Origin of the sequence: Flavihumibacter sp. UBA7668 (assembly GCF_002483205.1) — a bacterium.
Taxonomy (GTDB): Bacteria; Bacteroidota; Bacteroidia; order Chitinophagales; family Chitinophagaceae; genus Flavihumibacter.
Genome location: NZ_DLHM01000005.1, coordinates 864818 through 980160 on the forward strand (window position 1 = coordinate 864818; position 115343 = coordinate 980160).

General features: G+C 42.6%; 101 protein-coding genes, 1 tRNA gene and 1 riboswitch (2 of these 103 running past the window's edge). Of the genes, 76 read left to right on the top strand and 26 right to left on the bottom strand.

All coding sequences use genetic code 11. The features are described 5' to 3' along the window. From B2746_RS15780 to B2746_RS15820, 9 genes are all read right to left on the bottom strand, one after another. On the bottom strand, positions 1-2131 hold the 5' portion of the coding sequence (locus B2746_RS15780) for a SusC/RagA family TonB-linked outer membrane protein (protein WP_290795830.1). The gene continues 1349 nt to the left of window position 1, outside the view; 2131 of the gene's 3480 nt are visible here — the first part of the coding sequence; its start codon is at positions 2129-2131; its stop codon lies off the left edge, out of view. 149 nt (positions 2132-2280) lie between these two features. Further along, positions 2281-3300, bottom strand: a complete 1020-nt coding sequence (locus tag B2746_RS15785; RefSeq protein WP_290795831.1) for a FecR family protein — start codon at positions 3298-3300, stop codon at positions 2281-2283. Between the two features lie 61 nt (positions 3301-3361). Next, a complete protein-coding gene (locus B2746_RS15790) occupies positions 3362-3940 on the bottom strand; it encodes a sigma-70 family RNA polymerase sigma factor (protein WP_290795833.1) in 579 nt (192 codons plus the stop codon). A gap of 140 nt (positions 3941-4080) precedes the next feature. Further along, positions 4081-4845 carry a hypothetical protein gene (locus B2746_RS15795; RefSeq protein WP_290795835.1) on the bottom strand — a complete coding sequence of 255 codons (765 nt, stop codon included), beginning with the start codon at positions 4843-4845 and terminating at the stop codon, positions 4081-4083. Positions 4846-4905: 60 nt separating this feature from the next. Continuing rightward, on the bottom strand, positions 4906-5310 hold the full coding sequence (locus tag B2746_RS15800; protein WP_290795837.1) for a DUF5675 family protein: 405 nt from the start codon (positions 5308-5310) through the stop codon (positions 4906-4908). 4 nt (positions 5311-5314) lie between these two features. Beyond that, on the bottom strand, positions 5315-5542 hold the full coding sequence (locus B2746_RS15805) for a hypothetical protein (protein WP_290795839.1): 228 nt from the start codon (positions 5540-5542) through the stop codon (positions 5315-5317). Positions 5543-5599: 57 nt separating this feature from the next. Beyond that, positions 5600-6049, bottom strand: a complete 450-nt coding sequence (locus tag B2746_RS15810; protein ID WP_290795842.1) for a hypothetical protein — start codon at positions 6047-6049, stop codon at positions 5600-5602. A 141-nt stretch (positions 6050-6190) separates the two neighbouring features. Further along, positions 6191-6505: a LytR/AlgR family response regulator transcription factor gene (locus B2746_RS15815; protein ID WP_290795844.1), complete on the bottom strand. Its 315-nt coding sequence runs from the start codon at positions 6503-6505 to the stop codon at positions 6191-6193. A gap of 218 nt (positions 6506-6723) precedes the next feature. Further along, positions 6724-7296 (bottom strand): hypothetical protein, encoded by a 573-nt coding sequence (locus tag B2746_RS15820; RefSeq protein WP_290795845.1) that lies wholly within the window; start codon positions 7294-7296, stop codon positions 6724-6726. 365 nt (positions 7297-7661) lie between these two features. On the opposite strand from B2746_RS15820, the gene B2746_RS15825 reads away from it, so the two are divergent. From B2746_RS15825 to B2746_RS15865, 9 genes are all read left to right on the top strand, one after another. After that, entirely contained in the window at positions 7662-9902 is a 2241-nt protein-coding gene (locus B2746_RS15825; RefSeq protein WP_290795847.1) for a ComEC/Rec2 family competence protein, read from the top strand. Further along, positions 9890-10246, top strand: a complete 357-nt coding sequence (locus tag B2746_RS15830) for a hypothetical protein (protein WP_290795849.1) — start codon at positions 9890-9892, stop codon at positions 10244-10246. Before B2746_RS15825 ends, B2746_RS15830 begins: the two co-directional genes overlap by 13 nt. 42 nt (positions 10247-10288) lie before the next feature. Next, the gene (locus tag B2746_RS15835; protein ID WP_290795851.1) at positions 10289-10621 is read left to right on the top strand and encodes a hypothetical protein; all 333 of its coding nucleotides are present in this window, start codon (positions 10289-10291) and stop codon (positions 10619-10621) included. A 524-nt stretch (positions 10622-11145) separates the two neighbouring features. Continuing rightward, positions 11146-11490: a hypothetical protein gene (locus tag B2746_RS15840; protein WP_290795854.1), complete on the top strand. Its 345-nt coding sequence runs from the start codon at positions 11146-11148 to the stop codon at positions 11488-11490. Positions 11491-11492: 2 nt separating this feature from the next. Beyond that, a complete protein-coding gene (locus tag B2746_RS15845; protein WP_290795856.1) occupies positions 11493-11675 on the top strand; it encodes a hypothetical protein in 183 nt (60 codons plus the stop codon). 136 nt (positions 11676-11811) lie between these two features. After that, positions 11812-14127 carry a TonB-dependent receptor gene (locus B2746_RS15850; protein WP_290795858.1) on the top strand — a complete coding sequence of 772 codons (2316 nt, stop codon included), beginning with the start codon at positions 11812-11814 and terminating at the stop codon, positions 14125-14127. Positions 14128-14180: 53 nt separating this feature from the next. Continuing rightward, the gene (locus B2746_RS15855; protein WP_290795860.1) at positions 14181-14966 is read left to right on the top strand and encodes a DUF4249 domain-containing protein; all 786 of its coding nucleotides are present in this window, start codon (positions 14181-14183) and stop codon (positions 14964-14966) included. A 40-nt stretch (positions 14967-15006) separates the two neighbouring features. Beyond that, complete coding sequence (locus tag B2746_RS15860) at positions 15007-15594, top strand: hypothetical protein (protein ID WP_290795862.1); 588 nt, start codon at positions 15007-15009, stop codon at positions 15592-15594. A gap of 100 nt (positions 15595-15694) precedes the next feature. Then, entirely contained in the window at positions 15695-16249 is a 555-nt protein-coding gene (locus tag B2746_RS15865; RefSeq protein WP_290795864.1) for a DinB family protein, read from the top strand. Here B2746_RS15865 and B2746_RS15870 read toward each other — a convergent pair. Continuing rightward, complete coding sequence (locus tag B2746_RS15870) at positions 16215-17594, bottom strand: Fic family protein (protein ID WP_290795867.1); 1380 nt, start codon at positions 17592-17594, stop codon at positions 16215-16217. The genes B2746_RS15865 and B2746_RS15870 overlap by 35 nt on opposite strands. A gap of 178 nt (positions 17595-17772) precedes the next feature. Between B2746_RS15870 and B2746_RS15875 the strand changes: the two genes are divergently transcribed. From B2746_RS15875 to B2746_RS15895, 5 genes are all read left to right on the top strand, one after another. Beyond that, positions 17773-18249, top strand: a complete 477-nt coding sequence (locus B2746_RS15875; RefSeq protein WP_290795869.1) for an RNA polymerase sigma factor — start codon at positions 17773-17775, stop codon at positions 18247-18249. Next, a complete protein-coding gene (locus tag B2746_RS15880; protein ID WP_290795871.1) occupies positions 18246-18791 on the top strand; it encodes a hypothetical protein in 546 nt (181 codons plus the stop codon). The genes B2746_RS15875 and B2746_RS15880 overlap by 4 nt, the downstream gene beginning before the upstream one ends. A 72-nt stretch (positions 18792-18863) precedes the next feature. Next, the gene (locus B2746_RS15885; RefSeq protein ID WP_290795873.1) at positions 18864-19076 is read left to right on the top strand and encodes a helix-turn-helix domain-containing protein; all 213 of its coding nucleotides are present in this window, start codon (positions 18864-18866) and stop codon (positions 19074-19076) included. Between the two features lie 4 nt (positions 19077-19080). Beyond that, positions 19081-19407, top strand: coding sequence for a HipA N-terminal domain-containing protein (locus tag B2746_RS15890; protein ID WP_290795875.1), 327 nt, complete (start codon positions 19081-19083; stop codon positions 19405-19407). Between the two features lie 2 nt (positions 19408-19409). Then, positions 19410-20411, top strand: a complete 1002-nt coding sequence (locus tag B2746_RS15895) for a type II toxin-antitoxin system HipA family toxin (RefSeq protein ID WP_290795876.1) — start codon at positions 19410-19412, stop codon at positions 20409-20411. Positions 20412-20462: 51 nt separating this feature from the next. Here B2746_RS15895 and B2746_RS15900 read toward each other — a convergent pair whose 3' ends face one another. Both B2746_RS15900 and B2746_RS15905 read right to left on the bottom strand, forming a co-directional pair. Continuing rightward, entirely contained in the window at positions 20463-22040 is a 1578-nt protein-coding gene (locus B2746_RS15900) for a hypothetical protein (protein WP_290795877.1), read from the bottom strand. Positions 22041-22083: 43 nt separating this feature from the next. Next, positions 22084-23304 carry a hypothetical protein gene (locus B2746_RS15905; RefSeq protein ID WP_290795878.1) on the bottom strand — a complete coding sequence of 407 codons (1221 nt, stop codon included), beginning with the start codon at positions 23302-23304 and terminating at the stop codon, positions 22084-22086. Between the two features lie 148 nt (positions 23305-23452). Between B2746_RS15905 and B2746_RS15910 the strand changes: the two genes are divergently transcribed. The 6 genes from B2746_RS15910 to B2746_RS15935 all read left to right on the top strand — a co-directional run bounded on the left by B2746_RS15910 (position 23453) and on the right by B2746_RS15935 (position 28481). Beyond that, positions 23453-25486, top strand: a complete 2034-nt coding sequence (locus tag B2746_RS15910; protein WP_290795881.1) for a sensor histidine kinase — start codon at positions 23453-23455, stop codon at positions 25484-25486. 11 nt (positions 25487-25497) lie between these two features. Further along, the gene (locus B2746_RS15915; protein ID WP_290795883.1) at positions 25498-26133 is read left to right on the top strand and encodes a response regulator; all 636 of its coding nucleotides are present in this window, start codon (positions 25498-25500) and stop codon (positions 26131-26133) included. Between the two features lie 15 nt (positions 26134-26148). Continuing rightward, positions 26149-27342 carry a threonine aldolase family protein gene (locus B2746_RS15920; protein ID WP_290795885.1) on the top strand — a complete coding sequence of 398 codons (1194 nt, stop codon included), beginning with the start codon at positions 26149-26151 and terminating at the stop codon, positions 27340-27342. Positions 27343-27420: 78 nt separating this feature from the next. After that, entirely contained in the window at positions 27421-27951 is a 531-nt protein-coding gene (locus B2746_RS15925; RefSeq protein WP_290795887.1) for a hypothetical protein, read from the top strand. Next, complete coding sequence (locus B2746_RS15930) at positions 27944-28279, top strand: four-helix bundle copper-binding protein (RefSeq protein ID WP_290795889.1); 336 nt, start codon at positions 27944-27946, stop codon at positions 28277-28279. Before B2746_RS15925 ends, B2746_RS15930 begins: the two co-directional genes overlap by 8 nt. A 10-nt stretch (positions 28280-28289) precedes the next feature. Then, positions 28290-28481, top strand: a complete 192-nt coding sequence (locus B2746_RS15935; protein WP_290795891.1) for a hypothetical protein — start codon at positions 28290-28292, stop codon at positions 28479-28481. Here B2746_RS15935 and B2746_RS15940 read toward each other — a convergent pair. Continuing rightward, positions 28450-29577, bottom strand: coding sequence for an SGNH/GDSL hydrolase family protein (locus B2746_RS15940; RefSeq protein ID WP_290795894.1), 1128 nt, complete (start codon positions 29575-29577; stop codon positions 28450-28452). The two genes, B2746_RS15935 and B2746_RS15940, sit on opposite strands and share 32 nt — an antisense overlap. A gap of 107 nt (positions 29578-29684) precedes the next feature. On the opposite strand from B2746_RS15940, the gene B2746_RS15945 reads away from it, so the two are divergent. From B2746_RS15945 to B2746_RS15970, 6 genes are all read left to right on the top strand, one after another. Continuing rightward, entirely contained in the window at positions 29685-33086 is a 3402-nt protein-coding gene (locus B2746_RS15945; RefSeq protein WP_290795896.1) for a HEAT repeat domain-containing protein, read from the top strand. An 8-nt stretch (positions 33087-33094) separates the two neighbouring features. Beyond that, positions 33095-33673, top strand: coding sequence for a helix-turn-helix domain-containing protein (locus B2746_RS15950; RefSeq protein WP_290795898.1), 579 nt, complete (start codon positions 33095-33097; stop codon positions 33671-33673). 111 nt (positions 33674-33784) lie between these two features. Next, complete coding sequence (gene phnA / locus B2746_RS15955; protein ID WP_290795900.1) at positions 33785-35023, top strand: phosphonoacetate hydrolase; 1239 nt, start codon at positions 33785-33787, stop codon at positions 35021-35023. A 9-nt stretch (positions 35024-35032) separates the two neighbouring features. Then, positions 35033-36469, top strand: coding sequence for a phosphonoacetaldehyde dehydrogenase (phnY, locus tag B2746_RS15960; RefSeq protein WP_290795902.1), 1437 nt, complete (start codon positions 35033-35035; stop codon positions 36467-36469). A 9-nt stretch (positions 36470-36478) separates the two neighbouring features. Beyond that, positions 36479-37786, top strand: coding sequence for a DUF5690 family protein (locus B2746_RS15965; protein ID WP_290795904.1), 1308 nt, complete (start codon positions 36479-36481; stop codon positions 37784-37786). A gap of 11 nt (positions 37787-37797) precedes the next feature. Further along, positions 37798-38904, top strand: coding sequence for a 2-aminoethylphosphonate--pyruvate transaminase (locus tag B2746_RS15970; RefSeq protein WP_290795906.1), 1107 nt, complete (start codon positions 37798-37800; stop codon positions 38902-38904). A gap of 64 nt (positions 38905-38968) precedes the next feature. On the opposite strand, the gene B2746_RS15975 is transcribed toward B2746_RS15970, so the two are convergent. Then, positions 38969-39796, bottom strand: a complete 828-nt coding sequence (locus B2746_RS15975) for a hypothetical protein (RefSeq protein ID WP_290795908.1) — start codon at positions 39794-39796, stop codon at positions 38969-38971. 121 nt (positions 39797-39917) lie between these two features. Between B2746_RS15975 and B2746_RS15980 the strand changes: the two genes are divergently transcribed. Next, positions 39918-41324, top strand: a complete 1407-nt coding sequence (locus B2746_RS15980; RefSeq protein ID WP_290795911.1) for a glycoside hydrolase family 32 protein — start codon at positions 39918-39920, stop codon at positions 41322-41324. A gap of 64 nt (positions 41325-41388) precedes the next feature. Here B2746_RS15980 and B2746_RS15985 read toward each other — a convergent pair whose 3' ends face one another. Next, positions 41389-42930 (bottom strand): SulP family inorganic anion transporter, encoded by a 1542-nt coding sequence (locus B2746_RS15985; protein WP_290795913.1) that lies wholly within the window; start codon positions 42928-42930, stop codon positions 41389-41391. Between the two features lie 274 nt (positions 42931-43204). Between B2746_RS15985 and B2746_RS15990 the strand changes: the two genes are divergently transcribed. From B2746_RS15990 to B2746_RS16075, 18 genes are all read left to right on the top strand, one after another. Continuing rightward, the gene (locus B2746_RS15990; RefSeq protein ID WP_290795915.1) at positions 43205-44941 is read left to right on the top strand and encodes a c-type cytochrome; all 1737 of its coding nucleotides are present in this window, start codon (positions 43205-43207) and stop codon (positions 44939-44941) included. 17 nt (positions 44942-44958) lie between these two features. Further along, complete coding sequence (locus B2746_RS15995) at positions 44959-45501, top strand: RNA polymerase sigma factor (RefSeq protein ID WP_290795917.1); 543 nt, start codon at positions 44959-44961, stop codon at positions 45499-45501. After that, positions 45501-46244, top strand: a complete 744-nt coding sequence (locus B2746_RS16000) for a DUF4974 domain-containing protein (protein WP_290795919.1) — start codon at positions 45501-45503, stop codon at positions 46242-46244. The genes B2746_RS15995 and B2746_RS16000 overlap by 1 nt, the downstream gene beginning before the upstream one ends. 22 nt (positions 46245-46266) lie before the next feature. Continuing rightward, positions 46267-47472, top strand: coding sequence for a selenocysteine synthase (locus B2746_RS16005; RefSeq protein ID WP_290795921.1), 1206 nt, complete (start codon positions 46267-46269; stop codon positions 47470-47472). Further along, on the top strand, positions 47469-48722 hold the full coding sequence (locus B2746_RS16010) for an amidohydrolase/deacetylase family metallohydrolase (RefSeq protein WP_290795923.1): 1254 nt from the start codon (positions 47469-47471) through the stop codon (positions 48720-48722). Before B2746_RS16005 ends, B2746_RS16010 begins: the two co-directional genes overlap by 4 nt. Positions 48723-48728: 6 nt before the next feature. Continuing rightward, positions 48729-49538 (top strand): carbohydrate-binding family 9-like protein, encoded by an 810-nt coding sequence (locus tag B2746_RS16015; protein ID WP_290795925.1) that lies wholly within the window; start codon positions 48729-48731, stop codon positions 49536-49538. Positions 49539-49584: 46 nt separating this feature from the next. After that, positions 49585-50505 carry an SMP-30/gluconolactonase/LRE family protein gene (locus tag B2746_RS16020; RefSeq protein WP_290795927.1) on the top strand — a complete coding sequence of 307 codons (921 nt, stop codon included), beginning with the start codon at positions 49585-49587 and terminating at the stop codon, positions 50503-50505. An 11-nt stretch (positions 50506-50516) separates the two neighbouring features. After that, positions 50517-50978 carry a RidA family protein gene (locus B2746_RS16025; RefSeq protein WP_290795929.1) on the top strand — a complete coding sequence of 154 codons (462 nt, stop codon included), beginning with the start codon at positions 50517-50519 and terminating at the stop codon, positions 50976-50978. Positions 50979-50996: 18 nt separating this feature from the next. Then, complete coding sequence (locus B2746_RS16030; protein ID WP_290795931.1) at positions 50997-52208, top strand: aminotransferase class V-fold PLP-dependent enzyme; 1212 nt, start codon at positions 50997-50999, stop codon at positions 52206-52208. Beyond that, positions 52205-53479: an amidohydrolase/deacetylase family metallohydrolase gene (locus B2746_RS16035; RefSeq protein ID WP_290795933.1), complete on the top strand. Its 1275-nt coding sequence runs from the start codon at positions 52205-52207 to the stop codon at positions 53477-53479. Before B2746_RS16030 ends, B2746_RS16035 begins: the two co-directional genes overlap by 4 nt. A gap of 10 nt (positions 53480-53489) precedes the next feature. Further along, entirely contained in the window at positions 53490-54425 is a 936-nt protein-coding gene (locus B2746_RS16040) for an RraA family protein (RefSeq protein WP_290795935.1), read from the top strand. Positions 54426-54457: 32 nt separating this feature from the next. Continuing rightward, positions 54458-55591, top strand: coding sequence for a bile acid:sodium symporter family protein (locus B2746_RS16045; RefSeq protein WP_290795937.1), 1134 nt, complete (start codon positions 54458-54460; stop codon positions 55589-55591). Positions 55592-55596: 5 nt separating this feature from the next. Beyond that, positions 55597-56022: a nuclear transport factor 2 family protein gene (locus B2746_RS16050; RefSeq protein WP_290795940.1), complete on the top strand. Its 426-nt coding sequence runs from the start codon at positions 55597-55599 to the stop codon at positions 56020-56022. Between the two features lie 35 nt (positions 56023-56057). Then, positions 56058-57251: a nucleoside permease gene (locus tag B2746_RS16055; protein ID WP_290795942.1), complete on the top strand. Its 1194-nt coding sequence runs from the start codon at positions 56058-56060 to the stop codon at positions 57249-57251. Positions 57252-57286: 35 nt separating this feature from the next. Further along, complete coding sequence (locus tag B2746_RS16060) at positions 57287-58414, top strand: PQQ-dependent sugar dehydrogenase (protein ID WP_290795944.1); 1128 nt, start codon at positions 57287-57289, stop codon at positions 58412-58414. Between the two features lie 113 nt (positions 58415-58527). Continuing rightward, a tRNA-Pro gene (locus B2746_RS16065) sits at positions 58528-58601 on the top strand. 1347 nt (positions 58602-59948) lie between these two features. After that, complete coding sequence (locus tag B2746_RS16070) at positions 59949-62309, top strand: ABC transporter permease (RefSeq protein ID WP_290795946.1); 2361 nt, start codon at positions 59949-59951, stop codon at positions 62307-62309. 24 nt (positions 62310-62333) lie between these two features. Beyond that, positions 62334-63374: a DUF4097 family beta strand repeat-containing protein gene (locus tag B2746_RS16075; RefSeq protein ID WP_290795948.1), complete on the top strand. Its 1041-nt coding sequence runs from the start codon at positions 62334-62336 to the stop codon at positions 63372-63374. On the opposite strand, the gene B2746_RS16080 is transcribed toward B2746_RS16075, so the two are convergent. Both B2746_RS16080 and B2746_RS16085 read right to left on the bottom strand, forming a co-directional pair. Further along, complete coding sequence (locus B2746_RS16080; RefSeq protein ID WP_290795950.1) at positions 63375-63833, bottom strand: nucleotidyltransferase; 459 nt, start codon at positions 63831-63833, stop codon at positions 63375-63377. It lies immediately after the preceding gene. Beyond that, positions 63830-64252 (bottom strand): hypothetical protein, encoded by a 423-nt coding sequence (locus B2746_RS16085; RefSeq protein WP_290795952.1) that lies wholly within the window; start codon positions 64250-64252, stop codon positions 63830-63832. Before B2746_RS16085 ends, B2746_RS16080 begins: the two co-directional genes overlap by 4 nt. A 71-nt stretch (positions 64253-64323) precedes the next feature. Next, positions 64324-64416, top strand: a riboswitch (TPP riboswitch). Positions 64417-64438: 22 nt separating this feature from the next. On the opposite strand from B2746_RS16085, the gene thiM reads away from it, so the two are divergent. The 12 genes from thiM (at position 64439) to B2746_RS16145 (ending at position 81725) form a co-directional block, all read left to right on the top strand. Continuing rightward, on the top strand, positions 64439-65236 hold the full coding sequence (gene thiM, locus B2746_RS16090; protein ID WP_290795954.1) for a hydroxyethylthiazole kinase: 798 nt from the start codon (positions 64439-64441) through the stop codon (positions 65234-65236). After that, positions 65233-65871 carry a thiamine phosphate synthase gene (thiE, locus tag B2746_RS16095; RefSeq protein ID WP_290795957.1) on the top strand — a complete coding sequence of 213 codons (639 nt, stop codon included), beginning with the start codon at positions 65233-65235 and terminating at the stop codon, positions 65869-65871. The genes thiM and thiE overlap by 4 nt, the downstream gene beginning before the upstream one ends. Continuing rightward, entirely contained in the window at positions 65868-66701 is an 834-nt protein-coding gene (thiD, locus tag B2746_RS16100) for a bifunctional hydroxymethylpyrimidine kinase/phosphomethylpyrimidine kinase (RefSeq protein WP_290795959.1), read from the top strand. Before thiE ends, thiD begins: the two co-directional genes overlap by 4 nt. After that, positions 66688-67338, top strand: coding sequence for a thiaminase II (gene tenA / locus B2746_RS16105; RefSeq protein ID WP_290795961.1), 651 nt, complete (start codon positions 66688-66690; stop codon positions 67336-67338). The genes thiD and tenA overlap by 14 nt, the downstream gene beginning before the upstream one ends. A gap of 35 nt (positions 67339-67373) precedes the next feature. Then, positions 67374-67925, top strand: a complete 552-nt coding sequence (locus B2746_RS16110; protein WP_290795963.1) for an RNA polymerase sigma-70 factor — start codon at positions 67374-67376, stop codon at positions 67923-67925. 83 nt (positions 67926-68008) lie between these two features. Further along, the gene (locus B2746_RS16115) at positions 68009-69079 is read left to right on the top strand and encodes a FecR family protein (protein WP_290795965.1); all 1071 of its coding nucleotides are present in this window, start codon (positions 68009-68011) and stop codon (positions 69077-69079) included. Between the two features lie 140 nt (positions 69080-69219). Next, positions 69220-72627, top strand: a complete 3408-nt coding sequence (locus B2746_RS16120) for a SusC/RagA family TonB-linked outer membrane protein (RefSeq protein ID WP_290795967.1) — start codon at positions 69220-69222, stop codon at positions 72625-72627. 17 nt (positions 72628-72644) lie between these two features. After that, complete coding sequence (locus tag B2746_RS16125; protein ID WP_290795969.1) at positions 72645-74210, top strand: SusD/RagB family nutrient-binding outer membrane lipoprotein; 1566 nt, start codon at positions 72645-72647, stop codon at positions 74208-74210. A gap of 20 nt (positions 74211-74230) precedes the next feature. Then, on the top strand, positions 74231-76513 hold the full coding sequence (locus B2746_RS16130) for a family 20 glycosylhydrolase (RefSeq protein WP_290795972.1): 2283 nt from the start codon (positions 74231-74233) through the stop codon (positions 76511-76513). After that, a complete protein-coding gene (locus B2746_RS16135; protein WP_290795974.1) occupies positions 76513-79815 on the top strand; it encodes a VCBS repeat-containing protein in 3303 nt (1100 codons plus the stop codon). The genes B2746_RS16130 and B2746_RS16135 overlap by 1 nt, the downstream gene beginning before the upstream one ends. Positions 79816-79922: 107 nt before the next feature. Next, positions 79923-80771: an SDR family NAD(P)-dependent oxidoreductase gene (locus B2746_RS16140; RefSeq protein WP_290795976.1), complete on the top strand. Its 849-nt coding sequence runs from the start codon at positions 79923-79925 to the stop codon at positions 80769-80771. A 33-nt stretch (positions 80772-80804) separates the two neighbouring features. Then, positions 80805-81725 carry a helix-turn-helix domain-containing protein gene (locus tag B2746_RS16145; protein ID WP_290795978.1) on the top strand — a complete coding sequence of 307 codons (921 nt, stop codon included), beginning with the start codon at positions 80805-80807 and terminating at the stop codon, positions 81723-81725. On the opposite strand, the gene B2746_RS16150 is transcribed toward B2746_RS16145, so the two are convergent. Next, positions 81722-82144 (bottom strand): DoxX family protein, encoded by a 423-nt coding sequence (locus B2746_RS16150; protein WP_290795980.1) that lies wholly within the window; start codon positions 82142-82144, stop codon positions 81722-81724. The two genes, B2746_RS16145 and B2746_RS16150, sit on opposite strands and share 4 nt — an antisense overlap. A 146-nt stretch (positions 82145-82290) precedes the next feature. Between B2746_RS16150 and B2746_RS16155 the strand changes: the two genes are divergently transcribed. Genes B2746_RS16155 through B2746_RS16185 form a run of 7 tightly spaced genes read left to right on the top strand, consistent with a single transcriptional unit; the run spans position 82291 to position 92022 of the window. Then, the gene (locus B2746_RS16155) at positions 82291-83643 is read left to right on the top strand and encodes a Gfo/Idh/MocA family protein (protein WP_290795982.1); all 1353 of its coding nucleotides are present in this window, start codon (positions 82291-82293) and stop codon (positions 83641-83643) included. A gap of 9 nt (positions 83644-83652) precedes the next feature. Continuing rightward, positions 83653-86286, top strand: coding sequence for a glucose/galactose MFS transporter (gluP, locus tag B2746_RS16160; RefSeq protein WP_290795984.1), 2634 nt, complete (start codon positions 83653-83655; stop codon positions 86284-86286). A 5-nt stretch (positions 86287-86291) separates the two neighbouring features. After that, positions 86292-87461: an N-acetylglucosamine-6-phosphate deacetylase gene (gene nagA / locus B2746_RS16165; RefSeq protein WP_290795985.1), complete on the top strand. Its 1170-nt coding sequence runs from the start codon at positions 86292-86294 to the stop codon at positions 87459-87461. A 5-nt stretch (positions 87462-87466) separates the two neighbouring features. After that, positions 87467-88207 carry a glucosamine-6-phosphate deaminase gene (locus tag B2746_RS16170; protein ID WP_290795986.1) on the top strand — a complete coding sequence of 247 codons (741 nt, stop codon included), beginning with the start codon at positions 87467-87469 and terminating at the stop codon, positions 88205-88207. Between the two features lie 8 nt (positions 88208-88215). Continuing rightward, positions 88216-89277: a substrate-binding domain-containing protein gene (locus B2746_RS16175; RefSeq protein WP_290795988.1), complete on the top strand. Its 1062-nt coding sequence runs from the start codon at positions 88216-88218 to the stop codon at positions 89275-89277. Between the two features lie 12 nt (positions 89278-89289). Next, a complete protein-coding gene (locus B2746_RS16180; protein WP_290795990.1) occupies positions 89290-91014 on the top strand; it encodes an FAD-dependent oxidoreductase in 1725 nt (574 codons plus the stop codon). Between the two features lie 9 nt (positions 91015-91023). Further along, entirely contained in the window at positions 91024-92022 is a 999-nt protein-coding gene (locus B2746_RS16185; RefSeq protein WP_290795992.1) for a Gfo/Idh/MocA family protein, read from the top strand. An 8-nt stretch (positions 92023-92030) separates the two neighbouring features. Here the strand turns inward: B2746_RS16185 and B2746_RS16190 are convergent, their stop codons facing one another. The 5 genes from B2746_RS16190 to B2746_RS16210 all read right to left on the bottom strand — a co-directional run bounded on the left by B2746_RS16190 (position 92031) and on the right by B2746_RS16210 (position 95876). Continuing rightward, positions 92031-92534 (bottom strand): hypothetical protein, encoded by a 504-nt coding sequence (locus B2746_RS16190; RefSeq protein ID WP_290795994.1) that lies wholly within the window; start codon positions 92532-92534, stop codon positions 92031-92033. After that, complete coding sequence (locus tag B2746_RS16195; protein ID WP_290795996.1) at positions 92531-93121, bottom strand: class I SAM-dependent methyltransferase; 591 nt, start codon at positions 93119-93121, stop codon at positions 92531-92533. Before B2746_RS16195 ends, B2746_RS16190 begins: the two co-directional genes overlap by 4 nt. Before the next feature lie 76 nt (positions 93122-93197). After that, on the bottom strand, positions 93198-94940 hold the full coding sequence (locus B2746_RS16200; protein WP_290795998.1) for a metallophosphoesterase family protein: 1743 nt from the start codon (positions 94938-94940) through the stop codon (positions 93198-93200). 72 nt (positions 94941-95012) lie between these two features. Continuing rightward, positions 95013-95642: an enolase C-terminal domain-like protein gene (locus B2746_RS16205; RefSeq protein WP_290796000.1), complete on the bottom strand. Its 630-nt coding sequence runs from the start codon at positions 95640-95642 to the stop codon at positions 95013-95015. A gap of 6 nt (positions 95643-95648) precedes the next feature. Beyond that, the gene (locus B2746_RS16210) at positions 95649-95876 is read right to left on the bottom strand and encodes a hypothetical protein (RefSeq protein WP_290796001.1); all 228 of its coding nucleotides are present in this window, start codon (positions 95874-95876) and stop codon (positions 95649-95651) included. Between the two features lie 129 nt (positions 95877-96005). On the opposite strand from B2746_RS16210, the gene B2746_RS16215 reads away from it, so the two are divergent. The 3 genes from B2746_RS16215 to B2746_RS16225 all read left to right on the top strand — a co-directional run bounded on the left by B2746_RS16215 (position 96006) and on the right by B2746_RS16225 (position 97484). Then, the gene (locus B2746_RS16215) at positions 96006-96245 is read left to right on the top strand and encodes a hypothetical protein (RefSeq protein WP_290796003.1); all 240 of its coding nucleotides are present in this window, start codon (positions 96006-96008) and stop codon (positions 96243-96245) included. 123 nt (positions 96246-96368) lie between these two features. Beyond that, the gene (locus B2746_RS16220; protein WP_290796006.1) at positions 96369-96827 is read left to right on the top strand and encodes a helix-turn-helix domain-containing protein; all 459 of its coding nucleotides are present in this window, start codon (positions 96369-96371) and stop codon (positions 96825-96827) included. Between the two features lie 69 nt (positions 96828-96896). Then, a complete protein-coding gene (locus B2746_RS16225; protein ID WP_290796008.1) occupies positions 96897-97484 on the top strand; it encodes an NAD(P)H-dependent oxidoreductase in 588 nt (195 codons plus the stop codon). On the opposite strand, the gene B2746_RS16230 is transcribed toward B2746_RS16225, so the two are convergent. Together B2746_RS16230 and B2746_RS16235 are read right to left on the bottom strand one after the other, a co-directional pair. Continuing rightward, the gene (locus tag B2746_RS16230) at positions 97468-98175 is read right to left on the bottom strand and encodes a response regulator transcription factor (protein WP_290796010.1); all 708 of its coding nucleotides are present in this window, start codon (positions 98173-98175) and stop codon (positions 97468-97470) included. The two genes, B2746_RS16225 and B2746_RS16230, sit on opposite strands and share 17 nt — an antisense overlap. Positions 98176-98185: 10 nt before the next feature. Next, positions 98186-99589, bottom strand: coding sequence for a sensor histidine kinase (locus B2746_RS16235; RefSeq protein ID WP_290796012.1), 1404 nt, complete (start codon positions 99587-99589; stop codon positions 98186-98188). A gap of 208 nt (positions 99590-99797) precedes the next feature. Here B2746_RS16235 and B2746_RS16240 point away from each other — a divergent pair, with 208 nt between their 5' ends. From B2746_RS16240 to B2746_RS16280, 9 genes are all read left to right on the top strand, one after another. After that, positions 99798-102842 (top strand): SusC/RagA family TonB-linked outer membrane protein, encoded by a 3045-nt coding sequence (locus B2746_RS16240; RefSeq protein WP_290796014.1) that lies wholly within the window; start codon positions 99798-99800, stop codon positions 102840-102842. A gap of 12 nt (positions 102843-102854) precedes the next feature. Further along, positions 102855-104486: a RagB/SusD family nutrient uptake outer membrane protein gene (locus B2746_RS16245; protein ID WP_290796016.1), complete on the top strand. Its 1632-nt coding sequence runs from the start codon at positions 102855-102857 to the stop codon at positions 104484-104486. Positions 104487-104557: 71 nt separating this feature from the next. Next, on the top strand, positions 104558-106846 hold the full coding sequence (locus tag B2746_RS16250; protein WP_290796018.1) for a GH92 family glycosyl hydrolase: 2289 nt from the start codon (positions 104558-104560) through the stop codon (positions 106844-106846). 18 nt (positions 106847-106864) lie between these two features. Further along, positions 106865-109855 (top strand): GH92 family glycosyl hydrolase, encoded by a 2991-nt coding sequence (locus B2746_RS16255; RefSeq protein WP_290796020.1) that lies wholly within the window; start codon positions 106865-106867, stop codon positions 109853-109855. A 171-nt stretch (positions 109856-110026) separates the two neighbouring features. Further along, the gene (locus B2746_RS16260) at positions 110027-110299 is read left to right on the top strand and encodes a type II toxin-antitoxin system HicA family toxin (RefSeq protein WP_290796022.1); all 273 of its coding nucleotides are present in this window, start codon (positions 110027-110029) and stop codon (positions 110297-110299) included. After that, positions 110283-110654, top strand: a complete 372-nt coding sequence (locus B2746_RS16265; protein WP_290796024.1) for a type II toxin-antitoxin system HicB family antitoxin — start codon at positions 110283-110285, stop codon at positions 110652-110654. Before B2746_RS16260 ends, B2746_RS16265 begins: the two co-directional genes overlap by 17 nt. Before the next feature lie 95 nt (positions 110655-110749). Next, positions 110750-111790 carry a sensor histidine kinase gene (locus B2746_RS16270; protein WP_290796026.1) on the top strand — a complete coding sequence of 347 codons (1041 nt, stop codon included), beginning with the start codon at positions 110750-110752 and terminating at the stop codon, positions 111788-111790. After that, positions 111787-112515, top strand: a complete 729-nt coding sequence (locus tag B2746_RS16275) for a LytR/AlgR family response regulator transcription factor (RefSeq protein WP_290796028.1) — start codon at positions 111787-111789, stop codon at positions 112513-112515. Before B2746_RS16270 ends, B2746_RS16275 begins: the two co-directional genes overlap by 4 nt. A gap of 94 nt (positions 112516-112609) precedes the next feature. Beyond that, positions 112610-115183, top strand: a complete 2574-nt coding sequence (locus B2746_RS16280; protein WP_290796031.1) for an outer membrane beta-barrel protein — start codon at positions 112610-112612, stop codon at positions 115181-115183. Here B2746_RS16280 and B2746_RS16285 read toward each other — a convergent pair whose 3' ends face one another. Further along, positions 115184-115343, bottom strand: the 3' portion of a protein-coding gene (locus B2746_RS16285; RefSeq protein ID WP_290796033.1) for an efflux transporter outer membrane subunit. The gene runs 1277 nt beyond the window's last position; 160 of the gene's 1437 nt are visible here — the last part of the coding sequence; its start codon lies beyond the right edge, outside the window; its stop codon occupies positions 115184-115186. It lies immediately after the preceding gene.

Genomic DNA, 115343 nt, shown 5'->3' on the forward strand with positions numbered 1-115343 from the left:
GATAAGAGCCATCTCGCCGGAAAGCCATTTCCAGGAGGTATTTGCTGTCATAGTCATAGTTGAAACGACCCAGGTAGGACATATAACGTTCAATGATCCGGTCGCCTCCATTCTGCATATTCGTAACACTTCCCTGGTTAAGAATATCATGCGTGTATACATCATCATACTGGCGCTGGGCGCTCATGACATCGGTTCTGAAACCACGCATTTCATATACAACGGTGGCACCAACATTGTGCACCTCTGCGAAGCTCTTTTTATAATTGGCAATACCCTGGAAGGTTTTACGACTGAATTGTGTGATTGAATTGGAATAACGGTTAACCCCTCTGTTGGTAGGAACATCTGTAACAAAATCGTATTGCAGATAGGCTCTGGAAAGGTTGGACCAGTTATAGATATTGCCATCATAGGAGGCAAGAAACCCAACCTGCAGGCCATCCAGGAAAGGAACATCGTACTTCAGTTCAACATTGGTCTGGTATTGTGTATTGTTCCATTTTTCATAACCGGAAATCTCCTCATTTGCCAGAGCGTACGGGTTGGTGAATTCTGGTGGAATCCGGGTGATATGATTGGTTCCGGGAACAAAAGGGGAATAGGCGCGGTCTGCAATAATCAGTGGCTTGAAAAACCAGAAATAGGATCCCTGCGGGCTACGGTTGTTGTCCACTTTTCCGGCAAACATTACAGTTGCTTTCAATCGATCCGTCAAATTGAACGTGAGGTTATTTCTGAAATTATATTTTTTGTATTTCTGAATATCGCTGGTGAGTATACCATTATCGGCCAGATAACCGAGACTGGTGTAATACGTAATTTTATCACTTCCTCCGGACACGGAAATATTATGTTGTTGCTGGGAAGTGAAATCGCGCAGTGTGTTGCCAAACCAGTCATAATCCTGGAAGCCGGGATCTGTTCCCGCCTGCCATTTATTGAGTTCCTCTTCTGTAAAAGCCGGGCCCAGTTTGGTGTTCTTATTCATTTCGTTTTTCATTACCCGATAGGTATAAGCGTCTACATTTTGAAGCATACTGGTAGGTTGTTTGAAACCATAGTAACCGGTATAAGTAAATTTTGCCTTGCCTTTGGCTCCTTTTTTCGTAGTTACAATGATTACACCATTATCTGCATTCATACCGTAGATGGCAGCTGCAGCATCTTTTAATACAGAGATGCTTTCTATATCTTCCGGATTCAACCGCTCGAAATCAGACATGCCATCTCTGGGAACACCATCAATTACCAGGAGAGGAGCCCCGAAACCGCGGATGCTGACCAGCGAGTTGAAGGTGCCTGGTTCACCTGTTTGTTGACGAATATGTACACCAGGTATTTTGCCCTGTATATTACTGACTACACTCGGACTTTTTGTAGTAACAATATCCCTGTTTTTAATGGTAGCAACGGAGCCGGAAAGCGTTTCTTTTTTTTGAGTGCCGTATCCAACCACCACTACCTGATCCATTTCTTTGTTTTCATTTACCAGCGTAATTAAAATGGTCTGCTGGTTTCCTACTTTAACTTCCTGTTCTTTATAGCCAAGTGCAGAAACAACAAGTGTTACTTCATTGTCCGGAATTTCCAGGGTGAATACTCCTTTTTCATTTGAGGAAGTACCGATGGTGCTTCCTTTCACTAAAATGGAGACCCCGGCAACAGGCTGATTGGATTCATCTCTGACAATACCGGATAAGAGGCGTTCTACCGGTGCAGCTGTCGGATTTCCAAAAGCTACCCGATGAACCGGTGTATCATTCTCTTTGCGGTCGTACAGAATGATTTTTTGATTCAGTACTTTATAGCCGATATTGAGCGGATAAAATACATCTTCCAGAAAGTTCTCCAGGCTCTTATCATTCACGGCAAAACTGATTTTACGTTCTGCATGAATGGTGTAGGAGCTGTAAACAAATCGAACGGTGGTTCGTTGTTCCAGCAGTTGAATCACTTTTCTGATTTCCTCATCTTTAACAGTCAGGCTGACCCTTCGGTGGAGTGGATCAGGGCCGGCATCCGCCTGTCCCAGCAGACACTGGTGAAGCAGAATAAATAGTACCAGCATGGCAGGAAATAATCCTTTACTGCGTTTGTAAAGCATAGCAATCGCTTGGTTTAATTTCATACTTTCGTATTGTTTGTATTAAAAACTAGTTAAGCAAACCCTCCTTAAAATGGTTGTAAGGATGTCCATATTCGCAGTATGGACATCTTTTTTTTTACTAATCAGATAATCATTTGGTAAAAATTTTGGTTATTAAAATGGGGTGGATATTATCGGCGGCAGCCTTTTCCTTTTAAAAGAATTTTTAATCCTTGTTTTTCATAGGTGATTCCCACGGCTGTGCAGATGAGCTCCAGGCTATTGAATAATTCCTTTTCATCGAGTTGGCCGGTAAATGGACAGGATTTCAGGTTTTCGTCTTCCATTTCCACACTAATATGATAAACTGATTCCAGTTCTTTAATTACGTTCTCCAGAGGAGTGTCCATATAGGTAAAACTGATGCGGTTGTTCGTCTTTATACTTGCAACAGGCAGGGGTTTATCTGCGATCTCTGTTATGAAATGTTGTTCCCTGAGAAAATAGCGCACTTTCTGATTGGGTTCCAGAATAACTCCATTGGCTTTGGTACTGATGGATTGGGTAGATTTTGAAATAGCCGGTGTTTGGAATACCGAAACTTTACCGGTACGAACTGTGACTTCTACCGAACCCTGATTCTGCATTTCCCTTACTTCGAAACTGGTGCCCAGGACCTGCGTAGTTAACTCTCCGGCATACACAAAAAAGGGTCGGGAGCTTTGACGGGCTATTTCGAAAAATGCAGTACCGGTAAGGTATACTTCTCTTTTGTCGGCCTTGAATTTAGTTGGATAACGCAGGCTGGCACCCGGTTGTAAAAGAACGCTTGAATTATCTTCGAGGAGAATGGTATCAATGCCCCTGGTTCTATTTTCTACCTGAACATAACCGTTAGTAAGCTGTCGGGTGGCGTCAGCTGCAGTTTCGGTTCTCTGATACAGCCAGAAAATACCTGCTGCTAAAACAAGCATAGCAGCTGCTGCGAATTTCCACCAGTTATTTTTGTGTACGGCAGGTGCCGGTAATGTCTTTTCCTCTATTTTATTCCAGATAGCCTGTTCCAAAGCAGGAACCTGGTCGGGTGCAGGTTTCCAGCGATTATCTTTACCAATCAGACTATACCAGTGTTCAACCAGTAATCTTTCTTCTTCTGCGCAGGTACCATCCAGGTAAGTCTTTAGTAATTGGTGAAATTGATCTCTTTCCATATATGCGTATTATACTAATGACGCACCAGAAAAGAAAACCCCTAAAGGGTGTGCAGCTTTTTTAAAGAAAATCCGCGAAAAGGCCTAAGAGTACCACATCACTGAGGTGTGTTCGGAGAAGGCGAAGGGATTGCGTAATATGATATTCAACAGCTTTTTCAGAAAGATTGAGTTCCCGGGCTATTTCCCGAACGGTTTTTTGTTCAAAGCGACTTTTTCGAAAAACCTCCTGTGTTTTGGAGGGCAGGAGTTTCAATACTTCTTCGATACTCCACAGTAATTCTTTCCAGAGCAGGGTACGGTCAGCATCAGCAACAGAAAGCACTGCCGATTGGCGAATGGTTTTAGCGTATTCCTCTTTTACGAGGAGGGAACGAATAAAGCTGATGATAGCATTACGGGTACAACGATTCAGGTAGGCGGGCAGATTGTCAATTTGCTGGATTTTTCGGTTATTCCAAAGGGCAATAAAAATATTCTGTGTGATTTCCCGGGCGGTATCGTCTGATCTGGTTTTCTGAAATGCAGTAGTATAGACCTCCTGCCAGAAACGTTGATAAAGCTGTTTGAAGGCCAGGCCATCATCTCTTTTGATTAAAGAGAGCAACTCGTTGTCTGGCAGGTTCGTGTACTGTAGCATTCGGGAGGAAAATAATAAATAGTTGATAAATTATTTAAAATAATTAAGACCTGGTGTTGTTTTGTTAAACAAATACCATTATCTCTATATTTGATCCGTTGAAATTTCCTGTGCATACTATATTTTAGGCTGAGGGAAGTTCATTTCGTTGATTTCATCTCCACAGGCGCTCCGGTAATTAGTGAGCCTATCCAGTTGAAGAGATTCATGACCAGTAACGGAGAGGGTCTTAGTCCCGGTATGGATAAGAGTTTGCTGATGGTGGATTGGTAGAGCGGCAGGGTTTCCATCACAATTGGCAGGTTCTCCTGCCAGGAGATTTCCAGGGCTGTTTCGCGGGTATTGTGGATGCGCAAATCTGCCCATTCGGTTAACCGCGCACCACCTCTTTTGATCAGCTCCTCCACCTTCCCCTCTATTTCAAAATAGCAATCGGCCGAGGCGGATTGTACTATCAGCGCCCTTTTGGCAACGGTTAGGCTGGTTACCAGAAATCCTTCCTTCCACCAGTGTTCGTTTTTCAGGTGTTTCAATTCCTTCAGACGTTCCAAACTATTATTCAGTCGGAAGATGGAACATTCAATTGCCAGCAGCAGTACCGTACCTGGTACCGGCATCCGTATGGCCATCCTGTTTTCGGAGAGTGATTCCCAATAGAGGGTCGCATTCGCAAAACGGAAATTGGGTGTATCTGCTTCTTCGGTAACCAAATCGGGAACGGCCTGTACAGCGGGCATAATTTGAAACGCACCAAATGGCAGAGGTTCCGGTTTCCAGGTGCTGCGGGTTATTTGCGGGAAGCGGATTACCTGTCCGGGTTGTACCACTGCACAGCCGGGCAGCAGGGCGGTTTGATTAAATACATTTCCAATTTCGGTGAGGTACTGTTGTTCAAAATTTAGCATAGTTGTTGTTTTTAAAATGAGCCCGGCCAGGAATAGCCGGGCGTGAAAAATTAAATCCAATCAATCTTTATGGCATTCTACGCGTAACCAGAGGCGCTCTCCCCGGTTAATACAATTTGTTGCCAGTTCCATCAACTGAGCAAAAGCGGCTGCGCTGTTAATGCCCTTTCCGGGACCGGTGAGTTCACGCACCACACCAATACATCCCTTCAATTCTTTCAAAGCATTATTAGCTTTGTGAATCAGGATCAGTGTACGGTTGGGAACCCCTTTCAGTAACAGGTGCAGCTGATGGCGTTTGCTGTATCGCAATTGCAGTTGATAGCGGTCTTCTGGTATGCAGGAGATCCATCGTTTATTCTCCTGCCAGGGCAATTCAATGGTATAACAGATCAGTTCATCTTCACAACTGAGTATACCATTGGTACCCGAGGCCCGATAACTGCGTTGAAGTAACCATTCCATAGCCTTAGCTTTTTACGGTGATCTGACTAACGGCACCAATGGCTGCAGCAGCTACTCCCAGATAACCTGCAATCGTCATCACCAGCGGTGGCAGAACAATTGGAGAGGTAACTACTGTTGCACTTACGGCCGCCAGTGCCAGTGCAATATTGCGGAGCTTTACAAAGAACGGAGGCGTTTCTGCCTGGGCTCTTTCCATCAGGCTCATTTGATCGATTTCATGCTGTTTCATAGTTTGAATTTTTTGTTGTTACTAAAAATGGTTTTCATAGTTGGAAAAAAAACGGGACTAAAGGACCTGTGCCAATTCGGTGTTGTTCCTGGGTAAATCCATTGCGCTCACCAGCACGGTGGTGCCTTCGGGTTGCGGATTGGAAGCCAGGGTTGTGTAGATCCAGTCGAATCCATTTTCGCTTTGTAGTGCCCTGCCGCATTCGAGCAGGGTGCCATCATTTGCGATGAGTTTGAATTCAACTGTTACCACCCGAAAATTATCCATTGCCTGCACCCGGATGGGTTGTCCTGCTTTACCGGTGTATGAATCGGTTTGCAGATTGAATAGTTTAGGTGCCTGCAGGTAATCTTTCAGGGCTGCAATGTATACACGTTCTTTTCCGTGGATGATTGCAGCATAGGTTTCCAACACGGCCGGATCGGCCAGGCTGTTTTTCGCATATAGTACAGCTTGTGCAAACCGTTGTCGGTTTTGCATCTGTGCTGAGATGCATGGTTTAGTCATAGGGATTGGGATTTTAAGGATTAAACAATAGCTTTCCCTTTCGAAAAAACGCAAGAGGGCAGTACGGGGCCATTCCTCCCGCGATGCCGAATGGCTGTCTTGCTGAATTTTTTTACAGATATAGCTGGCAGAAAAATCTGCTTAGAGACTTACAAGTTGAAGAAGTAGTTTCCTGCCTCTTCGGGTGAGCGGAATCTTTTCATTTCCGATAAGAATCCACTTATTGGTAAGTTGTTTGATTTTTTCCCATGCTACCAGATAGGAGCGATGGATGCGTGAGAATTTCTGAACAGGTAATTTTTGTGATAGTTCAGAAATACCCTGGCTCAACTTGATTTTTTTTGAATCGGTATGCAGGATACAATACTTTCCACATGCTTTCAGGAATAAGATTTCCTTTAAGTAAATCGAATGCATTTTCCGCTGCAGACAAAACAAAGTAAAAGCTGGCTCCATATACGTTGGTTTGTGGTTGACAAACAATTACAAAACAATAATAGGGCATGGAGAAGGCTGTTTCCAAATAAAAGGAACGAAACGACATTTTAAGGAACGAATCGACGTTTTTGGGAACGAACGTACATGGGGTAGAGCCAAAATAATAGAAAATTCCGAATAATCAAATAGGGACAGATTAAAAAAACCACCCGCGTTTGCGGGTGGTTGTTATACCCTTAAGGCAGCACCAGTTCAAGTGATCCTGTGTTATCAGGTATGTCTTTGGCGATGGCCCGGATGGTGCAGCCGCTAAGGCTGGCATTGTCCCGAGTGGCGGTGTAGATCCACTTGTTGTAGTTGATGGGGTCGAGGCTGGCGGGGCCTTCTTCCATCAATTCACCGGCAGCAGAAAGGATGCTGACCTTTACGGAGGCAACTCTGAAATCATCTTTAGCGGTTACTATAATGGGAGAACCGGTGAGGCCGGTATAGTCGGATACATCAATCTTTTTAACAACGGGTGCTTTCAGGTAATCACGCAGCGCGATATTGAAAGCGGTGGTGCCTTTTGGTTTTTTGTGATCGTAGGCGGCTTTGAGTTCGGGGTTGGCAACGGCCCCTTTTGCATAATTGGAGGCTTCACCAAACAGATCGCGCACCTGAAGTTGTTGCTCGGTGGCAACGGCGTTTTTGTTGACGGTGGGCAGGGTGGAGATAAAGGTTTTTTTACCTCTGGTTTTGTAAATAAACTGATCACCTACTTTTCCTTTTGCTCCTTTAACGAGCAGGTTTTTTGATACGTTGGACATTGAATTTGATTTTAAAAATTAAAGAATATGGTGTTGAATGCATTCAGGATAACTGACACAAATACTGTGCAGCAGCTGCCGGTTTTTTGAACAAAAGGACGGTCCTCCGTTTTTGGTAGGTACGAAGCATCGGAGAACGGTTGACAGAAACCTGATTTAGTGGTACGAGCCATTTTGTCAGTGATGCATAGTCTATCACTCATCCATCACTCATCCATCAGTGAAGTATCAGTGGTGGCGCGGGATAGATGGTGTTTGAGTGATGGATGAGTGGAGGATTAGAGATGGGTTAGCACATCCCAGATAATAACGAAAAATATTCATACTAAATATGGGAAAAAGACCGGGTTTTAGCTGATTTAGGATTGCTAAATTCATTGCACCTTTTAATAAATAGCCAAATCTTTTCTATGGAAGTGCATTTCCTGGATGTAGGTAATACCAAATATGGTGATTGTATTTTAATTACACATGACGGAAAGTCAATTTTAGTGGATGGTGGCCATCCTGGTGATTCTCCCATTATTCTCCGGCAATTAAAAAAGATCTTAAAAAAGAATCCGCCATACGTAATAGATTTATTGATTGTTACCCATTGCCATAGTGACCATATCGGGTGCCTTCCTGCTCTAATTAAAATGGGGGATATCGAACCACAATATGCTCTCCTTGCTGATCCTGAATATGGATTTGCTGAACAAGGTTTTAGTATGGAGGATCGTGCTACACATTTGGCTGATAGTCCGCGTGCTACATTTTTTTCTTTGCTTGCAGAAGAGGATCATACCGACATGAACAATGAAGAACTGGAATTATTTATTGAAGATGTAGCAAAGTTGAGTGATAAATACAGGGAAATGTATGAATCGTTGCCAAATGTTAGTTTTTTCAGAGGGGTGGATAAAATGGACGGATCAATAGAAAATAAGTTTGCGGATTTTGGTTTAAAAATTATAGGACCCACTCATGAGCATTTAATTATTTGTAAAAACTTGTTGGAACAATCTGCAGATGCTGCAATTTCTGAAGATTCCCCCATGTTCTCTGATGAATTGGATCGGTCGAAAATGATGGAAGCGTATAGAAGTATTGTAGGTAAAATTAAGGAAGATGCATTTGTTGCCGGGTTGGAGGACAGGCCTGGTCCGGGTGCAGCAAAAAACAATCAGAGTATTGTGTTTTCTGTTGGTGATAATACAAAAGGTGCCAAAACTTTGCTGGCTGGAGATATGCAATTAGCTAAAGCAGAAGTAAGTGGATTAAATACGGACATGGATTCATTAATTGAATCGATATTTCAGCTTATTCCTTTTGATGTGGTAAAACTTTCACATCATACCAGTTATAATGGCATTAGTGAGGCATTATTTAGTCGATGGATTGAGAATCAAACAACGCTATTCATTCATACGGGCGGAAAAAACGATGCTACTCATCCCGATACCAAAGTTTTACAGTTTTTAAAAAAGCAAAATCGAAAGATTAATTTCCTGCGTACGGATAGAAATGGGCTAATAAGTATAATTCCAAAAGCAGGTGGGCAGTTGGAGGTACTTCCAGCTAAAGGCAGACCAAATGATTTCACTCCCAATATTCCCGATGATACCATTACTGAACAAGTACAGCCTGCAAACAAAATTTCAGAAGCGCCTCCTGGTGGTTCTATAGGAAGTTCGGCTCTAACGACGGTTTCTGAAAAAAATGGTGGACCTGCTACCAATGAAATATCAGCAAGCGATTCATTTGTTGAGGTAAAAGCAAAGATTCCACATAGTTCTACCAGAGTAACTATCACAATTGATATAGATCCTGAAAAAAAAAAGAGTGAAAAGGCGGTTGTAGATTATCCACCCTTGCCCCCTGCTACCTCAGATCGGTTTAATAAATTATTATTTGTAACATCATCAAAAGGATTGGCCAAAAATATTGGTGAATCTGAAGCCGGAAATGTAATCAATCTTATCAAAGATAATTTTCGGGCGCCATTAGTTGATCTTCCTTATCCAACAACAATACAGGAGGCTGTAGTATTAGTTCAGCAAAGGATTAGAGATTGTAAGGGTATTGTACTGGTTGGAGGGTATGATATTGTACCATCCGAACCATTAGATGTTTTAACTCCGAAGCAAAGGAAGAATATTGAACTGGAAGGGTATAAAATAAAGGACAGTGATAATTTTATTGTTTGGTCAGACGATTGTTATGCTGACTTAGACAATGATTCTTTACCGGAATATCCTATTAGTAGAATTCCGGATGGCAAGGATGCAGCATTGATTTTTAATTCATTAAATGCAAGTTTGAGCAATCCTGAATCAAAGTTCGGAATTCGTAATGTGGCCAGACCATTTGCCAAACAGGTTTTTGACTCAATTCCCGGTTTCAGTAAAGATTTTAAAGTATCAGAAACAGCTATTTCGGAACATCTTGATCAGGAGATGGCAAAAGGGGCCGTATATCTAATGCTCCATGGTTCTGATTTTGATGGCACAAAGTTCTGGGGAGAGGAAGAAAACGGATATTTATTAGAGGCAATTAATATTGAAAAAATACCTAAAAACACAGCTGGTTCTGTGATTTTTACAGGTAGCTGTTGGGGGCATTAACAGTTACACCCAGAGCCAGTAAGATACAACCCCAAAAAGAGGCAAAGCCCAAAACAAGCGATCAGTCAATTGCATTAACTTATTTAAAATCAGGCGCTTTGGCATTTATTGGATGTACGGGAACACATTATTCGCCTGGAAAACAGCCATATAATTACTATGGACAGCCGCTGCATGATTTATTTTGGTCCAATATTAAAGCTGGTCAGGCTCCGGCTTTAGCGTTATTTAATGCCAGAAAGAAGTACAGTGTTGGTATACCTCATCGCCTGGCTGATGCTTATAGTGTTGCGATTGAGTTAAAGATTTTTCGTCAATTTTGCTGTTTAGGCCTGGGTTGGTAAAAACCAGGATATTTGGTATATTTATGTAGTAAAATAAGGGTTATGGATAACAATCCCATTATTGAATATTTGAAAACCTATATGAAGGGTATGGAAGCTGTTCCGGATTCTCAATTGGAGGATAAAAATCAGGAAATGGCCTTTTCTGTATCTAAAGCATCTATTCCCACCATCAAACAAAAATGGGACGAGCAGGGTAGTGCTTTACAGGAGGATTCCGATACGCTTGAAACTGAAAATCAGGCAGGAAGGAATCGTGTTATTGTGAATGTTGTAAGACCCAAAGAAACAAGGCAGGATGATCCTGCAACAATCCGTCAGCGTTCCATCATTTTTTCTGCCAACAGCAAGGAGCCGGAAGGTTACGAAGGATAGTGGTGCTTAACCCGCCCATCCAATCCGCCTGCATTTTTTTATCAGCTTTATGGTTTCGGACTACATAGTAGTCGGTGCCAAACAGTACCCGTGATCGGAGTGTTTCATTTTGAAGTGTTTCTTCAGACCGGCAACAATTTGGCTTTCGGTAAAATTCACCTTTTTCATTTTCGAGATTTAAAGTTAACAATTCAAGTAATTGGTAACTCTAATTCCGCTGGCCGAATATTGGGGACGCCTACAAGCGTTCAGATCAAAAGTGGTGCGGTCAGCCTTGGTAGTAAATTATGTTGTGAAATATACAAATTGTGAGCAACTAGTTACTCTGGGCCTATTTCTGATATTAATAAAAGTATGCTTCAAACACGATCGGATAAATGAGATTAACCAACAATATGTACTTATGCTGGAATTTCTGCAGGAGGAAAAATAGGTGTGACTGGAGCAGGATTGCCTGTAGGTAAAATTCCCATAAATTGGGCAGCTGGTGCAAGTAATACTTATATCATAAAAGATTTTAGAAAATGAAATATTTTATTAGCATTGTGCTTTTAATTCTTGTAATTTTTCTTGTATTTTATGGCATACCGAATACAGATAAAAATATTACAGAAGCATATCAAAAATTATATTCAGCAAAATTAAATGGTTCAATTGAGTATTTAGACATAAAATATCACCGTGATAGTTTCAAATTAAATAATAGCGAGGAGTATGTTTTTTCATCCTTTCCAACTTCATTTAATCATAAGAGTTTTGCCTCTTTAGCAAGAAAAGGGAATTTGGTTGTTAAATTGCCAAATTCTGATACTCTAACTCTTATCAAAGACGGCATTATCTATAAGTTTCTTATCAAAAGGGAATTATAGGAATGGCTGAAATAAATGCAGGAGAGTATTCTGTTAGTAGTTTAGAAAGTAGGCAAATGTGGAGTTTAGGACTAGGGATGGAGCTGCATTTGAATGGCGGTAGAATATGTATTATTTTGATTGATTTCATTTATAAAGATCAAGGAATAACATGGGTTGTTGATACCGATTATTTGATAAAGTGATTTATACATTTGAAATTGGTGAGGCGACTTATTAAATCGACATAATCTTATCCTGATAAATAAGTTTTCCCTGCTACGCAACGTTTCGGGCACTTACGTTTGTCTTGCGTTTATACATGATTAACCCTTTATTCTGATGAAAAAACTAACTGCCAGCCTGGCAGCCTTCTTTCTGTTTCTTTTTTCCTATGCGCAGGAAAGCTTTACAATAAGCGGTACCATTCGATCCAAGGCTAAGGGCGAAACGCTCATTGGTGTTACCATATTTACCAATGCCGGTGCCACCAGCAGCAATGAATACGGTTTTTTTTCCCTTACGCTTCCGGCTGGCCAATATGAACTTACCTGCAGCGCCGTCGGTTATACTTCCAACACAACCACTGTAAAACTGGACAAAAACAGGCAGCTGACCATTCTGTTGGAAGATGCCTCCAACAGCCTGGAAACAGTGGTGGTAACTGCTCGTAGTAACAGTCGCAGTATCAGCAATCCTCAAATGGGGGTGGAGAAATTATCAACCTCCGAAATAAGAAATATTCCGGTTTTATTGGGTGAACGGGATATTCTGAAAACCCTGCAATTATTACCCGGAGTTAAATCGGCAGGCGAAGGAAACAGTGGATTTTATGTGCGAGGCGGGGCCGGCGACCAGAACCTGATTTTACTGGACGAAGCCCCCGTTTACAACGCTTCCCATTTATTGGGTTTCTTCTCTACCTTCAATTCCGACGCCATTAAGGACATGACCCTGTACAAAGGCGGCATGCCGGCTCAATACGGTGGAAGGTTATCCTCTGTACTGGATATAAAAATGAACGATGGAAATAATCAGGATTACAATGTGAGTGGTGGTATAGGGCTGATTTCCACAAAACTAAATGTGGAAGGTCCTATTCAGAAAAACAAATCATCCTTTCTGTTAACCGGCAGACGTACCTATGCGGATCTGTTTTTGAAATTGTCAAACGATTCTTCCATCAATTCCAATACACTGTATTTTTATGACCTTAATGCGAAGCTAAATTATCAGTTAGGCAAAAAGGATCGTCTCTATTTATCAGGTTATTTTGGTAAGGATGTGCTGGGGGTTGGTGAAACCTTTGGAATAGACTGGGGAAATACAACCAGTACCCTTCGTTGGAACCATATCTACAGTAATAAACTATTCTCCAATACCTCACTGATTTTCAGCGATTACAAATACAAAATATCCATTCGCAGTGGTGGTGATAATTTTGACATTAATTCAGTGATCCGCGATTGGAATTTGAAACATGAGTTTCAATGGTATGCAAATACCAGCCATAACCTGCGCTTTGGGTTAAATACGATCTATCATACGATACGTCCGGGTGAAATTAATGCGAAAAATAGCGTTGGTGTTAATGATACCAAACTGCAGCAACGGTATTCCTGGGAAAATTCGATTTTTCTTACCGATGCATGGAAGCTTTCTGACCGGGTTAATATTACCTATGGCCTAAGGCTGACTGCATTCAGTATTTTAGGAGAAGGGGATTATTTTGCCATCGATAAGGAGGGAAATGTTACGGATACCTTCAGTTACAAACGGGGGGAGTTTGTAAAAACCTATATTAACCCGGAACCTCGTCTTGCTGCCAGTTATGTATTTAATAAACAGAGTTCGATAAAAGCATCCTATGTGCGGAATGTACAAAACCTGCACCTGGTATCTAACTCTACTTCTTCCAACCCTACTGATAAATGGCTGGCAAGCACCAATATTATAAAGCCGGAAATTGCAGATCAGGTAGCGCTGGGGTATTACCGGAATTTTGGCGGACATCGATTCGAATTAAGTGTGGAAACCTACTACAAGCAGCTTCAAAACCAGATTGATTATCGCGACGGAGCCGATATTTTTTTGAATAACGATGCAATAGAATCCCAATTGCTGTTTGGTAAAGGACGAGCCTATGGTTTGGAATGGCTGTTTAAAAAACGTACCGGAAAATTTACCGGATGGATCAGCTATACCTTATCGAAAACGGAACGCAAAATTGATGGAATTAACTTTAATCGCTGGTACAATGCAAGGCAGGATCGAACCCATGACCTTGCCATCGTAGGTTCTTATCAGATCAATTCGAAATGGAATGTATCGGCTAACTGGGTATATTATACGGGCGATGCAGTAACCTTTCCGGCTGGCAAATACCGTGTTGATGACCAGACGGTTTTTTATTATACCGATCGAAACGCCTACCGCCTTCCGGCCTACCACAGGCTTGACCTGGGGGCTACTTGTCAGTTAAGAAAAAGAAAGAAATATTCTGCAGAATTGAGTTTCAGCATTTACAATGCATATGGACGGGAAAACGCCTATACCATTAATTTCAGAGATAATAAGGATGACCCCTCTCGTACCGAAGCGGTTCGGTATGCCTTGTTTAAGTTTATCCCTTCTGTTAGCTACAATTTTAAATTCTAATGAGTATGTATCATACGGTAAAGAATAGGGTACACAGGTTTTATTATTTGTTTATGGCAATGTCACTCATGTGCTTGTGCGCCTGTGAAAAAGTAATAGAGCTGAACCTGAAAGGTGCAGAAAAAAAATATGTCATAGAAGCACAGGTTACCGGTGAAGCTGGGGAAGCGCAGGTCTTGATTAGTAAAACAAAAGATTTTGACGACAACAACGACTTTGCAGGTATTTCCGGCGCTGTTGTTACTATTGAGGAAGAAGGTGCAGCGACAGTTACCCTAAGCGAATCGGCTCCCGGGGTTTACCAACATGCAACCATGCAGGCTGCCAGCGGAAAATTGTATAAGCTGACGGTAGTAGTAGACGGGCAGCAATTTACAGCCTCCTGTCGGATGCCGGAACGTATTGAACTGGACAGTGTATACAATACCAGTGAATTTGTATTTTCCTCTTTACAGAATGTGGTGAATGCAGATTTTCAGGATCCTCCTGGTCGCGGTAATTATTATCGGTTTGTTCAGTACATTAATAATGTTCGGATTAAACAGTTTACGGTACAAAGCGATGATTACACAGATGGACGTTATGTAAACAACAAACTCTTCTATTTTGCTGATGAAAACAGCAATGAGCCGGAAGAAATCAAATTGGGTGATTCGGTTATTGTTGAAATGCAAAATATAGATCAGGCTATTTATAAGTATTGGTATAGTTTGTCGCGCAGTGCCCTGGGTGGAAGTGGGCAGGCTACGCCAGCCAATCCGGTTACCAATATTTCAGGAGGCGCTTTGGGTTATTTTAGCGTGCATCCGGTGCAGTCAAAAGCATTCAAGGTTAAGTAAGTTAGCACCGGATTGTCCGGATTTATTCTATATTTATTTAATGATACGATCATTTTTACTAATCCTTTTGCTCAGCGCAATTGGTACGCTATCTGCACAAACAATTGTTCCTGGTTATTATATAACCAACACCAACGATCGTATGGAGACAAAAATAAAAATTCCCCGATCCGTTTTTGTAGCAGAAGATTTGGGTAAACTTTTATTAAAAGTGGAGCTCATCGATACGGCCAATGAATCAACAAAAATGAAGCCGGGTGATATTAAGGCGTTCGGGTTTGTCTTGCACAATAAAAGCTATAGCTATATTTCCAAGCCAACCGGGACGGATAAAAACCTGAAATTCCTGCAACCGCTTGTTCAGGGAAACAATACCAGTTTGTATTTCTTCGAAACACTTGATCAAAACGGAAGACACCAGGGTAGTTTTTATACGTTTGAAAAAGCGGGCGGAACTTATTCCTATTTATCAACCGGTTTACTGCGACTCCAAAAGGTAAAAGAGCAACTAACGGATTTTTATAAAAGCTATTCCGGCATCGACTCCCTGATTAATACAAAATTTCAAAATCGGGTGGACCTGCAGAAGGATTTAATTGATATTGCTAATGAAGTGAATCTGCGATAAGTAAAGCCCAATTATATATTCGCGTCTTTTATATCCTGGAAAAATAAAAGGAGTCTTCATAACCTAAAAATAAAAGCGGGTGCTTGTAAGTAATTGATTTTTGGGTAAATTGGAGTCCTTAAAAAAACTGTTCTATGAGTTTACAACAATCCATCACCAAAACATCGACTACAATCTTTGGGCCTGTGAAAATCTGATAAACTGGCTGCAGGCGAATCCGGCGGAATTATTGTACAAAGAATCTCCTTCCAGTTTTAATAGTATTGCCAAAACACTCAAGCACATCAGCGATACGCAATTGTACTGGTCGTCCATGATTCGCGGAACTGAAACCCCGGCTTTTGAGTATATAGCAACAGAAGTGGACCTTCCAACTGAGTTTTCCAATTTGGTAAATGAGGCAAAAGAATTAGCAGACTATGTGAAGGAAAATAAGGAGGAAATGAGTAAGCTCCATTTGATAGAGTCGGAATGGTTTTCCTCCAATTTTCCTAAATATGAATACCTGCAGCATTTAATAATTCATACGACTTACCACCGCGGACAAATTGTAACCATTGGGCATGTGGTTGGTCTTTCCAAAGCACCCATGCTGGACTTTAATTTTTGGAATGTTATGACTATACCACCTTCCAGCTCTCCTGCCAGTGTTTAAATTGTAAGGGCGTAACAAAATACCGGGCGAAATTTCCCTCATGAAGACCTAATAATTCAGATTCAACCGCGTACACAAATTTTTCCCGATCTGCTTTGGGCAGCGTAAGAGAAGCAGCTTTAATAATGTCAATGGCAGCCGCTTTTGCATGAGGCGCAGTGATAATTTCAGCAACCAGCCGGCGAATGTTTTCGCGGTATTTGCTGCGAAAGGGATCAGGTTCGCCCAGGGTTTGGCGTTGCGCTGCATACAAGCGGGCGGAGCGCTCATAGGCCCAAAGAAACACGTCTTTTAATAAGTCTATTCGGTTCAATTCATACACACCCAGCAATCCTTTTACATAGAGCTTATCCGGCACATCGATAAAAGATAAGGGAGCCAGGTTTTTCCTGTTTAAAGGAATATTGGCTGCCAGCCGGGAAACTCTTTTGTTGACATCCTCAAAAGGCTGCAAATAGGGGAGTTGTACCATAAGAAAAAACGCCTGCTCGAACGGGTCCTCAATCATAGACGCTTTCTCAATCAGCAAAGCGAACATTTCTTCTACTAATTGAGGAATAGCAGTTGGTGTATATATAGAACCATTGATGCCCACCGCATGTTTTCTTAGCGCACCGGAGGAAGCCGTATCAGGTAATAAATTGTCTGATAATAAGGCGTGCAGGTTTAGGATGGTATACCGGTTGATTCCAATATCGGGTGAGTCATTGACTAAAAATTCAATGGCATCCTTGTGGTTCAGAATCATCTGCGTTTCGATGGGTGTTTTTTCACCGGCTATTGCACCTTCCTTCAGCAGGCGCTGCGTTTCTAACAGAGAATAGGTATTTCCTTCCAGCCTGCTGGAATTCCATGCCAGATCAATGAGTAAACGTTCTAAAATTTGTTTGGCATAGGTTCCCGCAGGTGCTTCCATTTGAGCAGTTATGCCTAATGCGGCCAGCTTTTCTTTATCGTGTTTTGTAAGATAGCTGGTTGTATTTGGCTGGTAACTGTCTAAAAAATCCCTGTTATAGCCTACAGGTGTTCGCTTCTCTTGCGGTTCTGCAATCTTTCTTAATATATCTCTGCTATTCCAGGATAAATGAATGGGACCTGCTTCTAAAAGGGCTGGCTCCTCCACCAGAGAGGTTTGGTCAAATTTATAGCGAACCGCCCGGCTTTTTCCAAAGGATACCAATTCTCCGGTATTGATAAGTTCCTTTAGTCTTCTTTGCAGGGTTCTCCGGTCTGGAGGATGCAGCAGCCGCTCTTCGATTGCTTCTATAGTTAAGCCATCCGGTTCACCTGAAAGGGCATGCCTGATTTGGTTGAAATCGTTCCGGTATTTTTCATGCCTGCTCATTGTAGCGAATATTATTACGACAAATTTACATAAAATATGTCGGGATATTTATTTTCGCGACAAATAATTAAATATTTGTCGCGAAAATAAATGCCTTCCTTGCACATTTTTTTCTCCCTGACTGTAAGTTTATCTCCAATTCTGCAACTAATTAGTAAATCAAATTTATGTTTCAACCATGAAGGTGGCGGAATTTATTGCATTGATCAATCAGCACCAGGCCATCCTTCATAAAATCTGTACGCTGTACAGAGATTCAAAAGAGGATCGGGAAGATCTGTTTCAGGAAATAGTTTTCCAATTATGGAAATCAATAGAAAAGTTTGAGGGAAGATCCGGGTTCAGCACCTGGATGTACCGGATTGCACTCAGTACAGCGATGGCTGTTTTCAGAAAAAAGAAAGCTCCGATATTTTATACGGATGAATTGCCGGAAATGCAGGAGAAGGTAGAAGAGTTATCAGATCAGCAGGAACAATTTCTTGCAGCCTTAAAAAAACTGAACGATGCTGAAAAAGCGTTTATTACCCTTTATCTGGAAGACCTGAGCTATAAAGAAATTGCTGCCATCATCGGAATAACCGAAAATAATGTCGGTGTAAAAATGAACCGAATCAAAACAAAACTTCAACAAATTTTAAATACTACACTATGACACAGGATCCTTTAAAAGCAGGCTGGAACAACCTGACGACACAACCAAAAACAAAAGAAGCCATAAGCGGAATGATGCAGGAAGCTTCCCATCCGGTATTGAAACCAATCAGACGCCAACTGATTTTGGAGTCGATAGGATTTACCCTTTTTCTTATTGTCTACTATGATTTTTTTGACGGGCATGATAAATCACTTGCAGCGAATAGTGGATTGGTGACTGCCCTGGTGCTGGCAATCGCGCATAATTTGATGGGCTATTATTTTGCCAGAAGACAACCGGAGGGGGCAACCATTCGGGAATCCATTTTTATGAAGACAAAACGCCTTCTGCATTTCGCTGTTCTTTCAGTGATCAGCCGGATATTGATTTCAGCAGGCTTTCTCTATTTCTTTTTATCGGTGATTCAATTGGAGGATAAGAAAAGCTGGTTATTATATGGTGGACTGGCTATGGTGCTGATTCAGCTGATTTTGCTTTCGAAAATCTGGGCCGGCAGGCTGAGGCAGGTAAGGGAGGTGCAGGCAGGGTTGAATGCCTGAATCACCATATAGTGTGATTTTTGACAAGTTTTTCATTTAAAATTATTAAATTCACTGTAAAATCACAGTATAATGCTAAAAAAGGTCATCGGTAAAGCTATTCGTGATAGGAGAAAGGCTTTGAATATTACCCAACCTGTTTTGGCTGAACTTGCTGATATCAGTTTGAATTCTCTTTACAGATTTGAAAGAGGGGAATCAAATCCAACCCTTGACCTGGTAGAAAAAGTGATTACGGTTTTAGGAATGGAATTAAAACTGGAGGCAAAAAAAATAGAAAGGTAAATAAATGAGATCTGTTGAAATATATTGGAACAAGCAATTGGCAGGTCTTCTTACAGAAGAAAATTCGACCAGCTATACGTTCAGGTATACGGATGAATATTTTGCCGATTCATCAAAGCCTCCTGTAAGTGTAACAGTTCCGAAATCACAACAGCTCCATGTTGCCGATCACCTGTTTCCTGTTTTTTTTAACCTGTTATCAGAAGGTGCTAACCGCCAACTTCAATGCCGGTTATTGAAAATTGATGAGGACGATGATTTTGGATTGCTATCTGCAACAGCGCAGTATGATACAATTGGGGCAATAACAGTTAAACCGGTTAGTAAGTGAGTATGCCAGAAATAAAATATTGTCCGGGTAGTTTAGCCGAAGGTTATTCTACTTATAGTCCGGCATTTCTACGCAGAATGTTTGACGGTAAGAAGGTAAGTCACGTGTTGCCCTATGATGCTCCACAAAAAAATGAAGTAGAAACAGCACTATTCCTGGATAACCGGAAACGCATTTCTATATCAGGAGTTCAGGAAAAATTATCACTCCTGCTTGAAAAAAACCAACTTCGTCTGGTTCGGGAAGGAGAACAGGGTACTTATATCCTCAAGCCCATTCCGAGGGATCTAAAAAAAGTTGATCAGGTGCCGGCAAATGAACACCTGACCATGCAGATTGCATCACAGGTGTATGGAATAAATACCGCTGAAAACGGCCTGATCTTTTTTAAAGATGGTACACCCGCCTATATCACGAAGCGATTTGATATAAAAAGTGATGGTAGCAAATGGGGTAAAGAAGATTTTGCAACACTGGCAGGGCTTACCAAAAAAACAGGTGGCAACAACTTTAAATATGAATATTCTTATGAAGAAGCTGCCCGCCTGATAGTTAAATTTGTGCCTGCATGGCAGATTGAAATAGAAAAGTATTTTACACAGGTTGTTTTTAATTATTTATTCTCGAACGGTGATGCACACCTTAAAAATTTTGCTATACTCGAAAATATTAATGGAGACCATTTTCTGAGTCCGGCGTATGATTTGGTGAATACCCGAATTCATGTAGACGATACTGATTTTGCATTAGATAAGGGGTTGTTTGCTGATGATTTTGAATCTGATGCGTTTAGGATAACCTATCATCGAAGCTTAGAAGATTTTATTGAGTTTGGGCACAGAATTGGAATTGAAAATAATCGCCTTCAAAAACTGATCGATCCTTTTTTGGTAGAGGAGGAAAAAGTTGAAAGTCTGGTAAAGAGATCTTTCCTTTCTGAGGCAACCAAGAGAGGGTATTTACATACGCTTAGGACAAAGAAAAATTGGTTAGTTAGAGGGTGAGTTGTTAAATAAAGAACCGCACTGCTCTCGCAGCAACGGTTCTCTTCGTGGTTATAGTTGTTTCAGTTGTTTTAGTTGTTTCGGTGGTTGAATGGGCTGTGGCTTAAGTAATTTGAGTCCGGTTATTTTCCTGCTCAATTGGGTTTGCTCATTGACCATCTGTGTTAACTGATTCATCTTGGCTTTAAATGCTGCTGCAGCTTTTGCTTTTTGTTTGGCTGCTGCAATGGCACGTTCTCTGGCATCGGCAATAAAATCTGAATGAAAACGGTTAACGGATCTGTCCAGTTGACTGTATAAAGGATCTCTGTATATTTCTCTGAATCCATTTGCATTCGGATGCATGGTTCCATTCTGATCACCCTGTAAAAAAATGGATTGTCCCACTGTATTGAAATACCCTTCGCAATTACAGATCCCTTTTCTCAATGCTTCATTGGCAACATTCACAAAATCCCAGCCATGTGTTGTGGCCGCCTGTTGTACCCGCTGGTTTAAGGCAAGGAAAATATTATCATGTACAAAACGCCAGTCGGCATCGCTCATCTGATTTTCCAAGGGGCCCCAGCAATCCCATGGTGCCAGTGCCCTGCCATTATCCTGTTTGCAGAGATTGGCATCGTATCCGCCCCCGGGAAGTGGATTGCCTGTCATTGGGTTGGGATAATTAAACCAGATCACTCTGCCTACATCCATTTTTGATTCCAGGTAGTTTTTGAACAGATTGTAGGTTTCGGGTAAGCGGTTTAATTCGCGGCGAACATCTCCCATCAATTGGGCATCTTCCCGCACTTCCTTGAAAAAGGATAATAATCCGGCTGATACCACATTCGCAAACCCCACATCATTTCCTCCACCGTCTGCCAGGAGTATATCCAATGCATCGTAGTTGTTTCTGTTTAGCCAATTGTCGACCAGATCCACCTGAATCCCCTGTTTAACAGGTGTCTTGCCTGGCTCAACCGGTTGTGCTACGGCAAAGAAATCCAGCAAACGCGCTCCGCTGCAGGTGGTATTGATATAATCCAGTTCAATGTCCAGGCGTTCCGCTTTTAATTTTCGGATCGCCAGTTCACCGCCGCTTTTGGATGAGCGATGACAGGGGTCATGCATCCAGGCATCTCCTTTGGCGCCTTCACCGGATGCATAGGAATCACCGAGGTATGCAATGGTAAGCGGACGAGGCATTACAAAACTGCGAACCGGACTATTCAGGGTCAATTCACTGCTTGCTCCGGTGGGCGTATTGGTTCTTGCCCAGGCATAAAAAATTCTGGTGCCTGGGGAATAAATTTTTTCTCTCCTCCCTGCTGCTTTGTTTTTGTGTGGGAACACAACCGATGCAAGGGTGGTTCCATTGGTTACGGAACCCAGTGTTGCAGGGGATTCAAAATATTTGGAGGGATCGCGTCGTTGCATATTAAATGCATTCAAAACAGCCATGGAATCCGTGCCATAAACAACGGATACTTTTGCCTGGCTGGTACTTAATCCATTCAGGTTTACTGTTGCAGTTGCTTTTCTTTGACCGGGTGCCAGCGGCATTTTAATAGACGAAAACTGTGCGGTTAAACCATTGGCCAGTAAGAGGCCGGATAGTAAAAAAATAGGAGCATTCATCCTTTTCATACAGGTTAATTTATGTTTTTGATAATGGTGGAAATAGAGTTGGTTATCGCATCATACAGGCGATGGAAACCACCGGAATAAAACGGGTGAAGGTCCAGCTGCGATCAAAAATGCAGCGCATGCCATAGTTGAGTACCACGCTTCTGTTGAATCGCCAGTCGCCACCGAAACTGATGGTATTGGGTTGCACCACATCCCATTTTACGGTATTGCCGACCACTTCAAATCCGGTGGGAGCTCCGAATACTTTTTCCAGGGCTTCGGTAGGCGTTTTGAGTCCCTTGCGCTCATATAAAAACTCGGCGAAAAAATTGAAATAAGGTCCGCCATAACGAAGGTTCATCCCCATGGTAAATAACATATTGTCTGCCACAGCGAGGGCGGTTTGTTCTTCTCCGCTTTGGGTGTTTCGTAACTGGAATTCCAGTTCCTCTTCATACCAGCTGCTTCGTAAAAGTCCGGAGAGCAGTAATTTCTTGCCCATACCCAAACTGCCATTCAGCCAACCGGAGAAGCCGGTATTTCGATTGAGTCGGAGTGATTTCAGGGAGCCTTCGGCATCGGTTTGATAAGAGTATACCCTGCCTACTGCAATATCCAGTGAACTGGCATTCCAGTGTTCTGCTGTAAATAGTTTCGCCCGTTCATTGATTTCATTGTTACGTCTGGAATTGATGGAAAGTAATTGCTCTTCTGTGCTTTTTATCTGATCACGTAATGCGGGCTTTTCCAATATATTGGTGGTGCTGTCGAGCTGTTTTTCCAATTGGGTGAGGGTTGCCTGCAGGTCGGTTTTTTCCTGTTTATAACGTTCGCCTATATCCGCATAAAGTTCTTTGGCCATGAGCGGATCATGTTTGCGGAAGAGGTTGGCTTTAAGTGCAAATCCGATCCGGCGGTCTTCGTTTTCATCCTGTACTGATCCTACAGAAAGATCAAGGGAAGCCATTTTTCGCATAAAACCCGATGCTGCCTGGTATTTACTCAGGTCTTTCCGATTGTAGAAAATTTCCCAGACAGGCTGCGATTGCAATGCCAGATTGGGATTCAATCGCCATGATTTAAAGGACCAGTCCACCTTGAAATCCTTGATATCGGCAGTTCGGTTTACCTGAGAAGGGGTTACACCCATGACATCAAATACAGGTGAAGCGGGGATAGCAAATTCCTTGGGTGAAATCCGCTTATTGATAGTTTCTTCCTGCGCAAAAACGCCAAAAGCACTGATTATAACGGTTAGCAATAGGGTTATTCTTAACAGCATACAATAAATTTTCTGCTGTAAAGTTTGTATTTCGGATGCCCCTTTTCTATACCGGAACCAGGCGGATTTTGAATTCAAAAAATACCTGAATGGAGGTAATAGAGATTCAATGGAACAGTTCTACCTTAAGGCACAATAAAAAAATAGTATGATTGGAAGGGTGATGCGGAAACGGAAAATTGTGTTGCTGGCACTAGCCTTAAGCTGGATGACAGCACTGCATGCACAAAAGTTAAACGAAGACAGTCTGCACCAGCTGATTCACCTGGCGGAATCTGATTCTGCCAGGGTGGAAGCCATGCAGGTGCTGGCAAATTATGAAATCAAACACCTTGAAAAGGACAGCCTTGGTGTACAGCGACTCCTGGAAGCAGGAAAGCTGGCGGAGAAAATCAGGTTTACATCGGGTTTATTACAGGGACAGTTTATTTTGGCTAATTACCACCGAAGCAAATCGAATTGGGCGGAAAGTATTGAATTGTTTAATGGAGTGATTGGTGTAGCGGGTAAATTATCCAACGATAGTTTGAAGAATCGTTTCCTGATGATGGCCTATAATAACCTGGGCGGTATTTACAACATCAATGGAGATTTCAGCAGTTCGCTGGAGAACCGTCTGGAGGCGATGAAAATTGTAGAAAAGGCAACGCCAAAGAATTTCAATAACCGGGCACTTATCTATCTCAATATTGCCAGTGATTACCGGCAATTGGAAATTCCAGCCAAAGCATTGGAATACCTGAACCGGACCCGGATGTTTTTTGATTCTTTGTCGAACCGGTTGAAAATGGAATATTATTATGAATATTACCAGAACTATATTCGGGTGGACAGCATCTCAATGGCGAAGCAAACCCTGGATAAAATGGGGGCAGGTGTACGGGATTATGAATGGAGTGTATTTCAAAAGAAAGATTATGGGTTGATGCATACCAAACTGAGCGCAGATTATTTTGCCGATATTGAAAAGGCCTATCCTTTAGCCATGATTCATGCCAATGATGCAATTACCCTTGCTAAAGACTTAAAAATAAAAAATGAACTGGCGGATGGTTATTTCCGATCGGGACGGATTTATTTTCTTCAACAGGATCTTCCGGCAGCTATCCGGCAATTACAAATTTCCTATGATTCCGCTTCGGCTTTCAATCTTAAGAACATTATGCGCAAATCAGCTTCCCTGCTTGCAGAAGCCTATGCAAAGAAGGGTGACTATGCGAAAGCCTATCAGTTTGAACGGGAGGCCAGGCAGATAAACGGACTCATATATGACCAGGAAAAAACAAAGGAGATCAATTTTCTGGAATCCAGATACCAGAACCAGAAAAAGGAAACAGAAATAGCAGAACTGCAATTGTCCAATATATCCAATGAATTATCACTGGCTAAAAGAAATAAACAGCTATGGATCGGCGCCAGTATTGCTGCTGTTACACTTATTCTGCTATCGTTATTATATCTGACAACCAGACAGCGTAGCATTCTTGCTGAAAAGGATCGGGTGTTTCAAACCGAACAGATTAAATTCCTGGAGGGACAACAGCAGGTGGTTTCACTCCAGTCGATGGTTAATGGACAGGAAATGGAACGTACCCGGATTGCAAAAGACCTGCATGATGGGTTGGGTGGCTTATTCTCTACCGTGAAAATGCATTTCAGTGCCTTGCAGCACGAGAATGCTGAGTTGAAGGAAGATGGGCTCTTTACTAAAAGTTATGAATTGATTGATACGGCAGCTGAGGAGGTTCGACGAATTGCACATAATATGATGCCGGATGTATTAATAAAAATGGGTCTCTTGCAGGCGGTTCAGGAGTTTTGTAACAGCATTTCTGCAACCCGGCAAATGAAAGTGACCATGCTGGAATATGGAATGGATCAACGGCTCAATGCTTCCACTGAAATTATGTTATACCGGATCATTCAGGAATTGTTGAATAATATTATCAAACATGCCCGTGCATCAGAAGCGATTATCCAGTTCAATAAAATTGAGAATCGGTTAACCATTACTGTGGAAGATAATGGAGCTGGATTTGATTTGCAGGAATCAGATGGCGCAGTTCATGCGGGATTGTCTTCCGTTCAAAGCAGGGTAACTTATCTGAACGGACAGTTATCCATTGATTCGGAAAAAGGAATAGGTACAACAGTAATGATGGAATTTTTAATAAATGAGTAAGTTGCAGTATAATGATAAGTATCATAATTGTGGATGATCATCCACTGGTAGGAGAAGGCGTTTCCACAATGATCCGCAGTTCGGGTTATCATTCTGTTGTGGCGATTTGTAAAAATGCAGCAGAGGCGGTTGAGCAGATTAAAGCACTTAACCCGGAGGTGATTTTACTGGATATTAATCTGCCGGATACAGATGGAATCGAACTCTGTTCCATCATCCGGAAATTTAATAAAGCCACAAAAATAATAGGCCTGACCTCTACCAATGAGGCAGGCATCATCAGTTCCTTTCTGGCCAATGGCGGAAATGGGTATCTGTTGAAAAATATGGAGCGGGAGGAATTAATAAAAGCGATAGATGAAGTAATGAGTGGGGCGATTTATTTAAGCAAGGCCGCTAATCAGAAAATACTGGAGCAATTTAATTCAGTACTGGATGCGGTTCATGCCAGACCGGTACTGACCCGCCGGGAAAAAGAGATATTACATTGGTTATATGAGGGATTAACTGGTCCGCAGATTGCCGAGAAGCTCTTTCTTAGTCATTATACGGTGGAGACGCACCGAAAAAACCTCATGCAAAAGCTGAATGTTAACAGTACGCAGCAACTTATCAGGCAGGCATTGGACCAGAAATTATTAAATTGAACGAAATACCGTTCAATGGATAAGGGCAACAGAAGACGATTTTTTTTGAAGTCTGCCGGTTTGGGATTGCTGCCAGCCATGCTTCCTTCCATCCCCGGACTTGCTCAGGTAGGTACTGCTCAACAAAAGGTTGCCATAAAACCTATCGTTAAATTCTTTGGTGATGGCGATCTTATGGAGCCGGATGCCTATCTCCGGATTCTGAATGAATTGCAGGCAAAGGGGAAAGTTGGCAAGGATCGCTATGGGATAGGTGGCTCTGTGGAGGATCTGGAGAAGGAAATGGCGAAACTTACCGGTATGGAAAAAGCCATCTTCCTGCCCAGCGGTACTATGGCCAATCAGCTGGCTATTTCCCTTTTAAGCGGCGACCGGGCAAAAGTGTATCTCCAGGACCTCAGTCATATTTACCGGGATGAGGCAGATGCAGCCCAAACCGTTTTTTCAAAACGACTGGTTCCTTTGGGGATGGGTAAAGCCTTTTTTACAGTGGAGGAATTAAAGTTCGCGATTGAAGGGCTACCCAGTGAAGAAGTGTTTGCATCTGGCATTGGAGCAGTATCCATTGAGAATCCGATACGCCGGGCAGATGGGCAGCAGGTTCCGCTGGAAGAAATCAAAGCCATCAGTGCTTATTGCAGAGAAAAGAAAATTCCCCTTCACCTGGATGGTGCCCGCCTCTTTATGGCAGCGGCCTGGTCGGGAAATTCTATCCGGGAGTATGCCCAATATTTTGATACGGTTTATATTTCTTTGTATAAGTATCTCGGCGCTTCATCAGGTGCTATTCTTTGCGGAAAGGAATCCCTGATCAGCCAGGTGCCGCATTTAATGAAAGTACATGGGGGATCTATGTATGGCAACTGGACCAATGCGGCCATGGCCCTGCATAAACTGGAGGGGTTTGAAGATAAATTGAAGCGTTCGATTAGGGCTTTTGTTGAAATCAGTGAAGGAATAAATAAACTCCCAGATTGTTCTATCCAGCCGATTCCGGGTGGCACCAATATTTATTTCTTACAATTACCCCAGGGAATCAATGGCCCGATTTTCCAAAAAGAAATGAGAGAAGCGCATGGGGTTTGGATGGGGCGGCCGGACAAAAATGGACGGGTTCCTGTCACTGTTAATGAAACCCTTTTGTATAGGAGTCCTATTGAAGTCGTAACGGCGATTAGAAACAGTGTAAAAAAAGCCACAAACAGCTAATATAAATCCCCATACTCGCATGAATTTTGAGGTATAATATGCATCCTGCCCTGGCATAATAATTTTAATGTCCAAGGTATGAGAAACAACGCCATTATATCCAATGAAGCCAGTCTTGCCTTACCCGGCTCCTTTATGCTGGGCGATACCCATTTTATTACTGGCGAACAGCGTGATTACCGCAATCTCAACTATGCGCCGTTGGATCGGTCTGTAGCAAGACAGGCACTGGGTATTCCTGCCAATGATTTTATGCTGTTGGTAAAGGATGATTTTGCTCAGGCAACAGCCACCATCCAATTATTGCCGGATTTGCTAAAGCAATTGCCAGCCAATCAAACCGGTCAGTTATTCTTCATGGGTGGAGAGTTGGATTTGCCTGATCCTGAATTCTGCCGCGGACTGGCGAGTCTGGATGCCTATCTCGAAACCAATCGTTGTAAATGGAAATGGTTCTTTACGGGTAATAAACCGGAGCGTTTGTTAAAATATTATTATTCTGCCGCCAATATGGTAATCCTGTCCCTCAATACCAATACAGAAAAATTATTGGAATTGTTTCAATCTTTAATGAATCCTTTAACAGCCAAGAAAATTAGTTATGGATAATCTTCATGTTAAATATAAGGCCAGCGTGGAAGCCTGTTTAAGGGCCTATGCAGCAACGGAGTATTGCGCTGCCAGTTGTTTGAAAGAACAAAATCTGGAACAGATGCGGAATTGTATTCAGTTGAACATGGAAGCATCCAGTGTATGTAAAACCACAGCAGATCTGCTGGCCATGCAGAGCCCGTTTGTTTTCACTATCCTGACACTGTGTGCCGAAGTTTGTGAATCCTGCGCAGTGGAATGCGAAAAACATGAGCATGAACATTGTCAGGAAACAGCCGTGCTTTGTAAACATTGTGCCGAAGAATGCCGCCTGCTTTTATCTTAAAAATACTAGTATGAAAAATTCTACAACTCATACCACCTTACGTAAACGCAGAAAAACTGCCAGAAGGAAGTCCTCCTATTTTGCAAAATCAACTCCTTCCTATCGCGATAATCAAAATGAGCAGATGGGCAGCTATGAAGAATCGAAGGATGGATATCCTGAAAAAAATGTTACTGAAGATTCCGCAAAATCTGCCGAATAATTTTTTCGTAAGCAGCTGCATATTTCATCATGCCGATATCGTTGGGATGTACGCCGTCTACCGTACTTTCCATATCAAATCCGATGGCGGGTGCTTTTAGGATATGAATATTTTTTATCCCTTCTTTTTTCAAGTGCCGATAAATTTCAGCTACTGTTTTACTTCCCTGATCAAACCCGGTGCGTTGAGCAGCATCCATATTGGTGCCGGGTAATCCGCAACAATGTTCAGTCAGAATAATTGGCAGGCCCGGATTTTTTTCCCGGAGTGCTTGAACAGCGTACTGATATCGCTTTAACAATTCTTCTTTTGGATAAAGTTTGAGATCGCTCAGGTTCGGCATACAATCAAGCACCACCAGTTTAGCCGGATGTTCTGCTATCAGATCAATTACTTCTTTCTCCATCCGGCCATTACCTGAAAAGCCCAGATTAACAAAAGGTGTGGACAATTTTCTGCCTAAAATATTTGTCCAGGCAAGACCTGCTCTTGTAGCACAGGCTCCCTGTAAAATAGATGTGCCATATAATACAATGGGTGCATCTTTATTCGGTTCTAGCCAAACCAGTGGTTTGTCTTCCGCTACGCCAATTTCCATCCATCTAACAGTATTGTATAAGGGCAGATAGAGACGGTATTCCTGAATTGAAATGGAAGAGTCTATAGCTGGGAAATTATATCGGATGGTATCACCAAAACTATAGTGACCTCGCACCCAATGCCAGTTATCTTTTTGATCCAGAGCATACAGGTCGATTCCGCTTACACCGGTAGCCGGCATATGGGGGAATTGCAATCCGCCTGTTACCTGGTACCGGATATTCATTTTTTTAGCGTCGGTGCTGAAACGAAGGTAGGTGCCGGCTGAGTTGCGTGCTAATCCCATTACTTCTTTACGAACCAGGCCAATGGCTTTAGCCGGCAGGCGATCATAAAATTGATCCAGATTGTTTTGCCAGAGGCGGCCTTCTATGACAGGTTGATTGGCCATGGCCGGATTATTCCAGGTGATTGTAGTAGTTGATTGGGCGATGCTGGCTGAAGGATTGCTAACATAAAGCAGGCAGGCAAGCAGAGGGGAGATCATCCATTTCATGCGCGCTAAATTAGAGCTTCCTTCACGATTTTTACCTGAATTTTATCAAATTGCGCAGGTTCTTTGCTGCTCCCGGTAAAAAGCGTAATTTTTACATCTATTCCTAAATGACCAAAGTATTAGTAATGAAATATGGTTGCCTCGCAGCAGGAGCTTTGACCCTGCTTTTTTCATGTAAAGAAGCTGCAGATAAAATTCCCCCTCCCAAATCATACGATCCGGCCTATACCAGTCGCTTTGCCGATTCGGTTGCCAGCCTGATTAAACCCGCGGTGGACAGCGGAAGTAATTTGACAATGTCACTATGGGGAATTGATTCTCTGGTGATTTCTCCCATCGCCATTGATATTGATGATAAGGGCTCCGTGTATTATACCAAAACCAATCGTCAGGTGAATTCGGAATTTGATATCCGGGGGCATCGGGATTGGGAAATTGCCTCCATCTCCTTACAAACGGTGGAGGATAGACGAAAATTTCTGCACGAAGAATTGTCGCCGGAAAACAGTGCCAGAAACGGATGGCTGACGGATGTAAATGGAGACAGCTCCCGCGACTGGCGTGATCTTACCATTGAAAAAGAAAATGTATTTAAGCTGGATGATACCAATGGAGATGGTGTAGCGGATCAATCGCAATTAGTGGTGGATGATTTCCATGATGAGGTCACGGATGTGGCCGGTGGCGTACTCGTGGATGGAAATGATATGTATGTTACGGTGGCCCCTGACCTCTGGCGGATGCGTGATAAAAACGGGGATGGTATTCCGGATGAAAAAACATCGATCTCTACCGGATACGGCATTCATATTGGGTTCAGCGGACATGGTATGTCAGGTGTTGAAATGGGGCCGGATGGAAAAATCTACTGGCAGATTGGTGATATCGGTTTCAATGGGCAGGGGCCGGATGGCACCAAATGGGAACATCCCAATAGTGGCGTGATTGCCCGTTCCAATCCGGATGGATCAGATTTTGAAATCTTTGCACACGGACTTCGGAATACTCATGAATTCGCCTTTGATCAATACGGTAACCTGGTAAGTGAAGACAATGACGGGGATCATGCCGGCGAAAAAGAGCGGCTGGTTTATATAGTAAACGGATCCGATGCCGGCTGGCGTTCCAACTGGCAATATGGAAAATACAATGACCCGGATAATAATACCTATAAAGTGTGGATGGATGAGAAGATGTACCTGCCACGTTGGGAGGGGCAGGCAGCCTATATTACGCCCTGCATAACGAATTATGTGAGCGGTCCGGCTGGTTTTGTTTATAATCCGGGTACTGCCATGGGACCTCAATACAAGAATCATTTTTTTGTGGCAGAGTTTGTTGGGAATGCAGCAGGTTCCGGGGTGCATGGATTTACGTTGAATCCAAAAGGAGCAGGATTTGAATTGGGATCTACCAAAAAAGTAGTGGGCGGAATACTTCCAACAGGTTTGGATTTTGGTCCGGATGGTGCTTTATATATCGCGGACTGGATTGATGGATGGGGAACCGGTTTGTTTGGCAGAATCTGGAAACTGGATGATGCTGCCGCAGCGGCAACTGAACTTCGTAAACAGACCAAAGCATTGCTGAGGGCTGATTTCAGTCAGCAAAAACCGGAAGAGCTCGCTGTTCTCTTAGGACATGAAGATATGCGGGTGCGTATGAAAGCTCAGTTTGAACTGGCGAAAAGAGGAACGGCATCCCTACCGGTTTTTGAAAAAGAATTAAAACAAACGAGTCGACAACTGGCCAGGGTGCATGCTATCTGGGGAATTTGTCAGCTTGCCAGAAAAGAAGCATCGCAGGCAAAAGTCCTTGTTCCTTACCTCAAAGATGCTGATGCCGAAATCAGAAGCCAGGTGGCAAAATGGCTGGGAGATATCAAATACAAAGAAGCGGGTGATGCAATTCTGCCACTGCTGAAAGATACTTCCGGACGCGTACGTTTCTTTGCTGCAGAAGCATTGGGACGAATAGCACATCCATCTGCAGTACAACCTATCATTGATATGCTAAGAGCCAATAATGACGAAGATGTTTACCTGCGTCATGCCGGTAGTCTGGCGCTTGCCAGAATTGGAAATGCAGCACCGGTATTGGCTTTGGCAAAAGACCCTTCAAGAGCGGTACGTATTGCTGCAGTGGTGGCATTGAGAAGAATGGCGGATCCGGGTATTGCCGTTTTTCTTTCCGATGCAGATGAGTTTATAGTTACGGAAACCGCCCGCGCAATCAATGATGATCTTTCTATTCCAAAAGCATTACCAGCCCTTGGTGACCTGCTGGTTGCTACAAGGTTTACCAATGAAGCACTGATACGCCGGGCAATTAATGCCAACCTGAGGGTGGGAGCAGAAAGCTCCCTGAAAAACCTGCTTACTTATGCCGGAGCGAATGATAAGCCTGCACCAATGCGCGTGGAAGCGGTTGCTGCACTGAGTACCTGGACAAAACCTTCGGTTCTGGATCGGGTAGACGGGCGGTTGAGAGGGAAGGTAGAGCGGGATCCTGGCCAGGTGAGAACGCAGGCTGAAGCCCCCCTGATTGCGCTGCTTACGAACAAAGATGCTGGGGTTCGGCTGGCAGCAGCACAGGCCATCAGTAAGCTTGAGATCAAACCTGCAGCTCCAGCCTTGGGTGCCGTGCTAAAAAATGATAAAGATGCAAAAGTTCGACGAGCAGCCCTGTTAGCCTTGTCTGGTTTGAAAGTGGAAACCATGGGGGAAGCTATCCGGCAGGCATTATCTGATAAAGAAAAAGAAGTTCGTGTTGCAGGGATTGATCTGCTTGGGAAAACACCGCTGCCGGCTGATCTGATGACAAGGTTGCTTGCGGATGTTATTAATACCAAATCTACTGAAGAAAAACAGGCAGCCCTGCTAACGCTTGGAACCGTTCCTGTTGCAAACTCACAGGTCGTTTTTGAAGAACAGTTAAACAAACTGGAAGCAGGTAAATTATCTCCAGATATAAGGATTGAATTGGAAGAGGCGATTGACAGTTCCGGTTCACCTGTTTTGAAACAAAAATTAAACGGCATTCTGGCTAAAATTGACCAGGGTAATTCGCTGGCAAAATATTCAGCTGCACTTTATGGCGGACAGGCAGAACGGGGCCGTCGGATTTTTTATCGGAATCAGGCAGCACAATGCATCCGCTGTCATGCGATCGATGATTATGGTGGCAATGCCGGTCCGCGTTTGAATGATGTGTCCAGGCGGATTACCCGCCTGCAATTGCTGGAAGCGTTGGTGGATCCGGGTGCGCGGCTGGCACCCGGTTATGGCATGGTAACCCTGAAACTCAAAGATGGTAAAACCATATCCGGTGTGCTGGTAGAAGATAAGGAACAATATCTGTTGGTCAAATCAGGTGATGCCGCACCGGAGAAATTTGAGAAAGCGCAGATTGAAAAAAGGATTGATGCAGCATCCAGTATGCCAAATATGGGCGATGTACTTTCGAAAAAAGAAATAAGAGATGTGGTAAGTTTCCTTGCAGAATTGTAATTTGAACAATGCAAGAAGACCTGCTCATACAGATAAGCAATAAGATTAAGGAAGTTCGAAAAGCGAAAGATATTACGGTCCAGGAATTGGCCAACAGGGCAGAAGTAAGTAAGGGATTGATCTCGCAAATTGAAAATAACCGGGCAATCCCTTCCTTACCTGTACTGATGAAAGTAATTTTTGCATTGGAGATTGACCTGGCTGATTTTTTCGATGAATTGAAATCAGCAGCCGGACAAACCGGCGTGGTAATCGTACGAAAGGAAAATTATAAATCAATCGAGAAAGAGTCTGATAAAGGATTTGATTACAAACGGATTCTTACGCGTACACTTACAGGCGGTAGTACCGATATCGTATTACTCAGCCTGAAAAAAGGTGCCAGCCGGAAAAAGGTGGTACATACCGAAGCCTACGAATTCAAATATGTTATCCAGGGAAGCCTCCAATATGATATTGAGGGGCAGCAATACCGCCTTGAACAGGGGGATTCCATTTTCTTTGATGGCCGCCTGGGGCATCGACTTTCCAATCCGGGTGTTGCTGATACCCTGATGCTCGTTGTCTACTTTTTTATCAATAAATAAGCTTCTTAATAATTCCCTAACAGGAAAAAAACTTGCTAATTCAAAAGCTTTTTGTTTATTTGCTGTATATTTATACTAAACAAAAAGTTTTATACTACTAAACAAGCCGAAATGAATACAACGCCATTTACATTGAATGGACGCCAGTACAATCCACCTGCAAAACCTATCGTGGTCATTTGCATGGATGGTTCTGCAGATGAATACCTGGATACAACCATGGCACATGGCCGTATGCCCAATATGCAGAAAATGACGAGGTCAGGATATCGTGGCATGGTACGCGGGGCATTGCCTTCTTTTACCAATGTAAATAACTCCTCCATTGTAACAGGCGTTTCTCCGGCTGTTCACGGTATTTGTGGTAACTATTTATATGATCCGCAATTAAAGCAGGAAGTGATGATGAATTCAGCTTCCTATCTGCGTTCTTCCACTATTCTGGCGGCAGCTGCGAATGCAGGAAGAAAGGTGGCAGTGGTAACAGCAAAAGAAAAATTACGCGATATATTATCTTATGAAATGAAGGGGATCGCAATTTCTGCAGAGAAAGCCAATCAGGCTAAAATGGAAACGCATGGCATTGAAGGAGTGGAAGCAATTGTGGGGGTGCCTACTCCGGCTATTTACAGTGCAGATGCCAGTTTATTTGTACTGAAAGCAGGTGTGGAATTTATTAAACAGGGACTGGCAGATTTTCTGTATCTGTCGTTCACAGATTATATGCAACATACTTATGCACAGGAAGCACCGGAATCGCTTGATTTTTATGAAGCGCAGGATCGGCTGATTGGTGAGTTGATGGACTTGGGCGCAGTGGTTGGAGCAACAGCCGATCATGGGATGAATGCGAAAGTGAAAGCTGACGGAACACCGAATGTGCTTTTTGTAGAGGAGATCCTGGAGCAGCAATTTGGTGATCTTGGTTTCCGGGTGATTTGTCCCATTACCGATCCATATGTAAAACACCATGGTGCATTAGGTTCCTATGTGGTGGTACATCTGGATGCGCTGGACAGAGTGGAAGAAGTTAAAACATGGCTGATGCAACAGCCCGGTATAACCGAAGTGTACGATCGTGCAATGGCCGCTCATTTACTGGAGCAGCCGGCAGACCGCATTGGGGATCTGGTGGTATTGTCGGCCCGTGATGTGGTATTGGGTAGAAAAGCTTCCTATCACGATCTGGCAGCGTTGGATGGTACCTTACGTTCACATGGTGGACGGTACGAAGAGATGGTGCCGATGGTGCTCTCTCATCCCTTAACACCAGCTTACCGTTTGAAGGCAGGTGGAGATCCGCGCAATTTTGACATTTTCGATTTCACCATTAATGGTACCATAGTTTAAACAAATTGTATGAGTGCAAATACAACTCCGGTTGCTGATTGGTTTTGTTATATAGATGGAGAAAAAATCAGCTCCGATACATTTCATGAAGTTAAATCGCCCTATGATAACAGGGTAGTTGGAAGGGTGTCTTTAGCGAATGCAGACGATGCGGAAAGAGCGGTGGCCGTGGCGTTGAAAGGCGGAAAAAAAATGACCCGTTTCGAGCGCTATACGATCATTGATAAAACAAGATTGCTGTTGATGGAGCGGAAAGAAAAATTTGCGCAACTGATCAGTGCTGAAGCAGGCTTATGTATTCGCGATGCGCGTTATGAAACCGGACGTGCGCACGATGTATTGATGTTTGCAGCGATGGAAACATTAAAAGACGATGGGCAGATTTTTAGTTGTGATATTTCTCCCAATGGAAAGGCGCGGAAGATCTTTACACAGCGCGAACCACTGACACTGGCACTCTGCATTACACCATTCAATCATCCGCTGAACCAGGTGGTGCATAAAATAATACCGGCAATTGCAATGGGAACACCGGTTATTTTAAAACCATCGGAAAAAACACCCTTAACAGCTATTGCGCTGGTAGAGCTTTTATACGAAGCAGGATTACCAACTTATATGCTGAGTGTGTTACTGGGGCCAACCAAAGAAATTGCAGAGCCCCTGGTGAAACATCCACAGGTGGAATTGGTTTCCTTTACCGGAAGTGTAGCGGTGGGAAAACATATTGCAGCAACGGCCGGATATAAAAAAGTGATTCTTGAATTAGGTGGAAATGATCCCCTGATTGTTTTGGAAGATGCCGATATGAACCTGGCAGTAACACTGGCAGCAGAAGGTTCCTTCAAAAACAGCGGACAGCGATGCACGGCTGTAAAGCGCATATTGGTACAGGATTGTATCTATGATGCTTTTGTAGAAAAACTGGTGGTTAAGGCGGCAGAATATAAATCCGGTGATCCGGCTGATGAATCAACTATTGTAGGTACTGTAATTGACGAAGCATCTGCTATTTACCTGGAAGCAGTTACCAAAGAAGCGGTGGCGTTAGGTGCTAAAGTAGCGTTCGGTGGAAAAAGAACCGGCGCATTGCTGGAACCAACGGTGATTTCAAATGTTCCAAATCATGCCCGGATGGTGGTGCAGGAATCCTTTGGTCCTTTGGCTCCTGTAATTAAATTCAGCACCATTGAGGAAGCTATTGCCATCAGTAATTCCACTGCCTTCGGTTTATCGTCCGGAGTTGTTACGAATAATATGGCCCATGCCATTCGATTTGTGAAGGAACTGCGGATGGGTACCGTCAATATTAATGAAGTGCCCGGATACCGGATTGAATCTTCGCCCTTTGGTGGTGTGAAGGATTCGGGCCTGGGTATCAAGGAAGGCGTAATTGAGGCAATGAAATGTTTCAGTTATGTGAAAACCTATTCATTGCCCTGGTAAACTATACGCATGAATGCCTTAACCCGAAAACTGGAAAGTTCCCGCTTTCTGTTTATTGCCTGGTCGATGGTGGCTGCGTTTGGCGCCTATTTTTGCGTCTATGCTTTCCGGAAACCATTTAATGCAGGTACTTATGCCGGCATGGAATGGCTGGGGATGAATTATAAGGCAGTACTCATTATTGCACAGGTTTTGGGATATATGTTGTCCAAGTTTATGGGAATAAAAGTGATTTCCGAACTGGCTGCTTCCCGTCGCATAGTCCTGATTGTTAGTTTAATCCTGATTGCAGAAATCAGTCTGTTGGGCTTTGGGTTGGTGTCATCCCCTTATAATATCATCTTCCTGTTTTTCAATGGATTGCCGCTGGGTATGGTATGGGGAATTGTGTTCAGTTGTCTGGAAGGACGAAGATTTACGGAAACTTTGGGTATGGGGCTCAGTATCAGTCTCATTGTTTCCTCTGGAATACTTAAAACCATTTATCTGTTTATTGTTCGAATAGTTCCCGGAATATCGGAATTCTGGATGCCTGCTTTTATTGGTGCTTTGTTTCTTCCGCTGTTTTTATTTTTTGTGTGGATGTTATCGCGGATACCACCTCCCTCTGAAACCGACAAACTACTTAGGGTGGAACGATTGCCGATGAGCAATGCGGATAAGAAACAGGTAATGAAGAACCTTGGATGGGGCATTGGCAGCATGGTGGTACTCTATTCTTTGCTGGCTACCCTGCGCGATTTCCGGGATAATTTTTCAGTTGAAATATGGGATGAGATTCAGCCAAGCAGGGATATTGCCGTCTTTAGTCAGACTGAACTTGTTACAGGTGTTGTTGTGATTGTTTTGGTAGGATCTTTGTCTTTTTTTCGGAACAATATCAAAGGGTTTTGGCTAACCCTTCAATTAATGGGTTTTGGCATTTTGTTGAGTGGCGGTGCATCCTTGCTTTTTCAGAATAAATTAATAGAACCTTATTGGTGGATGCTATTGCTGGGGATGGGTTTGTTTCTCGCCTATATTCCCATACAGGTGGCAGTTTTTGAGCGCATCATTGCCTTGTTTAAGCTGAAAGCCAATGCCGGATTTTTTATCTATATCTGTGATTCTATCGGTTATTTGGGAAGTGTTGGTTTATTACTCTATAAGCAGTTTTTCATGCGTGATCTGCAATGGAGCAGGGTGCTGCTGAACTTCAGTTATTTCACCACCATTCTTTGCTTCGTTTTACTATTTGTGATTTCATTTTTCTTTAACCGGAAACTCGGGATACAAAGTCCCATTGCTAAAAAAATACAAGACTTTTCTATCTATTAAATACCATAACAATGAAGGATAAATTATTGTTTACACCCGGACCATTGTCCACTTCACCCACTGTAAAAGAAGCGATGCAACGTGACCTGGGTTCACGTGATGATGAATTTATTACTGTTGTAAAAGAGATTCGTTCTGAATTACTTCGTCTTGGATTTGTTTCGGAAGAATTGGGATATGAATGTGTTTTGATGCAGGGTTCCGGAACCTTTGGGGTGGAAGCTGTAATCAGTTCAGTGGTGGGTAAAAAAGATACCCTGCTTGTTTTGGTGAATGGTGCTTACGGTGAGCGGATTGTGAAGATGGCGAAAGTACATGGACTCAATTATCTTGTACATAGTTTTCCGGAGAATGAAATTGTACATCCGGATGTGGTTGCTGCTTTGCTGAAAGAACATCCAGCGGTTACGCATGTTGCCTGCATTCACAGTGAAACCACCACCGGATTGTTTAATCCCATTGATAAAATAGGTGCCATCTGTAAAGAGAATGGAAAAGTATTTATTGTTGATGCGATGAGCAGTTTTGGTGGTGTGGTGATGGATATGAAGGCATTGCAGATTGATTTCCTCGTTTCTTCCTCCAATAAATGTATTGAAGGGGTACCCGGATTTTCTTTTGTGTTGTGCAAAAAATCGGAACTGTTGAAAGCAGAAGGTAATGCAAGGAGCCTGAGTCTGGATCTCTATGATCAATGGAATGGACTGGGTAAAAATGGCCAATTCCGATTTACGCCGCCCACACATAGTTTACTGGCTTTTCGTCAGGCGATTCGGGAATTGGATGCGGAAGGTGGAATTGCTGCAAGAGAAGCGCGATATAAAAAGAATAAAGCCATGCTCGATAAAGGCATGCAGGAAATGGGCTTCAGGTATTACCTCGATCATTCCATACAGGGGCATATTATCAGTTCCTTCCTGTATCCGCAGGATCCCAATTTTGATTTCATGCAGTTTTACCGGGCCCTGAGTGATCGCGGATTGGTGATTTATCCGGGTAAGCTGAGTCTGATGGATGCTTTCCGGATTGGGAATATCGGGTATATTTTCCCGAAAGATATTGAAGCCCTGTTGCGAGCAATTAAAGAGGTGCTCGAAGAAATGAACATAACTGTATAAAACGAAAGGCTGCAGAAAAAACTGCAGCCTTTTTTTTGTCGGTCAGAACCTAAACGAAAAACAACTATGGAGCATTGGTCAAACTAATAGTTGATACGGTTGCGGGAGGGGTTATATCATAGGGTTCGGAAGAAGAACGGGGTGCAGGGGCATTGCTGAATAATTTCAGCGGTGCTGCTTTGGCCGATTCCACATTCATGATTTTTACTTTTATGATGGGCAAAGAGCCACTGGATCCATCGGTCCTTTTAGTTACGGCTTCTATCTTTAATGCTACCAGTCCAAGATTGGCACCCTGCAGGTTTCCATTAAGCGGACCATAATTGATGCTGATATCGCCATCATAAACAACAGCCAATACCGTTTGTCCGATCAGCATTTTTAATCCGGTAGCTCTTAAGGGCGTTACATTCGGAATTTTGTCGAGCAATACTTCACGGTCGTCATTTCCTCCACCCAAACCAGGGCCTGCTTTCAGGAAATTCTGTGCCCCGCTATTGGTTGGTCCGGCTGATTTCCAACTGGCGGGAATGGATTTTATGGCATGCCATCCTTCATCACCCACTTCACCGGAGTAAAGATTGATGGATTTGCCAATATTATTTTTAAAATAGCGGAGGGTACTGCGTTGTCCTAAATTGGCGATCTGATCGTTTACATCCGTTTCGGAGAAATTATTGGGTGCATTGCCATTATCAATGCTTTCTTCATCAATCACCAGTAAAATGGCCGAAGAACTTGGTGTTGGAGTGCCTGTATTTCCACCGGTATTACCGGCATCTTCAATGGCATCTTTCAGTGGTTGCCAGTCTTCTTTCTGACAACTGGTGAATGCGGTACTCATTGCTATGGCTGCCATTAACAGCAGGCTGCTTTTTGTTTTGTATTTCATATTGCTCAATTTTTAAATGGATGTTCCGGATCCTGTACTTATATTTTGCCGCTGCGGATTGGATTGTCACCAGGAATTATCTGTATTTTCAGGATATCCCTTACCAATTAATTGCTCAGCCATGAACAGGTACTCAATCATCTCTGCCTTTGTTTTATTGTATGTTGCAGTTGTTTCCTGTAATTCTGCACCAGAAAAATACCGTCCGCAGATTCATTTTACCCCCAAGTCCGGCTGGATGAATGACCCGAATGGAATGGTGTATCACGAAGGGGTATATCATCTTTTTTTTCAACATTATCCGGATAGTACGGTATGGGGCCCCATGCATTGGGGGCATGCTACCAGTACTGATCTGGTACATTGGGAAGAGCAATCGATCAAGTTGTTTCCTGATTCGTTGGGTTGGATCTTTTCTGGAAGTGCGGTGTATGATGAACAAAACAGTTCGGGCCTTGGTAAAGATGGGAAGGGCCCCCTGGTGGCGATTTTTACACATCATTCTTCCGAAAATGAAAAAGCGCAGGGTAAAGATTTTCAATACCAGAGTCTGGCTTTTAGTAATGATGCCGGTGTTACCTGGATCAAATACGAGGGGAATCCGGTATTGCGGAAACCGGAGGGGACCGATTTTCGGGATCCCAAAGTGATGTGGTACTCTTCCCGGTCTAAATGGATTATGACGCTGGCAGTAAAAGATCATATTGAATTTTATTCATCACCTGATTTAAAAAACTGGACCTATGAATCCTCCTTTGGTGCAGAAGCCGGTGCACATGGAGGTGTTTGGGAATGTCCGGATCTGATCCCTTTTAAAAAAGAGGGAAAGGAGCATTGGGTGTTGCTTGTAAATATTAATCCGGGTGCACCCAATGGCGGTTCCGGTACCCAATATTTTGTTGGTTCATTTGATGGTCAACATTTTACTGCTTCGCATACAGATACGCGTTGGATGGATTATGGAACGGATAATTATGCCGGAATCACCTGGTCCAATACCGGTGATCGGAAATTACTGATTGGATGGATGAGTAACTGGATGTATGCGAATCTGGTGCCAACGAAAAATTGGCGCAGCGCAACAACACTGGTGCGGGAATTGGATTTGCAGCAGGTAGGGGCAGAGTTATATTTGAAATCCAATCTCCCGAAAGAATTGGGTGTTATAGCCGAAACTTCAATTGAACAGGCAGAGCGTATTTCGCTGCCCATAAAAATTGAGATGGGAACTGTGCCGGTTGGTCAAATGGAATGGAGTTTTTCGAATAAGGAAGGGGAGGTGTTGAAGCTTGGTTATGACAAAGCATCCAACCGGTATTTTATTGACCGCAGTAATGCCGGAGAAGCTGGTTTTCATACTGATTTTGCTAAGATTCAATATGCGCCGAGGATAGCAACCGCTGATTCTATGAACCTGACGGTTGTGCTGGACCATAGTTCGGTGGAATTGTTTGCAGATGATGGATTGACAGTTATGACTGCGATCGTATTTCCAACCAGCGATTATTCAATTGCGGAAAGGAAATAGGAGAGGGGGAAGTGAATGATGAATAGTGAATAGTGAATCGTGAATGGTGAATGGTGAATGGGGTTTAGCGTTTGTCGGTGGCTATTTTATAGTGTGGATCTTCCAGAACGTTTACCTCTATGATGGCGCCTGCGTTTTTCAGGAGCTGCTGGCAATCCTCACTTAGGTGCCGGAGATGCAATTCCTTGCCTGCCTGCTTATAGCGTTCCGTTAATTTATTCAGTGCTTCAATGGCGCTCATATCATTTACGCGGCTCTCTTTAAAGTCGACAATTACCATTGGCGGATCATTTGCCACATCAAATTTTTCATTGAAAGCAGCTATGGAACCAAAGAAAAGCGGACCGAAAATTTCATAATGTTTGATGCCTTCAGCATCGGTGTATTTACGGGCACGGATTCGTTTGGCACTTTCCCAGGCAAATACAAGGGCTGAAATGATTACGCCAATCAGCACGGCTAAAGCAAGATTGTGTAATAATACAGTTATGGCGGCAACCAGCATTCCAACAAAAATATCGTGGGCGGGCATTTTACCAATCATCCGGATGCTTGCCCATTCGAACGTACCAATCGCAACCATAATCATCACCCCGGTTAATGCGGCCATTGGAATTTGTTCAATCAGGGAAGAGCCGAACATGATAAAGACCAGCAGCATTACTGAGGCAACAATCCCTGACAAACGGGCACGGGCACCCGAACTGATATTGATCAGACTCTGACCAATCATAGCACATCCGCCCATACCGGAAAAAAAGCCGGTAACAATATTGGCTGCCCCCTGGGCTACGGCTTCTTTATTACTCCTGCCTCTTGTGCCGGTGATTTCATCCACCAGGTTGAGGGTTAGCAGACTTTCAATTAATCCCACGCCAGCAACTATAGCAGCATAGGGGAAGATAATTTGCAGTGTCTCGAAGTTTAGTGGCACTGCCGGAATATGAAAGGGAGGGAAGCCACCTTTGATTGAAGCTATATCGCCCACGGTACGGGTGTCAATTCCAAATCCGATCACAATACCGCTGATTACTAATATTGCAGCAAGGGAAGAGGGTACTGCTTTAGTAAGTTTTGGCAATCCCCAAATGATTAGCATGGTTAAAAGTACTAATCCCAGCATGAGATAAAGGCCATTACCTGACATCCAATGACTAACCCCATCTGTCCCTGGTTCCTGAAATTGTACCAATTGCGACATGAAAATCACAATGGCCAACCCGTTCACAAATCCAAACATAACCGGGTGGGGAACCAAACGAATGAATTTACCCAGTTGAAGTAAGCCGGCTGCCACCTGAATAATGCCCGCCAGCACTACAGTGGCGAAAATAAATTCTACTCCATGTGTTTTAGCAAGCGCTATTATCACTACTGCTATTGCCCCGGTTGCACCAGAAATCATACCCGGACGGCCACCAAATACAGATGTCACCAGGCCTATCGTGAAAGCAGCGTAAAGGCCGGTTAAAGGAGATAAGCCGGCAATCAGCGCAAATGCTACCGCTTCGGGTATCAGTGCCATGGCCACCGTTAATCCCGATAAAATTTCGTTCTTGTAATTTACTTTTTGTGAGAAGTCAAATAGGTTAAATATTCCTTTCATATGAATGGAGCAGATTTTTAATACATTAAATAAGGGCAAAACAAATTATCCACTTGCAAAAAAGTGGATGGACAAGAAGGAGGAATATTTACTAATGTGGAGTAGCCATAAAATTGATAGCAAATGATGTCATGCCCGCGAAGGTAGGGAAAAACAACTAGGGGATCAACCCGTTTTTTGACTCTATGGAAAGATTGCCTGTATCGTGGTTACAAAATAATCGATTTGGTAACATACTCAGGCGGCTTCTACCAAAATTAAATCGCTCCCCATTATGAGGCGCATCCAACTGCTCGGATTAGTAGTGCTACTGGTTTTATCTTCCAGTACGATTCCTGTGCTCTTACCAGTGCCAGATCCGGATAATGGCGGACTGGTTTTGCCGGATGGATTTGAAGCCCTGGTAGTGGTGGACAGCCTGGCTGAAAAAGCGCGGCATATCGCTGTCAATACCAACGGAGATATTTATGTAAAACTCAGGTTCCCCGACAGCATTGGCGGCAATATGGCCATTCGTGATACGGATAAAGATGGCAAGGCGGATCAGCTGGTGAAATTCGGTGATTATCAGGATCGCGGAAGTTATGGAACAGCCATGCGGGTCTACAATGGTTATATTTATTTCAGCTCTGAACTGAATGTATTTCGTCAGAAACTGGATCCGACTCAATTGGTTCCAACCGGACCGATAGAAACCATTGTGATCGATGACCATGCACATGGCCGGCATGAACATATTGCCAAACCCATCACCTTTGATAAGAAGGGAAATATTTATGTGGCTTTTGGTGCTCCCAATAATAATTGCCAGGAGAAAAACCGGGTGCCCGGTTCACCGGGAGTAAATCCCTGTCCCTGGCTGGATGACCATGGCGGCGTTTGGAAATTTGATGCCAATAAACTTAACCAGACACAGAAAGACGGGGTACGTTATGCAACCGGATTACGCAGTATTGTGGGGATGGACTGGAATAGGGCGGACGATGCTCTGTATGTGGTGCATCATGGAAGAGATGATCTGTATCGCTTATACCCGGAAATTTATACACCCTGGCAAAGTGCGATGTTGCCCTCCGAAGAATTCCTGAAAATTAAGGAAGGTGATGATGCGGGATGGCCCTATTATTATTATGATCAGCTGGCTGGAAAGCGCATACTCGCACCGGAATATGGGGGAGATGGAAAGATCGCCGACAGTTCCGGAAAATATGTGGATCCGGTTATTGGTTTTCCCGGGCATTGGGCACCCAATGATCTGTTTTTTTATACCGGTAGTCAGTTTCCGGAGCACTATAAAAACGGAGCCTTCATTGCCTTCCATGGCTCAACTAACAGGGCACCCTACCCGCAGTCGGGTTATATCATCGTTTTTGTTCCATTTAAGAATAACAAAGCTACAGGTGAATGGGAGGTGTTTGCTGATGGCTTTGCAGAAGTGGATCCCATTATAAATGTGAACAATGCCCGCTATCGGCCAATGGGTATCAGTATGGGGCCGGACGGCTCACTATACCTCAGTGATACCGAACAGGGGAAAATCTGGCGGGTGTTGTATACGGGCAAAAAGAAATTCGGTAAAAAACAACTGGCTGCGATGGAAGCCAGAAAAGAACTCGCACATATCCGTACACCTGATCTAAAAAAAGACGATCTTGAAGCAGGCATGGTATCCAACAGTGAGAAGATTTACAATCGCTATTGCAGTGGTTGTCACCAGAAGAATGGACAGGGAGACGGGAACAGGTTTCCGCCCCTGAATAATACGGATTGGGTGACAGGAGATAAAAGCCGGTTGATCCGCCTGGTATTGCTGGGAATGGACGGACCGATTGAAGTGAATGGCAAACCCTATAATTCCAATATGCCGCAACACCGTTTTTTGCAGGATGAGGAAGTGGCGCAGGTGCTCAGTTATATCCGGCAGAATTTTGGAAATAGTGCAGGTCCGATATCCACCGAAGAAGTGAGGGAGTTGAGAAAAGAAATCAGTACCCAGTCTGGAGCTAAATAACGATTAAAACCAACTACATGGGGGAAGCAACCATTCAGGATGACGAACTGCTGATCCGGCTTCGCAACAACAATGAAGAAGCACTGGCTATTCTGTACAATCGCTATTGGGAATTAATGTATCGGAAAGCGTATGCGCTCTTGAAAGATCAGCCTGCCTGTGAAGATATAATTCAGGAAATATTTGTGCGCATTTGGAACAATCGGCAGGGATTGAAAATAACGGTCTCCTTATCAGCTTATTTATCAGCTTCGGTTCGCTATGAAGTGATCCGTAAAATCAAAACTGGTAAAATTCACGCAGATGCATTTGATGCAATTGAAAAGCAATATCAGCTGGCTACCAGTCAGGAGCAAATAGAACAAAAAGAACTGATGGATCATGTCAATTTAATTGTGAACCAACTCTCTGCCAAATGTAAACAGGTCTATAAGCTGAGCAGGGAAGAGCAATTGAGTCACAAAGAGATTGCGGTACTATTGCAAATTTCCCCGAAAACCGTCGAGAATCATTTAACCAAAGCATTGCGTGAATTGCGTTATTCACTTGGCTTTACCTAATGGAACCATCCAATTTCATATCAGTACTTGATCGTTTCCTGAAAGGAGAATTGGAGGAAGCTGCTGCTATGCGGCTGATGGAAACTATGGAACGCAAAGAAGCAGAAGATACAGCTGAAGAAGAGTTTGCCAATTTAAAGGAAAGAAAAGAAATACAACTTCTCGCTTTACAAAAAAGATTGAAAGAGGATGCCGGATCAGTACCTGCTATACCGGCGATCAACTGGGTTCGGCAACTGGCCATTGGTTGTTTTATTCTATTGTTTGCTTCATCTTTTTATTTTTACCTAAAACCAGCTTCTCTGGTGCATCGTTGTACCGAAGCAAGTTTAAGGGTGCAGGAAGAGCTGCCACCTGCAATGCTGGCTGCATTTTATGTTCAGCCGAATAATAAAGAGGAAGGGGCTGCCTTCTTTGCAAGCTGTGTCAATACAACCGAAGAGGGTTACCTGCGGTTTGAATCTGTTCGGATGAATGCGCAACAATTAATGCAGCAACTGCCCTCCCCGGATAACCAACAATTTCTTGTTTTTGAAGAAGCCGATATGAAGCGCTTGCTGGCAGTGCTGACCCATACATATAAAGTGGATTTTCAGATAGCCGGGGTGTTGCCGGATCAGCAATTTTCCGGGTTTATTTCAAACGGGTTAAATATTAAAATGGTGCTGCAGTTATTGGTTTCCTCCGGCTTGTTTGAAGCCAGTATGGAGGGTAAAAAAATATGGATCAGTGCCAAAACATAAGGTTGGTTTTTAAAAAAAGCATATGAAAAGAAGGGACTTATTAAGGTATCTATCCGTTGCTCCGTTGGGTGCCGGTTTAACTGTAAGCGGAATGCCGGTTCTGGCAGAAGAAAAGGAATCAGCCTTAAAAAAAGATTATATTAAAGAACTCGGCCTTCGCTCCTTTATTAATGCAGCCGGTACCTATACTGCCATGACCGCTTCCCTTATGTATCCGGAAGTAATGGAGGCAATCAATGCTGTTTCAAAATCCTATATAATGCTGGATGAAGTGCAGGATAAGGTGGGAGAACGGATTGCCCAAATTTGCAAGGCAGAAGCGGCCACAGTAACAGCCGGTTGCTGGTCGGCCATGGTATTGGGAATGGCAGGGGTGTTAACAGGTACGGATCCAAAAAAAATTGCAGCATTGCCCCGGCTGGATGGAATGAAATCAGAAGTGATTGTACAAAAATCGCATAACAGCGGATATGTACATGCACTAACGAATACAGGTGTACGAATTATTGAAATTGAAACCAGAGAAGAACTGGAGAATGCGATAGGTGAATCAACAGCCATGCTTTGGTTTTTGAATGCACATGCAAACCTGGGGAAGCTTACGCATCAGGAATGGGTGGCAGCAGGGAAGAATCATGCGATTCCCGTCATGATTGATATAGCTGCAGACGTACCTCCGGTGGAAAATCTCTGGCGCTTTAATGAAATGGGATTTGACCTGGTTTGTATTTCAGGAGGCAAAGCACTACGCGGTCCGCAAAGTGCCGGAATATTAATGGGTCGAAAAGACCTGATCAAAGCTGCGAGGATGAGCGCACCTCCACGTGGCGGAACCATTGGAAGAGGCATGAAAGTGAACAAGGAGGAAATTGTAGGTATGCTTGCTGCGCTGGAGAAATACATCAGTATGGATCATGATAAAGAATGGACTTCCTGGATGAATCAGGTGGAACATATCAGTGCCGTGGCTAAAAAAAGAGCGGGTGTACATACGGAAATTGTAGTGCCGCCGTTGGCCAATCATACCCCAACTTTACAGATCCAATGGGAGCAGGAACAGCTCAAGTTGAAGCCGGCTGATCTTCAATTGGCCTTACGAAATGGGTCTCCCTCTATTGAAGTCCTAAGCAATGAGAAAGGAATCAGTCTGACTGTTTTTATGTTGCGTGATGGCGAATATAAAATGGTGGCCAAACGCATTCTGGAAGAATTAAATAAATCGGCATGAAATACCTGATCGTTCTATGCTGCTGGATGCTGCTGATAACTGGAACTGTGCAGGCACAATCCTTTTCAATTGTAATCAAAGGTGGGCGGGTGATTGATCCCAAAAATGGCATTGATCAAATAATGGATATTGGCATCCGGGATGGAAAAATTGCCACCATCCAAAAGCAATTGGACACTGCAGGTGCGAGGCAGGTAGTGATGGCAGCAGGTATGCTGGTGGTACCCGGATTGATCGATATCCATGGGCATCATTTTTTTGGAACCGAACCCGATCATTACCTGAGCAATGGTTTGGTTGCCGTGGCACCAGATGGGTTTACACTTCGAAACGGTGTGACCACCGCAGTGGATTGCGGTGGTGCCGGCTGGAAGAATTTTTCGGTCTTCAAGCGGAATATTATTGATCACAGTATTACGCGGGTGCTATCTTTCTTAAATATTGTTGGCGAAGGAATGCGGGGTGGAGCATGGGAGCAGGATACCACAGATATGAATGCACGTATGGCAGCAGCAGTTGCCAAACAATACCCTGAACACATTGTTGGGTTCAAGGTAGCGCATTACGAACCAGAAGAATGGATTCCGGTAGACAGAGCAGTGGAAGCAGGCAGGATGGCTAAACTCCCTGTTATCATTGATTTTGGAGGTGGTGATCATCCTCCTTTATCGATCGAAGAATTATTCTTTAAACATTTGCGCAAGGGCGATATCTATACACATGCATTTACGGAATTAAACCGTCGGGAGCCAATTGTGGATCCGGCAACCAAACAATTAAAACCCTTTGTAAAAAAAGCACAGGAAGCAGGAATCATTTTTGATGTGGGGTATGGTGGCGCGAGTTTTGCTTTTTCACAGGCGATACCGGCCACCAAAGCAGGATTTTTTCCCAATACCATCAGCACAGATTTGCATATTGGCAGTATGAACAGTGCGATGAAGGATCAGCTCCACGTGATGTCCACTTTTCTAGCTTTAAAAATGGACCTGAAAGCAGTTATCAATGCCAGTACCTGGGCTTCGGCGCAGGCCATCCAGCGAAATGATCTGGGACATTTGACAGTTGGTGCAGAGGCGGATCTTGCAATTTTGCAAGTAGCAGCAGGTGATTTTGGATTCTGGGATCGGACCGGCACGAAGATTACATCCAAACAAAAACTGGTTTGTGAAATGACCATCCGGGCCGGTAAAATTGTCTATGATCTGAATGGAATTGCACGACCAATTGTGGTATCTTACTCGAAATAAAGGGCTATGGTGGTTCGGGTTATTTTTTTTCTTACTATTCTGGGCTGTTATTTCGTTTGCGCAGTACCGGTAGTGGCACAACAAAGGGCGGATCCTCCGAAGTATACCGCCTGGCGCACCAATGAAACCATGCAGATTGACGGGAAAGCGACGGAATCGGTTTGGTCATCCCTCCCTTATACAGCCAGTTTTCGCGAAATAAAAGGCGGTGTGAATGCTCCATCGATTGATTCAAAACTGAAACTATGCTGGGATGAGCAATACCTCTATGTATTTGCCAGTCTGGTTCAAACTGATTTATGGGCTACCCTGAAAACACATGATGCAACTATTTTTATGGATCATGCGCTGGAGATTTTTATCGATCCGGATGGGGACAGGAATAATTATGCAGAGTTTCAGATCAATGCCTATGGGACGGTTTGGGAGCTGATGCTGACCAAACCTTACCGTGATGGAGGTAAGCAGGTGGGCAGTTTTGATTTGCCCGGTGTAAAAAAAGCCATCCGCCTGCATGGTACCCTCAATAAGCCCGGTGATCAGGATAAAGGATGGGAGGTTGAGCTGGCTATCCCTTTTGCAGAATTGAAACCAATCCTTCCCTCTGATAAAATAGGCGGACAGGAATGGCGCATGAATTTTTCACATGTTACCTGGGCACTCGATGTGGTGCAGGGAGCATACCGGAAAAAAACCGGGAATGATGGCCGGGCATTGCCGCCCGTCTATTTTGTTTGGGCACCACAGGGTTCAGTGAACCTTCATTTGCCCGAACACTGGGGTTATGTACGGTTTGCTGAAAAAAATAAAAACTAAACAACTAGGGGATAAGGCAGTTTGTATACTCCCTACTACCAATACGATGAAACTACACTTGAATAAATGGGCACTGATTACAGCGGTATTGCTGAGCGGAACTGGTATGGCCCAACCACCGGAGCAATTGCATAAATCCGTTATCCTGACGCCTGTGAATTCCTTCACCAGCGGCGTGGAAGGTCCGGCTGTGGACGCTAAAGGAAATTTGTACGCAGTAAATTTTGAAAAGCAGGGCACAATTGGCCAGGTGAAACCTGATGGCTCAGCGGTTCTTTGGCTGACCTTGCCTGAAGGAAGTATAGCCAATGGAATCCGTTTTACCAGCAGAGGACAAATGTTATTGGCCGATTATACCGGGCACAATGTGTGGCTGGTAAATCCGCTGACAAAAAAAATGAAAGTACTGGCACATGAGCCGCGCATGAATCAACCGAATGATCTGGCTATTGATAACCGTGATCGTGTATATGCCAGTGATCCGAATTGGAAAGCTGGAACGGGCCAGTTATGGCGAATTGACCCGAATGGAAAAACCCATCTATTGGACACAATGGGTACAGCCAATGGAGTGGAAGTGAGTCCGGATAATAAAAAGCTCTATGTAAATGAATCTGTTCAGCGGAAAGTTTGGGTCTATGACCTGTCACCAGATGGATCAGTAAAAAATAAGCAGCTGTTTTATGAATTTTCTGATTATGGAATGGATGGCATGCGTTGTGATCAGCAGGGTAATTTGTATATCACCCGTTTTGGAAAAGGTACGGTAGTTATATTGGGGCCGGATGGAACCAAATTAAATGAGATAACACTGATTGGTAAACGCCCAACTAATATTGCCTTCGGTGGACCGGATGGCCGAACGGCCTATGTAACTCTCCAGGATCAGGGAAATATTGAGACTTTTCGGGTGGAGTTTCCGGGACGTGAATTCAAATCAGCCAAAAAAAAATCCTCTAAAAAATAAAATCGACTACCATGTCTACACAAAGAAGATCTGTATTAAAATCCCTGTTTGCTTCCATTCTGGGAGTGACCGGAATTTCTGCTGTTGCCAAAGCTGCGGAAACCAATACATCCGAAAAAGAAGTCAACAATGTAACCGATTTTCAGGGGGTTCCCTTGTTCTCCGGATCAACCACCTATAATGGAATGGTATTTATTGCCGGTAAAGGTGCGCATTTTGATGGCGATGTAAAAGCACATACCGATCATGTATTGAAAGAGCTGGAAAAAGAACTGATCAAGGCAGGTTCTTCCATGGAGAAAGTATTGAAAGTAAATGTGTACCTGAATGATATTGCTGATTATAAAGCGATGAATGAAGTGTATATGGGGCGTTTTGGAAAAAATCCACCGGTTCGTACAACTGTGGCTGTTGCCAAAGGCGGCGTACCGGGTGATTCACTCGTGGAGATAGACTGCATTGCATATAAATAACCTGAACAACTGCTTATAATGAAAAGAAGAGAAATTTTAAAAGGGCTGAGCTTGCTGCCGGTTACCGGATTGGTGGGCGGTTTGGATGCATTGGCGGGACCCATGAGTCCGGTTGCAGCACCCAAACGAGATCTGTTCAAAGAACTGGGCGTGCGCACTTTTATTAATGCAACGGGTACGCTTACCTATATGACCGGATCCCTCATGCATGATTATGTACTGGATGCCATCCATTATGGTGCTGATCATTTCTGTATGCTGGATGAATTGCAGGATAAAGTCGGAGAACGAATTGCGCAGCTGGTGCATTCGGAATCGGCTGTGGTAACCTCCGGTGCGTTTTCTGCGATGACACTCGGACTGGCAGGAATTCTCACCGGCATGGATCAGAAAAAAGTGGAAGCCTTGCCGCATTTGGCGGGAACAGGAATGAAATCGGAAGTGATTTGTCAGAAGGCCCATGATATCGTATATAATCATGCATTTATTAATACAGGATGTAAAATTGTTGCGATTGAAACAGTGGAGGAGTTGGAGCGCGCCATCAATGAGAAAACAGCGTTGATGCATTTTCTGAATATCGCAGATGGCGGCAAGATTTCCCAGGAAGAATGGGTGGCATTGGGAAAGAAACACGGCATCCCTACCAGTATTGATATTGCTGCGGATGTTCCGCCTGTTTCGAATCTCTGGAAATTTCATGATATGGGTTTTGATATGGTGCAGATCTCGGGAGGCAAGGCAATTCGTGGTCCTCAGAGTGCAGGTTTGTTAATGGGAAGAAAGTCCATTATTCAGGCAGCGCGTTTACATATGCCTCCGCGAGGATTTAATATCGGACGAGGTATGAAGATTAATAAGGAAGAGATTCTGGGCATGTATGTGGCATTGGAGCAGTATATCGCAAGAGATCATGACAAAGAGTGGAAGGCATGGGAAAAAAGTATAGGATTGATTGATGCTGCGGTTAAGTCTGTTCCTGGTGTGGAAACAAAAATCTGGATTCCCACCGGAGGAAATATAACGCCGAATTTATCCATCAATTGGGAGAAAACCGGCAATGCAGCAGAGGGAAAAGACCTGCAGGAAAAACTACGGATGGGGAATCCATCCATAGAAGTAGGTGGAGGAAAAAAAGGAGTGAATGTAACGGCCTGGATGCTGAAGCCGGGGGAGGATAAAATTGTAGCCCGCAGAATCAAAGAAGAACTTCAAACACTATTATCATGATCCGGTTAAAAAGCATAAACCGCCTGGTGTTTACCGGATGGCTGATAGCAATGTCTGCTTTGGCACATGCCCAAACTTATGCTATTGTAATAAAAGGCGGGCATATTATCGATCCCAAAAATGGCATTGATGCGGTGATGGATATTGCGGTCGATAAAGGGAAGATTGTAAAGGTTGCGAAAAATATTCCGGCCGATGCCGTACAGGTAGTTGATGCGAAAGGTCTTTATATAACGCCAGGATTAATTGATATGCATACGCATAATTTCTGGGGTACGAATGCAGATCAGGCCTATATGAATGCACCCAGTGCACTGCCTCCCGATGGGTTCACGTTTCGGGTAGGAGTTACTACGGTGGTGGATGCCGGATGTCCGGGTTGGCGGAATTTTGAGATTTATAAAAAACAAACCATTCAGCAATCGCAGACAAGAGTACTGGCATTTCTGAATATAGTGGGACATGGAATGCGGGGTGGAAATTATGAGTCGGATACAACTGATATGATACCGGAAGAAGCCGCGCGGGTGGCAATGGCCAATAAGGAACATATCATTGGATTTAAAGTAGCACATTATAACCGGCCCGATTGGACGCCGGTGGACAATGCCGTGAAAGCAGGAAATATGGCAGGAGGATTACCTGTGATGATTGATTTCGGTGGAGCAGAACCGGTATTGTCAATACGCTCATTATTTCTTGAGCACTTACGTCCGGGTGATATTTTCACCCACTGTTTTGGTCAGTTACGCGGACGTGAATTCATTGTAGATACTACCACAAAAAAAGTAAAACCATTTGTTTGGGAAGCGCGTAAAAGAGGAATTGTGTTTGATGTGGGCTATGGCGGTATCAGTTTCGCTTACTCACAGGCGATGGCCGCTGCAAAAGATGGATTTTTTCCCACTACTATTTCAACGGATATTCATGTTGGCAGTATGAATGCAGCCATGAAGGATCAGCTTACCTGTATGACAAAATTCATGCAGATGGGAATGCCCTTTAAAGAAGTAATTAAAGCCAGTACCTGGACGCCGGCGCAGGTTATAAAACGAGAAGAACTGGGAAATTTGTCCGTGGGTGCGGAAGCAGATATAGCCATTCTGGGAATTCGAAAAGGAAATTTTGGTTTATTTGATTATACCGGATACAAAGTAAAAGCCAGCGAAAAGCTGGAATGTGAAATGACGATTCGTGCCGGACGGATTGTATATGATCTGAATGCAAGGGCAAATCCGGTAACGCTGCATGGATTGCCTGCACGTAATTAAAATTGAAACTATGAAGCGTAAACATATTCGAATCGGAATATTATTCGGTTGCAGTGTACTGTTAGGTGACGTTACAGTTCAGGCGCAGACCATGCCGAAAGAGGAGTTGATTTACCTGACCTCAGAATGGAAGGGGGATCGCTTTGCAGATGGCCGGCCTAAAGTAAGTGATAATCTGATGGAGCGGGCAAAAAAAATCGGTATTGAAGAAGCCTGGCAGGTTTTAATGAATGAAGGTTATGTAAATCAGTTCGAACGGAACTGGAAGATGATCTATGATGATGTTCCGGTGGTAGGCAGGGTGGTTACAGCACAGTATATGCCGTCCCGCCCTGATATAGAAAAGAAGATTAAAGAAAGAGGAGCAAAACAGGGAAGGATAGGTAATACCAATGCATGGCCCATTGAAACTCTGGTGAAAGGAGATGTTTATGTGGCAGATGGATTTGGTAAAATAGAGGGCGGAACGTTGATAGGTGATAATCTGGGTACAGCTATTTATAATAAATCGGGTAACGGAGTAATTTTTGATGGCAGTGCGCGTGACCTGAGCGGACTTGCAAAAATCAAGGGCTTTAATGCTTTTGTACGCGATTTTGATCCTTCGTTTTTGAAAGAGATGGTATTGATGGGATTGAATACACCGATACGGATTGGTAAGGCAATTGTGCTGCCGGGTGATATTGTGATTTCCGAGCGGGAAGGCGTTCTGTTTATTCCGGCCCATATGGTGGAGCAGGTGGTATTAACAGCGGAGTTTATTGGACGTAAGGATAAGTTTGGAAAAGAAATGCTGCGTTCAGGAAAATACAATACCGGGCAGATTGATAGCGAATGGACGGAAGAAATTAAAACAGCTTTTTTAAAATGGCTGGAGGCGCATCCGGAAGAAGGAAAAATGAGCAAACAGGAACTGGATGAAGTGATGAAAAAAAGAACCTGGTAGACGAATTGTAACCAAGAACGAAAACTTGCCGCGTGAAAAATACTTCCATTTATAAGAGCCTTCTCGTACTTGCTCTGCTTTCTTTTATATTATTGCTGATACAAGCGGTTCGCGGAAACTGGATGCTTGCAGGTCCATTTGCCATTGCCTTCTTTGTTTTGCTGGCTCTTGGATTCAGAGGATTTGAATCGCTGAAAAGATACACGTATACCCTTATGATTTTTGCGGCAGTAAGTACATCGCTTTCCTATCCGCAGTATTTTATTTCTTACGGCGATTTTAAATACACCAACCTGATTACTCCGCTTATTCAGCTTATCATGTTTGGTATGGGAACCTCTATGAGTGTGAAGGATTTTGTGGGGGTGGTAAAGACACCGAAGGGGGTAGTGATTGGGGTGGTGAGTCAGTTTATCATTATGCCTTTGTTGGGATTTACGCTGGCCAGTATAAGCGGATTCAGTGCTGAAATTGCAGCCGGCATTATTTTGATCGGCTGTTCGCCCAGCGGACTGGCATCGAATGTGATGTCTTATCTGGCGAAAGCAAATCTGGCTTTATCAATTACAATTACTTCTATTACCACCCTGATGGCGCCCCTGGTTACACCGCTCTTGATGAAATTGCTTGCAGGGGCTTTTATTGAGATCAATGTGCTGAACATGATGTGGGATATCTCTAAAATGATTATCCTGCCAATTGGATTGGGCCTGATCGTGAATAAATTATTACGGGGTCGCTCTGCCTGGCTGGATGAAGCCATGCCAATTTTATCAATGCTGGGAATTGCCCTGATTATTGTGGTGATTACCGCAGCGGGCCGGGATAGTTTATTGAATATTGGTCCCCTGCTTATTCTGTTGGTGCTTATTCATAATTTATTTGGTTATTTTCTGGGTTATTGGTTTGCACGTTTATTCCGGATGAATGAGCGGGATTCGAGAACGGTGGCGATTGAAGTAGGGATGCAAAATGGCGGACTGGCATCAGGTATTGCCAAAGAAATGGGTAAGATTGCCACAGTGGGACTGGCAGCGGCAGTATTTGGTCCATTGATGAATATTACGGGATCGATACTGGCATCCTACTGGCATAAAAAAGTTCCGGAGGGGTATGATCCGATGGAAACGCTGGAAAAAGCTGAACTTAATCAAGCTGTAAAATAAGAACTATGGTACGGGTACTTTTGTTGATGAGCTGCATGTTTTTTTGGGTTATTGGTCAGGCGCAAATGAAAGAGGAAACTGCCGTTTATGCCCAACTCGACCGGTTGAATACAGCCATGGTGGAAAGAAACCAACAGGTGCTGGCAGAAATCTATCATGACCAGATGTGGTATGGTCATTCCTCCGGCAAGCTGGATGATAAAAACGCTGCAATAAAAGATGTGATGGAGGGGCCATTGGATTTTACCAGTCTGGATGCAGAAGACCGATCTATAAAGTTGGTGGACAAAAATGCAACGGTTCGATTTATTTTTCATGCCAAAGGAATTAATAACGGGCAGGAGCAGACGATCAGGATTGGTGTGATGATGGTTTGGGTAAAACTAAAAACGGGATGGAAATTACTTGCCCGTCAGGCGTACAAATTATAAATTGAGGGGAATTCGTTTAATGCTCAATTAAATTCATGAAACAATCCACCGCCATTTCACTGTCTGTCATGATGTTCTTCCAGTATTTTATCTGGAGTGCCTGGTATGTTACTATGGGAACCTATATGGAAGCCAGTTTGGGAGCAACAGGAAAGGATATTGGGCAGGCTTTCAGTGCCCTGGCATTGGCCACCATGATTTCGCCTTTTTTTGTAGGAATGATAGCGGATCGGTTTTTTGCCGCGCAGAAAATAATGGGGGTGCTGCATTTGTTGGGAGCCATCCTGCTGGTACTGGCTACCAAAGTAGGAAACAGTCAGTTTTTTTATTGGATTATATTGGCCTATTCACTGGTTTATATGCCCACGGTGGCATTGAGTAATAGCGTAGCATTTGCGCAGATGACGGATCCTGGAAAACAGTTTCCCTGGATTCGGGTATTTGGCACACTGGGCTGGATTGTAGCCGGATTGCTGGTGGGCAGCTGGGAAATAGAAAAAACACCCGAAACCTTTTATCTGGCAGCAGGTGTGTCAGTGGCGCTTGGTTTGTTGAGTTTTGCACTGCCCAATACACCTCCAAAAGGACGCGAACAGGGCGAATCAACTGCACTTTTCAGTAAAGAATCACTTAGTATATTTAAAGACCGATCCTATTCGGTGTTTTTTATAGCGGCTATTTTGGTATGTATTCCACTGGCATTTTATTATGGGTTTGCGAATCCGTTTTTGAATGAAATCGGGATGGATAAGCCAGCGCAGAAAATGATTCTTGGTCAGTTTTCAGAAGGGTTGTTTATTCTGGCAATTCCGTTTTTATTTAATCGGATTGGTGTGAAAAATATCCTGCTCATCGGGATCCTGGCCTGGATTTTACGTTATGTACTCTTTGCTTACGGTTATGGAGAACCGAACGGCTGGATGATTTATCTGGGTATCATATTACACGGAGTTTGTTATGATTTCTTCTTTGTAACCGGTTATATGTATTCCGAGAAAAAAGCTGGTCCGCAGAACAAAAATGCCGCGCAGGGATTATTCACTTTTGCGACCTATGGTTTGGGGATGGTGATTGGAACCTGGTTCTCCGGATTGGTAGCGGATCGGTATGTGGTGGGAGAAGGCCACGATTGGCAATCTATCTGGCTGATACCGGCCGCCATTGCAGCGGCAGTATTGCTTTATTTTATCTTTTTCTTTAGGGATCGTAAAACGGCTGGTCAACCATAGGCAGGATTTTTGCGTATTTAGGTTAAATGCCTCTTATGCGAAATCTACTTTATTGGAGACTATTGCTCTTAGCGGGCATCTGCACCGTATTTATTTCCTGTTCCAAAGACGATGACCCGGAGGAAGAAAATCCGGAAGAAAACTGGCCATCGGATAGTATCCGGGTGGTGAAGACCGGCTTGCAGTTTCCCTGGGAAATTTTGTGGGGAAAGGATGATCATATCTGGATGACTGAGCGGGGTGGCAAGGTGTCAAAGGTTGACCCGCGTACAGGCGAAACGGTGTTCAGCACTTCGATTCCAGGTGTGGTTTCCCGTGGGGAAGGCGGCTTACTGGGCATGGTGCAGGATCCGGGTTTTATGCAAAACGGCTTCCTTTATCTGGTACATAATTATCTCGAAGGAGATGCCTATCGCGAAAAGCTGGTGCGGTATCGGTTTGCCAACAATGCGCTGGTAGAGGAACTGATACTGCTCGATGAGATACCCGCGGCCAATGTGCACAATGGGAGCCGGCTGGTGATAGTGGAGGGAAATCCATCTGTATTATACATGACTACCGGGGATGCTGCGAATACTGCCCTGCCTCAACAGTCAGGTTCGTTGGCGGGCAAGGTGCTTCGGTTTTTACTGGATGGATCGGTGCCGGGTGATAATCCGGTTGCGGGCAATTATTACTGGTCGATGGGGCACCGGAATCCACAGGGACTGGTTTGGGCGAAGAACCGCTTATATGCCTCCGAGCATGGACCGAATATCGAGGATGAAATCAATAGTATAGAGAAGGGCGTGAATTATGGCTGGCCATCGGTGAATGGCCCCTGTGATCCTGCGGAGCAGGCTTTTTGCGATGCCAATCAGGTGCGGGAGCCGATCTGGTCGAGTGGAAGCTCCACGTTCGCTGCCTGCGGTATGGATTATTATGACCATGACCGGATTCCGGGCTGGAAAAATTCCCTGCTGATGACCTCCCTTAAAAATTCCCGATTATATGTACATGCCCTGAATGGGGATGGCAGTTCTATTGCTGGGACCACAACGCATTTTCTGAACAGCTGGGGCCGTCTGCGGGATGTTTGTGTGAGTCCGGGTGGCCGTGTTTATCTTTGTTCCAGCAATGGCAATAACCAGGATGTGCTGGTGGAAATCAGTTCTTTAGAATAAAATTAGCCAAGTTGTTGGAAGGAATGTTCTGAACCCCTACCTTTGCAACCTCTTAATTCACCCGACCGGTCCCACCCGACCGGTGGCACCCGCCGGGTGGTTGAAAAGAGAATCGGGAAGTAGCGCAGGCCGGTAGCGCACCTGGTTTGGGACCAGGGGGTCGCAGGTTCGAATCCTGTCTTCCCGACTCCGCCCGCCTAAGCTTAAAAGCGAAGGCGGGCTTTTTTATTAAACTTTATTACCCCTGGAAATGAAAACACATTATTTTTCGCAGTCGTTTTTTTATTTGCAATAAGTTCCTGTAAAAAAACGAAGGAAATACAAATTCAATAGTGATCATACCGGTTATCAGGGATCATACCGAAAAGTTGGGGGATCACCCTTATAGGGTTAAAAATTAAATCGAAAAAAACCGCATAATTCAACGATTTGAAGGAGGGTCAATTTTATCAGCGCACAACTGGACGGAACTCAAATATGTAGAAATATGATAAGTTGCCGTATATTCTTCGTTACCGTCCATATTCGGCAAGTTCAATAAGGTTTTGTATATCCTTTTCGTTCATGGAGATGTTGTGATTGTAACACACAATATGCAACAGTCGCAGCGGGTGGCAGACTGTACCATGCTTTTAGATGTTTTCTCTTTCTGTTTTAAATGCCTTCTCAGCCCGTCTTGAGCAAATGAGCTGCCATTTAATAGTTTCTAACCCGGAACATAAGGAGAACAAGCCGTGATTTCCCCAGCAATCCCGGACTTATCCCGGACTTGTACCGCACTTGTGCCGGACCTGCACCGGAGCAAGCAATCATGGCTCAACAAACCGGAATTTTCGACCTTTCAGGATAAATCGGCGGTTTCCAATGTATTCAAAAAAACTGCGAACTCCGCGGTCAACCTGGTTCCTAATTGTACCAGCTTCCAGTCTCTGTTGATGATATCTCCGGTTAGTTGATTCTCCCAGCGCCGAGGTTTGATCCGCTGGTATGCCTTCTTGAATCAAAATAACTCAATAACCAATCCGGTAAAAATGCTGGGATCCGGTAAAAATGCTGGGATTAATTCCTTGTACTGTTGATCCAATTTGCCTTGATTTTAGACCGCAAAAATCAACCTTTATAAACATACCCCAAGAATTTAGCATGATCCGTTATCAGAAACATATTCAGAATACAATTTCCGGTACTTATTTTACAAACAATATAACCTGGGAAGTAACAGCGGGGGGATACGCTTCGAATCAGCTTTCCTTCTTATCCAACCTACAAACAAAGAAAAAGAATTCATGCGATCACAGATTCTACACTTTTAATGAATACGTTTAATCTTAGTACGGGGACGGCTGAAGAGGAATTGGTTGAGTATTACAGGTAATCAGAAGATTATCATTCTCTGTACCAAAGCTGTACACTATTTGTATCAAAACCGGACAGCAAAAGCCGAAGCTATAGCGTAAGCTATTGTTAATCAATATTCTGAAAGCTGGCATATTTTTTAACCGTTTACTGGTAGTTCATCAGAAAAGAGGCTACCATGCTTACTAATTATTTCAAAATTGCCTGGCGGAATCTTGTAAAAAGTTTCGGTTATTCAGCCATTAACATTGCCGGACTGGCAGTGGGGATGGCTGTGACGCTACTTATCGGAATCTGGATTTATGATGAGGTATCCTTCGATAACTATCATGCTAACAAGGCCCGGATTGGTCAGATCTATACTACACAAACATTTAACAATGAAACGGAAACAAGTGCGTCCATTGTAGTTCCATTAGCGAACGAATTCCGCACCCAGTATACTGATGAATTCAAAAGAGTTGCCCTCTCATCTTTTATTGCACCGCATATTATATCAGTAGGTGAAAAGAAAATTTCGCAAACAGGAAGCTGGGCTGAAGAGGAACTCCCATCTATTCTTAGTCTTGATATCAGTGGGGATATAAATGCCTTGAAAGATCCATCCTCCATCCTGTTATCGCAATCTGTGGTAAAGACACTTTTTGGCAATGAAGATCCGTTGGGTAAAACCGTGCGGATTGATAACAAAGCTGATATGGTGGTGAGGGCTGTTTATCAGGATCTTCCTGTTAATAGTACACTGATTGAAACAAAATTTCTACTGTCCTGGAATAATGCAGCTAACAGACTGAATAAACAAACAGATCAATGGGAGAATCATGGCAGCCAGTTATTTGTTGAGCTGAACGAAAAGGTTGACTTTGTTGCAGCAACTGAAAAAATAAAAAACCTGCTGAATCCTTATGTAAAGGACTGGAAGGAAGAATTGCTGATTCACCCCATTGCTAAATGGCATTTGTACAATGAATTTGAGAATGGAAAAATAAGTGGTGGAAGAATAGAATTTGTCTGGCTTTTTGGAATTATCGGAGTTTTTGTTTTGCTGCTGGCCTGTATCAATTTTATGAACCTTAGCACAGCGCGGAGTGAAAAAAGAGCCAAAGAAATTGGCATTCGAAAAGCCATTGGTTCAGAAAGAAAACAACTGATTGCTCAGTTTCTGATAGAATCACTGGTTGTTGCCTTTGTTGCGATGCTGCTGTCACTGGTTGTTGTTTATCTGGCCTTGCCTTTTTTCAATTCATTATCCGGAAAGAATGTATCAGTTCCATATGGGAATCTGCTATTCTGGATACTGGTAACCGGGTTTACGATCTTTACCGGCTTGCTTGCCGGAAGTTATCCCGCATTTTATTTGTCTGGTTTCAATGCAATAAAAGTATTGAAAGGCACTTTCAGGATCGGTCGTTTCGCAGTTGTACCGCGCAAGGTTTTGGTGGTTGTGCAGTTTACCATTTCAATTGCGCTTATTATTGGAACTATTTTCGTTTTCCGGCAGGTACAATTTACCAAAAACAGGCCGGTTGGTTATTCAAGAGAGGGCTTGATAACAATAGATATGAATACCCCGGATCTGTATAAAAATTATAATGCACTTAGGAATGAGCTTTTGCAAACCGGCGCAGTGGAAAATATGGCCCAAGCCAACAGCAGTACCACTGAAATCTGGTCTAACAATACGGGATTAGACTGGAAGGGAAAAGATCCCGCCAGCAGTCCGCTTTTTGGTACAATAGCTGTCACACATGATTATGGAAAAACGGTTGGCTGGGAAATAGTAGCAGGTCGGGATTTTTCAAGAGATTTTCCTGCCGATAGTGGTTCCTTTATATTGAACGAATCTGCAGTACAGCTTACCGGAATGCAGGACCCGGTAGGAAAAATGATGAGATGGAATGGGAAGGATCGGATGATTACCGGCGTTGTAAAAGATATGATCATGGAATCACCCTATGAACCTACATATCCAACCATATTTCATATGCAATATGGATGGGTGAACAAGATTATTCTGCGTATTAAACCTACGGTATCCATACGTTCTGCTTTGAAATCAGTGGAAGCCGTTTTTGCAAAGCATAATCCATCCAGCCCATTTGAATTTAAATTTGTTGATGAAGCGTATAAACGAAAATTTTCGGTGGAAGAACGAGTTGGTAAACTTGCCGGCTTTTTCGCTGCATTGGCCATTTTTATTTCATGTCTGGGATTATTTGGCCTGGCTTCCTTCATGGCGGAACAACGTTCGAAGGAAATCAGCATACGAAAAGTATTGGGGGCTTCCATTGGAATCATCTGGCAAATGCTGACAAAAGAATTTGTATGGCTGGTTATTATTTCAATTGTTGTTGCCATTCCACTATCCTATTATTTTATGGAGGGATGGCTGATGCGGTACCAATACCGGACGAACTTATCCTGGTTGGTTTTTGCAGGAGTAGGAGCCGGTGCAGTACTGATAACTGTTTTGACCGTAAGTTTTCAATCTATAAAAGCAGCTCTTTCCAACCCGGTCAGGGGTTTGAGTGGTGATTAATAAACAAACTTTAAAATAATAAACATGCATAAGTATTGTATAGCTCTTCTTATTAGTCTTTCATCCCTTTTGCTTCAGGCGCAGGATGCTAAAACTCCGTTTGAAATTCGATCTTTGAGTAAGGAATCGATCCGTCATATCAAAATGCAAACGGCAGGAGGTAGTTTAAAAGTTATCGCATCCGAATCAGCTGAAGCAAGACTGGAGATCTATATCCAGGGAAATAATGACGGAGATCAATTATCCAAAGAAGAAATTCAGGAACGACTCAGAGAACGATATGAATTGACGATTGAAATCAGCGGAAATAAACTTATTGCGATAGCCAAACAGAAGCAAGGGGTTGGAAATTCGAACTGGAAAAAATCGCTCAGTATTTCCTTTGCAGCTTTTGTTCCGAAAGAAGTATCAACTGAATTGGCAACCAGTGGTGGAAAAATTCAACTCATCGGGATTTCCGGTAATCAGGATTTTGTTACCAGTGGCGGAGGACTTCAGATAGATGGTGTCAGTGGTAAAATTAAAGGACGTACATCCGGTGGTAGCATACTGGTAGAAAATTCATCTGAATCAATTGATCTGATCACAAGTGGAGGAGGAATTACTGCAAGAAATTGTACCGGAACGATCCGCTTAAACACGTCTGCAGGTTCCATCAACCTAAACGATCTGAAAGGGGATATCAAAGCCGTAACAAGTGGTGGCAGCGTGAACGGAGAGACCATTACCGGTGAATTATTCGCCACCACTTCCGGTGGAAGTATCCGGCTGAATAAGCTTTCCTGTGATCTGGAAACAGCCACCAGTGGCGGTAGTATCCAGGTTTCTTTTGAAACACTTGGGAAATATGTACGTGTGCGAAATTCGGGAGGCAGTATTACCTTACAATTACCAAAGGATAAGGGCATGGATATGGATATAGCTGCCAATAACCTTGATACAAAAGAGCTGAGAAATTTTACCGGTAAATCAACTTCGAATGGATTGGAGGGAAAAATGAACGGCGGCGGAGTGCCTGTGAAAGTAAGATCAAGTGGCGGAAAAGTATCGCTGGTGTTTGAGTAATTATTTACCTGGGATAATTTTTTTAATTTCTTTGATATCTTCAATATCCATTTTTCTGCCGGATGCTATTTTATTTGCCAGTAATTCCTGTAATCCAATAAACGTAATTTCAAGATCATCCGCTATGATTTTCTGTCGATTTTCAAAGGCTGCATTAAAATCAACTCCGTCTATCGTATTAAGCAAATCAATTCTCAGTGGGGGATATCCAATCTGAGAAATATACCCCTCTTCCATGAAGTCTTCCTTTACGAACCCTAATGAAGCCAAGCCAAAAGCTTTGATTACCTCCATCATTTTATCAGCATTTTCATCTGAAATATTAATCCAGATATCCAAATCCCCTGTATATCTCGGTTTGCCATGAAATGCCATGGCATATCCGCCCACCACCATATATTCAACCTGATACTTGTTGAGTAATCTGATAAAGTCTTCAAAATCTTTGGCAAGGATCATTTTGCTATTCTGATTTTGGTTAGTTTGGTTTTATCCATTCGTTCTCCTTTTTTAAGCATCTGACTGATCAGAAAAGTTACCGCTTCACCTCTTTTTGCAACTGGTTGTGAAAGCCAGTATTTCAGGTCGCGAATTTCATCACCAGCTTCTTTCATTTTTACTTTCCGTACAACTGGTACGATTGTTCTTTGCGTTTGCATAGCAGATTTTGGTTTCGAAATAATCTCTTTCCTTTCAACCCTGATCTGCTCATTATCATAAGGGATTTTTTCTTTACTTAAATAATTGTTCAGCGTATTATAATTATAATCAGGGTAACTAATACAGAAATTTTTAAGATTTGAAAAAACTTCGGTTTCCTGTTGCTTTTTCCAGTGGATAAGAACAATTCTTTTATTTTTTAATTGAGGTGATGGCATAATCAAAGATAACAAATATTGTAAGAATATTGGTCAATTTGGGTGCGAAACGATCTAATTCCCCTACCTTTAGGTCGCTTTAGGGGTATTCTGAAAAGAATTGAGAGAGTCCCTTGGAACCTGATCCGGCTCAAACCGGCGTAGGGAAAAGCCAGAGTGTTCCTATAAGCAGTTAAATCTATCGCCATGGAAAAAACACTCTGGAAACACATTCAAACCGTTCGACTACAAGCTCCCCTTGTACACAATATCACCAATTATGTGGTGATGAATTCAACCGCCAATGCCCTGCTTGCTGCCGGTGCATCGCCCATTATGGCGCATGCTAAAGCAGAAGTGAAAGATATGGTGGCTATTGCACATGCACTGGTAATCAATATCGGCACACTGGATGAATACTGGGCCGACGCCATGTTACTTGCTGCTGAAGCTGCCAATGCAAAAGGCAAGCCCTGGGTGCTGGATCCGGTTGGTGCCGGTGCTACACCTTACAGAGATGAAGTATTGCAACAGTTGCTTTCATGGAGGCCAACGGTTATCCGGGGAAATGGATCGGAAATTTTGGCGCTTGCAAAGGCCAATAAATGCAAAACAAAAGGAGTAGACAGTACAGCAGCCAGCCTGGATGCAGTTACAGCTGCATTAGCGCTCATAGAGCAGTATGGTTCTATAATTTGCATATCGGGCGCCACCGATATTATTATCGATAATCAGCAATCCATTCATTTCCATAATGGACATGCGCTAATGACAAAAGTAACTGGATTGGGATGCACTGCTTCGGCACTGATTGGCGCCTTCGCCGGCGTAATTGATAATAAAACGGAAGCTACTGTTGCTGCTATGAGTCTGCTGGGAATAGCTGGAGAACTTGCTGAAAAAGAAGCGGAAGGTCCGGGTAGTCTGCAAGTGAAAATTTTGGATAAACTATACACGCTCCAGGAAGAAGAATATTGCCGGCAGATTAAAATCACCCGGTTATGATCCTGCATCCGCAGTTTCCATTTCGACTCTACCTGGTTATTTCTGAAGCAGACTGTAAGCACCATAATTTTCTTGTAGTAGCAGAAGAAGCCATCAAAGGTGGAGTGGATATTATCCAACTTCGGGAGAAGCATGCATTAACTACTGCATTCATTGAAAAAGCTAAACGTTTAAAAGAGATAACCGACCGCCACAATGTTCCGCTTATTATCAATGATAACCTTGATGTAGCCATACAGGTGGATGCTGCCGGCATTCATGTGGGTAATTCTGATTTGCCACCGGTTGCGATTCGCAGTCAATGGAATCAAGCGGATAAACTAATTGGTTATTCGATCGAATACCTGGAACAGCTTAGCAATGAACAAACAGAGGTAGCCGATTACCTTGGCATAAGTCCGATATTTAGTACGGCCACCAAAACGGATACCATTACGGAATGGGGGCTGCAAGGTATTTCAACCATCAGAAAGCAAACTCAACAACCATTAGTGGCGATAGGCAATATGAATATAAGCAATGCAAGATCGGTTCTGCATGCAGGTGCTGATTGCATTGCAGTTGTTTCTGCGATTTGTGGATCGGCCAATCCACAGAAAGCTGCTTCTGAATTAATAAATGAACTGATAAAATGAAACGATATAAATATCTCTCCGTACTTACCATTGCCGGCTTTGATGGCAGTGGGGGTGCTGGTATACAGGCCGATATTAAAACCATATCCGCACTGGGCTGCTATGCAACGTCTGTACTAACCGCGTTGCCAGTACAAAATACACAGGGTGTGCGAAAAATTTATCCCATTCCGGTGGAAGCAGTGATTGATCAGATCGAATCTATCTTTGAAGATATTATTCCTGATGCGATTAAAATAGGCATGGTGCACACGCCTGAATTAGTGGATGCAATCGCCTCAACTTTGTCTCTTTATAAAAAAGTGCCCATTGTGTTTGATCCGGTAATGGTGGCAACAAGCGGGCATCGGTTGATAGAACTGGAGACCATAAACACCATTGCGGAGAAATTATTTCCTCTTGCTGATGTGCTCACGCCCAATATGGATGAAGCAACCATCCTGGCTGGTATGGAAGTAAAGACAATAGAGCAGATGAAAACAGCGGGACAACGGATTAAAGAAATGGGTTGTAAAACGGTGCTGCTGAAAGGAGGTCATCAGGAAGGTGCAAGAATTACTTCCGTTTTTTTAGACGAAACGGGATCCCTTCATTCCTTTGAAACGGAAAAATTTATGACCAATAATACACATGGTTCTGGGTGTACCCTTTCATCCGCAATAACTTCCTACATAGCACAGGGTAAATCGCTTTATGAGGCGGTGGCATTGGGACAGGATTTTGTCTTCAATGCCATACTGTATGGTAAAGATGTGCAAACCGGCAAGGGTAATGGTCCCTTAAATCATTTTTTCAATCCGCAAAAACTGATTAAAAATGAACTGGTCTGAGCAGGCATGGAAATCTATTGAACCGATTTACACGTCCATTCTTACAATGCCCTTTATTGAAGAACTTTCCAATGGGCATTTACCCAAAGAAAAGTTTCAGTTTTATATGGCGCAGGATTCTATTTATCTGGAACATTTTGGAAGAGCACTGGCATTGATAGGAGCAAGAGCATACGAAATAAAAGAGGTATTGATTTATCTGCGTTTTGCTGAAAATGCGATCCTGGTAGAGAACGCCCTGCATGCTTCTTTTTTTAAAGAGTTTGGTCTGAAGGAGCGAGGTGTGATCCAGCCAGCCTGTCATCACTATGTACATTTCTTAAAAAGCACAGCAGCATTGGAGCCGGTTGAAGTTGGTATGGCAGCTGTTTTACCCTGCTTCTGGATTTATAAGGAAGTAGGCGATTTTATCTATAAAAATCAACGGCAGGCAAATAACCCGTATCAACGCTGGATTGAAACTTATGGAGGGGAAGAATTTGCGATAGCTGTTAAGTCTGCCATCGATATTTGCGATAAAGCAGCCACTCAAACCACCCCTGAAATCAGGCAAAGAATGACGGAGGTTTTTACTGCATCAGCACATCTTGAATATAATTTCTGGCAGTCGGCCTATGAATTGAAGAAGTGGTTTTGAAAAAAAACTGCTTATCTTAGGGAGACTAATTGCAAATGGATATTGATCTGCACGATATCAGCTTTCGGCTTGCGAAGGAAGATCATACTGCCTTACGGGAACTGTATAATCATTTTGGAAAACAGTTTTATGAACTGGCATTGGCCATAGTTCAATCAGTTGAAATGGCCGAGGAAATTGTAGAAGATGTGTTCATTGCTGTTTGGAAAAATCGGGCCACAATTAAAGAGATCGACAATCTTCAGGTATATCTCTATGTTTGCACCCGCAACACAAGCCGCTCCTATCTTCGGAAATACAAGAACCGCGCTACCATTAATTTTGATGAAGTACAGTTACCTCATTTTAGGGTGAATATAACACCTGAGGACATGTTGATTTCAGGAGAAATTATTCGTCGTATTAATTTGGCTATCAATGAATTGCCTCCCAAATGTCGCCTCATTTTCAAGCTGGTTAAAGAAGATGGCTTGAAGTACAAAGAGGTGGCAGAGCTCCTGAGTATCAGTAGTAAAACGGTTGAAAATCAAATGGCTATTGCATTAAAAAAGATCCATAGCGCAATTACCATTTTCCTTCATGCCTGAGTTTTTTCAGAAATTTCTTTTTTTCTCTTGGGGGTTTGGCTGCATTCCTGCGTCCTTTATCAAATGCTAAACAAAACGCACTGATGAGAATTCCGGACAGGTTATGGATTTTGTTGGCCAAGAAAAGCGCCGGGGAGGCCTCTGAAGCAGAATTGGAAGAGCTGGGATGCCTGCTTTCAGATAATTCCAGCTCCGGGTATACCATCGAGGTTCTCGAGAAAATTTGGCAGGCACAATTGAAAAGTTTTCCAGAACCACATTTGAACGAAGAGGTGTGGGAAAAAATTAATGCTGTAACCAATACAAAATCCAGTGTAAAACCACTGTTCACAATAAGAAAATTACTGGTTGCTGCCAGCCTGCTGGTGCTTTTTTCAGTAGCAGGTATCCTAACATATCAAATTACCAGAAAACAATCTGCCGGTAATAAAATTGCGAAAAAGCAGTACCAAGTAAGCACGCAATCCGGATCCAAATCCAGACTTGTATTGCCGGATGGTACACAGGTTTGGCTGAATGGAAACAGCGAACTTACCTATTCGAACGAGCAATTTGGAAAAGAGAATCGGGAGGTGGTACTTACTGGTGAAGCTTTTTTTGATGTTACCAAAGATGAAATATATCCGTTTATAATTCATGCTGGTCCGGTTAATATTACCGTAAAGGGAACGGCTTTTAACGTGAAGGCCTATCCGAAAGAGAAAACAATTGAAACTTCTCTGGTCAGAGGATTGGTTGAAGTATCTACTGATGAGGCGCCAGAACGAAAAATTCTGCTTAAGCCCAATGAAAAAATTATAATTCCACTTGGAAATTATGTATCTGGCAGTGGAGACTCACTACTGGAAAATAGTCATCAGCCGGAATCGCTTTTCACGATAACCAAGTTGCAGACTACGGTAAATGGTCCGCCTGAAATTGCCTGGACAAAGCCACAATTGATATTCGATAATGAAGCATTGGATTTACTGGCGCCGAAAATGGAAAGCTGGTTTAATATCCGGATCTATTTTAAAGACAAAGAAATTCAATCCAAACGTTTTTCTGGGGTAATTGAAAAGGAGAGTCTGAAAGAAACGCTGGAAGCTATGCAGTTATCAGGGCGTTTTAACTATGAAATAAAGGAAACCGATTTGTGGATTTGGACAAAATAATTCTTAACCAAAAAGACCTGTTATGAAGTAGCCAAACAACTAACAAAAAGGGAAATGCTGGTAACATTTCCCTCTGAGAAAATCGGGAAACGGTTGAAATTCCACCGCTTCCTTCTTATCTAACTTTTCATCTCAAATTTATGGAAAAAAGACGAGCCGTCAAAGGCAGCTCCGTTTTCAGGCTCATTCTTGTAATGAAACTATCATCTATTTTCATTCTTCTCTTTTCTGCCCAGGCATACTCTTCCGATGGGTTTGCCCAGGGAAAGATCAACTTGTCTCTTAAGGATGTAGAAATCAAGAAAGCCATTACAACCATCCAGCGCGTCAGCGACTATCGCTTTCTTTACAATGATGATATTTTACCCCGAAATAAGAAAGTTACCATTACAGCCAATGATGCCACTATTCAACAGGTTTTGAATGATCTTTTCGCAACTACTCCCCTTACTTACAGAATAGTGAAAGAAACCCTGGTTGTTATATCAACACTTGACCAACCGGCAGCTTTCCCCGTTTCAGGTGTAGTTCGGTTAAAAGATCAGGCAGGTAATAACTTAACAAATGCAGGGGTAGTTGTGCGGGAGTCAGGTACAGAGAATATGACCATGACAGACGATCAGGGCAGATTTACCCTGAATGTGGCGAATGAAAATGCGACTTTGGAATTTTCTCATATCGGCTATAAATCCATTTCATTGGCGGTGGCTGGAAAATCTATGCTTACCATAACGATGGATCCCGAAGTGGAACAATTGACTGATGTTGTGGTTACTGCCCTGGGTATTACCCGACAGAAAAAAGCGCTCACCTATTCAACGCAGACAATCCAAGGGTCTGATCTGAGTGATGGAAGGAATGTCAATGTTACCAATGCAATGACCGGCCGTGTGGCAGGTATAACCATCAATAAAACCAATTCCGGTCCGGGTAGCTCCAATCGAATCATTTTTCGCGGTAACCGATCTCTGGTGGGCAATAACCAACCACTGATTATTGTGGATGGTGTTCGGATTGATAATGCTGCCAAGGCAAATGCAGATGTGGCCTTGTTTGGCGGGCGTGATAATGGAGATGGGATATCCAATATAAATCCGGATGATATTGAAAGCATGAACGTCCTAACCGGTGTTTCAGCTGCGGCTCTTTATGGTTCTGATGCGGCCAATGGAGCCATCATCATTACTACCAAAAAGGGAAACGGACAACAGGGATTAGGGATCTCCGTATCCAGCTCTGCCATGATGGAGAATCCGATGATATTTCCGGAATTTCAAAATCAATACGGGCAGGGTACTGCGGGCATATATAATCTTAACAGTGATTTTAGCTGGGGGCCTGCTATGGACGGTCAACAGGTGACAGACTGGACTGGCAAAACCAGTGCATTAAGTCCACAACCGGATAATGCACGAGATTTCTTTAAAACCGGTTCTGAATTTGTTAACTCCTTCTCTGTTTCTTCCGGAAGAGAAAAATCACAAACTTATTTTTCCTATACCAATACAGCCAGCAGCGGAATAGTTCCCAATAACCGCTTTGGAAGAAATAATTTCAATCTTCGGCAAACCCTGAATCTGACAGATAAATTATCGGTTGATCTGAAAGCTAATTATATAATTGAAAAAATTTCGAATCGCCCTCTTTCTGGTGTTGCAAACCGTACAGTTTCTACCCTGCTTGCAATGCCGAGAAGTTTGCGACTTAGTGATATAGAAAATTTCGAATCCGTTAGTCCGGAAGGGGTGCTCATCCAAAATTACTGGGCCAATCCTGTTCCGGCATTTCAGAATCCCTATTGGACTATAAACAGAAACCTGTTTGAACGAAACAGGAATCGTTTTATTGGTCTTGCTGCACTCAAATATCAATTGACGCCAGCGCTCAGTGTGCAGGTTCGCAGCAGCATTGATTATTATACGGATGCCAGTGAAGAAAAAAACTTCAACGATACCTATTGGCTCACGGATTATATCGGAAGAGGTAATTATGTAGTGAGCAGAGAAACAAACCGGCAGTTTAATGGCGATGTGCTGGTAAATTATTTGAAAGATTTTAATAAAGATGTTCGTTTGAGTGTGAATGCCGGTGCCGGTTTTGAGAAATTTGATTTCGAAAGAGCAACTCTCAATAACAATGGACTGAACGCTCCCAATCTTTTTGCCACCAGCAACGCAAGGGCACTTTCCAATTTTCAGTTCCCCTATTTACCCTATTCGCCAATTAGCCGATGGGAACGTCAATCTGTATATGCAGCAGCACAAGTTTCCTACAAAAATTATCTCTTTCTTGATTTAACAGGAAGAAATGACTGGAACTCAACACTACCGGTTGATAATTATTCCTATTTCTTTCCCTCGGCCGGATTAAGTGCCGTAATAAGTGAGATGGCTACCCTGCCTGATTTTCTTTCCTACCTGAAGCTAAGAACCTCTTATGCGTTTGTGGGGAATGGTGCCGGGTTTAATCAATTAAATCCATCCTTTACGCTTGCGCCGGGTGGAAACGGCGGATTTCTGAACATTGACAGAACGCTCAGAAATGCCAATCTTAAACCGGAACAGACCAGAGCCTTTGAAGCCGGATTGGACTTCGCCTTATTTTCAAATCGGGTTGGAGCGGAGATTACGTATTACAAAACCAATACCATCAATCAGACCCTGACGATTCCTATTCCCGATCCCTCCGGCTTTGCAAGAAGAATTATCAATGCAGGAGACATTCAGAACAGCGGTGTTGAACTCGTTTTGTTTGCCAAACCGGTGCAATCCAAAAATTTTAAATGGAACATCAACCTGACATTTGGTGCCAATAGAAATAAAGTATTGGAACTTGATTCATTGTCTAAGGAACCATTACTTAGTTCTCCTCAGGACCTTGGACAAATTAAAGTGATCGAAGGTGGCCGGTATGGCGAATTATATACACGTGGTTTTGTTCGCAGCGCTGCAGGTGATATTGTGGTGCAGGAAAATGGATTGCCAGCAGTAAATACACAACAAAATACCTATATCGGGAATTACAATCCGGATTGGACGGGTGGTATCACTAATATTTTCCGCTACAAGGATTTCAGTTTTTCCTTCCTGATTGATTTTCGGAAAGGAGGTAAGGTGATTTCCGGTACACAATACCTGATGGCTTTCAGAGGAACAGCTGCACAAACTGCAGAAAACAGGGAGACCGGATTTGTAATTCCGAATAGTGTTAATGAAGATGGCAGTAAAAACAATACGGCTGTTACGGCAGAACAATACTGGTCTCATATCACTTCCAATCTGATTGTTGAACCTTTCGCCTATGATGCAACCAATGTTAGGTTGAGAGAAGCGTCATTCAGTTATACCTTCCCGATAAAAAATCCGGGTACTTCTTTTGTGAAACGGGTTACTGCTTCACTTGTTGGCCGCAATCTATTCTTTCTTTCCAATAATGCAGATGGATTTGATCCTGAATCTGCTTTGGGTACCGGTAACAACCAGGGTATTGAATATGCATCGCTTCCTTCTACCCGAAGTCTGGGTATTTTTCTTAAACTCAATTTCTAACTGCTAAACGGTAAAAAATGAGCGCTGTACAACAACATAAAATATTCTTATATAAAATAATTGCAGGATTACTGGTAGCTGTATTAATTGGTTTATCAGCCTGTACCAAACATTTTGAAGAACTGAATACGGATCCAACCACCTTCAGTTCACTTACAACTGCTACCATTCCGAATGCATTTGCCAAAGCACAATACCAGGGGATTTATGGTGATCCGGGTATTTATCAATTGGTGCGTAATCTGTTTGTTGATTATTGGAGCCAGTATTTCGCCGTAGTGGATCCTGGAATCCCGACGGATCGGTATGTATTGCGGGCAGACTGGGTTTTCTACCAATGGGGATCACTGTATAGCAATGCATGGCCTACACTGAAACTCGTGCTGGACGCCACGCGCAATACCGACGCGGAAGCCTATGCCATCGCCAAAATCTGGAAAGTGTATATTTTTCATTCCTGTACAGACTGGTATGGTCCGATTCCTTATTCACAGGCTGGTAATGGTGAACTGAGTGTTGGCTATGACTCACAGGAATTCATCTACGATGATATGCTTAAGTCGCTGGATTCGGCTGTGACAACCCTAAAAGCCGCTGATCAGGCCAGACTGGTATATGGTGCCAATGATTTGATATTTGGCGGGTCAATTCCCAAATGGACTAAACTGGGAAATACACTTCGTTTGCGTTTGGCCATGCGGATCTCCGGTGTTGATCCTGCTCGTGCCCGTACCGAAGCAGAGGCGGCTGTTGCATCCGGCGTCTTGACTTCAATTGAAGATAACGCACTGATGGATGTTGGTCCATCTTCGCCAAATGGACTCAATCTCATGTCTCCATGGGGTGGCTTCAGAATGAGTGCCTCCATGGAAAGCTTTTTTAAAGGATACGATGACCCAAGGATGGGAGAATATTACAGTCCGGCTGAAGGAACAGGTGAATACAACGGTGTTCGAAACGGCCTCTCAGTTGCACAATTGGCAGCAAGTCCCAAAAATCAGGGGACAAATCTTTCCAATGTTGGTCCTCGTTTTGACGTAACCAAAGCCAATGAAAATAAATTGACAGTTATGTATGCTGCAGAAGCCTATTTTCTGCGGGCAGAAGGCGCACTAAATGGCTGGAATATGGGAGGAACACCAAAAGATTTATATGAAGATGGAATCGCCACATCCATGCGCCAATGGGGAGTAACAGCTGAGTCGGCAATCAGTGCATATACTCAAGGTAGTTCTACTCCGGCAGATTTGAATGATTTTCTGAATTCACCAGCCGTTTCGGATATACCGGTTCTTTTTTCAACAGATCCGGAAATACAAAGAGAACAGGTTGGTACGCAAAAATGGATTGCTCTTTATCCGGATGGTATTGAAGCCTGGGCTGAATTGCGCCGAACAGGTTATCCGCGACTGTATCCACTTGCCAATTCCGATAATCCAGACCTTCCGGTACCTCAAATTATAAGACGCTTCCCTTATATCGAGAGCGAATACCTTACGAATTTTACGGCGGTTCAAAATGCTGTTTCCATGCTCAATGGTCCGGATAAACCCAATACCAGAGTGTGGTGGAATGTTGAATAAAAATCAGAAAAGCTATTGAAATGAGGAAACTTTTCCTGCTGTTTTTTTTCCCTTTATTTGGAACTGCTAAACAGCCGGTTCCGCAGATAATTCCTGAACCGGTTGAATTAAAAAAGCTTTCGGGTTCACTTATATTAAATAGCACTACACCAATTGTGTTTGTTTCGGATGATAGTACTTTCAAAAGTGTGCTGGAAGCTTTTACTTCAAGTTTTTCGGAACAGACTGGTTTAGCAGCAACAATTGGGAGAATAGCAGTTGATGATACTTCCCAAGCAAGTCCCATTCTTGTAGCAGAACGAAAGAATGGGCTTGCTGAAGAAGGTTATGAAATGGAAATAACACCAGTATTGTTTCGGATTAGAGCATCCAAACCGGCAGGTTTATTTTATGCATTGCAGAGTTTAAAGCAGTTGTTACCGCTGAAAAGATCAGATTATTTCGAGATTCCCTGTTTGTACATTAAGGATTATCCAAGATTCAGTTACAGAGGAATGCATTTGGATGTCAGCCGGAATTTTTTTCCGGTTGATTTTATCAAACGATATCTTGACCTGCTGGCTTTTTATAAAATCAATACGTTTCACTGGCATTTGACAGACAGCAATGGCTGGAGATTGGAGAGTAAAAAATTTCCGCGACTAACTTCTGTTGGGGCATGGAGAGCTGACCGAACGGGAATTCCATTCGTGCTATCGCAACCTTCCGGTGAACAGGAGCCTGCCACCTATGGCGGATTTTATACGCAGGAACAGGTAAGAGAGTTGATAAGCTATGCAAAGGATCGGTTTATTTCAATTATCCCTGAAATTGAAATGCCAGGCCATTGCACCGCAGCACTGGCTGCTTACCCGCAATACACCTGTCTGAATAATCCTGTTCCACTGCGCATACCAACGGGATATCCAGGAGATCTGAAACATAATTTTTGTCCGGGTAACGACTCCACTTTTCTATTTCTGCAGGAAATCCTGGATGAAGTAATAGAACTTTTTCCATCTCCCTATATTCATATTGGTGGTGATGAAGTGCGGCCGGTATCCTGGTTGAATTGTCCAAGATGCCAAAAGCGAATGAAAGAAAATAAGCTGTCTACCCCCGGTGAATTGCAGGCCTATTTTACAGAAAGAATAGATAATTATATTAGTTCAAAAAATCGAAAGCTGATCGGTTGGGATGAAATAATGGAAGCAGGAATTTCACCCAATGCAGCCGTAATGTCCTGGAGAGGAAAGGAGGGTGGAATCGCGGCAGCAAAAGCTGCTCATGAGGTGGTGATGGCTCCCTATCGGTATGTTTATTTTGATTTTTATCAGTCTGCTCCGGAATTGGAGCCGGATATATCCTATGCCGGACTTAGTATTGATAGTGTGTACAAATTTGAACCTGTACCAGCCGGATTGAATACTCGGGAGAAGGCTTTTGTTTTAGGCGGACAGGCTTGTTTATGGACTGAAAATATTCAGACAACTGATCGGGTGGAGTATATGTTATTACCCCGGATGCTTGCTCTGTCAGAAGCTTTATGGACAACGGCTACTCAAAAAAACTATCGCCATTTTGTTGATAAACTGGATATGCATTTTGCACAGCTCCGAGCTAAATCGGTGAATTATTCCAGATCCATCTTCAATGTTTTTATCCAGCCGAACTATGATAGTGCAACAGGTAAGGTGATTGTTTCAATATATGATCAGACAGCAGGGAAATATACAATACGATTTTCTGTAAACGGTAATGGGGACAATCCTGCGTCAGTGTATACCAAACCATTTGCTGTTTCTTCCAGTTCTGAAATAAAAGCCGGACTCTATTCCGGGGATTCTTTATTAGGTAAGATAACTGTTGCTCAGGTATCTATTCACCAGGCATTCGCATCAAATAATAATTTTACGCATCCTTCTGTTGGCAGGCTCGTTGATGGTGTTCATGGCAGTATAGAACCTTATGATGGAAAATGGGTGTACTGGAGTGATTCGATCCGTTCTTTTCAGCTTGATCTCGGAGCCGTAAAAAAAATAAGAGGAATTCGGTTTCGATGTCTGGAAGATCAAGTGGGAAATGCCTTACTGCCGGAAAAAATAGATATCGAAATATCAAAGAAAGATGAAAAATTTATCTCCGTTTATTCAGCAACCGAAAAAGAACCAAGGTCAGCCATGAGAAAAATACACGGTTATCAGATTAATACAAGCAGAAAGAAAGCCAGGTATATCCGGTTCAAATTTAAGACATCCTCTTATCGGCATCCGGATTATAATGGAAAGAATAGCGTATTTATAGATGAATTGATAGTGGATTAATGAAATATACACTGCTTATACTGGTATTTCTGAGTGCCTGTGGAAACCGGGATACGCTCCTGTTTACTAAACTGGATGCGGATGAAACCGGTATTCTTTTTTCTAATTATTTAAAAGAATCTGAAACGGCCAATGTATTACAGTATTCATATTTTTATAATGGTGGTGGAGTAGCTGTAGGGGATATCAATAATGACGGCCTGGTTGATGTATTGTTTACAGGGAATATGGTGTCTAATAAATTGTATCTGAACAAGACAGATACCTCTTTAAATAATCCGGCAATCAGATTTGAGGATATTACTTCGGGATCCGGTATTGCTGCAGCACAGGGCTGGTGTACCGGTGCAGTCATGGTGGATATTAATAACGATGGCTTGCTGGATATTTATATATGCCGATCTGCTGATATCCAGGCGCAAAAAAGAACCAATCTGCTTTATATAAATGAAGGCAATCTGAAATTTAGTGAACAGGCTGAAAAATATGGGCTGGCAGATAATGGGTATTCATCGCAAGCTGCATTTTTTGATTTTGATCGGGATGGGGATCTTGATATGTTTCTGGTTAACCATTCCTTGCAGGAATATGCAAATGAGGGACTGGAAAATCCGGCGATAAGAAAAAAGAAGCAACCTGAATTTTCAAGTAAACTGTATAGGAATGACAATGGTGTTTTTTCAGATATCAGCGAGGAGGCAGGAATTTATACCAATGTGCTGAGTTTTGGATTGGGGATAGCCATTGCTGATTTCAATAAAGATGGATGGCCTGATCTCTATGTATCGAACGATTTCAATGAGCCCGATTATTATTTCATCAATAATGCAGACGGTACATTTTCTGAAAAACTTTCAGCATCCATGGATGAGATCTCATTGTATTCAATGGGCTCTGATGCAGCTGATTATAATAATGACGGCTTGGTTGACCTGATTACCCTGGATATGTTACAGGATGATGCACCTGCACAAAAAATGCATACAGGTGCTGAAAATTTTGATAAGTACCAGCTATTACACAAGGCCGGACTCTATTATCAAACCAGTCGGAATATGTTGCATACCAATAATGGGGATGGAACCTTCAGTGAAACGGGTCAGTTCGCCGGACTGTCTGCAACAGACTGGAGCTGGGCTTCGCTGTTTTGTGATTTTGATAATGACGGCTTTAAGGATTTATTGATTACAAATGGGTATGCAAAGGATTATACCGATATGGATTTTATCAAATATTCCATGAATCGGGTGGCTAGGCAAAGAGCTGGAGAATCGGATGAGCCGGCATTGGATTATATCAGTAAAATGCCTTCTATTATAAAAGAGAATTATTTGTTTAAGAATAAAGGAGATTTAAGTTTTCAAAAGGTAAATGAAATATGGGGCCTGCAGGAAAAAACCATCTCTTCAGGTGCTGCCTATGCCGATCTGGATAATGATGGGGATATGGATCTTGTTATCAGTAATATAAACGGAGTTTCTTCCGTATATCGAAATAATCTATCCGAAAATAAAACTGCTGCAGCCGGATTTATAAAAGTAAAATTGAAAGGTTCTGCAGGGAATCAATTTGGCATTGGAGCCAGGATTGCTGTTTTCTGTGAAGATGAAATTTTTTATCAGGAGCAACAACCGGTACGTGGATTTCAATCTTCTGTTGATCCTGTGCTCCATTTTGGTATAGGCGAACATGCCATTGCTGATTCGGTTCTGATAGAATGGCCGGATAGGAAAAAACAGCTGTTCTCAAATGTAAAATCAGGTACATGGCTTAAAGTTGATAATGCACAGGCAATTGGTTTGGTGAATGAAACAGTACAGGACAAACGAACGGCATCGTTTCATCAGATTTTTAAAATGGATAGTAGCTATAGTTTATTCCACCGTGAAAACAGCTATAATGATTTTTCCACCCAGCCACTTATGCCTGCATATTTATCGAGGCCAGGCCCCGTTATGCTTGCAATGGATATCAATGCAGATGGCCTGGATGATCTCTTTGTTGGGGGTGCAGCCGGAATTTCATCCTCCATTTTAGTACAACAGAAAAACGGCGAATTTAAAGCGATCAATCAACCCGACCTCTGGGCTGATTCAATTTATGAAGATGTGGACGCTTTATTTTTTGATGCAGATAATGATGGAGATCCTGATCTTTATATATGCAGAAATGCGTATGAAAATCTGGCTGGAACGGAGGTTCATGATCAGCTTTATTTTAATGATGGGAAAGGACGTTTTTTTAAGAAAGATGGAAGCGTGCTTTTGCCGGCATCGTCCTGTGTTGCTTCCTATGATTTCGATCAGGATGGGGATATCGATTTGTTTATTGGTGGAGGTGTGCAGCCGGGAAACTATCCATTATCAACCGACAGTTATTTACTTCGCAATGATGGGAAGGGGAATTTTACAGACTGCACAAATGCCATGAATCCTCAGCTTCGAAAGGTTGGTTTGGTAACGGATGCTGCCTGGGCTGATCTTACTAATGATGGGAAAAAGGATTTGTTAATTGTTGGCAATTGGATGCCGGTAAAGCTATTTGAAAACAATGGCAAAAAACTGATAGATATTTCTGCGGAAAAAATTGGATTTCCGAGTGCTGGCTGGTGGAATTGTTTGATGGCGGAAGATTTGGATAAGGATGGCGATCTTGATCTTGTTATTGGAAACCGGGGACTAAATACACAGTTTCGGGTTAATCTATCTGAACCGTTTACACTTCACTATGGCGATTATGATAAAAATGGTTCAGTAGATCCAATTCTTAGCTATTATGTAGAGGGGGTTTCTTATCCGGCAGCAACCCGGGATGATCTGATGGAACAGCTTCCTATCCTTAAAAAGAAATTTCTTCATTACAAAGAATATTCAACTGCTACCATAAAGGAATTACTAACGGAACAGCAAATCCGTGGTTCCGGGTTGCTGAAAGCAGTTACCATGCAAACAATCTATCTAGAAAACAGAGGGGATAGTCTTATTTCGCATCCTTTACCAGTTCAGGTTCAATTTGCGCCCGTATTTTCTATTTCGGCCATAGATTATAATCAGGACGGAATCAAAGACCTGGTATTTGCCGGGAACGATTCCTGGTCAAGAATAAAGTATGGAAGGTATCGATCCAACCACGGTGTATTGCTTAAGGGTGTGGGCAAAGGGAAATTTGACTACATTGATCAGTCCACATCCGGTTTTCGTGTCCGGGGTAATACCCGCTCCCTTTTACCTCTACGAATAAAAGAACTGAACTATCTGGTATTTGGATTGAATGATGCCAGGGCTGCATTTTACAGGTATTAATATCAACTTTGATAATCCGGCTACATCTTTCGTAGAATCGGCTACATCTTCTAAAACAGCTTGTTGCAGTTTTGCATTGAACAATTCATCAACGCAAAACAAAAAAAATGGAAACAAAAAAAGTATGGCTTGTTACGGGAGCCTCCAGGGGATTGGGACTGGCACTTGTTAAGGAATTATTGGTAAATGGTTATAGGGTAGCCGCAACAACAAGGGATTTATCTGGATTTTCTGCAATTGCCAACAGTAGTCCGCAGCATTTTCTACCTATTCAAATGAACCTGCTGGATGAACACTCTGTACAGCAGGGGATTCAAAAGATGCTGGATACATTTGGCAGGGTGGATGTGGTTGTGAACAATGCTGGCTACGGACAAATTGGAACCCTGGAAGAATTGACTGATCAGGAATCAAGAAGGAATTTTGATGTTAATGTATTCGGCTCTCTGAATATTATCCGGAAGATTTTGCCGCAGCTTAGGAAACAACAAAGCGGAGCTATTTTTAATATCGCCTCTGTAGGTGGGTTTACCGGGAACTTTCCTGGCTGGGGGATTTATTGTGCTACTAAATTTGCGGTAGCCGGATTTACAGAATCATTGGCGGCAGAAGTTAAATCTTTCGGTATTACTGCAACTGTGGTGTATCCCGGTTATTTCAGAACCGATTTTCTTTCGGATGAATCTCTGAACCTGCCCGCACAACCTATTCTGGAATACAAGGAAGCCCGTGCACTTGAAGCTGCGCATAAAGAACAGATTCAGGGTAACCAGGCAGGTGATCCGCATAAAGCAGCGAACGCGCTTATTGAAATCGCAGAAGGAAAAGAATTGCCGCTTCATTTATTCCTGGGATCGGATGCTTTCCAAATGGCGGAAGCTAAAATTGCTGAAGTGCAGCAACAGCTCCATAAGTTTGAAGCAATATCTAAATCCACGGAATTTTCCGCAGCTTAGTAAATTTGTAAGGAATCATTTTAATCAGTCAATATGAGTAACAGGAAAATTCAAACGATTCAATCCCTCGCTGAATTCCATACCCTCTGCGGATTGTCAGGTCCTGAGCACCCGCTGATCAGTATGATTGATTATAGTAAGGTTGTCTACAATACCGGTGATAGTAATGTATTAACCTGGGTACAGCAATTTTACCTGATTGGGATGAAACGAAATGTGAATGGAAAATTGCAATATGGTCAGCAGAAATATGATTTTGATGAGGGGCTGATGACCTTTGTGGCACCCGGACAAGTACTCTCATTTACAGTAGAACGAAGTGAAGTCAGGCCATCTGGCTTCCTTCTTCTTATACATCCTGATTTTCTTTGGAATTCTACTCTTGCTTCCCGGATAAAACAGTTTGATTTTTTCGGTTATGGAGTAAATGAGGCCTTGTTTCTGTCTGAAAAGGAAGAAGCCGTTATCGCAGAACTCCTGAAATTGATTCAGCAGGAATATCATTCTTCCATTGATGCCTATAGTCAGTCAATTATCATTTCGCAGATTGAAGTGGTGCTCAACTATTGTGAGCGATTTTACCAGCGGCAATTTATCACCAGGAAAATAATCAATCACCAGGTATTGTCCCGCCTTGAACAGGTATTGGAAACCTATTTTTCCAGCGATTCTATAGTAGAAAAGGGATTGCCCTCCGTTCAGCAGATTGCGACGGAAATAAATATGTCGCCCAATTATTTAAGTAGTTTGGTGAAATCACTCACCGGACAAAGTACGCAGCAGCTTATTCATGAAAAACTTATTGAAAAAGCCAAGGAGAAATTGTCTGCCACTAATTTATCGGTGAGTGAAATTGCCTATGAATTGGGATTTGAGCACTCACAATCCTTCAGTAAACTGTTTAAATCAAAAACAGCACAATCCCCTTTGGAGTTTAGAGCGAAATTCAATTAAATGCCAGGTTCTTTATAATTCTTTTTTCGATTTTCCAGCCAATGATCAAGGCTCCAATGGCCGGGGCCGCATAGAAAAAAGACGGCGAACAATAACAGGAAAAGGAAGGGGAGTTCACCTTCAAAAATATTACCCTTGTTCATGGTGTAAATCACTCCCGCCATGGTGAGCATCAGAAAAGAAGTCACCCATTTGGTAAACAAGCCGAGTATCAGACAGATACCGCCAACCAGTTCAATAATTTTGGCTGCATATCCGGAAAATACAGGAAATGGAAAGCCGGATTGTTTCAAAAAGTCAAGTAAACCACCGATATTAAATAGTTCAAGGGAATACCGAAAGATAAACCAGCCTGTTAGAATCCGAACCAATACAATTCCCTTGGTCCATACCCCTGCTGCAGTGAAAATTCTTACCATACTGTTTTTCCTTCAAATAACTGCAAGCCATAATTGGTGGTGGTAAAACCTGCGTAAATAATCTGTAACCAATTGTAAATTTCCAATTTTATCCTATATTCGGGTACGTACACGAAAATTTACCAACTTAACTAAACCAGCTCGCCATGTCAGCTTCCCGCAATAGTCGACGCCAATTTATTCGTACTGCAGCCAAAGGTGCTGCCCTGCTATCTGTAGGAGGAATATTACCCGGATTCAGTGCCTCCAGTTATGCCAATATACTGGGTGCCAATGAACGTGTAAACCTCGCCGTTATGGGAGTGAACTCCCGAGGTTTTGCATTGGCTACCAACTTTGCAGCACAAAAAAATGCACGTATTCGAATCGTTTGTGATGTGGATAAGAGAGCTGCCAGCAAATGCCAGGCAGCCATTGCAAAGGTACAGGGGCAACAACCTCTGGTAGAAAAGGATATTCGAAAAACGCTGGCTTCCAGGGATATTGATGCGTTAGTAGTGGCGGCTCCGGATCACTGGCATGCTCCTGCAGCTATCCTGGCAGCTAAAGCGGGCAAACATGTCTACCTCGAAAAACCAGCCAGCCATAATCCACAGGAAGGTGAATTACTGCTGGCTGTTCAGAAAAAATACAATACCGTGGTGCAGATGGGCAACCAGCGGCGCTCCTGGCCCAATATAGTTGAAGGAATCAAATCATTGCAGGATGGGCTTATCGGAAGACCCTATATGGCCAAAACCTGGTATTCGAATAATCGTCCAACTATTGGAATAGGTAAAAATGCCCCTATTCCTGAATGGCTGGATTTTGATTTGTGGCAGGGGCCTGCTCCAAGATCAGTGTTTAAGGATAATCTCATTCATTATAACTGGCACTGGTTCTGGCATTGGGGCACCGGTGAAGCACTCAATAATGGTACCCATATGGTGGATATTGCCCGTTGGGGATTGCAGGAAACCTATCCAACACGTGTGCTGTCTTCTGGAGGTCGATACCGTTATCAGGATGATTGGGAAACTCCCGATACACAAAATATCTCTATTGAATTTGGCAATCGTTCTACCATTACCTGGGAGGGGCGTAGCTGTAATTCGAGACATGTGGAAGGATCCAGTGTTGGGGTTATATTTTACGCTGAAAACGGTACCATGGAATTTGATGGCGGTAATTCCTATAAGGTTTATGATTTAAAAAATAAACTGATCAGGGAAGTAAAGAATGATTCCAGCGTGAATGCTACCAGTCTTTCCAATCCATCTGAAATGCTGGATGCCATCCACCTGAATAATTTTCTGGACGCGATTCGTTCAGGCGCTTCTTTGAATGCAGAAATTGTTGGAGGCCATCAGAGCACGCTACTGGTTCAGTTGGGAAATATCGCCCAAAGAACCGGTTCTATTCTGGAAATTGATGCCACCAATGGCCATATCAAAAACAATGCAACTGCACAGGCCCTTTGGAAGCGCAGTAACGAACCGGGATGGGAACCCACGCTTTAATCCGTCTGCATGAAACAATCAACCATTATTTCGATTGCCATAATAGCCGGGCTGTTTTTTATTTTCGGACTGGTAAGCTGGGTGAATGCCATCCTGATACCCTATTTCAAAATTGCCTGTGAACTCAGTAATTTTCAGAGTTATCTTGTCGCCTTTGCATTTTATATTTCCTATTTTGTTTTGTCGGTTCCTGCTTCTTTTTTGCTGAAAAAGCTGGGATTCAAAAAAGGAATGATGGTGGGTTTCTGGATCATGGCTGCCGGTGCCTTTCTTTTTGTGCCCGCTGCCCTTGGAAGAACCTATGCAATTTTCCTGGCGGGATTATTTACCCTTGGCGCCGGGCTGGCTATTTTGCAAACCGCCGCTAATCCCTATATAACAGTACTGGGTCCGAAAGAGCGGGCAGCGCAAAGAATCAGTATCATGGGAATCTGCAATAAATTTGCCGGGATACTGGCACCTTTATTATTTGCGGCTGCTATTTTGCGTCCAACTGATGCAGACTTGTTTAAACAAATTCCGTTGATGGAAATGGCAGAACGAAGTAAGGTACTGGACGAGTTGATCCGCCGCGTTATTGGTCCTTATTCCATTGTTGGAATAGCTTTGATTTTATTGGGAATTTTGGTTCGGTATTCACCCTTGCCAGAGATCAATACCGATGAAGAAAGTGAAGACCTTGCCGTAGTTAATTCGTCAAAAACCAGTGTGCTGCAATTTCCTCATCTGGTGCTTGGCGCAATTGCTATTTTTCTCCATGTGGGAACACAGGTAATTGCCATCGACACCATCATACCTTATGCCGGATCCATGCAGATTGATTTGCTGGAAGCTAAATCCTTCCCGGGTTACACACTAACGGCAACCATTATCGGATATGTATTGGGTATCATCGCCATTCCCAAATTGATTACACAGGTTACGGCATTGCGAACCTGCACACTACTGGGGTTATTATTTTCCGGATTAATCATTTCGGCAAAAGGACCAGTTTCCTTATTGGGACATCAATCGGACGTTTCCATCTGGTTTTTGGTGCTGCTTGGGCTGGCAAATTCATTGGTATGGGCCGGGATATGGCCGCTTGCACTGGATGGATTAGGGCGATTTACCAAGGTTGGCGCATCTGTTATGATAATGGGGCTTTGCGGAAATGCCATCATGCCTTTATTGTACGGTTGGGCGGCTGATGCATGGGGACTACGAATGGCCTATCTGGTATTGATCCCCTGTTATCTGTACCTGATCTTTTATGCATTTTATGGACATCAAATAAGAAACTGGAAAAAAACAGTGGTCAGTATAGCTGTTTTTTCACTAACACTACCTGCAATGGCACAGGATATGAAATCCAAACCGGCTTATCGGCTGCTGACAATTGACCCCGGCCATTTTCATGCTGCACTGGTTATGAAAACTTCTTATCCGGAGATTGATACTACCTGTTATGTATATGCGCCCGATAATCAGGAGACTACTCAGTACCTCCAATTGATTCAGTCTTTTAATAAGCGAAGCATTAATCCCACTAATTGGAATCCACAATTATATGCTGAACGCGAATACCTTAAACAGGCATGGATGCAACCACCCGGAAGTATATTGGTGCTGGCGGGTAAAAATCGTCATAAAGCCGATCATATTTCCAGCGCTGTTGAGCAAGGCTATGATGTGCTTGCTGATAAGCCAATGGCGATTAATCCTTTCGGATTTCAGCAGCTTGAAAAATCGCTGGAGCAGGCAAGAAAGGAAGGCCGTATTGTTTTGGATATCATGACGGAGCGATTTGAAATTATCAATATCCTGCAACGAATTTTATTAAATCAACGTGAATTGTTTGGCGAGCTGGAAAAAGGAACGCCAGAAAACCCGGCTGTGGTAAAAGAAAGTCTGCATCATTACTATAAAATGGTGGCAGGCCAACCCCTACGGCGCCCCGAATGGCAATATGACCCGTCACAAGCAGGAAGCGGATTGGTAGATGTTACCACCCATTTGATCGATTTGGTGCAATGGACCTGTTTCCCTGAAGTAGAATTGAAGTATAAGGAAGATATCATGATTCATAGTGCCAGAGAATGGAATACCGCGCTGAGCTTTCCGCAATTTGCTGCTTCTACGGAAGCAAAAAAATGGCCTGATTACCTGGCACAATACATCCTGGACGATACTTTACATATTCCATCGAATGGAGAAATACTGTATTCTGTCAGAGGCGTAGTGGTAAAAGTAAAAGTGGAATGGAATTATAAAGCAGCTGATGGTGGGGGAGATACACATTATTCAGTTGTACGTGGATCGGGTGCTAATTTGGTAATTCGGCAGGGATCCAATGACCGAAATGGGGCCAGCCTGTATATTCAATCGCCTAAAGGAAAGGATCTGCCGGAAGATAAATTAAAAAGGGCACTGGAGTTGATTCAGCAAACGTATCCGGATATAGGTCTGGTAAAAGAGGGACTGGAGTGGAAACTGCTGATTCCGGATCAATACAGAACCGGCCATGAAGCACATTTTGCAAAAGTCACCAGCCAGTTTCTCCAATATAAGCAACATGGAAATATGCCGGCATGGGAATGGTTTTTTATGCTGGCAAAATATTATATCACTACCCAATCGCTGTTAATGGCGAAAAGTAAATAGAAAACATGTTCAGTATCATAAATGCCCGGATAATTACACCAGCAGGTGTCATCGAAGATGGATCGCTGACGATTCAGAATGGTGTAATCGTTGATGTGCAGGAAGGTGGGAAGAGGCCGCCGGAAACTGAATTACTGGATGCTGGCGGGAACTGGCTGGCGCCCGGATTTATTGATATTCATGTTCATGGAGGCGGTGGATATGATTTTATGGACAATACGGTAGAAGCTTTTCATGCAATAGCTGAACTGCATGCGAAACATGGAACCACTGCGATGCTACCCACAACACTAAGTAGTGAATTGGCCGATTTATATAAAACAATAGATTGTTACGAATCTTCGATTACGCACCCTCATTCCGGATCAAGATATTTGGGTTTACATCTGGAGGGTCCTTATTTTGCAATGGAGCAGCGCGGCGCACAGGATCCGCGGTATATACGAAATCCTGATCCTGAAGAATATCTGGCCATCATGGAAAAAACAAATAAGATCCGTAGATGGAGTGCTGCACCTGAATTGCCAGGGGCATTGGAATTTGCTGATGTATGCAGATCGAAAGGAATTTTGCCAGCACTGGCACATACTAATGCAGTGTATGATGAAATTTTAAACGGGCTGGCACATGGGTATACACTGGCTACGCATTTGTATTCTGCCATGTCTGGCATAACCAGGAAAAACGGTTTTCGACTGGCAGGAGCCATAGAATCAAGTTTGTTGCTGGATGAAATTGATGTGGAAGTCATCGCAGATGGGGCGCATTTGCCTGAAGCGCTGTTGAAATTAATTGTGAAAATAAAAGGCAGGGAAAAAATCGCTCTTGTAACAGATGCGATGCGCGCTGCCGGAACCAAGGTATCGACCAGTTATTTAGGAAGCAAATCGCATGGATTGGAAGTAATCATTGAAGATGAAGTGGCCAAATTGCCGGATCGATCTGCATTTGCCGGTAGTGTTGCAACTGCTGATCGCCTGGTTAGAACCATGGTTGAGTTGGCAGGGGTTTCCATTCCGGATGCCGTATATATGATGAGCACAACACCTGCAAGGATAATGGGCGTCCAGAATAAAATGGGAAGTATAGAAAAAGGAAAATTTGCCGATCTGGTTTTGTTTGATGACAATATACAGATTCAACAAACTTTCATTGGGGGCCAGCCGATAATGTAAAATCTATGGAAATATTAACTTATACCAGCCGGAATGAAATGGGTATCGCTGCAGCCAGCATGGTTGCTGATAAAGTGCGTGACTTACAGCAGAGCAAACCGCTTATTTATATGATGTTTGCCGCTGCACCTTCACAACTTGATTTTTTGGATGCATTTGTACAAGAAGAGCTGAACTGGAAAGGCATTATCGCTTTTCATATGGACGAATATATTGGCCTGCCGGAAAGCCATCCCGCGTCATTTCGGAATTTTCTAAACCGACATTTATTTGGGAAGGTTGAATTTGGCGCGGTACATCTCATCAATGGAGATTCTTCTGATGCGCAAATGGAGGCGGAACGGTATGCTGCTTTATTGGAAGCGCATCCGCCTGATATAATTTGTCTGGGTATCGGGGAAAATACCCACCTGGCATTTAATGATCCGCATGTAGCAGATTTTAATGATCCTGTATTGGTGAAACGGGTAGATCTGGATCTGGCCTGCAGGCAGCAGCAGGTGAACGATGGTTGTTTTAAGCAGATGAATGAGGTGCCGGAATATGCCCTTACGGTTACACTTCCCGGTTTGTATAGAGGGCAGTTTTTATATTGCATGGTACCTGGGAAAAATAAAGCAAAGGCCGTTTATCAAACGATGATGCAGGAGATTAGTCCGATTTTTCCATCCACTTTATTGCGCATGCATCCGCAGGTTGTCTTATTTTTAGATGAACAAAGTGCGACACTGCTGCCATCCAAATAGCAATTAAAATGGAAAAAAAAGAAGAAGAACTGGTAGGTGTTAAGGAGATAGCCCGTCTCGCTAAAGTTTCCATAGCAACAGTGGATAGGGTGTTGCATAACCGTACGGGTGTATCAGTAAAAACAAAGGAGAAAATTCAGCAAATAATCAAAGAGTTGAATTACCAACCCAATATTGTGGCACGTACACTGGCCAGTAGAAAGAAGTTGCGTTTTGCAGTTATTATTCCGGCGGTTTCTCTTGAAACAGCTTTCTGGCAGGCGCCATTGAATGGTATAGTGCAGGCCGAGTCTGCGTTTCGGCAATATGGAATAGTTGTTGAGAAGTTTTTATTTGATCAGAACGACCGTAAATCGTTTATTGAACAGGCAAAATTATTACTGCGAAAGGAGTTTGACGGAGTATTACTTGCACCCATGTTTGTAGAAGAATCCATTCAGTTTGTGGGACAGTGTCAGTTGCGCTTGATTCCGGTAGTAAATATCAATTCCGATCTGCCCGGACAGGATGGACTTGCTTATATAGGTCCGGATCTTTATCAAAGTGGTTACCTGAGTGCGCATTTGATCAGTTATCTGGTGAAACCAGATGAAAGTATATTGCTGGTAAATATTTCACGTGAGCTGGATAATGATCACCACCTGATGCGTAAGGAAGAAGGCTTTCGTGCCTATTGGCAAAAAAAGAAAGCAGTAAATGAGATCATAAAAACGGATATCCAGCAAACTGATTTGCCTGCCATAAAAAAACAACTGAGCAAACACTTGAAAAACTCTTCCATCCGGGCAGTATTTGTTACCAATTCCCGGGTAGCTGCAGTGGCAAAAGTGCTGGAAGAATTGGAGCGAACCGACTTACTATTGATTGGATTTGATTTTTTGGAGGATTCTATTGCTTATCTGAAAAAGGGAGTAATTGATTTTCTGATTTGTCAGAAACCCCAGGAGCAGGGATACCTGGGCATGAAGGCGCTTTATGATAAACTGGTATTACATCAGGAAATCCAAAAAAATCAGTTCATGCCCATTGATATTATTACGCGTGAGAATTATGTGTTTTATAATAACTGAAAATCCAACTTCATGAAAAGAAGAAATTTTCTGGAAAGGTTGTTGGTCAGCAGCGGTGGAGTTGTTGCGGCACCTCTGGCTGGTATTGGGGAAATAATTGAAACAAAAGCCAATCCTGCAGGATATGAAAAAAAGGAACATAATATGGAATCCTTAACTGCTGATTTAGTGATTGCTGGAGCGGGCATGGGAGGTTTGGCAGCAGCCCTGGCAGCACTTCGAAATAAACAAACAGTAATATTAACGGAAGAAACGGATTGGATAGGCGGACAGGTATCGCAACAGGGAGTACCACCTGATGAACATCAGTGGATTGAAACACACGGATGCACTCAATTGTACCGGGATTGGCGGAACCGGATCAGAAACTATTACAAACAGAATTATCCGCTTACGGAGGAAGCAAGGCAACGTCAAAATTTCAATCCCGGTGATGGAGCCGTATCCCGTCTTTGTCATGAGCCAAGGGTAGCTGTGGCTGTATTTATGGATATGCTTGCGCCTTATTTAAGCACAGGTCAGTTAATACTGTTACTTGAGCATAAAGCAGTAAAAGCAGAATATAGTCAAAATCGCGTACTGTCATTGGTCGTAAAGGGGCAAAATGGGAATGACAGGCAACTGATTGCACCTTATTTCATTGATGCTACCGAATTAGGTGATTTACTACCGATGACTGGTACGGAATATATAACCGGAACGGAATCAAAAGCAGAAACGGGAGAGTTGCATGCACCTGAAAAAACGGATCCAATCAATAATCAATCGTTCACCTGCTGTTTTGCTATTGATTATGTTCCTGGTGAAAATCATATCATTCCGGAGCCGGAAGAATATTCTTTTTGGAAGCGTCATGTTCCGGATCTGCATCCGGCATGGGCTGGAAAATTATTGGACTTACACTATTCTGATCCAAGATCGCTTAAGCCAAAGAAACTGGGTTTTCATCCGGAAGGGATTCCGCTGGGTGATGTTTTAAACCTCTGGAACTATCGAAAAATAATTAATAAAAACAATTTTATTAAAGGAGCTTATTCTGGAGACATTACTATCGTTAACTGGCCTCAAAATGATTATATGCTGGGAAATATTGTGGATGTTACGGATAAAGAACGCAAGTTTCATATCAATCGGGCAAAGCAATTAAGTCTGTCTCTTTTATATTGGCTTCAAACGGAAGCCCCCAGGCCTGATGGCGGGAAGGGCTGGCCCGGTATACGATTACGCAAAGATGTTATGGGTACAGAAGATGGGTTGGCAAAATATCCCTATGTGCGTGAAGCAAGGAGGATTAAAGCTTTGTTTACAGTGAAAGAAGAACATGTGGGCAGAGAACAACGGATTAAAATCACAGGTGATGCAAATGTGAAATGGGGAGCAAATTTTGTAGATAGCGTTGGGGTTGGATATTACCATATTGATTTGCATCCATCCAGTAATAAAGTAAACTACGTTGATTTTGGATCGCTGCCATTTCAGATTCCATTGGGTTCTTTAATTCCAATAAGGATGGAAAATCTGTTGCCGGCGAATAAAAATATTGGAACGACTCATATCACCAATGGATGCTACCGGCTGCATCCCGTTGAATGGAGTATTGGAGAAGCAGTTGGGTGCCTGGTTTCTTTTGCGAAAGAACATTCCCTTTCACCCAAGAAAATACGGGAAGAAAAATTAAAAGAATTTCAACAATTTATTAAAAGCCAGGGAGTGGAAACTGAATGGCCAAAAAACTAACTTACTGTAATGAAAAACACAACCCTTAACCGAAAGAGTTTTATTCTCCAATCTTCACTGGCTGGGATTGCATTGGCTATGCCTACCTGGATGATGGCCGGTGCAGTGTCTCCAGCTCAGACAGGTAAACGTATTGGGATTATTGGGTTGGATACCTCCCATAGCATCGCTTTTGCCAAATGGTTTAATCGGGATCAGGCCGATGGTGAAACCGGTGGATTCAAAGTAGTAGCTGCCTATCCGCAGGGCAGTTTGGACATAGTTTCCAGTACATCCCGAATACCGGCGAATACGGAAGAGATAAAAAAATACGGTGTAAGCATAGCCTCCTCCATTGCTGAATTATTAAATCAGGTGGATGTTGTTTGTCTTGAAACGAATGATGGAAGACGACATCTGGAACAGGCTATTGAAGTTTTCCAGGCAGGCAAAACGGTTTTTATAGATAAACCTGTTACAGCATCATTAAAAGATGCCATTTCACTTTATGAAGCTGCTGAGAAGTACAAAGTTCCTGTTTTTTCCAGCTCCTCCCTTCGCTATACTGCCAATACAAAATTGGTGGCTAAAGGAGACTTTGGTTCAGTTCTGGGAGCGGATACCTATAGCCCGGCAACCATTGAAAAAACACATCCTGATTTATTCTGGTATGGAATCCATGGGGTAGAAATGTTGTATGCAGTATTGGGTACCGGATGTCGTTCGGTTTACAGATCCTATAGCCCGGATGCGGATTTGGTAATAGGTGAATGGGCCGATGGACGAATTGGCACATTCAGAGGCACACGAAAAGGGAAAGCTGATTTTGGCGGTACAGCATTTTGTGAAAAAGCGAATGTGCAACTGGGGCCATTTGCCGGCTATATTTCTTTGTTAGAGGAAATAGTTCGATTTTTCCAAACGGGTATAGCCCCGGTTTCTCCAAAAGAAACGATTGAGTTAATTGCTTTCATGGAAGCAGCGGACAAAAGTCGCAAAAAAGGAAAAGCAATCAGGTTGTCGGTATAAGATCCGGCTTAATTTATGACATGAGCAAAGTAGACTATTGAATAACTGAATATACAGCCAAAATTGGCAATATTCCATGTTCGGAACAGGGCCTCTTTCTGTCTGTCCTTTCGGGTAAGTAAAATAGCCAGAAACCAGAAAAGAAAGGAGAGTATTAAATCCATCCAGTCAAATCTTCCATTGGATAATTGGAGTAACTGAAAAATTTCCATTACTACAGCAATAATAATGGGAGCCGGTGTCAGGTTGAATTGCCGCCCTTTTATTTCAAGAAAAAAATACGTTGAAATAATGCTTATACAAAAGATCCAAAGACCCTCAGGAAGAGAATATATAATCCAGTCTGCCAATGGCAGCAGGGTTTGAACTTCTGATTTCATTGCGCTGTATTTTTCCCAGGAGATGAGCGCTATGATCAGCTGATTTACAAGGGTCTTATCTGTTCTGTAAATAACATAAATGTACAAACTCATTAACAGCGAAAACCCAATGGCGTACCGGTATTGTTTCATGGTTTGCTATAGATTAGTAATTGGAAATAATCATGTAATCCAAAGCCTTCTTTTTTCTCCAGTGTAAAGGATTGAAGTCCGCCTATTTTTTCAATTTTAAAATAGGACCTGAAATGCAATAACCTGGAGAGTGGTTGAAATGCTTTATCAATCCTGCTTAACCAGGTTTCCGGGGTGAAATGATTTAAAATAAACAGTGTGCCGCCAGGTATCAAAACACGGTGGACTTCCTGCAACAGTTTTTCCGGATCGCCTGCCACAGCCAGTATATGTGATAAAACTATGTAGTTGTAGGAGGCATCAGGGAATTTCAATGCTTCACCATCCATTAGCAATAAATTAGCATTGTCAACATTCCGTTGTTTTGCCTTCTCCAGCATGGATGCTGATATGTCAATACCGGTGAGTTGGTGCAACTTGTATAAGGGCAGGTGACTTCCGTCACCAATACCAATTTCAAGGAGATTGCCTTTGGGATAACTATTAATTTCCTGTATCAATGCGATCCGCTGCCTTAATAAGAACAGATTTATGAGTGGATAAAAAACCCGGATCGTATTGTAGAATCCGGCTATAGAATCTTTCATTAAAAAGTGCTTTGAAAAACAAAGTAAGTATAAAAATGAGATTTATCCGAATTCTTTTCATTAAAATTTTGAGGTATTATGGATGGAGCTTAATGATTCCGGATTCCGCATAATCCAGTGCGGAACCCCAGAGAGGTTTCCAATAAATGGTTGCAGCTTCTGTACTGGTTGGGTCATCCTGGTCTGCATACCCAATATTCAGGCGGATACCAGCTTTTGAAAATTGAATTTCTTTAAGGGGTAATTTAATCTGAACCTGAACACCCTGGTCCGTAATCTGGCTGTTGCAGGATAGTGGGTATTTAACTGCAATTCCATCTAGTGTAGTTAACTGATAGGATGGTTTTTTTGAATCCGGTTCAACAGTCAGCAGCAGAGGACGCTGATTTTTATCCTCGAAATAAACCAATAGTTTATCGCGATGGACCCCTTTCTGAAATACAAATTGATCGTCTTTGATGGTTGCTGAAATTGCTACAAATCGGTTATCCTTATTTACATTGAATTGGATGTCGGCATCTTCCGTGCCATGCCAGTCCCAGTCCTCAGTTATATATTCCGGATGTTTCAGTTGAATTGTATTACCCAGGGTTACCGGCCAGTTTATGAGTATCCTTTGTTTTGAAGGAAGGGAATAAGGTTTGCCCTTTATGGTGTACTCACCGTCCAGTTCAACTGAGATAGGATCGAGACTGGCTAAATCAATAGGTTTATTATCGGCTGATTTCAGGAGAAAGGGTAGTTCGACGGCTGATCCGGGAGCCAGGGTGCGTTCGATTTTTTCAGGGTCAGAAAACAGCCCTTTTTGTTTTGGGAGGTATCCCCGGATTGTTAAAGGGATTTCACCCGGATTGTGCAATTTAAGAACAGGTTCAAGCGTGGATACGGATGAAGTGGTAGCCTGAACTGGTACTGTATTCAACCAGTTTCCGGAGGTAAGCGGTCGGATTTTTTTTCGCAGGGATTCATCTACAATATCTTCTTCAATGAGTCCGTTTAATTTCAGGTGGATCACTTTAGGTGTTGTTCCCTGAAATGTTACCCATGTAATATGATCGAATTCGCCAAATTGTTCTCCTCTGCGTTGACTGCCTCCTCCGCTGGTAGCCAGAATATAATATTTTCGGTTATTCCGTTCGCTCAGCAGATAATTATGAGTATGTCCGGCGAAAACGGTATAGTTTCTATTGGCCAGAGCTGCTTCAATTATTTCAAAACCAGTGTTTGATCTTGCCCATAATGGCTGGTGCATAAATACAAAAGTCCATTTCACATTTGGGAATTCTTTCAATATTGATTGAAAATAACGAACCTGTTCTTCCTTCATACCATAATCGCCCTCATCCTGTGAGTTCAGCGATAAAAACAATACGTCTTTGTATATGAAATAATAGTGCGATTGACCATATCTTCTTTTCCATTCTTTTTGCATCCAGGAATTGCTGATATCATGGTTGCCTGGAACATAAAAGAAGGGGACCGTCAATGGTTCCAGGATAGCATTGAATTCCTTCCATTGATCATGAATCAGCAGGGAATCAGTGGAATAGCCATTTATCAGATCGCCAACCGATAAAATAAACTGAGGTTGTAAGAGATTGGCTTTTTTAACGGCATCTTCAAAAATTCCGGGCACCATGCCGCCTGTACGGTCGCTCAGAATGGCAAATTGAACCAGACTGCTATCGGTATTAAAGCGTGTATTCGTAAGCGGTAATTGCCCTTTTGATTTATCCCATTTGAAGTAGGAAGGTTCCTGTGCATTAGTAAAAAAAAAGGTGAGCATCAGGATGGAAAAGCAGATCGAATGGAAGTTCATTTTGCTGCCCTTTAAAACAGGCTTACTAAAAATAGGCAATGAAAAAGCAAATGGCCAGAATAGGCCATTTGCTTACGTATATTGATGAAGATTATCCCGGTTTTTTGCGCAATTCCATACCAAATCCGGGTTTGTCGGAAACGCTGAGTTTACCATTGGCAATTGAATAACTGCTGAACTCAACATCATCCGAAAGGCAGCTTTGGAATCATCGAGTGTATATCCATTATTGGCATCCACGAGAATGCCGGTATCTTTTCCAAAGGCTGCATGAATCCGGTTTACGATGTCAATATCAGTTTGTAAGCCTTTATCATGTGGATACCATTTGAAACTACGGCCAATTTTTACTTTTAATTGGCGGTAACCAAAGTCATAATCCCATCGGCAGTTTTCCAGGACTTTATCAAGACCTGCCGGATTATTGGCAGGTTCCAGTTCATCAAGGTAAATCATCCCGCTATAAACGGGTGTTTCGAGCGTTCCTCCGGCACCTAATAATTTATATACGGGTTGATTAAGGATAATACCGCAAAGGTCATATAACGCGATGTCGGCATGTTTGGGTGTTCCGGGTAAAATTCCGGTAGCCGGATGAATCAGCTCATGCAGGGAGTTGCCTATCAATACACTGGCCTCCTGTTCATTTCGGAAGCCCGATTGTCCCCAGCCGATTGCTCCCTTGTCGGTTGTTAGCTGCATAATCCGCTATCTGTGGCGCTGTCCGTGTACATCCAGCTTTGCGTTTTTACCAACTAAGTGTGGCCACTGAAAATTAACATCACCCAGCTTTATGGATTTGATTTTATGTTTAGTTAATTCGGGAAATTGTTCTTCAGTGTCGAAGCCGGAGAAGCTGGCAAGCAAACCGGTAGGCAGGGCGGCCATCCCCAAACCAGTAAACGATACCGAGCGAAGAAATTTTTTTCTATTCATATCGGTAGTTTTCAATAACTACGCTGCTGTGCAAACGATCGCAAAGCTGTTAATAAAGTGTTAACGCAACAGATGGAATTGAATTTGGAACAAGGTGAATGTATATTCAGCCTGCAATTAATTCTAGAAATGTCTAATGATCCAATGGGATATATTACAGAGCGGGTTAAGGTGCCGGAGGAATTTGAATCTGTCTTTTCTCATTTTTATTTTGCCGGGAATGATTCAGATGAGATCATTAAAAAACGATTACTTCCTTCATTTCAGACAATATTGGTATTTAGTTTTGGCCATCCGGTTGAAATAACAACCAGAAATAACTCCATCATTACTGTTTCAACCTGCTTGGTTGTTGGGCCAATCAAATAGGCATTTGATTATACCTTACCACCAGCTTCAAGTATTCTGGTGGTGAATTTCAAGGATGATGCTTTTTTTCGTTTTTTTGGTCCGCTTGCTATTTTGCAACAATCCACTATTCATCCGGATGAATTGATCAAAGAAAATTGTTTTACAAAGTTATGGGCAACGCTTAAAACTATTTCGGGAAAGAAGGAAAGAATTGATTTTCTTTTGGCTTTTTGCAAGCCTTATCTGTCGGACCGGCATAAGATTGCCGTATTGCTTGCTGAACAAAAAGATCCGATTTTAGATCCTATAAAAAACGTTGCTATACTAACAGGTCTTACAGCGCGTAGTTTGCAAACGAAGCAAAAAGAGGTGTTTGGATACAGTGCAAAGGAAAGTGCAAGGTATTTTCGTTTTCTTATGGCTGTTCAACAAATACAAGCGTTTACAGAAACTGGGAAAAAAATAGACTGGTTTGAAATAATTGCTGCATGTGGATATTATGATCAGAGTCAGTTAATCCATGATTTCAGGCATTTTTCCGGCTTTACTCCAGCTAAATATGTAAAATTTCAGCTTGATTTATGTTCCAGTACAATCTAATTGTATTTCGTTTTCTTACAATTTCTGCCAATTTTCTACTGCTAGTTTTGGTTTTCAAAACAAGTAAACATGAAACATCTGATTATTTTCGCACATCCAAATGAATCCAGTCTGAATGCATCTTTGAAAAACTGGATTGTGCAATATTTGGAACAACAGCAGCAGGAGGTTCAGGTCAGGGATTTGAATAAAATGTGTTTTAATCCTGTTTTATCCCAGGATGATATGTTTGGACAATTTAAAGGAACAGTAGATGCTGAAGTGGGGAAGGAACAGGAATTGATCACCTGGGCAGATCAATTGATTTTTGTTTATCCAATCTGGTGGACAGGAATGCCGGCAATTTTGAAAGGATATATTGATCGCGTTTTTAGTTATGGTTTTGCCTATCGGTATGATAAGGGGATACAAAAAGGATTGTTATCAGGTAAGAAGGCAGTGATACTGAATACCCACGGTAAATCGCAGACAGAATATGAAGCTATTGGAATGAATGAAGCGCTGAAGCTTACTTCAGATAAAGGCATATTTGCCTACTGCGGACTGGAAATAATTGCTCATTTTTATTTTGACAGAGCAGACCGGGCAACAGAAGATGTCATCCGGAACTGGAAAGAAGAATTGGAAAAATTATTTCTATCTATTCCAGTACAGTAAATATAAATCCTACTCCATATACATTTTCGATTTTCACTTTATTGGAAGAAGATAAAAGTTTTCTCAATCTGGAGATAAAAACATCCAGGCTGCGGCCCAGGAAATAATCATTTTCTCCCCAGAGCTGAAGCAGGATATCTTCTCTTTTCAATACGCTGTTTCTGTGTTTATAAAGAAATTCCAAGAGTTCCATTTCCCTTGGGGTAAGTGATTCTTTTCTGGGTGTATTTCCGATGGATAATTTGAATACATCTTTATGCAGCGTGATATCTCCGATTTTCAGATCCGTACTAATTGTTTTTTGTGAAAATTCGACCGGTTTATTTCGGCGTATGATATTCCGGATTCTCAGCACCAGCTCATCAATGTCAAATGGTTTGCTGATATAGTCATCAGCTCCTAATCCCAGTCCGAGTAGCCGGTCTTTTTTTTCATTTCTGGCTGTAAGAAAAAGAAAAGGTGTTTTATCGTCCAGTTGAGAGAATTTTTTAGCCAGTTCAAAACCATCGGCGCCTGGAAGCTGGACATCAATCATAAGGAGATCATAATTTTCTTTATTTCGGTCAAATGCCAGGAAAGCATCCTCTGCCGTAGTATGCCAGTCTACTTCCAGGTCCATGAGTTGCAGGTATTGTTTTACCACATTACCCAGGTCAATTTCATCTTCTACAAATAAAACTTTGTGTTGCATAGGCGTTGAACTATTTTTCAAGTGGAATCCGGATAATAAAAAAGGTTCCACTGGTCTCATTAGAAAGGATTTCAAGTTCCCAGTTATGGGCATCGATACATTGCTTGGTATAAAAAAGGCCAAGTCCCAATCCATTGGTTGCATTGTTTTGCAAACCATCAGTATTTCTATAAAACTTGTCAAAGATAAAACGACGCGCTTTATCAGAAATGCCAATCCCGTTATCCGATATAATCAGCATCAGTTTTTCATAAGCCTGTTTAGTATGAATCTTAATTTCTTTGAGTTTGCTGTTGTTATACTTTATTCCATTGTCCAGGATATTATTGATCATGGTGGTGGTCCAGAATTTATCAAGTAAAACGAGACTTGATTTTGAATCATTTGTATAGGAAATGGATACCTGATTACTGGTCAATTGAAGACGATAGTCGAGTAAAAGTTCTTCCAGCAGATCTTCCATTATCAGGGTTTCCTTTTGCAGGCTGGATGCATTCATGACGGTAATGTCCAGCACCTGGCCAAACAGGGTTTTTAAGCGCTGTGATTGACGATCGATAACAGCAGTTAATGGCAGGATTTTATTTTTATCTTCTATGATTCGTTCATTCTGTAAGCTTTTGTTAGCCACAATTATAGCTGAGAGAGGGGTGTGTAATTCATGGGTTATACTATTTACAAAATCGGACTTGAGTTCAGCCAGTTTTTTTTGCTGAATCCAGTTACGGAAAGTAAAATAATAGATCAGCACTACCACCAAGATTGAAAAAAGAGAAATAGCCAGTGGTAATGCCATGCTTTTCAAAATATGTAAGGTGCGATAGGGGGTATCTGCATGCAGGGCAAAACTGGCAGCATAGGAATAAGCGGTAGGTGAACTTACTGTTATAGCGGTAACTTCGTTTTGTTTGTTAAGTTGTGCGGGACCGCCACTGTTCAGAATCCCTTTTGTTCCACCATTGCGTTGAAAAATGGGGACATAATTAGCACCGTCAAAACTTAAACTGATCACATCAATTGTTGATGCCCAGGTAAGTGATGTGTCCAGTTGGTTTTCCCGAATCAGCTGGTACATCAGCCGGTCAATAGAATTTTTTTGTTTCAATTCAAGGATCATACTATCCATAACAAGCTTGGAATAGCTGATTAACCTGTTCTTGGAAATTTTATTCAGGGAATCAAATTTTGCCATATTCCAAAGCAGGTATCGGTCAATGATCGCTTGTCCGCCTGGGAAAATTTTATCATTCCTGATACTTGACCGGTAGGCGTCTTTTAAGATGTTTTTCTCTGTTGAATAGAACTCATCATCCTTCAGCTTATAGGTATTGTAAATGAGAAAACACTGTACTGAAACCAGTACAATGAATCCGATGAATGCCATGATTTTATGTTGCTGTATGGAGAATTTCACCCTGAATGTTTAAACAATAAAGATAAAACCTTCCTGCAGGTTACAGCCCCGTTTAATTTCCGTTAACAATCTGTTTGGAGTTTATTAGCAGTACATAAGTCATATGTTAAATAGTTTTAAAAATTATCGCGAAGGATTGCATGCAAACAGCGAATTACGAGCTCTTTTAAGGGTTTGTATCATCTATTGACATCTAACTGTTATTATAATGAGCAAAAAAATTACAATAGCAGGAGGCGGATCTATGCGCGTCCTCCCGCTGTTTTGCGCAGCGATTCTGTCTCTTCCCATTACAGGAAAAGCAGATCGCGGCAACAAGCCAAACTTCAATGAACCTGCCGGATCAGTCTGGGAAAATCCCGCCTGGTTTCAGCAATCCATCTCGGGAATTGTTTCCAATGCGGTTAATAGCACGCCCGTAGCCGGTGCGTCTGTTGTTATAAAGGGTACAACTACAGGTGTAACGACCGACGATGAGGGGCGATTCACCATCAATGCGAAGCCCGGTGATATTTTGGTAGTATCCTATTTGGGATTTAAAACTACTGAAGTTCGGGTTGGACAGACCAATAATCTTACTATTCAGCTTAGAGATGATGTGCAGAGTCTTGATCAGGTTGTTGTTGTAGGATATGGTACACAAAAAAGAAAAGAAATTACTTCGGCAGTTACTACAGTTAAATCAACCAACTTTAATCCGGGAGGTTCACGTTCTCCAATGGACCTGATTCAGGGTAAAGTAGCAGGATTGAATATCACCAGAACAGCCGGTAATAACCCCAATTCAGGAGCATCCATTCAGTTAAGAGGTGTTACGTCTTTAACTGGGACCCGTAATCCACTGATTGTAATTGATGGAATTCCTGGTGGTAACCTGGATCTGTTGCAGCAGGATGATATTGAATCCTTTGATGTATTGAAGGATGGATCCGCGGCTGCCATTTACGGTACCAGAGGGAATGCCGGTGTTATCCTGATAACTACTAAAAAAGGTAAATCAGGAGCACCACGGTATGATTTTTCCACCTATCTGCAGAGGGAATATATAGATCGTAAGCCTGACTATATGACGGCCGGCGATTTTAGAAAATTAATCGATGATGGCGTAGTAGCAGAATCGCAGGATTTTGGTGCATCCACCGATTTGTATGAAGAATTGATTGATAAGAATAATCTGAGTCAGTATTATAATTTTTCTGCATCTGGTGGTACTGCACAAACCAATTATCGTGCGTCCTTATTCTTTAACGAAGCCAATGGAATTGCCAAACAAAACGGACGCGAACAATTTGGCGGTAGGGTGAATATCAATCAGCGTGGGTTGGATGATCGATTAAGCCTCTCTGTAAATATTGCTGCTACTATGAATAAAGCCAACCTTTTAGGTGGAGGAGGCGGTGATTTTGAGCAGGCTATCCAACGAAATCCAACTGCTCCGATTTTTAATCCGGATGGAACTTATTTCGAAACACAGGGCTTCAACAACTACAATCCACTTTCGCGGTTGGCTTATCGTATTTCTGAGCGGAATCAGCAGACTTTTTCCGGGGATGCATTATTATCGCTTAAGTTAATGAAAGGGCTAACTGCCAGTACATTTGTTTCCTATGTTAGGGATAACTACAATGACCGCTACTACCGTTCGAGAAGAGATTGGGATCAGCGTCCGAACAGTGATTTCCAGGGAATGGCTTATGCTTCCAAATCAAATTTTCTCTATTGGAGTAAAACACTGGAATCAACCCTTAACTATACCAAACAAATAGGTACAAAACATACCATTACAGCTTTGGCTGGTTATAGCTATCAGTATGAAACATCCGAGAGTTTCAGTGTAAATAATAATGGATTTACCACAGACGGTTTCCTGGATTGGAACCTGGGTGCAGGTAGCGCCATTCAGAATACTACCCTTCCACGTCCGGGTATGGGAAGCAATAAAGTGGATAATACCCTGATTGCATTTTTTGGTCGGGTTAATTATTCATTCAATGATCGCTATTTCCTTACAGGTATATTAAGAAGAGAAGGGTCCTCCCGTTTTGGTGCCAATCACAAATGGGGGAATTTCCCGGCGGTTTCTGCAGGCTGGGTGATTTCAGAAGAGGATTTCATGCAGGATGTTAATCTGATTAATCAGTTGAAGCTTCGGGTAGGTTATGGTGTTACAGGTAATCAGGGTATTCCCAATTATCAGTCGATTGTAACCTTGGGAACCGGTGGTGTGTATCCGCAAAATGGAGTTTATTACCAGACATACGGACCTGTTCGTAACCCGAACCCCAATCTTCGTTGGGAACAAAAAGCAGAATGGAACTTTGGATTGGATTTTGCCATCCTGAATAACCGGATTTCCGGTGCCATTGATGTGTATAACAGAACCACTAAGGACCTGCTGTACAATTACAATGCCCAGCAGCCATCTTTTGTCCGTGATCAGATTTATACCAACGTTGGATCAATCCGAAACAGTGGAGTTGAATTGCAGATTTCTGCTATTCCCATTCAAAAAAGAGATTTTCAGTGGAATGTTGATTTTACCGGAAATACACAGAAGAATAAGCTGACTCAATTGTCGAATGATGTATTCAAGGCAAACTGGCTGGAGTTCTACGGACTTCCTTCACCAGGTGCATTGGGTAATGCATTTCGTTTGGAAGAAGGTGGAGCAGTAGGGAACTTCTATGGAAAACGTTTTGCTGGATTTACTGAAGATGGTAAATGGCAGTTTTATAAAGCGGATGGATCCAAAGCACCCGCTAATCAGATGAACAATGATGATCTGGTGGTAATAGGAAACGGAGTGCCCAAGCTTCAGTTGGCATTAAACAATCGTTTTTCCTATAAGAATTTTGATCTGACCATCTTCTTCAGAGGTAAGTTTATGTATGATATCCTGAATACCAAAGACCTTTATTTCGGTAATAAAAACTGGTTGCCCAATAACCTCCTGAAAAGTGCCATAACTACTCACAATGAGTTAAATGATGCACCTCAGTATTCTGATTATTATCTGGAAAAAGGTGATTTCGTAAAACTGGATAACCTTACCCTTGGTTACAATTTCAACTTTAATACCAAACATATCCGCAATATGCGCTTGTATGTTACCGGTAGAAATCTGGCAACATTTACCGGTTATAGCGGTATTGATCCAGAATTACAGGATACTGGTTTTGAAACAGGTGTTGACGGACGCGGATTTTATCCACGTACCAAATCAATGGCTATTGGTCTTACTGTTGGATTCTAAAAAATGTATAGTATGAAAAAATTGAAGCTAAATAAATGGAGTTTGGTTGCAGTCATTGTACTTGCAACATCCATCAGTGGATGTACCAAACTGGATGAGACGCTCTACAGTGAGCTCAATAAAAATAACTTTTATAATAATAAAGTAGAAGTTATGCAGGCAGCCCTGCGTCCGTTTACGCATATGCAGGCCTGGCTGGCGCCAACCGGACAAAACGGATATTATTACCATGCTGAATTGTCCGCTGATCAGTTGGCCTGGCCGCAGAAAGGACGTCATGGATACGATGGTGGCGATCACTTTCGTCAGCATTATCATACCTGGACAGCCAATGAGCCCCGGATGCGCAGTTCCTGGACATTAATCTGGACCGGTGTTGGAATGATCAATGCTGCTCTTACAGATTTGGAAGCACTGGATTATGCGAGTTTAGGTATCAGTACGGAAGAAATGAATGCAATTGTGGCAGAGCTTCGTGTGCTGCGTGCATATCATTATATGAAAATGATGGAACTGTGGGGAAATATTCCAATTGCGGTAAAAGTGGGAGAACCATTGAATCCGGCTACACAATCCAGAGCGGAAGTATTTGCTTTTGTTCAGGAAGAGCTGGAGACCTATGTGCCTCAATTGCTTCCATATTCCAACGCTATGGTAGGACGGGTATCAGCTGCAGCAGGAAACGCTATGCTGGCAGAACTTTATCTGAATGCTGAATATTTTACCGGAACCGCTATGTGGGATCAAACCATTGCTGCATGCGATAAGATTATAAGCGGGCAATCAGGTGGCTTGAATGGTGGCCCTTCTTTAGCGACCAATCTGAATGAAACCTTCTCCAATACCAATCAATTGGCAAAAGAGGCATTGTTCCAGTTTGCCTTTAGCCGTAAAGGAGGTTTCACGTTTGGATGGGGTGGCTTCTTCATGGGGTATGATAATATCCGTGAAGTGTTGAAAGTTGGGTACGGTGGATGGAATGCATTTGTTGTAATCCCAACTGCTTATGATGCCTATGCAGAAAATGATCTCCGTAAAAAAGAATGGTTCCTTTTTGGACCCCAGTACAAATATGGTACTACCGAGCAAATAAAAGGAACAGAAGAATACAATGGTCAGCCTTTTGCATATGTAAACAGCATTCGCAGAGAAAGTGAAGGTGATCTGACAAGTGAAGGAAGTATGGCAGAAGGTGAGGAGAACAGCGGTGCCCGTTTCCATAAATACAAAAGTGGAACACTGGATGATCCAAACTACCAGGAGAACCATTATATTATCTATCGTCTGACAGAGATCTATTTTATTAAAGCTGAGGCTATCATGCGCAAGAATGGCGGAACAGCTACGCAGGAAGCCGTTGATCTGATCAATGCCAGCAGACGCCGTGCATTTACAGAAGATGACTGGGCTGCTGCTCAATACACTACTGCTACATTGACCCTGGATGAGTTATTGGCAGAAAAAGGTCGTGAATTCATTTTTGAAGGCAAACGTCGCGCTGACATTATCCGTTTCGGTCGTTTTACCAATGGAACCTGGTGGGATCACCAACCTACCGGTGATGCCCGCAAAGAGATTTATGCGATTCCGGCAACACAGCTTGCCGCTAATCCAAACCTGGTGCAGAATCCGGGTTATGAATAAATATTGCAGTTAGATTTGGTCTATACAGGTTGTCGCCGGTTTCGGTGGCAACCTTTCTTTAATTATAAGTTATGATGCGTAGTTTTTTTCTTTGTTTGACGGTTTTTATAGCACCTTTTGTATCTGCTCAGAAACAACGGCCGGCTATAGAGCCGGTAGATTATGTAAATACCCTGATGGGAACAGATTCAAAACCTTCCTTGTCCAACGGTAATACCTACCCGGCCATCGGTTTGCCCTGGGGAATGAATTTATGGACACCTCAAACCGGTGCCAATGGGAATGGCTGGCAATACACGTATAGTGCCGATAAAATCCGGGGATTTAAGCAAACCCACCAGCCATCGCCCTGGATGAATGATTATGGTATGTTTTCGCTCATGCCTGTAACGGGAAAAGCCCGTTTTGATCAGGAAGAAAGAGCCAGCTGGTTTTCTCATAAGGCAGAAATAGCCAAACCTTACTATTATAGTGTTTACCTGGCTGATCATGATGTTACTACTGAATTAACCACAACTGAACGTGCGGCTATGTTCCGCTTCAGTTTCCCCAAAACAGACAGCGCATTTGTGGTGCTGGATGCATTCGATAAAGAATCATTTGTAGAAATCATTCCATCTAAAAAAAGAATTGTTGGCTATACAACCAAGTATAGTAGAGGTCCTATAAAGAATTTTAGAAATTATTTTATTGTTGAATTCGATCAACCCTTTACCACAATGGGAACCTGGGTTGAAAAAGAATTACAACAAAACAGACTGAGCCTGACCCATGATAAAAATAATGGCGCTCTTGTGAGCTTTTCTATTGGGAAGAGAAATGGACAGGTGCATGCAAAAGTCGCCTCTTCCTTTATCAGTATGGAGCAGGCCGAACAAAATTTGACTGAACTCGGTACAAGTTCATTTGATCAGCTGGTAGCTGCTGGCCGAAACAAATGGAATGAAGTGCTTGGAAAAATAAAAGTTGAAGGCGATGATATGGATCAGATCCGAACCTTTTATTCCTGTTTGTATCGCATGGTTTTTTTTCCAAATAAACTTTATGAAATTAATAAAGAGGGAAAAATTTTGCACTATAGTCCGTATACCGGAGAAGTTCAGCCTGGTTATATGTTTGCCGGCACCGGCTTCTGGGATACATTCCGTGCCCTGTATCCTTTTCTGAACCTGGTATACCCTACTATCAACAAGGAAATGCAGGAAGGATTGATCAATGATTATAAAGAAGGTGGTTTTCTTCCGGAGTGGAGCAGTCCGGGTTATGCCAATATCATGATTGGCAATAACTCGGCTTCTGTAGTAGCGGATGCTTATATCAAAGGTTTGCGCGGTTATGCAATTGATACGCTCTATCAGGCGCTTCTACACGGAGCGAATAATGAAGGCCCCATGGATGCAGTTGGAAGAAAAGGCGTGGAGTATTATAATCGCCTGGGATATGTCCCCTATGATGTGAAGATTCGGGAGAATGCTGCCCGTACACTTGAATATGCATATGATGATTTCACTATTTACCAATTGGGAAAAGCATTGAACAGACCAAAAGAAGAAACCGAACTATATAGAAAACGCAGTCTTAATTATAAGAATCTGTTTGATCCACAACATAAACTAATGCGGGGAAAAAATCAGGATGGTAGTTTTCAGACGCCGTTTAATCCTTTCAAATGGGGCGATGCCTTTACCGAAGGAAACAGCTGGCATTATTCCTGGAGCGTTTTTCATGATATAGCCGGATTAATGAAACTTATGGGTGGGCGCAACGATTTTAATACTATGCTGGATTCTGTATTTTCCATGCCGCCGGTTTTCGATGAATCCTACTACCGGGGAGTAATACACGAAATAAGGGAGATGCAAATCATGAACATGGGTCAGTATGCCCATGGAAATCAGCCGATTCAGCATATGCTGTATCTCTATAACTATTCCGGACAACCATGGAAAAGTCAGGCAAGGGTTCGGGAGGCGATGGAGAAATTATATTTCGCCCGTCCTGATGGCTATTGCGGAGACGAAGACAATGGCCAAACCTCAGCATGGTATGTATTTTCTGCCATGGGATTTTATCCTGTTTGTCCGGGTACCGACCAGTATGTAATTGGCTCCCCGCTGTTTAAAAAAATGAGTATTCAACTGGAAAATGGAAAGCAGTTGCAAATTCAGGCGGCCTCCAATTCAAAGAAAAAAATCTATGTTGATGCCATAAAATTAAATGGAAAACCAGTGATGAAAAACTGGTTTAGTCATTTTGATTTGTTGCAGGGTGGACGGATTGATTTTACCATGAGTGAAATGCCAAATAAGTTGCGTGGTACTACCGATGCCGCTGTTCCTTTTTCTTTATCTAATGAATAATTTTAAAAAATTTGATGGATGATGCGCAGAATGCTGTTTATTAGTAGTTTTTTGATGCTGGCATTGAATGGTTGGGCCCAAAGCAGAATAAAAGATTGGAAAGATCTGGATCAGGGAACAACAATTAGCAGGGATACTATTCTTAAAGAAGGATTTTCACTGGTTTTTATAAATAAGGAGCCATATTTTGATACGTTAACCGGGAAACGGTTGGTAGAAACCTTTTTTACAGTATATCCGAAAGAAGTTAAAACCTACAATAGGGAATCGGCAAAACTGGTAGTGGTAATGATTGATCCCGCTTATTCCGGTGTTGCTGCAGCATCTTCCGGAATTATTAGAATCAATCCGGATTGGCTAAAACGGAATCCCGAGGATATAGATGTAATTACCCACGAAGCCATGCACCTTGTGCAGTCGTATCCGGGTGGTGCTGGTCCGGGTTGGATTACTGAAGGAATTGCTGATTATGTACGTCATCAGTTTGGTGTAAATAATGCAGCTGCTAATTGGAAACTAACACCTTTTAAAAAAGAGCATCATTATACCAATGCCTATCGCATTACTGCCCGTTTTTTTCTCTGGATTGAACAGCAGTACAAAAAGGGATTAGTTAAGGAACTGGATGGTTTGATGCGTTCAAAAAAATATACTGCCAGTTTTTGGAAAGATAAAACCGGATTTACAGTTGATTCCCTTTGGGCGATGTATGATAGAAACCCTCTTGTAAAGGGATTGCCTGATGTTAGGACTCCACTTGCCTATGTTAATCCTATGATTGGCACCCAACGCATGGGACATGTTTTTCCTGGAGCAACAGTTCCATTTGGCATGGTACAGTTGAGTCCGGATACTGATACCATTCCTTATGCGGTGAATGGCAAATACAATCCCGATGTATATAAATACTGTGCAGGTTACCAATATGATGATAAAACTATTGTTGGTTTCAGCCATACCCATTTCAGTGGTACCGGCCATTCTGATCTGGGAGATTTTCTGCTGATGCCAACAGTTGGTGAATTGAAGTTGAATCCGGGAACTGCCACCAATCCGGAATCGGGTTTTCGATCCCGTTTTTCGCATGCTACCGAGCAGGCAGAACCGAATTATTATAAAGTAAAACTGGATGATTATAATATCGAAGCTGAGCTTACTACAACGGAACGGGTAGGAATGCATCGCTATACTTTTCCGAAATCATCGGAAGCTCATATTATACTCGATCTAATGAGCGGTATTTATAATTACGATGATAAAAATGTCTGGACATTTGTTCGGGTTGAAAATGATACACTCATTACCGGATATCGGCAAACACAGGGATGGGGAAGAACACGTCTGCTATATTTCGCGATGGCTTTTTCCAGACCTGTACAATCCTATGGAAGTAAAAATTTCGATACTGAAACCTATAAAGGATTCTGGCGGAAATTTGACCAGACAAAAAACTTTCCTGAACTGGCTGGCAAAAAACTGCGGTTATATTTCAATTTTGATACGGAAAAACAGCAGGATGTGCAGGTGAAATTTGCCCTTTCTGCTGTGAGTGCGCAGGGAGCCGTTTTAAACCTTCAAACAGAAGCACCCGGCTGGGATTTTGATGCCATCAAAACAAGGGGGCAGGCAGCCTGGGAGCGGGAGTTGAATAAAATTGCGGTTACTGCTTTGGAAGAGGATAAAGTGAATTTCTATACTTCCATGTATCATGCCTTTATAAATCCCACAATATACATGGATGTGGATGGCAAGTACCGCGGACTGGATCAGGCAATTCACCAGGCGGATGGATTTGTAAACTACACTACCTTTTCTTTGTGGGATACCTATAGGGCACTTCATCCGCTTTATACGATTATCCAACCCAAACGGAATGCAGATGCTATTCGTTCCATGCTGGCACATTATGAGCAGAGCACATTGAAAATGTTACCCATCTGGTCCAATTCTGCCAATGAAAATTGGTGTATGACGGGCTATCATGCTGTTTCTGTGCTTGCAGATGCAGTAGTTAAAGAACTGCCGGGATTTGATCCAAATGAAGCGTTGGAAGCAAGTGTTGCTACAGCCCGCAATCGAAAGTATGATGGACTTGATCTATACCTCGATAAAGGTTATATACCGGTCGATAAAAATGGAACAGGTGTATCTACTACTCTTGAATATGCCTATGATGACTGGGCAATTGCTCAGATGGCTGCCAAACTTGGAAAATCAGAAATTGCCGCAGAATTTGGAATGCGTGCAGAGAATTTCAGAAATGTATTTGATGCCAGTTCCGGTTTCATGCGTGCCCGTTTAAGTAATGGAAAATTCCGCGAGAGATTTGATCCTCTTAATACACATGGTGAAGGTTTTATTGAAGGTAATGCCTGGAATTTTTCCCTTTTTGTACCGCAGGATCCGGCTGCATTAGCCGGTTTGCTTGGGGGAACAAAAAAACTGAGCAAATATTTGGATACTTTGTTCAGTATGGAGTTGCCCGACAAATATTTCGCCGGTACAGAAGATATAAGTCGGGATGGGATCATTGGCGGATATGTACATGGAAATGAGCCTGCACATCATGTGGCTTATCTCTATAACTGGACTGACCAGCCCTGGAAAACCCAATCAACTGTTCGGATGATTTTAAGGAATCAGTACCATAATGGTCCGGATGGCCTGGGTGGCAATGATGATACAGGCCAGATGAGTGCCTGGTATATTTTCAGCGCCCTTGGTTTTTATCCGGTATCACCTGGTGCTGCTGAATACCAGATTGGAAGCCCACTTGTTCAAAGAGCCAATCTTCGACTGGAGAATGGAAAAACCTTTTCTATTGAAGTGATAAACCAGGGAGAAAAAAATGTTTATATCAAAAAGGTCGAATTGAATGGAAAGCCGCTGAATCGCCTAATTATTACACATGGGGAAATTATGAGGGGCGGAAAACTGGTTTTTCATATGTCTTCCACTCCGGCAAAATACCGTCAAAAGACCCTGGTAATCGGTTCATATTCAGATTAGTTTTACAAATGGAAGACTGGTCAGTTCATTTGTCATATATTTTTTTGCAAAAAATTTGAATAACAAAAAAAAGTAGTAATATTGCAACTAAAATATAGTTGCAATTTTTATTGTTTGTTTTGACATTGTAATTGGCCAGGTTTTTTTTGTTGTAAATCTAAAGCCTTTAAAATGTCAAAAAGAGATAAGTTGATAGATCGGTTTTTAACTAAACCAAAAGATTTTACCTGGGATGAATTGGTAAGATTATTGGCAGTTTTTGGCTATTCAGAATTGAAGTCAGGAAAAACAGGTGGTTCAAGACGAAGATTTGCAAATGCTGAAATGGAGATGCTAAATTTTCATAAGCCACATCCCGGGAATATTGTAATGCAATATGTGTTGGAGCAATTAATAGATTTTCTTAACAGGCAAAAACAGTTAACACATGAACGATTTACTTAAGTACAAAGATTATTTCGCTTCTGTGGAGTATCATGCAGAAGATGAAATTTTTTACGGAAAGGTGCTGGCAATTACAGATCTGGTGAGTTTTGAAGGTGCTTCTGTAAAAGAATTAAAGAAAGCATTCAAAGAGGCGGTTGAAGATTATCTGGAAGCTTGCCAACAGTTGGGAAAAGAGCCGGATAAAACCTACAAAGGCAGTTTTAATGTGAGAATTCCTGCAGAACTTCACAAAGAAGCAGCTTTGTTTGCAGCAAACAAAAAAGTCTCCTTGAATGATTTTATCAAATCAGCCATTGATTTTGCGCTTTCCAATAAAGTTGCTCTTAATAAACGAATGGCAACCAATAGCTAGTTTGTTTGGTTCCCTTTCAACTGTTTATATCAGAAAAATTCAGATTGGTCGAAAAAAACTCTGAATTAAGGGGCATTATTTGGTATTTTGTAGGCATGCGATCGCAATGGTATTCCAAAAAATGGGTGGGATTAAGCCTGCATCTTCTCTTTTGGCTCATTTTATTTGGAGCTCCCTACCTCCTTCAGCCCGTTTGGAAAGGTCGTCCGGCGGATGTTGGAATTAAGCGGGAAGGGTTTTATTACCTTCTTTTTTTTAATAATCTCTTTCGTCTTCTCCTGTTTTATTGCAACGCATATATTTTATTACCCAGACTTGTTTACGGGAGAAAATACCTGCTGTATGGTTTGATTTTATTGGCCTTTTTCGGATCAATGTTCCTGGTGGATCAGGCGCTGTTTCATTATTTTCTACCCGGATTAGAGCACCATGCCTGGAATTTTGTAGTGTTTAATATTTTGCCTTTTTCATTTATAGTAATTGCCAGTGCGGCCTATCGGATCATTCGTGATCGCATTAAGGAACGGGAGCTGGCCAAAGAAAAGGAAATGGAGTTTTTAAAAACGGAGTTGGCATTTCTGCGCTCGCAGGTGAGTCCGCATTTTATGTTCAATGTTTTGAATAATATGGTGGCCCTGGCACGAAAAGGATCAGATCAGCTCGAACCCTCCCTCATAAAGCTGTCCAGTTTGCTACGGTATATGTTATATGAATCTGATCAGGAAACCGTACCACTTCAAAAGGAAATCGATTACCTGAATAGTTATATTGACCTGCAACGGCAACGTTTTGGCAAAAAAATCCCTATCACAGTTGATTTTACCGGAGTGGACGGGTCTTACGAAATTCCGGCAATGTTATTAATACCATTTGTTGAAAATGCATTTAAGCATGGAACCGGTTTTATAAGAGATCCACAGATTTATATCAGCCTTAAAACTTTGGATGGGCAATTGGAATTAATTGTAAGAAATCGATACTCTCCTGATCAGCTGGAGGTAAAAGATAAAGCATCCGGTATCGGATTGCCGAATACCATCCGACGATTGAATTTGCTATTTGGGAAAAAGCATGACCTGGCCATTTCCAAAGAAGATGACTGGTATATTGTTGTGCTTAAATTGTCGCTCACATGAAAGTACGTTGCCTTGCCATAGATGATGAAGAACTAGCATTGGAATTACTGGTGGATAATATCCGCAAAGTGCCATTTTTAGAATTGGTTGCTTTCAGCAGTGATCCATTTGAGGCATTGGAAATTTTGCAAAAGGAAAAAATTGATCTTGTTTTTCTTGATATTCAGATGCCTGGCTTAACCGGACTGCAGTTCATTAAAAGCTTGCCCGATTCCTGTTTATATATATTGGTAACTGCCTATGATAAATATGCATTGGAAGGCTTTAATCTGCAGGTGGTTGATTACCTCGTAAAGCCGGTTGCAATGGATCGGTTTATTCAGGCAGCCAAAAGAGCACAGGATCTTTTGGCACTGAAACTACAAACTTCCAAATCTGGCCAGGTTGCTGATAAAGATTATTTTTTTCTTCAGATAGACTATAGTCATGTAAAAGTTTCTTTTAATGAAATCCGTTGGATCGAAGGCCTCAAGGATTATGTGAAGCTTCACATGAGGGATCCTTCAAAGCCTTTAATTGCGAGAATCAGTATGAAAGCTTTGGAGCAGCAGTTGCCGACTGCGCAATTTTTACGGATACATAAATCATTTATAGTTTCAATTCAATTCGTTACATCCATCCGTAAAAACAGCCTGTTTATTGGTGAGATGGAATTGCCGGTGGGTGAAAATTACAAGGATACCATCGCAGCGTTTATGGGAAATCCGAACAGGGACCAGGAATAAGGATTGGTCGCAATCTTTTCCCGGATCGTCTCAACATGCAATATTGGGGAATTGCTGATTTCTACCTTCATATTCTATTTATAATTCAAAGGATATGAAGCAGTTTTTCTTTCTCCTGATAAGTTTAATGTCTGGTCTTTATTCCAATGCTCAGCTGCCTGCAGGCGTTTCGGCCAATCGTGGAGCTATGCAGGCCCCACCTAATATCGGACGTATTTATGGAAAAATTGTTGACAGTTCCGGAAAGGGAATTGGAGATGCCTCTGTGGTATTATTGCATCAACGATTTGATACGGCAACAAAAAAAATAAAAGAGGTTCTGTTAAAAGGTGCAAGTTCACAGTCAAACGGTGATTTCAATTTTGAAGAGTTGCCGATCATGGGACAGTACACTCTCAATATTTCAGTAAAAGGATATACAGCTTCTTCTCAAAAGCTTAGTTTGGCTCAACCATTTGAAAAAGATCTTGGCAAAATTCAATTGGAAAAAGATGTACAACAACTGGAAGCCGTGGTGGTAACGGCCAGTACAAATCGTCTTAAAATGGATATTGATAAAAAAGTATTCAGCGTGGGAGCCAATATTGTAAGTGCCGGAGGTACAGCCGTGGATGTTATGAAAAACGTGCCTTCTGTTAATGTGGATATTGATGGAAATGTGACCGTTCGGAATGCATCACCACAAATTTATGTGGATGGACGTCCTACCACCCTGACACTCGATCAGATTCCGGCAGATGCCATTGAATCAGTTGAAGTGATTACCAACCCTTCCGCTAAATACGATGCATCCGGCGGCAATGCCGGTATCCTCAATATAGTTTTAAAGAAGAATAAAAAAAGCGGCTACAATGGAACTGTTAACGCCGGTGTTGATAAACGAGGAGGGATCAATGGTGGTGCCAGTCTGAACCTGCGCCAGAATAAAATCAATTTCAATCTGAGTGTTTTTGGTAATCAGAACAGAAATCGGGGAATAGGAGAAACCACTATTCAGAGTTTTCTGACGAATCCCAATTTACTGGTTGATCAGTCTTCCAGTTCAAGGAATAGTGGCGGGTTTTTATTTGGAAGATCGGGACTGGATTATTTTGCCACCAATCGCTCCACCTTCTCTGTGGGATTTACGCGGGTTAGAGGTAAAATGAACCCCTCCGATCTGTTAAAAACAGATAGCGCCTGGCAAAATGCATCAACCATCAGTTATAGCGAGAGAAATACAGAAAATGACCGGGTCTTTAATGCCTATGGTTTTACTGCGGGATATAAATACCTGTTTCCAGGGAAAGGAGAGGAGTTGACCGCCGATCTTAATTTTTTCAGTGGAAAAAGCAATAGTGAAGCGCTTTATACTACCAGTATTTTTGATCAGCGGGGCGGTGACAAAACGGGATCCATAGAGCAGCGGATTCTGGGCAATGGCAAAAACCAATTTGTAACCATACAAACAGATTATGTTCGGCCATTTACCGGCTCCGCAAAACTGGAAGCTGGTTTAAGGGCGCAGCTTCGTACCATGGAAAATCAACAGGGGAATTATTTTTACAATGCATCAACCGGACAGTTTGAACAAATCATCAATGCAAGTAGTAATTATGCAAATTATGATAATGTTTACGCGGGTTATCTTTCTTTTAAAAATTCGTATAAAGATTTTAGCTATCAGGTAGGATTGCGTGGCGAGAGTTCCGATTATAAAGGAGAATTAACCGATACCAAACAGGAATTCAGAAATACTTATCCGATCAGTTTGTTTCCATCGCTTTTTTTGAGCCAGAAATTGAAAAATCAGCAGGAATTACAAATGAGTATAACAAGAAGAATCAATCGTCCCTTCTTTATGCAGGTGATTCCGTTTATTGATTCAACAGATCAGTTAAACTGGAGCAGAGGTAATGCAGGATTAAAACCAGAATTCACTTATTCTGCTGAAATGTCCTATTCCAAATCCCTGCCGGGTAATAACACCATTCTGGCAAGTATTTATTATAAACATACAACAGATCTGATTACCCGTTACATTGATACCATTACCACTGGCACAGGTGAAAAACGTCCACTAAGTACCTATACAAATGCAGACAGGAGTCGCTCCTATGGAGCTGAAATAACCGGACAGTTCAACCTGGCAAAATGGTGGGATATGAATACGAATTTCAATCTCTACAATTCAAAAATCAATGCCAGCTCTATTGCCGGAGCCAATCAGGATGCTCTCTGGAGTTATTTTGCCAAAATGAATAATAATTTCAAGCTTCCTCATAATTTCAAAATCCAGCTCTCCGGTACTTACCAATCAAAAACCAATCAACCGGTAAATCAGGGTGGAGGTTTTGGTAGTGGGGGACCAGGAATGGGTGGAGCACAAAGCACCGCTCAGGGGTATATCAAATCGAACTATGGAATTGACGCTGCACTGCAGAAAAGTTTCCTTAAAAACAATGCAGCGTCTATTACCTTAAGTGTGAGTGATATTTTCCGGACCCGCCGATTCGAACAATATACCGAGAGTGCCTATTTTATTCAGAACAGTTATCGCCTCAATGATGTTCCGATGTTTCGCCTTAATTTTTCCCTTCGTTTTGGACAGGTTGATATGAGTCTGTTTAAACGCAAAAACATGAAAGGAGAAATGGAAGGTTCACAGGGTGCCATGCAGGGAATGTAATTATTTCCAGCCACCTCCCAATGCATGATAGAGTTGGATGGATGCCTGCCATTGTTTGAGTTTGGTTTCCACCAGTTCCACTCTGGCTTCCAGGGCTTCCCGCTGGGTAAATAACACTTCTGTATAATCTGCTCTTGCGGCATTAAATAAGCGATTGGAA

What these genes read in the sequence shown, in the direction of transcription:
- B2746_RS15785 (WP_290795831.1), bottom strand. Translation starts at nt 3,300, where the DNA reads ATGGAAAGAGATCAATTTCACCAATTACTAAAGACTTACCTGGATGGT.
- B2746_RS15790 (WP_290795833.1), bottom strand. Translation starts at nt 3,940, where the DNA reads ATGCTACAGTACACGAACCTGCCAGACAACGAGTTGCTCTCTTTAATC.
- B2746_RS15795 (WP_290795835.1), bottom strand. Translation starts at nt 4,845, where the DNA reads ATGCTAAATTTTGAACAACAGTACCTCACCGAAATTGGAAATGTATTT.
- B2746_RS15800 (WP_290795837.1), bottom strand. Translation starts at nt 5,310, where the DNA reads ATGGAATGGTTACTTCAACGCAGTTATCGGGCCTCGGGTACCAATGGT.
- B2746_RS15805 (WP_290795839.1), bottom strand. Translation starts at nt 5,542, where the DNA reads ATGAAACAGCATGAAATCGATCAAATGAGCCTGATGGAAAGAGCCCAG.
- B2746_RS15810 (WP_290795842.1), bottom strand. Translation starts at nt 6,049, where the DNA reads ATGACTAAACCATGCATCTCAGCACAGATGCAAAACCGACAACGGTTT.
- B2746_RS15815 (WP_290795844.1), bottom strand. Translation starts at nt 6,505, where the DNA reads ATGGAGCCAGCTTTTACTTTGTTTTGTCTGCAGCGGAAAATGCATTCG.
- B2746_RS15820 (WP_290795845.1), bottom strand. Translation starts at nt 7,296, where the DNA reads ATGTCCAACGTATCAAAAAACCTGCTCGTTAAAGGAGCAAAAGGAAAA.
- B2746_RS15835 (WP_290795851.1), top strand. Translation starts at nt 10,289, where the DNA reads ATGGATAACAATCCCATTATTGAATATTTGAAAACCTATATGAAGGGT.
- B2746_RS15840 (WP_290795854.1), top strand. Translation starts at nt 11,146, where the DNA reads ATGAAATATTTTATTAGCATTGTGCTTTTAATTCTTGTAATTTTTCTT.
- B2746_RS15845 (WP_290795856.1), top strand. Translation starts at nt 11,493, where the DNA reads ATGGCTGAAATAAATGCAGGAGAGTATTCTGTTAGTAGTTTAGAAAGT.
- B2746_RS15850 (WP_290795858.1), top strand. Translation starts at nt 11,812, where the DNA reads ATGAAAAAACTAACTGCCAGCCTGGCAGCCTTCTTTCTGTTTCTTTTT.
- B2746_RS15855 (WP_290795860.1), top strand. Translation starts at nt 14,181, where the DNA reads ATGGCAATGTCACTCATGTGCTTGTGCGCCTGTGAAAAAGTAATAGAG.
- B2746_RS15860 (WP_290795862.1), top strand. Translation starts at nt 15,007, where the DNA reads ATGATACGATCATTTTTACTAATCCTTTTGCTCAGCGCAATTGGTACG.
- B2746_RS15870 (WP_290795867.1), bottom strand. Translation starts at nt 17,594, where the DNA reads ATGAGCAGGCATGAAAAATACCGGAACGATTTCAACCAAATCAGGCAT.
- B2746_RS15875 (WP_290795869.1), top strand. Translation starts at nt 17,773, where the DNA reads ATGAAGGTGGCGGAATTTATTGCATTGATCAATCAGCACCAGGCCATC.
- B2746_RS15880 (WP_290795871.1), top strand. Translation starts at nt 18,246, where the DNA reads ATGACACAGGATCCTTTAAAAGCAGGCTGGAACAACCTGACGACACAA.
- B2746_RS15885 (WP_290795873.1), top strand. Translation starts at nt 18,864, where the DNA reads ATGCTAAAAAAGGTCATCGGTAAAGCTATTCGTGATAGGAGAAAGGCT.
- B2746_RS15890 (WP_290795875.1), top strand. Translation starts at nt 19,081, where the DNA reads ATGAGATCTGTTGAAATATATTGGAACAAGCAATTGGCAGGTCTTCTT.
- B2746_RS15895 (WP_290795876.1), top strand. Translation starts at nt 19,410, where the DNA reads ATGCCAGAAATAAAATATTGTCCGGGTAGTTTAGCCGAAGGTTATTCT.
- B2746_RS15900 (WP_290795877.1), bottom strand. Translation starts at nt 22,040, where the DNA reads ATGAAAAGGATGAATGCTCCTATTTTTTTACTATCCGGCCTCTTACTG.
- B2746_RS15905 (WP_290795878.1), bottom strand. Translation starts at nt 23,304, where the DNA reads ATGCTGTTAAGAATAACCCTATTGCTAACCGTTATAATCAGTGCTTTT.
- B2746_RS15910 (WP_290795881.1), top strand. Translation starts at nt 23,453, where the DNA reads ATGATTGGAAGGGTGATGCGGAAACGGAAAATTGTGTTGCTGGCACTA.
- B2746_RS15915 (WP_290795883.1), top strand. Translation starts at nt 25,498, where the DNA reads ATGATAAGTATCATAATTGTGGATGATCATCCACTGGTAGGAGAAGGC.
- B2746_RS15920 (WP_290795885.1), top strand. Translation starts at nt 26,149, where the DNA reads ATGGATAAGGGCAACAGAAGACGATTTTTTTTGAAGTCTGCCGGTTTG.
- B2746_RS15925 (WP_290795887.1), top strand. Translation starts at nt 27,421, where the DNA reads ATGAGAAACAACGCCATTATATCCAATGAAGCCAGTCTTGCCTTACCC.
- B2746_RS15930 (WP_290795889.1), top strand. Translation starts at nt 27,944, where the DNA reads ATGGATAATCTTCATGTTAAATATAAGGCCAGCGTGGAAGCCTGTTTA.
- B2746_RS15935 (WP_290795891.1), top strand. Translation starts at nt 28,290, where the DNA reads ATGAAAAATTCTACAACTCATACCACCTTACGTAAACGCAGAAAAACT.
- B2746_RS15940 (WP_290795894.1), bottom strand. Translation starts at nt 29,577, where the DNA reads ATGAAATGGATGATCTCCCCTCTGCTTGCCTGCCTGCTTTATGTTAGC.
- B2746_RS15945 (WP_290795896.1), top strand. Translation starts at nt 29,685, where the DNA reads ATGACCAAAGTATTAGTAATGAAATATGGTTGCCTCGCAGCAGGAGCT.
- B2746_RS15950 (WP_290795898.1), top strand. Translation starts at nt 33,095, where the DNA reads ATGCAAGAAGACCTGCTCATACAGATAAGCAATAAGATTAAGGAAGTT.
- phnA (WP_290795900.1), top strand. Translation starts at nt 33,785, where the DNA reads ATGAATACAACGCCATTTACATTGAATGGACGCCAGTACAATCCACCT.
- phnY (WP_290795902.1), top strand. Translation starts at nt 35,033, where the DNA reads ATGAGTGCAAATACAACTCCGGTTGCTGATTGGTTTTGTTATATAGAT.
- B2746_RS15965 (WP_290795904.1), top strand. Translation starts at nt 36,479, where the DNA reads ATGAATGCCTTAACCCGAAAACTGGAAAGTTCCCGCTTTCTGTTTATT.
- B2746_RS15970 (WP_290795906.1), top strand. Translation starts at nt 37,798, where the DNA reads ATGAAGGATAAATTATTGTTTACACCCGGACCATTGTCCACTTCACCC.
- B2746_RS15975 (WP_290795908.1), bottom strand. Translation starts at nt 39,796, where the DNA reads ATGAAATACAAAACAAAAAGCAGCCTGCTGTTAATGGCAGCCATAGCA.
- B2746_RS15980 (WP_290795911.1), top strand. Translation starts at nt 39,918, where the DNA reads ATGAACAGGTACTCAATCATCTCTGCCTTTGTTTTATTGTATGTTGCA.
- B2746_RS15985 (WP_290795913.1), bottom strand. Translation starts at nt 42,930, where the DNA reads ATGAAAGGAATATTTAACCTATTTGACTTCTCACAAAAAGTAAATTAC.
- B2746_RS15990 (WP_290795915.1), top strand. Translation starts at nt 43,205, where the DNA reads ATGAGGCGCATCCAACTGCTCGGATTAGTAGTGCTACTGGTTTTATCT.
- B2746_RS15995 (WP_290795917.1), top strand. Translation starts at nt 44,959, where the DNA reads ATGGGGGAAGCAACCATTCAGGATGACGAACTGCTGATCCGGCTTCGC.
- B2746_RS16000 (WP_290795919.1), top strand. Translation starts at nt 45,501, where the DNA reads ATGGAACCATCCAATTTCATATCAGTACTTGATCGTTTCCTGAAAGGA.
- B2746_RS16005 (WP_290795921.1), top strand. Translation starts at nt 46,267, where the DNA reads ATGAAAAGAAGGGACTTATTAAGGTATCTATCCGTTGCTCCGTTGGGT.
- B2746_RS16010 (WP_290795923.1), top strand. Translation starts at nt 47,469, where the DNA reads ATGAAATACCTGATCGTTCTATGCTGCTGGATGCTGCTGATAACTGGA.
- B2746_RS16015 (WP_290795925.1), top strand. Translation starts at nt 48,729, where the DNA reads ATGGTGGTTCGGGTTATTTTTTTTCTTACTATTCTGGGCTGTTATTTC.
- B2746_RS16020 (WP_290795927.1), top strand. Translation starts at nt 49,585, where the DNA reads ATGAAACTACACTTGAATAAATGGGCACTGATTACAGCGGTATTGCTG.
- B2746_RS16025 (WP_290795929.1), top strand. Translation starts at nt 50,517, where the DNA reads ATGTCTACACAAAGAAGATCTGTATTAAAATCCCTGTTTGCTTCCATT.
- B2746_RS16030 (WP_290795931.1), top strand. Translation starts at nt 50,997, where the DNA reads ATGAAAAGAAGAGAAATTTTAAAAGGGCTGAGCTTGCTGCCGGTTACC.
- B2746_RS16035 (WP_290795933.1), top strand. Translation starts at nt 52,205, where the DNA reads ATGATCCGGTTAAAAAGCATAAACCGCCTGGTGTTTACCGGATGGCTG.
- B2746_RS16040 (WP_290795935.1), top strand. Translation starts at nt 53,490, where the DNA reads ATGAAGCGTAAACATATTCGAATCGGAATATTATTCGGTTGCAGTGTA.
- B2746_RS16050 (WP_290795940.1), top strand. Translation starts at nt 55,597, where the DNA reads ATGGTACGGGTACTTTTGTTGATGAGCTGCATGTTTTTTTGGGTTATT.
- B2746_RS16055 (WP_290795942.1), top strand. Translation starts at nt 56,058, where the DNA reads ATGAAACAATCCACCGCCATTTCACTGTCTGTCATGATGTTCTTCCAG.
- B2746_RS16060 (WP_290795944.1), top strand. Translation starts at nt 57,287, where the DNA reads ATGCGAAATCTACTTTATTGGAGACTATTGCTCTTAGCGGGCATCTGC.
- B2746_RS16070 (WP_290795946.1), top strand. Translation starts at nt 59,949, where the DNA reads ATGCTTACTAATTATTTCAAAATTGCCTGGCGGAATCTTGTAAAAAGT.
- B2746_RS16075 (WP_290795948.1), top strand. Translation starts at nt 62,334, where the DNA reads ATGCATAAGTATTGTATAGCTCTTCTTATTAGTCTTTCATCCCTTTTG.
- B2746_RS16080 (WP_290795950.1), bottom strand. Translation starts at nt 63,833, where the DNA reads ATGATCCTTGCCAAAGATTTTGAAGACTTTATCAGATTACTCAACAAG.
- B2746_RS16085 (WP_290795952.1), bottom strand. Translation starts at nt 64,252, where the DNA reads ATGCCATCACCTCAATTAAAAAATAAAAGAATTGTTCTTATCCACTGG.
- thiM (WP_290795954.1), top strand. Translation starts at nt 64,439, where the DNA reads ATGGAAAAAACACTCTGGAAACACATTCAAACCGTTCGACTACAAGCT.
- thiE (WP_290795957.1), top strand. Translation starts at nt 65,233, where the DNA reads ATGATCCTGCATCCGCAGTTTCCATTTCGACTCTACCTGGTTATTTCT.
- thiD (WP_290795959.1), top strand. Translation starts at nt 65,868, where the DNA reads ATGAAACGATATAAATATCTCTCCGTACTTACCATTGCCGGCTTTGAT.
- tenA (WP_290795961.1), top strand. Translation starts at nt 66,688, where the DNA reads ATGAACTGGTCTGAGCAGGCATGGAAATCTATTGAACCGATTTACACG.
- B2746_RS16110 (WP_290795963.1), top strand. Translation starts at nt 67,374, where the DNA reads ATGGATATTGATCTGCACGATATCAGCTTTCGGCTTGCGAAGGAAGAT.
- B2746_RS16115 (WP_290795965.1), top strand. Translation starts at nt 68,009, where the DNA reads ATGAGAATTCCGGACAGGTTATGGATTTTGTTGGCCAAGAAAAGCGCC.
- B2746_RS16120 (WP_290795967.1), top strand. Translation starts at nt 69,220, where the DNA reads ATGGAAAAAAGACGAGCCGTCAAAGGCAGCTCCGTTTTCAGGCTCATT.
- B2746_RS16125 (WP_290795969.1), top strand. Translation starts at nt 72,645, where the DNA reads ATGAGCGCTGTACAACAACATAAAATATTCTTATATAAAATAATTGCA.
- B2746_RS16130 (WP_290795972.1), top strand. Translation starts at nt 74,231, where the DNA reads ATGAGGAAACTTTTCCTGCTGTTTTTTTTCCCTTTATTTGGAACTGCT.
- B2746_RS16135 (WP_290795974.1), top strand. Translation starts at nt 76,513, where the DNA reads ATGAAATATACACTGCTTATACTGGTATTTCTGAGTGCCTGTGGAAAC.
- B2746_RS16140 (WP_290795976.1), top strand. Translation starts at nt 79,923, where the DNA reads ATGGAAACAAAAAAAGTATGGCTTGTTACGGGAGCCTCCAGGGGATTG.
- B2746_RS16145 (WP_290795978.1), top strand. Translation starts at nt 80,805, where the DNA reads ATGAGTAACAGGAAAATTCAAACGATTCAATCCCTCGCTGAATTCCAT.
- B2746_RS16150 (WP_290795980.1), bottom strand. Translation starts at nt 82,144, where the DNA reads ATGGTAAGAATTTTCACTGCAGCAGGGGTATGGACCAAGGGAATTGTA.
- B2746_RS16155 (WP_290795982.1), top strand. Translation starts at nt 82,291, where the DNA reads ATGTCAGCTTCCCGCAATAGTCGACGCCAATTTATTCGTACTGCAGCC.
- gluP (WP_290795984.1), top strand. Translation starts at nt 83,653, where the DNA reads ATGAAACAATCAACCATTATTTCGATTGCCATAATAGCCGGGCTGTTT.
- nagA (WP_290795985.1), top strand. Translation starts at nt 86,292, where the DNA reads ATGTTCAGTATCATAAATGCCCGGATAATTACACCAGCAGGTGTCATC.
- B2746_RS16170 (WP_290795986.1), top strand. Translation starts at nt 87,467, where the DNA reads ATGGAAATATTAACTTATACCAGCCGGAATGAAATGGGTATCGCTGCA.
- B2746_RS16175 (WP_290795988.1), top strand. Translation starts at nt 88,216, where the DNA reads ATGGAAAAAAAAGAAGAAGAACTGGTAGGTGTTAAGGAGATAGCCCGT.
- B2746_RS16180 (WP_290795990.1), top strand. Translation starts at nt 89,290, where the DNA reads ATGAAAAGAAGAAATTTTCTGGAAAGGTTGTTGGTCAGCAGCGGTGGA.
- B2746_RS16185 (WP_290795992.1), top strand. Translation starts at nt 91,024, where the DNA reads ATGAAAAACACAACCCTTAACCGAAAGAGTTTTATTCTCCAATCTTCA.
- B2746_RS16190 (WP_290795994.1), bottom strand. Translation starts at nt 92,534, where the DNA reads ATGAAACAATACCGGTACGCCATTGGGTTTTCGCTGTTAATGAGTTTG.
- B2746_RS16195 (WP_290795996.1), bottom strand. Translation starts at nt 93,121, where the DNA reads ATGAAAGATTCTATAGCCGGATTCTACAATACGATCCGGGTTTTTTAT.
- B2746_RS16200 (WP_290795998.1), bottom strand. Translation starts at nt 94,940, where the DNA reads ATGAACTTCCATTCGATCTGCTTTTCCATCCTGATGCTCACCTTTTTT.
- B2746_RS16205 (WP_290796000.1), bottom strand. Translation starts at nt 95,642, where the DNA reads ATGCAGCTAACAACCGACAAGGGAGCAATCGGCTGGGGACAATCGGGC.
- B2746_RS16210 (WP_290796001.1), bottom strand. Translation starts at nt 95,876, where the DNA reads ATGAATAGAAAAAAATTTCTTCGCTCGGTATCGTTTACTGGTTTGGGG.
- B2746_RS16215 (WP_290796003.1), top strand. Translation starts at nt 96,006, where the DNA reads ATGTCTAATGATCCAATGGGATATATTACAGAGCGGGTTAAGGTGCCG.
- B2746_RS16225 (WP_290796008.1), top strand. Translation starts at nt 96,897, where the DNA reads ATGAAACATCTGATTATTTTCGCACATCCAAATGAATCCAGTCTGAAT.
- B2746_RS16230 (WP_290796010.1), bottom strand. Translation starts at nt 98,175, where the DNA reads ATGCAACACAAAGTTTTATTTGTAGAAGATGAAATTGACCTGGGTAAT.
- B2746_RS16240 (WP_290796014.1), top strand. Translation starts at nt 99,798, where the DNA reads ATGAGCAAAAAAATTACAATAGCAGGAGGCGGATCTATGCGCGTCCTC.
- B2746_RS16245 (WP_290796016.1), top strand. Translation starts at nt 102,855, where the DNA reads ATGAAAAAATTGAAGCTAAATAAATGGAGTTTGGTTGCAGTCATTGTA.
- B2746_RS16250 (WP_290796018.1), top strand. Translation starts at nt 104,558, where the DNA reads ATGATGCGTAGTTTTTTTCTTTGTTTGACGGTTTTTATAGCACCTTTT.
- B2746_RS16255 (WP_290796020.1), top strand. Translation starts at nt 106,865, where the DNA reads ATGATGCGCAGAATGCTGTTTATTAGTAGTTTTTTGATGCTGGCATTG.
- B2746_RS16260 (WP_290796022.1), top strand. Translation starts at nt 110,027, where the DNA reads ATGTCAAAAAGAGATAAGTTGATAGATCGGTTTTTAACTAAACCAAAA.
- B2746_RS16265 (WP_290796024.1), top strand. Translation starts at nt 110,283, where the DNA reads ATGAACGATTTACTTAAGTACAAAGATTATTTCGCTTCTGTGGAGTAT.
- B2746_RS16270 (WP_290796026.1), top strand. Translation starts at nt 110,750, where the DNA reads ATGCGATCGCAATGGTATTCCAAAAAATGGGTGGGATTAAGCCTGCAT.
- B2746_RS16275 (WP_290796028.1), top strand. Translation starts at nt 111,787, where the DNA reads ATGAAAGTACGTTGCCTTGCCATAGATGATGAAGAACTAGCATTGGAA.
- B2746_RS16280 (WP_290796031.1), top strand. Translation starts at nt 112,610, where the DNA reads ATGAAGCAGTTTTTCTTTCTCCTGATAAGTTTAATGTCTGGTCTTTAT.